The sequence below is a fragment of the Desulfobacteraceae bacterium genome (assembly GCA_022340425.1).
In the GTDB taxonomy this organism is placed as follows: domain Bacteria; phylum Desulfobacterota; class Desulfobacteria; order Desulfobacterales; family JAABRJ01; genus JAABRJ01.
This window is the reverse complement of the sequence record JAJDNY010000014.1, coordinates 1-113,900: the sequence shown is the minus strand read 5'-3', so window position 1 is coordinate 113,900 and position 113,900 is coordinate 1. Positions and strand designations below refer to the sequence as shown.

At 62.0% G+C, this 113,900-nt stretch carries 96 protein-coding genes (1 of these 96 running past the window's edge); 49 read left to right on the top strand and 47 right to left on the bottom strand.

The window, feature by feature from the left end; all coding sequences use genetic code 11:
• The 18 genes from LJE63_01495 to LJE63_01410 all read left to right on the top strand — a co-directional run.
• Nucleotides 1–1,314: the 3' portion of an N-acetylmuramoyl-L-alanine amidase gene (locus tag LJE63_01495; protein MCG6905270.1), read on the top strand. The gene continues 453 nt to the left of window position 1, outside the view; 1,314 of the gene's 1,767 nt are visible here — the last part of the coding sequence; its start codon lies beyond the left edge, outside the window; it ends in the stop codon at nt 1,312–1,314.
• A gap of 48 nt (nt 1,315–1,362) precedes the next feature.
• The gene (locus LJE63_01490) at nt 1,363–3,090 is read left to right on the top strand and encodes a HAMP domain-containing protein (protein ID MCG6905269.1); all 1,728 of its coding nucleotides are present in this window, start codon (nt 1,363–1,365) and stop codon (nt 3,088–3,090) included.
• Nucleotides 3,062–4,063, top strand: coding sequence for a polysaccharide deacetylase family protein (locus LJE63_01485; GenBank protein ID MCG6905268.1), 1,002 nt, complete (start codon nt 3,062–3,064; stop codon nt 4,061–4,063). Before LJE63_01490 ends, LJE63_01485 begins: the two co-directional genes overlap by 29 nt.
• Nucleotides 4,060–5,136, top strand: coding sequence for a hypothetical protein (locus LJE63_01480; GenBank protein MCG6905267.1), 1,077 nt, complete (start codon nt 4,060–4,062; stop codon nt 5,134–5,136). Before LJE63_01485 ends, LJE63_01480 begins: the two co-directional genes overlap by 4 nt.
• Before the next feature lie 116 nt (nt 5,137–5,252).
• On the top strand, nt 5,253–6,143 hold the full coding sequence (locus LJE63_01475) for a DMT family transporter (protein MCG6905266.1): 891 nt from the start codon (nt 5,253–5,255) through the stop codon (nt 6,141–6,143).
• Nucleotides 6,144–6,223: 80 nt separating this feature from the next.
• Nucleotides 6,224–7,015 (top strand): enoyl-CoA hydratase/isomerase family protein, encoded by a 792-nt coding sequence (locus LJE63_01470; GenBank protein ID MCG6905265.1) that lies wholly within the window; start codon nt 6,224–6,226, stop codon nt 7,013–7,015.
• A gap of 333 nt (nt 7,016–7,348) precedes the next feature.
• The gene (locus LJE63_01465; GenBank protein ID MCG6905264.1) at nt 7,349–8,650 is read left to right on the top strand and encodes a phenylacetate--CoA ligase; all 1,302 of its coding nucleotides are present in this window, start codon (nt 7,349–7,351) and stop codon (nt 8,648–8,650) included.
• A gap of 40 nt (nt 8,651–8,690) precedes the next feature.
• Entirely contained in the window at nt 8,691–9,122 is a 432-nt protein-coding gene (locus LJE63_01460) for an ACT domain-containing protein (protein MCG6905263.1), read from the top strand.
• A gap of 174 nt (nt 9,123–9,296) precedes the next feature.
• Complete coding sequence (locus LJE63_01455; GenBank protein MCG6905262.1) at nt 9,297–10,463, top strand: ABC transporter substrate-binding protein; 1,167 nt, start codon at nt 9,297–9,299, stop codon at nt 10,461–10,463.
• Nucleotides 10,464–10,555: 92 nt separating this feature from the next.
• Nucleotides 10,556–11,431, top strand: coding sequence for a branched-chain amino acid ABC transporter permease (locus LJE63_01450; GenBank protein MCG6905261.1), 876 nt, complete (start codon nt 10,556–10,558; stop codon nt 11,429–11,431).
• Between the two features lie 7 nt (nt 11,432–11,438).
• The gene (locus LJE63_01445; GenBank protein MCG6905260.1) at nt 11,439–12,395 is read left to right on the top strand and encodes a branched-chain amino acid ABC transporter permease; all 957 of its coding nucleotides are present in this window, start codon (nt 11,439–11,441) and stop codon (nt 12,393–12,395) included.
• Nucleotides 12,367–13,164, top strand: a complete 798-nt coding sequence (locus tag LJE63_01440) for an ABC transporter ATP-binding protein (GenBank protein ID MCG6905259.1) — start codon at nt 12,367–12,369, stop codon at nt 13,162–13,164. The genes LJE63_01445 and LJE63_01440 overlap by 29 nt, the downstream gene beginning before the upstream one ends.
• A 160-nt stretch (nt 13,165–13,324) precedes the next feature.
• Entirely contained in the window at nt 13,325–14,065 is a 741-nt protein-coding gene (locus tag LJE63_01435) for an ABC transporter ATP-binding protein (GenBank protein MCG6905258.1), read from the top strand.
• A complete protein-coding gene (locus LJE63_01430; GenBank protein MCG6905257.1) occupies nt 14,062–15,342 on the top strand; it encodes an AMP-binding protein in 1,281 nt (426 codons plus the stop codon). Before LJE63_01435 ends, LJE63_01430 begins: the two co-directional genes overlap by 4 nt.
• A gap of 175 nt (nt 15,343–15,517) precedes the next feature.
• Entirely contained in the window at nt 15,518–15,694 is a 177-nt protein-coding gene (locus LJE63_01425) for a hypothetical protein (GenBank protein ID MCG6905256.1), read from the top strand.
• A gap of 76 nt (nt 15,695–15,770) precedes the next feature.
• Entirely contained in the window at nt 15,771–18,077 is a 2,307-nt protein-coding gene (locus LJE63_01420) for a GspE/PulE family protein (protein ID MCG6905255.1), read from the top strand.
• Between the two features lie 105 nt (nt 18,078–18,182).
• Nucleotides 18,183–18,608, top strand: coding sequence for a hypothetical protein (locus LJE63_01415; protein MCG6905254.1), 426 nt, complete (start codon nt 18,183–18,185; stop codon nt 18,606–18,608).
• Between the two features lie 537 nt (nt 18,609–19,145).
• Nucleotides 19,146–19,604, top strand: coding sequence for a hypothetical protein (locus LJE63_01410; protein MCG6905253.1), 459 nt, complete (start codon nt 19,146–19,148; stop codon nt 19,602–19,604).
• 30 nt (nt 19,605–19,634) lie between these two features.
• Here the strand turns inward: LJE63_01410 and LJE63_01405 are convergent, their stop codons facing one another.
• Nucleotides 19,635–20,636, bottom strand: coding sequence for an endonuclease/exonuclease/phosphatase family protein (locus LJE63_01405; GenBank protein ID MCG6905252.1), 1,002 nt, complete (start codon nt 20,634–20,636; stop codon nt 19,635–19,637).
• Nucleotides 20,637–21,000: 364 nt separating this feature from the next.
• Here LJE63_01405 and LJE63_01400 point away from each other — a divergent pair, with 364 nt between their 5' ends.
• The 4 genes from LJE63_01400 to LJE63_01385 are packed head-to-tail and all read left to right on the top strand — an operon-like array spanning nt 21,001 to nt 27,266.
• Entirely contained in the window at nt 21,001–23,277 is a 2,277-nt protein-coding gene (locus tag LJE63_01400) for a PAS domain S-box protein (protein ID MCG6905251.1), read from the top strand.
• A gap of 36 nt (nt 23,278–23,313) precedes the next feature.
• Nucleotides 23,314–24,672: a TrkH family potassium uptake protein gene (locus LJE63_01395; GenBank protein MCG6905250.1), complete on the top strand. Its 1,359-nt coding sequence runs from the start codon at nt 23,314–23,316 to the stop codon at nt 24,670–24,672.
• 13 nt (nt 24,673–24,685) lie between these two features.
• Complete coding sequence (locus tag LJE63_01390; protein MCG6905249.1) at nt 24,686–25,342, top strand: TrkA family potassium uptake protein; 657 nt, start codon at nt 24,686–24,688, stop codon at nt 25,340–25,342.
• Nucleotides 25,343–25,346: 4 nt separating this feature from the next.
• Nucleotides 25,347–27,266 (top strand): cation:proton antiporter, encoded by a 1,920-nt coding sequence (locus LJE63_01385; GenBank protein MCG6905248.1) that lies wholly within the window; start codon nt 25,347–25,349, stop codon nt 27,264–27,266.
• Nucleotides 27,267–27,382: 116 nt separating this feature from the next.
• Here the strand turns inward: LJE63_01385 and LJE63_01380 are convergent, their stop codons facing one another.
• The 4 genes from LJE63_01380 to LJE63_01365 all read right to left on the bottom strand — a co-directional run bounded on the left by LJE63_01380 (nt 27,383) and on the right by LJE63_01365 (nt 33,496).
• On the bottom strand, nt 27,383–29,590 hold the full coding sequence (locus tag LJE63_01380) for an HAD-IIB family hydrolase (GenBank protein ID MCG6905247.1): 2,208 nt from the start codon (nt 29,588–29,590) through the stop codon (nt 27,383–27,385).
• 4 nt (nt 29,591–29,594) lie between these two features.
• On the bottom strand, nt 29,595–30,488 hold the full coding sequence (locus tag LJE63_01375) for a PfkB family carbohydrate kinase (protein MCG6905246.1): 894 nt from the start codon (nt 30,486–30,488) through the stop codon (nt 29,595–29,597).
• 372 nt (nt 30,489–30,860) lie between these two features.
• A complete protein-coding gene (locus tag LJE63_01370; GenBank protein MCG6905245.1) occupies nt 30,861–31,859 on the bottom strand; it encodes an acyltransferase in 999 nt (332 codons plus the stop codon).
• A gap of 230 nt (nt 31,860–32,089) precedes the next feature.
• Complete coding sequence (locus LJE63_01365; protein ID MCG6905244.1) at nt 32,090–33,496, bottom strand: sigma-54 dependent transcriptional regulator; 1,407 nt, start codon at nt 33,494–33,496, stop codon at nt 32,090–32,092.
• A gap of 605 nt (nt 33,497–34,101) precedes the next feature.
• Here LJE63_01365 and LJE63_01360 point away from each other — a divergent pair.
• Nucleotides 34,102–34,314, top strand: a complete 213-nt coding sequence (locus tag LJE63_01360; protein MCG6905243.1) for a zinc-ribbon domain-containing protein — start codon at nt 34,102–34,104, stop codon at nt 34,312–34,314.
• Nucleotides 34,315–34,562: 248 nt separating this feature from the next.
• Here the strand turns inward: LJE63_01360 and LJE63_01355 are convergent, their stop codons facing one another.
• Both LJE63_01355 and LJE63_01350 read right to left on the bottom strand, forming a co-directional pair.
• Nucleotides 34,563–34,862 (bottom strand): hypothetical protein, encoded by a 300-nt coding sequence (locus LJE63_01355; protein MCG6905242.1) that lies wholly within the window; start codon nt 34,860–34,862, stop codon nt 34,563–34,565.
• Nucleotides 34,863–34,876: 14 nt separating this feature from the next.
• Nucleotides 34,877–35,158, bottom strand: a complete 282-nt coding sequence (locus LJE63_01350) for a hypothetical protein (GenBank protein ID MCG6905241.1) — start codon at nt 35,156–35,158, stop codon at nt 34,877–34,879.
• 576 nt (nt 35,159–35,734) lie between these two features.
• Here LJE63_01350 and LJE63_01345 point away from each other — a divergent pair.
• The 3 genes from LJE63_01345 (at nt 35,735) to clpB (ending at nt 39,473) form a co-directional block, all read left to right on the top strand.
• Nucleotides 35,735–36,034 (top strand): hypothetical protein, encoded by a 300-nt coding sequence (locus LJE63_01345; GenBank protein MCG6905240.1) that lies wholly within the window; start codon nt 35,735–35,737, stop codon nt 36,032–36,034.
• A gap of 55 nt (nt 36,035–36,089) precedes the next feature.
• Nucleotides 36,090–36,452 carry an RNA polymerase-binding protein DksA gene (gene dksA, locus LJE63_01340; protein ID MCG6905239.1) on the top strand — a complete coding sequence of 121 codons (363 nt, stop codon included), beginning with the start codon at nt 36,090–36,092 and terminating at the stop codon, nt 36,450–36,452.
• Between the two features lie 432 nt (nt 36,453–36,884).
• A complete protein-coding gene (gene clpB / locus LJE63_01335; GenBank protein MCG6905238.1) occupies nt 36,885–39,473 on the top strand; it encodes an ATP-dependent chaperone ClpB in 2,589 nt (862 codons plus the stop codon).
• A gap of 91 nt (nt 39,474–39,564) precedes the next feature.
• Here the strand turns inward: clpB and LJE63_01330 are convergent, their stop codons facing one another.
• Together LJE63_01330 and LJE63_01325 are read right to left on the bottom strand one after the other, a co-directional pair.
• A complete protein-coding gene (locus tag LJE63_01330) occupies nt 39,565–42,177 on the bottom strand; it encodes a mechanosensitive ion channel (protein ID MCG6905237.1) in 2,613 nt (870 codons plus the stop codon).
• 112 nt (nt 42,178–42,289) lie between these two features.
• A complete protein-coding gene (locus tag LJE63_01325) occupies nt 42,290–43,558 on the bottom strand; it encodes a glycosyltransferase family 4 protein (GenBank protein ID MCG6905236.1) in 1,269 nt (422 codons plus the stop codon).
• Nucleotides 43,559–43,799: 241 nt separating this feature from the next.
• On the opposite strand from LJE63_01325, the gene corA reads away from it, so the two are divergent.
• Entirely contained in the window at nt 43,800–44,864 is a 1,065-nt protein-coding gene (gene corA, locus LJE63_01320; GenBank protein MCG6905235.1) for a magnesium/cobalt transporter CorA, read from the top strand.
• 30 nt (nt 44,865–44,894) lie between these two features.
• Nucleotides 44,895–45,500, top strand: a complete 606-nt coding sequence (locus LJE63_01315; protein ID MCG6905234.1) for a hypothetical protein — start codon at nt 44,895–44,897, stop codon at nt 45,498–45,500.
• A gap of 78 nt (nt 45,501–45,578) precedes the next feature.
• On the opposite strand, the gene LJE63_01310 is transcribed toward LJE63_01315, so the two are convergent.
• Both LJE63_01310 and LJE63_01305 read right to left on the bottom strand, forming a co-directional pair.
• Nucleotides 45,579–46,973 carry a lysine 2,3-aminomutase gene (locus tag LJE63_01310; GenBank protein ID MCG6905233.1) on the bottom strand — a complete coding sequence of 465 codons (1,395 nt, stop codon included), beginning with the start codon at nt 46,971–46,973 and terminating at the stop codon, nt 45,579–45,581.
• A gap of 173 nt (nt 46,974–47,146) precedes the next feature.
• The gene (locus LJE63_01305) at nt 47,147–47,347 is read right to left on the bottom strand and encodes a hypothetical protein (GenBank protein ID MCG6905232.1); all 201 of its coding nucleotides are present in this window, start codon (nt 47,345–47,347) and stop codon (nt 47,147–47,149) included.
• Nucleotides 47,348–47,617: 270 nt separating this feature from the next.
• On the opposite strand from LJE63_01305, the gene LJE63_01300 reads away from it, so the two are divergent.
• Together LJE63_01300 and LJE63_01295 are read left to right on the top strand one after the other, a co-directional pair.
• The gene (locus LJE63_01300; GenBank protein ID MCG6905231.1) at nt 47,618–48,070 is read left to right on the top strand and encodes a MarR family transcriptional regulator; all 453 of its coding nucleotides are present in this window, start codon (nt 47,618–47,620) and stop codon (nt 48,068–48,070) included.
• A 216-nt stretch (nt 48,071–48,286) separates the two neighbouring features.
• Nucleotides 48,287–50,674 carry an AAA family ATPase gene (locus LJE63_01295; protein MCG6905230.1) on the top strand — a complete coding sequence of 796 codons (2,388 nt, stop codon included), beginning with the start codon at nt 48,287–48,289 and terminating at the stop codon, nt 50,672–50,674.
• A 74-nt stretch (nt 50,675–50,748) separates the two neighbouring features.
• Here the strand turns inward: LJE63_01295 and LJE63_01290 are convergent, their stop codons facing one another.
• The 3 genes from LJE63_01290 to LJE63_01280 form a co-directional block, all read right to left on the bottom strand.
• Complete coding sequence (locus LJE63_01290; GenBank protein MCG6905229.1) at nt 50,749–51,399, bottom strand: response regulator transcription factor; 651 nt, start codon at nt 51,397–51,399, stop codon at nt 50,749–50,751.
• A 237-nt stretch (nt 51,400–51,636) separates the two neighbouring features.
• Entirely contained in the window at nt 51,637–54,465 is a 2,829-nt protein-coding gene (locus tag LJE63_01285; GenBank protein ID MCG6905228.1) for a BamA/TamA family outer membrane protein, read from the bottom strand.
• Complete coding sequence (locus LJE63_01280) at nt 54,465–58,721, bottom strand: translocation/assembly module TamB domain-containing protein (GenBank protein ID MCG6905227.1); 4,257 nt, start codon at nt 58,719–58,721, stop codon at nt 54,465–54,467. Before LJE63_01280 ends, LJE63_01285 begins: the two co-directional genes overlap by 1 nt.
• A 284-nt stretch (nt 58,722–59,005) precedes the next feature.
• On the opposite strand from LJE63_01280, the gene LJE63_01275 reads away from it, so the two are divergent.
• Genes LJE63_01275 through LJE63_01265 form a run of 3 tightly spaced genes read left to right on the top strand, consistent with a single transcriptional unit; the run spans nt 59,006 to nt 60,614 of the window.
• Nucleotides 59,006–59,548, top strand: coding sequence for a PaaI family thioesterase (locus tag LJE63_01275; GenBank protein ID MCG6905226.1), 543 nt, complete (start codon nt 59,006–59,008; stop codon nt 59,546–59,548).
• Nucleotides 59,549–60,169, top strand: coding sequence for a hypothetical protein (locus tag LJE63_01270; GenBank protein ID MCG6905225.1), 621 nt, complete (start codon nt 59,549–59,551; stop codon nt 60,167–60,169).
• 55 nt (nt 60,170–60,224) lie between these two features.
• On the top strand, nt 60,225–60,614 hold the full coding sequence (locus tag LJE63_01265; GenBank protein ID MCG6905224.1) for a phage holin family protein: 390 nt from the start codon (nt 60,225–60,227) through the stop codon (nt 60,612–60,614).
• Nucleotides 60,615–60,883: 269 nt separating this feature from the next.
• On the opposite strand, the gene LJE63_01260 is transcribed toward LJE63_01265, so the two are convergent.
• Together LJE63_01260 and LJE63_01255 are read right to left on the bottom strand one after the other, a co-directional pair.
• Nucleotides 60,884–61,600: a transglutaminase-like domain-containing protein gene (locus LJE63_01260; GenBank protein MCG6905223.1), complete on the bottom strand. Its 717-nt coding sequence runs from the start codon at nt 61,598–61,600 to the stop codon at nt 60,884–60,886.
• 36 nt (nt 61,601–61,636) lie between these two features.
• A complete protein-coding gene (locus LJE63_01255) occupies nt 61,637–63,520 on the bottom strand; it encodes a GNAT family N-acetyltransferase (protein ID MCG6905222.1) in 1,884 nt (627 codons plus the stop codon).
• 265 nt (nt 63,521–63,785) lie between these two features.
• On the opposite strand from LJE63_01255, the gene LJE63_01250 reads away from it, so the two are divergent.
• Nucleotides 63,786–64,220 carry a hypothetical protein gene (locus tag LJE63_01250; protein MCG6905221.1) on the top strand — a complete coding sequence of 145 codons (435 nt, stop codon included), beginning with the start codon at nt 63,786–63,788 and terminating at the stop codon, nt 64,218–64,220.
• Nucleotides 64,221–64,230: 10 nt separating this feature from the next.
• Here LJE63_01250 and LJE63_01245 read toward each other — a convergent pair whose 3' ends face one another.
• From LJE63_01245 to LJE63_01225, 5 genes are all read right to left on the bottom strand, one after another.
• Nucleotides 64,231–64,686: a response regulator gene (locus LJE63_01245; protein MCG6905220.1), complete on the bottom strand. Its 456-nt coding sequence runs from the start codon at nt 64,684–64,686 to the stop codon at nt 64,231–64,233.
• Between the two features lie 168 nt (nt 64,687–64,854).
• On the bottom strand, nt 64,855–65,436 hold the full coding sequence (locus LJE63_01240; GenBank protein ID MCG6905219.1) for a VOC family protein: 582 nt from the start codon (nt 65,434–65,436) through the stop codon (nt 64,855–64,857).
• A gap of 31 nt (nt 65,437–65,467) precedes the next feature.
• Nucleotides 65,468–65,683, bottom strand: a complete 216-nt coding sequence (locus LJE63_01235; protein ID MCG6905218.1) for a hypothetical protein — start codon at nt 65,681–65,683, stop codon at nt 65,468–65,470.
• Complete coding sequence (locus tag LJE63_01230; protein ID MCG6905217.1) at nt 65,683–66,921, bottom strand: AI-2E family transporter; 1,239 nt, start codon at nt 66,919–66,921, stop codon at nt 65,683–65,685. Before LJE63_01230 ends, LJE63_01235 begins: the two co-directional genes overlap by 1 nt.
• 398 nt (nt 66,922–67,319) lie before the next feature.
• Entirely contained in the window at nt 67,320–67,814 is a 495-nt protein-coding gene (locus tag LJE63_01225; protein MCG6905216.1) for a GNAT family N-acetyltransferase, read from the bottom strand.
• A 264-nt stretch (nt 67,815–68,078) separates the two neighbouring features.
• Here LJE63_01225 and LJE63_01220 point away from each other — a divergent pair, with 264 nt between their 5' ends.
• From LJE63_01220 to LJE63_01210, 3 genes are read left to right on the top strand one after another with little or no spacing between them, the layout of a single operon-like run.
• Complete coding sequence (locus LJE63_01220; GenBank protein MCG6905215.1) at nt 68,079–68,690, top strand: cytidylate kinase-like family protein; 612 nt, start codon at nt 68,079–68,081, stop codon at nt 68,688–68,690.
• Between the two features lie 10 nt (nt 68,691–68,700).
• Entirely contained in the window at nt 68,701–69,810 is a 1,110-nt protein-coding gene (locus LJE63_01215) for a DNA photolyase (GenBank protein MCG6905214.1), read from the top strand.
• Nucleotides 69,791–70,468: a thermonuclease family protein gene (locus LJE63_01210; protein MCG6905213.1), complete on the top strand. Its 678-nt coding sequence runs from the start codon at nt 69,791–69,793 to the stop codon at nt 70,466–70,468. The genes LJE63_01215 and LJE63_01210 overlap by 20 nt, the downstream gene beginning before the upstream one ends.
• Before the next feature lie 101 nt (nt 70,469–70,569).
• Here the strand turns inward: LJE63_01210 and fusA are convergent, their stop codons facing one another.
• The 7 genes from fusA to LJE63_01175 all read right to left on the bottom strand — a co-directional run bounded on the left by fusA (nt 70,570) and on the right by LJE63_01175 (nt 78,492).
• A complete protein-coding gene (gene fusA / locus LJE63_01205) occupies nt 70,570–72,645 on the bottom strand; it encodes an elongation factor G (protein MCG6905212.1) in 2,076 nt (691 codons plus the stop codon).
• Nucleotides 72,646–72,800: 155 nt separating this feature from the next.
• Nucleotides 72,801–73,541, bottom strand: a complete 741-nt coding sequence (locus LJE63_01200; protein ID MCG6905211.1) for a TlyA family RNA methyltransferase — start codon at nt 73,539–73,541, stop codon at nt 72,801–72,803.
• The gene (gene dxs / locus LJE63_01195; GenBank protein ID MCG6905210.1) at nt 73,528–75,429 is read right to left on the bottom strand and encodes a 1-deoxy-D-xylulose-5-phosphate synthase; all 1,902 of its coding nucleotides are present in this window, start codon (nt 75,427–75,429) and stop codon (nt 73,528–73,530) included. The genes LJE63_01200 and dxs overlap by 14 nt, the downstream gene beginning before the upstream one ends.
• A gap of 29 nt (nt 75,430–75,458) precedes the next feature.
• Nucleotides 75,459–76,349, bottom strand: coding sequence for a polyprenyl synthetase family protein (locus LJE63_01190; GenBank protein MCG6905209.1), 891 nt, complete (start codon nt 76,347–76,349; stop codon nt 75,459–75,461).
• Nucleotides 76,342–76,584, bottom strand: a complete 243-nt coding sequence (xseB, locus tag LJE63_01185) for an exodeoxyribonuclease VII small subunit (protein ID MCG6905208.1) — start codon at nt 76,582–76,584, stop codon at nt 76,342–76,344. Before xseB ends, LJE63_01190 begins: the two co-directional genes overlap by 8 nt.
• The gene (gene xseA, locus LJE63_01180; protein ID MCG6905207.1) at nt 76,565–77,932 is read right to left on the bottom strand and encodes an exodeoxyribonuclease VII large subunit; all 1,368 of its coding nucleotides are present in this window, start codon (nt 77,930–77,932) and stop codon (nt 76,565–76,567) included. The genes xseB and xseA overlap by 20 nt, the downstream gene beginning before the upstream one ends.
• A 257-nt stretch (nt 77,933–78,189) precedes the next feature.
• The gene (locus LJE63_01175; protein ID MCG6905206.1) at nt 78,190–78,492 is read right to left on the bottom strand and encodes a hypothetical protein; all 303 of its coding nucleotides are present in this window, start codon (nt 78,490–78,492) and stop codon (nt 78,190–78,192) included.
• 111 nt (nt 78,493–78,603) lie between these two features.
• Here LJE63_01175 and LJE63_01170 point away from each other — a divergent pair, with 111 nt between their 5' ends.
• Nucleotides 78,604–79,314, top strand: a complete 711-nt coding sequence (locus LJE63_01170) for a Bax inhibitor-1/YccA family protein (protein ID MCG6905205.1) — start codon at nt 78,604–78,606, stop codon at nt 79,312–79,314.
• Between the two features lie 72 nt (nt 79,315–79,386).
• Here LJE63_01170 and glmM read toward each other — a convergent pair whose 3' ends face one another.
• Nucleotides 79,387–80,736, bottom strand: coding sequence for a phosphoglucosamine mutase (gene glmM / locus LJE63_01165; GenBank protein ID MCG6905204.1), 1,350 nt, complete (start codon nt 80,734–80,736; stop codon nt 79,387–79,389).
• Between the two features lie 16 nt (nt 80,737–80,752).
• Complete coding sequence (locus tag LJE63_01160) at nt 80,753–82,012, bottom strand: protein GlmU (protein ID MCG6905203.1); 1,260 nt, start codon at nt 82,010–82,012, stop codon at nt 80,753–80,755.
• Between the two features lie 62 nt (nt 82,013–82,074).
• Here LJE63_01160 and LJE63_01155 point away from each other — a divergent pair, with 62 nt between their 5' ends.
• From LJE63_01155 to LJE63_01145, 3 genes are all read left to right on the top strand, one after another.
• Nucleotides 82,075–82,356: a transcriptional regulator gene (locus LJE63_01155; protein MCG6905202.1), complete on the top strand. Its 282-nt coding sequence runs from the start codon at nt 82,075–82,077 to the stop codon at nt 82,354–82,356.
• 74 nt (nt 82,357–82,430) lie between these two features.
• Entirely contained in the window at nt 82,431–83,213 is a 783-nt protein-coding gene (locus tag LJE63_01150; GenBank protein MCG6905201.1) for an endonuclease/exonuclease/phosphatase family protein, read from the top strand.
• 167 nt (nt 83,214–83,380) lie between these two features.
• The gene (locus LJE63_01145; protein ID MCG6905200.1) at nt 83,381–83,953 is read left to right on the top strand and encodes a hypothetical protein; all 573 of its coding nucleotides are present in this window, start codon (nt 83,381–83,383) and stop codon (nt 83,951–83,953) included.
• 140 nt (nt 83,954–84,093) lie between these two features.
• Here the strand turns inward: LJE63_01145 and LJE63_01140 are convergent, their stop codons facing one another.
• Genes LJE63_01140 through recB form a run of 3 tightly spaced genes read right to left on the bottom strand, consistent with a single transcriptional unit; the run spans nt 84,094 to nt 90,681 of the window.
• Entirely contained in the window at nt 84,094–85,113 is a 1,020-nt protein-coding gene (locus LJE63_01140; protein MCG6905199.1) for a ketoacyl-ACP synthase III, read from the bottom strand.
• Nucleotides 85,114–85,172: 59 nt separating this feature from the next.
• A complete protein-coding gene (recD, locus tag LJE63_01135) occupies nt 85,173–87,035 on the bottom strand; it encodes an exodeoxyribonuclease V subunit alpha (protein ID MCG6905198.1) in 1,863 nt (620 codons plus the stop codon).
• A gap of 37 nt (nt 87,036–87,072) precedes the next feature.
• The gene (gene recB, locus LJE63_01130) at nt 87,073–90,681 is read right to left on the bottom strand and encodes an exodeoxyribonuclease V subunit beta (protein ID MCG6905197.1); all 3,609 of its coding nucleotides are present in this window, start codon (nt 90,679–90,681) and stop codon (nt 87,073–87,075) included.
• Between the two features lie 163 nt (nt 90,682–90,844).
• On the opposite strand from recB, the gene LJE63_01125 reads away from it, so the two are divergent.
• Entirely contained in the window at nt 90,845–91,156 is a 312-nt protein-coding gene (locus LJE63_01125) for a hypothetical protein (protein ID MCG6905196.1), read from the top strand.
• Nucleotides 91,157–91,205: 49 nt separating this feature from the next.
• On the opposite strand, the gene recC is transcribed toward LJE63_01125, so the two are convergent.
• Nucleotides 91,206–94,442: an exodeoxyribonuclease V subunit gamma gene (recC, locus tag LJE63_01120; protein ID MCG6905195.1), complete on the bottom strand. Its 3,237-nt coding sequence runs from the start codon at nt 94,440–94,442 to the stop codon at nt 91,206–91,208.
• Between the two features lie 159 nt (nt 94,443–94,601).
• Nucleotides 94,602–95,264, bottom strand: a complete 663-nt coding sequence (gene elbB, locus LJE63_01115; protein MCG6905194.1) for an isoprenoid biosynthesis glyoxalase ElbB — start codon at nt 95,262–95,264, stop codon at nt 94,602–94,604.
• A 510-nt stretch (nt 95,265–95,774) separates the two neighbouring features.
• Between elbB and LJE63_01110 the strand changes: the two genes are divergently transcribed.
• Both LJE63_01110 and yhbY read left to right on the top strand, forming a co-directional pair.
• Nucleotides 95,775–96,167 (top strand): hypothetical protein, encoded by a 393-nt coding sequence (locus tag LJE63_01110; GenBank protein ID MCG6905193.1) that lies wholly within the window; start codon nt 95,775–95,777, stop codon nt 96,165–96,167.
• Nucleotides 96,168–96,527: 360 nt separating this feature from the next.
• Nucleotides 96,528–96,833, top strand: coding sequence for a ribosome assembly RNA-binding protein YhbY (yhbY, locus tag LJE63_01105; protein ID MCG6905192.1), 306 nt, complete (start codon nt 96,528–96,530; stop codon nt 96,831–96,833).
• A 221-nt stretch (nt 96,834–97,054) separates the two neighbouring features.
• Here yhbY and LJE63_01100 read toward each other — a convergent pair whose 3' ends face one another.
• Nucleotides 97,055–97,486 (bottom strand): iron-sulfur cluster assembly scaffold protein, encoded by a 432-nt coding sequence (locus LJE63_01100; GenBank protein MCG6905191.1) that lies wholly within the window; start codon nt 97,484–97,486, stop codon nt 97,055–97,057.
• Between the two features lie 71 nt (nt 97,487–97,557).
• On the opposite strand from LJE63_01100, the gene LJE63_01095 reads away from it, so the two are divergent.
• Nucleotides 97,558–98,541: a transcriptional regulator gene (locus LJE63_01095; GenBank protein MCG6905190.1), complete on the top strand. Its 984-nt coding sequence runs from the start codon at nt 97,558–97,560 to the stop codon at nt 98,539–98,541.
• 60 nt (nt 98,542–98,601) lie between these two features.
• Here the strand turns inward: LJE63_01095 and LJE63_01090 are convergent, their stop codons facing one another.
• From LJE63_01090 to rarD, 3 genes are all read right to left on the bottom strand, one after another.
• Complete coding sequence (locus LJE63_01090) at nt 98,602–99,519, bottom strand: universal stress protein (GenBank protein ID MCG6905189.1); 918 nt, start codon at nt 99,517–99,519, stop codon at nt 98,602–98,604.
• 79 nt (nt 99,520–99,598) lie between these two features.
• Complete coding sequence (locus LJE63_01085) at nt 99,599–100,621, bottom strand: CIA30 family protein (protein ID MCG6905188.1); 1,023 nt, start codon at nt 100,619–100,621, stop codon at nt 99,599–99,601.
• Nucleotides 100,618–101,580, bottom strand: a complete 963-nt coding sequence (gene rarD / locus LJE63_01080; protein MCG6905187.1) for an EamA family transporter RarD — start codon at nt 101,578–101,580, stop codon at nt 100,618–100,620. The genes LJE63_01085 and rarD overlap by 4 nt, the downstream gene beginning before the upstream one ends.
• Nucleotides 101,581–101,792: 212 nt before the next feature.
• On the opposite strand from rarD, the gene LJE63_01075 reads away from it, so the two are divergent.
• The gene (locus LJE63_01075) at nt 101,793–102,110 is read left to right on the top strand and encodes a DUF1232 domain-containing protein (protein ID MCG6905186.1); all 318 of its coding nucleotides are present in this window, start codon (nt 101,793–101,795) and stop codon (nt 102,108–102,110) included.
• A 20-nt stretch (nt 102,111–102,130) separates the two neighbouring features.
• On the opposite strand, the gene LJE63_01070 is transcribed toward LJE63_01075, so the two are convergent.
• Nucleotides 102,131–102,655 (bottom strand): hypothetical protein, encoded by a 525-nt coding sequence (locus LJE63_01070; GenBank protein ID MCG6905185.1) that lies wholly within the window; start codon nt 102,653–102,655, stop codon nt 102,131–102,133.
• A 271-nt stretch (nt 102,656–102,926) separates the two neighbouring features.
• On the opposite strand from LJE63_01070, the gene LJE63_01065 reads away from it, so the two are divergent.
• From LJE63_01065 to LJE63_01055, 3 genes are all read left to right on the top strand, one after another.
• Nucleotides 102,927–103,106, top strand: a complete 180-nt coding sequence (locus LJE63_01065; protein MCG6905184.1) for a hypothetical protein — start codon at nt 102,927–102,929, stop codon at nt 103,104–103,106.
• Nucleotides 103,107–103,152: 46 nt separating this feature from the next.
• Nucleotides 103,153–103,941, top strand: a complete 789-nt coding sequence (locus LJE63_01060) for a putative molybdenum carrier protein (protein ID MCG6905183.1) — start codon at nt 103,153–103,155, stop codon at nt 103,939–103,941.
• Nucleotides 103,942–104,486: 545 nt separating this feature from the next.
• Nucleotides 104,487–105,236, top strand: coding sequence for an N-acyl homoserine lactonase family protein (locus tag LJE63_01055; protein ID MCG6905182.1), 750 nt, complete (start codon nt 104,487–104,489; stop codon nt 105,234–105,236).
• 41 nt (nt 105,237–105,277) lie between these two features.
• On the opposite strand, the gene LJE63_01050 is transcribed toward LJE63_01055, so the two are convergent.
• The 7 genes from LJE63_01050 to LJE63_01020 all read right to left on the bottom strand — a co-directional run bounded on the left by LJE63_01050 (nt 105,278) and on the right by LJE63_01020 (nt 113,589).
• Nucleotides 105,278–106,015: a dienelactone hydrolase family protein gene (locus LJE63_01050; GenBank protein ID MCG6905181.1), complete on the bottom strand. Its 738-nt coding sequence runs from the start codon at nt 106,013–106,015 to the stop codon at nt 105,278–105,280.
• A gap of 267 nt (nt 106,016–106,282) precedes the next feature.
• Nucleotides 106,283–107,572: a hypothetical protein gene (locus LJE63_01045; GenBank protein MCG6905180.1), complete on the bottom strand. Its 1,290-nt coding sequence runs from the start codon at nt 107,570–107,572 to the stop codon at nt 106,283–106,285.
• Nucleotides 107,573–107,648: 76 nt separating this feature from the next.
• Nucleotides 107,649–108,284, bottom strand: a complete 636-nt coding sequence (locus LJE63_01040; GenBank protein ID MCG6905179.1) for a hypothetical protein — start codon at nt 108,282–108,284, stop codon at nt 107,649–107,651.
• Nucleotides 108,285–108,592: 308 nt separating this feature from the next.
• Complete coding sequence (locus LJE63_01035) at nt 108,593–109,585, bottom strand: hypothetical protein (GenBank protein MCG6905178.1); 993 nt, start codon at nt 109,583–109,585, stop codon at nt 108,593–108,595.
• The gene (locus tag LJE63_01030) at nt 109,578–110,288 is read right to left on the bottom strand and encodes an ATP-binding cassette domain-containing protein (protein ID MCG6905177.1); all 711 of its coding nucleotides are present in this window, start codon (nt 110,286–110,288) and stop codon (nt 109,578–109,580) included. Before LJE63_01030 ends, LJE63_01035 begins: the two co-directional genes overlap by 8 nt.
• Before the next feature lie 14 nt (nt 110,289–110,302).
• On the bottom strand, nt 110,303–111,121 hold the full coding sequence (locus LJE63_01025; GenBank protein MCG6905176.1) for an ABC transporter permease: 819 nt from the start codon (nt 111,119–111,121) through the stop codon (nt 110,303–110,305).
• Between the two features lie 20 nt (nt 111,122–111,141).
• Nucleotides 111,142–113,589, bottom strand: coding sequence for a GAF domain-containing protein (locus tag LJE63_01020; protein ID MCG6905175.1), 2,448 nt, complete (start codon nt 113,587–113,589; stop codon nt 111,142–111,144).
• Nucleotides 113,590–113,900 lie beyond the last annotated feature (311 nt).

Genomic DNA, 113,900 nt, shown 5'->3' with positions numbered 1-113,900 from the left:
CGAAAGGCCCGGGCGCAGCTTAAAACCCTGGAAAAACCGAAGACCGCCGCAGTGCCGGTCAAAGCTTCGGCCAAGGCCGAGGTGCGGGGGGATGCCATCGGAGACGTCATTCAGCAGGCCGCGGCCGGCGCTGCGTCGCCGGCTGTCTCCCCAAGCGCCGCCATTGGTCAGGCTCGGGTGGAGAACCTGCGCTACTGGAGCAACAACCGCTACACCCGGGTGGTGATCGACGTCAGTCGCGAAACGCCCTTTCGTCATCACCTCCTGAAAAAAGACCCGGCGCTCAACAAACCCCAACGGCTTTATGTCGATCTGAAGGGCAGCCGGTTGGCCGGCGGGGTGCAAAAGATGGTTGCCATCAACGACAACCTCCTCAAGAACGTCAGGGCGGGACAGTTCACCCCCGAGGCGGTGCGGGTCGTGGTGGATATCAAGTCCTTCGACCGCTACAAGATCTTTTCCCTGCGAAACCCCTACCGCATCGTGATCGATGTCTGGGGGGACGCCAGTGGCGGCCCATCGCCAGTTCAGCTGGCCGCGCCCGGGGGCAAGGCCCCGATCCCCGTCGGCGCCCTGGCCAAGCAGCTGGCGCTGGGGGTTCGCCGGATCATCGTCGACCCCGGCCACGGCGGCAAGGACTTCGGGGCGCCGGGCTATCTGAAGGGGGTCTACGAAAAAGACATCGTTCTGGCGATCGGCAAAAAACTGGCCAAAAAATTGCGCCAGGAGCTGAACTGCGAGGTGATCATGACCCGCTCCACGGACAAGTACCTGACCTTGGAGGAGCGGACGGCCATCGCCAACACGAAAAACGTGGATCTCTTCATCTCGATTCACACCAACGCCCATCGCGACCGCAATGCTTACGGGGTGGAAACCTATTTCCTCAACCTCGCCACCGACGAGGAAGCCATTCTGGTGGCCGCCCGCGAGAACGCCACATCCACCAAGAACATCAGCGACCTGCAGACCATTTTGAATGACCTCATGCAGAATGCCAAGATCAACGAATCCAGCCGTCTGGCCGCCCACGTGCAAAACGATCTGACGGGCTTTCTCGCCAAGCGTTACCGGCAGGTCAAGAGCAAGGGGGTCAAGCAGGCGCCCTTCTATGTCCTGCTGGGGGCCCAGATGCCGGCGATCCTGGTGGAGACCTCCTTTATCAGCAACCCCCGGGAGTGCAAGCGGCTGATCACCCCGGCCTATCAGGAGGACCTCTGCGACGGCATCATCCAGGGCATCCGGCGCTATATGCGCGAAACCACCCCCACGGCCTTCCGGGAGCGCACCCGGCAAACAGTCAGCCCCGGCTGATCAGGACTTTCTTTCCGACCGTCCGCTCCAAAAAAGGCCCAAACCGCCATGCCCACTTTCCTTGCCAGAATACGAGAGATCTTCCGCAAGTCCTCCAATGACTATATGATCATTGGCCAGGTTTTGAAGGCCAAACACCTCGTCACCGACGAGCAGCTCGAGAAAGCCGTCCAGGTGCAGCGGGACACCCTGGCCGACCAGGGCCGGGCGGTCTCGCTGGGAATCATCCTGACGGAGTTGGGGTTTGTCAGCGAGGCCGAGATCGTCCGGGCCATCAACGATCACTACCGCCTGGAGGTGACATCGCTGGCCGACGACATCAAGGAGCTCGTCGGCAAAAAACGGGGCACTTTCGTCGAGCGCCTGCCGGCACCGCGAATTCCCATCTGGCTTCAGTTCTCGGCGGTCATCATCGCCATCACGGTCTTGACCACCTTTGTGCTGAATTTCTTCATTCTCAGCCGTCAAAAGGAACAGCTCTACGAGCAGTCCAAGAAAATCGGCATGGTCAGCCTCAACTACTTTGCTGCCAACGCGCGCATCCCGCTTCTGGAAGACAACATCCCGCAGCTCAACACCCTGATCAAGAACGCCACCGCCGTGGAGGGCCTGGTCTATGCCATCATTGTGGATCAGGACCAGAAAATCAAAGCCCACACCGACCACGACCAGATCGGGAAAGTCTACCAGCAGCCCGAGCCCTTGAGCCCCGAAACCCGCGAAAAGGAGATGACCTATTTCACCACCCGGCTGCCGAACGGCGGCCAGGTCCTGAATCTGGCCCACCCGGTGAGTTTCCAGGACAAACTGCTTGGGGAGGTGCATGTCGGGGTGTCCATCGATTTCATCAATGAGCTGATCCGGCAGAACAAAAAAGCGATCATCTCACTGACCCTGACCATCATCCTGGTGGGCATCCTGGTTGCCCTGCTGATGGGGCTGCGCTTCTCGCACCCCATCGAGCGGCTGGTTTACGCCACCCAGGAGATCGGCCGCGGCAACTACCACCACAAGGTTCACCTGGGCCGCAACGACGAGTTGGGCAACCTGGCCACCGCCTTCAACCAGATGGGGAATGAGCTCCTGCGCAAATCACGCATGCAGGAGTCCTTCGGCAAATACGTCGGCGCCGAGGTGCTGGACATGATCCTGGCCAACCCGGAAGGAAACTGGCTCAGGGGGCACCGCAATAAGGCGACGACGCTGTTTGCCGACATTCGCGGGTTTACCGCCTTCTCCGACGCCCGTGAACCGGAGGCGGTGGTGGAGGCGTTGAACGAATATTTTGAAATTGCCACCCGGATCATTATCCGTTATGGTGGCTACATCGACAAATTCATCGGCGATGCGGTGCTCGCGGTGTTCGGTGTCCCTGTCTACCGCCGCAACCATCTCGAGCGCGGTCTGGCTGCCGCCCTGGAGCTGCAATCCGAGCTGCGCAAGGCCAGCGGCGGGGGCAATCCGCTTTTGACCGCGGTGGGGATCAGCATCGATACCGGTGAAGTCGTGGCCGGCAACATCGGCACCCAGGAAAAAATGGAATACACGGTCATCGGGGACAGCGTTAATACAGCTTCGCGCCTAAACGGTCTGGCCGGGCCGGGGGAGGTCATCATCAGCCAGACGGTTTTTCAAAAGATGGGCCCCTTGGTGGATGCCGAGCCTTTCGGCCCCTGCCGGATCAAGGGGGTTGCCGACGCGGTGGTCTGCTACCGGCTGAAAGGTCTCACCAAAGCGCCCGTTTCCCATGCGACAAGGATCAAAAGGCCTGCTTAACCTTCTTCGAATACTGATGCTGGCGGCGCTTTTTTGCGCCGGGAGCGCCTCGGCAACCCCGCCTGCGCAGGTGGACGGCGCGCGTGAGAACTTTCTCATTATCCGCACAACGCCCCAGGACAGCTTTGCCTCACTGGCGGCCCGCTATTACGGGGACCCCCGGCAGGGGTGGTGGATTTCGCAGTTCAACCGTCTGGAGCGCATCGCGCCGGATCAGACGCTTGTCATCCCGCTGCAGCCCATGGGCCGCGGCGGACTTCAACAGAACGGCTACCAGGTGGTGCCCGTTCTGGCTTACGAATGGCCCGCCTCCCGCCCCAAAAACAGCCGGCCGGTCAGCGCCGCGGCCTTTGAAGAGCAGATGCGGTTTCTCCAGCGGATGGGGTATTTCCCCGTGACCCTCGACCAGCTGACGGCGTTCATGGATTTCAAAGCGCCCCTGCCGCAACGGGCGGTGGTCATCACCCTGGACGGGGCCGGGCAGGAGATCTTCGAGGTCGTCGCCCCCATTCTGCGCCGCTATCACTTTCCCGCAGGCCTTTTTGTGAGCAGCGATTCGGTGGGCCGCCAAAACGCCCTGAGCTGGGAGCAGATCAGGGCCCTGGGACAACAGGATATCGCGGTGCACTCCTTCGGCAAAACCGGCCGCGATCTCACCCAGCCGCTGCCCGGGGAGTCCTTTGCCGACTACCTCAAGGCGTTGGAGGTGGAGCTCTCGGGTTCCCAAAGGGCCATCGAGAAAAACACCGGTCAAAAAGCCCGTTTGCTGGCCTATCCGCACGGCAAGGCCAACGACGTGGTGATCGCGTTTCTCAAAAAATACGGCTACCGGGCCGGATTCACCCGCAAAAGCGGCAGCAACCCGTTTTTCGTCGGCAGCTTCAGGGTTCAGCGCGCCCTCATCACCGGCAGCACCACCCTGGATGCGTTCAAACAGCACCTCACGGTATTTGCCGAAAGCAAGCTGGAATGAGCCCGCGCCCTGCCTGCCTGATGCTATGCCTTTTGGTGGCCCTGACGGGCTGCGCCGATCTGTCGCCGCTTTTTCGCAAAGCACCCGTTGGCGGTGGCCCCACGCCGCCCCCCGCCGAGGTGTCAGCGCCGATTCCGTTTGATGCCCGCGCCCTGGATTACGAAAAAAACGGCGATCTCCAAATGGCGCTGTTTTTCTGGAAGGTGGTTTCGCGGCTCAACCCGGAGGACAAGGAGGTCGCCGGCCGCATCGAGAGCCTCCGGATCGCCATCCAGCGTGAATCCCAGCAGCACTACGAAAAGGGAGTTTCCCTTTTTCATCAGGGTCTGCGGCGGGAGGCCCAAATCGAATTCCTCACCGCCCTGCGTCAAAACCCCGACCACCGGGAAGCCCTCGCTTTTCTCAAAGAGCGCATCCACGGCGAGCGGTTCCTTTCCCACGAGGTGGCCGACGGGGAGACCTTTGCAACCATCGGCGAAAAACTCTACGGTGATTCGCAGATGGGGCTCCTGATCGCCTCCCTGCTGGGGGTCGCCCCCACCGCCCGGCCAACCCCCGGCACTGCCCTGCTGCTGCCGAGAGACGTCGAAAAGCCCAAAGCGCCGGCCCTCAAAATCGATCAGGAACTGGCTGCCGCCCGGCAGCTGCTGGCGCAGGAGAAATTTGCGGCGGCCGCGGACCTGATGGACAAGGTCCTCCAGCAGGAGCCGGCCAACAGCGACGCCCGCAACCTGGCCGACCAGGCCCACTTCGAAAACGGCAAACGCCTGCACCTTGCGCAGCGTTACCGCGAGGCCCTCGCGGCCTTCAAACAGGTGAGCCCCGGCTATCGGGACACCGACGCCTTTCTGGCCGTCATCCGGCAGCAGCTCGAAAATGAGGCCGAAACCCACTACCGCCGGGGGGTCAAACACTTTGTCGACGAGGACCTGGCCCAGGCGATCGCCGAGTGGCAGCAAACCCTGGAGTTAAACCCCGACCACCAGAAGGCCGCCCAAGATATCGAAAACGCCCGTGAACTGCTCAAAAAACTCAAAAAAGTGGAGCAGCAGCCGGCGGCTGCGGATCGTTAGCCAAACCCCAGGGCCGGCCGGGTCGAAAATTCCTTTTGAACGCGCCATTTGGCATCCGCCGCCTGCGTGATTCCCACCAGTGCCCGCGCGGCCCGTGCCCCGGCAAACCCAGCCTGATGCCCCCTTGCGCCCCGCAATCATCGCCCCCCGCCGTTGCCCCCGTGCTGGCGCTGCTTTTGGGCGTCGTGGCGGTTTCCACCGGCGCCATTTTTGCCCGCCTGGCCGATGCCCCGGCTTTGGTGACTGCCGCCTACCGGGTGGGCCTGGCGACCCTGGTGCTGGCGCCCCTGGCCTGCTGGCGGGGGAGCGCTGAGCTGCGCGCCCTGTCGGCCCGCCACTGGCGGCTGGCGGTCCTGTCGGGGTTTTTCCTGGCGCTGCACTTCGCCACCTGGATCTCCTCGCTGGACTACACCTCCGTGGCCAACAGCGTGGTGCTGGTCAACACCAACCCCCTTTGGGTGGGGCTGCTGACGCCCCTGATCGCCCGTGAGCCGATCCGTCGGGCGGCGCTGATCGGCATCCTGCTCAGCGTGGTCGGCGGGGTGATCATCGGGATCGGGGATTTCGCCGGCGGCGGGCGCGCCCTCTGGGGCGATTTCCTGGCCCTTTGCGGGAGCCTCTGCGCAGCGGTCTACCTGCTGCTCGGCCGCCGCTTGCGGCAGCGGCTCTCCCTGCTGGCCTATGTTTTCATCTGCTACGGCAGCGCCGCTGTTTTCCTGTGGTTGGCGGTGCTCGCCTTGGGGCTGCCGCTGCGCGGTTTCAGCAGCGGCACCTGGGGGGCCTTCTGGGCCATGGCGCTTTTCACCCAGTTGGTGGGCCACACCTGCTATAACTGGGCCCTGAAGTGGTTCAGCGCTGGCTTTATCGCCGTCAGCCTGCTGGGGGAGCCGATCGGCAGCGCGCTCCTGGCCTATCTGCTCTTCGAGGAAGCCTTGACCTGGCCCAAAGTGCTGGGCGCCGGTCTGATCCTGCTGGCGATTTGCTGGGCGGCGGCTGTAGAAAAGTAGGGTTTGACAAAGAATGGTCGATGGACTAAACCGGGGGCACGCTCTAAGACACTTTAGAATGACCACCGCGGGAGGATCACATGGCTTACGAGAACATCATTTACGGCGTCGGGGAAGGCATCGCCACCATCACGTTCAATCGTCCCAAGGCCTTGAATGCGCTCAACGCGGAGCTTTTAAAGGAGCTTGCGGCCGCGCTGGATGCGATTGCAGCCGACGAGGATATCCGGGTGCTGGTGCTCACCGGCGCCGGTCAGAAGGCCTTCGTGGCCGGTGCCGACATTACGGAGCTGGCGACTTTCAACCCGCTGCAGGCCAAGCTCTTCGGCAGGCAGGGGCAGGGCACCATCGGCAAGCTGCAGGCCCTGGACATTCCGGTGATCGCCGCCGTAAACGGCTATGCCCTGGGCGGCGGCAGTGAATTGGCGCTGGCCTGCGATTTTATCTACGCTTCCGAAAACGCCATGTTCGGTCTTCCGGAGATTTCCCTGGGAATCATTCCGGGCTTCGGCGGCACCCAGCGCTTGCCGCGCCTGGTGGGCATCAACAAGGCCAAGGAAATGATCTTCACCGGCAAAATGGTGCCCGCCGCCGAGGCCGCCGAAATCGGGCTGGTCAACAAGGTGTGCGCACCCGAGGTTCTGATGGAGGAGGTTTTCAAGACCGCCAAAGCCATTGCCGCCAAGGGCAAGGTCGCCTTGCGGGCCGCAAAGCAGGCGATCAACAACGGCATCAACGCCGATCTGACCACCGGCTGCGGCATCGAGCTCGATGCTTTCGCCCTCTGCATGGCCAGCGATGACGCCCGGGAGGGGACGGCGGCCTTCCTGGAAAAGCGCAAACCCGTTTTCAAAGGGCGCTTGAGCCGCTAGATCTTTTTACTTGACACGGGTTTTTATTTATTTTAGCTAACCCTGTACTCATTGCTGCCATCAACCAATCGGAATTTTCGATGAACCGGTATTTTCACTACTTTGGCTTTTTCGGCTTTTTTGGGGGCTTCCTCTTTAGGCGGTCTGCCCATGGCCCGGCAAGGTAGAGAGCTTCATAAATAGCGACCTTAAAAAACCATGGGTGGACGGCCAACCAGACACCCATGGTTTTTTTATAAAAGCTGCGGGTGACCTGAGCACCCCGCGGCTTTTTTCATTTGATCCTTACGGGATTTTTTTAAAGTATTTTTTTGGAAGAGGAGGGAAAGCGGGATGATTTTCGATATCGAATATGAAACCATGCCCCGGGAGGCCCTGGAAGCGATTCAATTGCGGCGGCTTCAGGCGACCCTCGCACGCGTCTATGCGGCCGTTCCTTTCTACCGCAAACAGTTTGACCAGGCGGGCCTCAAACCCGGCGACGTTCAATCGCTGAAGGATTTGCGCAAAATTCCCTTCACCACCAAACAGGATCTGCGCGAAAACTACCCCTTCGGCATGTTTGCCGTTCCCATGGACAACGTCGTCCGGATCCACGCCTCCTCCGGCACCACCGGCCAGCCCACGGTGGTGGGCTACACCGCCCGCGACGTCACCACCTGGGCCACCCTCATGGCCCGCTCGCTCTCCGCCGGGGGCGCCACCCGCGGCGACATTATCCACAACGCTTACGGCTACGGCCTGTTCACCGGCGGGTTGGGCGTCCACTACGGTGCCGAGAAGCTGGGGGCCTCGGTGATTCCGGTCTCCGGCGGCAACACCAAGCGGCAGATCGTCATCATGAAGGATTTCGGGCCCACGATCCTGACCGCCACCCCGTCCTATGCCCTGCATCTGGCCGAGGTCGCCGAAGAGATGGGGGTTTCGTTCCGGGATCTGCGCTTCAAGTACGGGATTTTCGGCGCCGAACCCTGGTCGGAGAAGATGCGCGCCGAAATCGAGCGCAAACTGGGCTTGGTGGCGGTGGACATCTACGGGTTGAGCGAGGTGATCGGGCCGGGGGTGGCCATCGAGTGCCATGAGGCCAAAAAAGGGCTCCACATTTTCGAGGACCATTTCATCCCCGAAATCATCGACCCCGCCACCGGCGAGGTCCTGCCCTACGGTGAACGTGGCGAGCTGGTCTTCACCTCCGTTACCAAGGAGGCCTTTCCGGTCATCCGCTACCGCACCCGGGACATCACCACCCTGCACGCCGAACCGTGCATCTGCGGCCGTACCCTGGTTCGCATGGAAAAGGTCAGTGGGCGCACCGACGACATGCTGATCATCCGCGGCGTCAACGTCTTCCCCTCCCAGATCGAAAGCGTCCTGATGGAAATGAAAGGCCTGTCGCCCCACTACCAGCTAGTGGTGGACCGTGAGGGCAATCTCGACACCCTGACGGTGCGGGTGGAGGTCGACGAGGGCGTCTTCTCCGACAAAGTCAAGCAGCTTCAGGATCTGGAGCGTCGCATCTCCAAAAACATCAAAGAATACCTCGGGGTTTCGGCCAAGGTCAAACTGGTGGAGCCCAAGGCCATCGCGCGCAGCGAAGGCAAGGCCGTCCGGGTGATCGACAACCGCAAGCTGTGATGGGACCCAAGACCGATGGTGCCCCCTGAAAGGAGGACGCATGTGGGTTAAACAGATCTCAGTCTTTTTGGAAAACACCTCCGGCCGGATCGCGGAGGTCACCGGGACCCTGGCCGAGGCCGGGGTCAACATCCGCGCCCTGGCCATGGCGGACACGGCTGATTTCGGCGTGTTGCGCCTGATCGTCGACAACACCGCAAAGGCCGAAGCGGCCCTCAAGGCCAAAGGTTTTACTGTCGGCAAGACCGATGTGGTGGCGGCCGAGGTCGAAGATCGCCCCGGCGGACTGCACCGGATTCTGCAGCTGCTGCACGAGGGGCAGATCAACGTGGAGTACATGTACGCCTTTGTTCAGCAAAGCGGCAACAACGCCGTGATGATCTTCCGCTTCGACCAGATCGAGAAGGCGGTCGCGCTGCTGCGCCAAAACGGCGTCACCGTGATTGATGACGACCGCATTTACCAACTATGACAGTTCCACCAAAAACCCAATTTCCGCCTTGCGCTGCATCTCGAAGTCACTGCGGCGTGCATAAGTAGGTCTCACGCCGCTGAGATTTGCGCGTCTCGAACTTGGCTTTTTTACGAAACCGTCTGATTTTTGACTTTTTACCGATTCATCAACCATAGGGAAAGGAGAGGTCGCATGAGCGCAACGACATCCATCCGCAAGCGTCTTTTACCCGTCATGGCCCTGGTCGTCGTAGGGCTGATGGCATTCTGCCCGGCCCCGCAGGCGGCCGAGAACCTCAAGATCGGGGGGGTCTTCTCGGTCACCGGCCCGACCTCCTTCCTGGGAGACCCCGAAAAAAAGAGCATGGAGATGGTGGTCGACGCCATCAACAGCGCCGGCGGGATTGACGGCCGGATGCTCGAAGCTGTCATCTACGATACCGAAGGCGATCCCCAGCGGGCGGTCAACGCGGTCAGCAAGCTGATCAACCGCGACGGGGTGATCGCGATCATCGGCCCCAGCCTGACCCCCACCACCCTGGCGGTCAAAAACCTGGCGCTCAATGCCAAGGTGCCGCTGATTAGCTGCGCTGCCGGCATCCAGATCACCGAACCGGTCACCCCCTGGGTGTTCAAGACCGCCCAGAGCGACGTCCTGGCCGTGGCCACCGTATACGGTCACATCCAGCGAAGCGGCCTTAAAAAGATCGGGCTGCTGAGCGTTGCCAACGCCTTCGGGGAAAGCGGCAAGCAGCAGCTGGAGCAGCAGGCCCCGGCCTTCGGGTTGGAAGTGGTCGCGGCCGAAAAATTCGGTGCCAAGGATTCGGACATGACCGCCCAGCTCACCAAGATCCGCAAGGCCGCCCCCGACGCGGTGATTTGCTGGGGAACCAATCCCGGACCAGCGGTGGTGGCCAAGAACTTCGGTCAGCTGGGGCTTGAAATGCCCCTCTACCAGAGCCACGGGGTGGCCTCCCCCAAATTCATCGAGCTCGCCGGCAGCGCCGCCGAGGGTATTTTACTGCCCACCGGCAAGATTCTGGTGGCCGGCCTGCTGCCCGCCGACGACCTTCAGAAACCTGTGCTGGAGGCCTACATTCAGCAGTTCGAAAGCCGCTATCAGATGCCGGTCTCCGGCTTCGGCGGCTATGCCTATGATGCCATGCAGCTCTTGGCCAAGGCCCTGGCCGGCACCGACGGCGACCCGGAAAAGGTGCGGGCCAATCTGGAGCAGATCACGGGCCATGTCGGGGTGTCGGGGGTATTCAATTTTTCACCCAGCGAACACAACGGTTTGGGCGCCGATGCCTTCGTGATGGTGCGGATCAAGGACGGCAAATGGGAACTGATCCAGGATTGAATCCGATCTGAAACCGGCCTTCCCGGGGTGCCAGCCTGCCACAGGGCGGGATTCGGGCGCCCCGGGAGGGATCGCGGCATCAGGAAAGGCCCATGCAGGAACTTTTGCAGTACCTTTTTTCCGGCATCACCAACGGTGCGATTTACGCCGTCATCGCCGTCGGCTTCGCTTTGCTCTTCAACGCCACCGAGCTGATCAATTTCGCCCATGGGGAGTTTGTCATGCTGGGGGCCCTGGGAATGGTCACCCTATACAACGGCCTGGGGCTGCCCCTGGCGGCGGCATTTCTGCTGACCACGCTGGGGGTGAGCGCCGTGGGTTTTCTCTTCGAGCGCTTCGCCATTCGGACGGTCAAACGCCCGGACGCCATCGTGCTGGTGATCATCACGGTGGGGGCCTCCATTTTTCTGCGCGGGGTCGCAATGCTCGGCTGGGGCAAAGACGCGCACAGTGTTGCCCCGTTTTCGGACCACCCGCCGCTGAGCATCGCCGGCGCCAACCTGCTGCCCCAGAGCCTCTGGATTCTGACCATCGTTCTGGGGGCGGTTCTCGGCCTGCATCTGTTTTTCACCCGCTCCCTGACCGGCAAGGCCATGCTGGCCTCCGCCATCAGCCGGCGGGCGGCCTGGCTGGTGGGGATCCCCACCGGGCGGATGGTGCAGCTGGCCTTTGTTCTGAGTGCGGCCATGGGGGCGGTGGCCGGTGTTATCATCGCACCGATCACCATGTGCAGCTACGACATGGGCACGCTTCTTGGTCTGAAAGGGTTCTGCGCGGCCATGCTGGGGGGGCTCGGCAGCCTGTGGGGAGGGGTGTTGGGCGGTTTCTTGCTGGGGGTGCTGGAGGCCCTGGGGGTGGGGTTTTTGTCCTCTTCCCTCAAGGATGCCATCGCCTTCGTCCTGCTACTGCTGATTCTCTACATTCGCCCGGCGGGTCTGCTCGGCGCCCGCAAGGTTCAGAGGTTTTAGGGTGCCCATGGTTGCCCGCTTTCTTCGCCGCAACTGGGCCTACCTCGTCTTCTTGGGGGGCGTCGGGGTCACCGGCTGCCTGGTGCAAAACGCCTACTACTTCCAGGTCCTGACCTTTATCGGGATCAATACCCTCCTGGCCCTGGGGCTCAATCTGCTGATGGGCTACGCCGGCCAGATTTCCCTCGGGCATGCCGCTTTTTACGGCATCGGCGCCTACACCACGGCCGTTCTGACCACCACCTGGGGCCTCTCCCCGGGGCTGGCGCTGCCCTGCGCCCTGGCCATCGCCGCGCTGGTGGCGCTGGTGGTGGGGCTGCCGACCCTCAAACTTTCGGGCTACTACCTGGGCATGGGGACCCTGGGCTTCGGTATGATCGTCCACATTCTGCTGCGCGAGTGGACCGAGGTCACGGGCGGGGCTTCGGGGTTTATCGGCATCCCGCCGCTGCAGTTCGGACCGATCGCCTTCACGGACCCGCGCGCATACTTCTATCTGGTCTGGGCGACGGTCCTGCTGAGTTTCATTCTCAGCCACCGCCTGATCCGCTCCCGGGTGGGGCGCGCCCTGCGCTCCATCCACGACAGCGAACACGCCGCCCGGGCGGTGGGGGTCGACACCCAGCGGCTCAAACTGCAGGTCTTCATTTTCAGTGCGATCCTGGCGGCGCTGGGCGGTTTTTTCTATGCCCATCTGATCAATTTCATCAGCCCCGACTCGTTCAACTTCCTGGTATCGGTGCGCATGGTGACCATGGTGGTGATCGGCGGGATGGCCAGCGTCTGGGGGGCGCTGCTGGGCGCCTGCCTGCTGACGCTGCTGCCCGAGTGGCTGCATGCCTTCTCGGACTTCGAAATGCTGGTCTACGGGTTGATTCTGATGCTGGTGATGATTCTGCTGCCCCAGGGGCTGACCCGGGGCCTTCTGGATGCCTATGAGCGCAGCCGCAAAAACCCAAGCTGAAGAAGCGCCCCTGCTTCTGCTTTCCTCGGTCAGCAAGGCCTTCGGCGGGGTCCAGGCCCTGCTGGAGGTGGGCTTTGCGGTGGCACCGGCCACCATTCAGGGGCTGATCGGGCCCAACGGGGCCGGTAAGACCACCCTTTTCAACATTATTTCCGGCTTCTACCCCCCCGACCAGGGCAGGATCCGCTACGCCGGCCGCGACACCGGGGGCCGCGCCAACACCGAACTGGTCCGGCTGGGCATCACCCGGACCTTTCAGAACGTCGAGCTCTTCGAAAGCATGAGTGTGCTGGAAAACGTCATGGTGGGGCAGCATGTGCAGTCCCGCTGCGGTTTCTGGGGCGCTCTTTGGCGAACTCCCGGGATGCGCCGCGAGGAGCGGAAAATCCGCGACCGTGCCATGGCGCTGCTGGAATTCGTCGGGCTCGGGGCCGTGGCAGATGACCGCAGCGGCGATCTGCCGTTCGGCTGGCAGCGGCTGCTGGAGATTGCCCGGGCGCTGGCCGCCGAGCCCCGCCTGCTGCTGCTGGACGAGCCGGCCGCCGGCCTGAATGCGGTTGAAACCCGTGAACTGGCCACCCTGCTGCTGCGGATCAAGGCCGAGGGCGTCACCCAACTGCTGGTGGAACATGACATGAGCCTGACCATGGAGATATGCGACCGGATCGCGGTTCTGGACCAGGGGCGGTTGATCGCTGAGGGCCGGCCGCGCGACATCCAATCAGACCCGGCGGTGATTGCGGCCTACCTGGGAGTGCAGCCCATATAAGCTTCAGTCGCCGGCAGCCGGCGGGGGATAGCCCCGTGCCTGAAGGCCGCGGCTGCCCGCTGTGCGCACAGGCTGCGAGTGCCCCCTCTGCTTGGGGATTTCCGTCCCCCGTGCGCGCACCTGACCCGGGCGTTTCTATCCGCGTCTTTTCGAGGGCCTCATGCTGCGAATTCGCAACCTCAAATGCTATTACGGCAAAATCATGGCCCTCAAAGGGGTCAGCCTGCACATCGGCCAGGGGGAGCTGGTCACCCTGATCGGAACCAACGGTTCGGGCAAAAGCACCCTGCTGCAGGCGATCTGCGGGCTGATGAACCACTGGGACGGTGAAATCCGCTTCAAGGATGCGTCGCTGCGGGGGTTCGACCCGCCCGCGGTGGTCAAAGCGGGGATCAGCCTGGTGCCCGAGGGGCGTCAGATTTTTCCGCCGTTGACCGTTGAGGACAACCTGATGCTGGGGGCCTACACCCGTTTGCGGCGGGGGGAGCGCCAGGCGGTGGCCCGGGACCTGGAAATGGTGAGCCAGCTCTTTCCGGTCCTGCGGGAAAGGGTGCAGCAGCTCGCCGGTACCCTATCCGGCGGGGAGCAGCAGATGTTGGCCATCGGCCGGGCGCTGATGGCCCGTCCGCAGCTCTTGGTTCTGGACGAACCCTCGATGGGACTTGCCCCGCTGGTGGTCACCCGCATTCTGGAAACCCTGGCCGATCTGCGCCGGGAAGGGCTGACGATTCTACTGGTGGAACAAAACGCCCGGGCGGCCCTGCAGATCGCCGATCGCGGCTACGTGCTGGAAACCGGCCGGATTGTGCTGGAGGGGCGGGCGGCCGACCTGCTGGTGGACGAGGAGGTCAAGCGGGCCTACCTGGGCAAAGACTACCGGGATTTCGACGAAGGGAGATGAACCCCGTGATCCACATGGACCCCCAAGAGCGCCGCCAGCTTCAGCTGGAGCGGCTGCAGAGCACCCTCAACCGGGCCTGCCGCAACGTCCGTTTTCACCAGGAGCGATTCGAGGCCGCGGGACGCGACCCCGCCGAAATTCAGCGCCTCGAGGACCTCCAGCGCATTGGCTTCACCTATCGCCGGGACCTGGGGGAGCACTATCCCTACGGGTTGTTTGCGGTGCCGCTGCGGGACATCGTCCGCATTCACACGGCCTCGGGCACCACGCTCAAGCCGGCCGTCAGCGGTTACACCCGCCAGGATCTTCTGGTCTGGCGCGAGATCGTCGCGCGCGCGCTGGAGGCCGGCGGCGTCAGCCCGGCGGACATTCTCCAGATCACCCTGGATCCCGGGCTCTCCAACTGGGGCCGGGACTACAAGGAGGGGGCCGAGGCCGTGGGGGCCAGCGTGATTCCCTATACCCCGCTTTCCCTGGAAAAGCAGGTCATGGTGCTGCGCGATTACAGGACCTCGGTGCTCGTCACCACCCCGGCCTCGGCCGGACAACTGGCGATGCACCTCCATTTAACCGGGGTGCAACCAGCCCTGCTGGGGCTGAAGCGCCTGATCCTGGTGGGTGAACCCGTTGCGGCCGGGCTGCGCGCGCAGCTGGAGGCCCGGTTGCAGGTGGAAACCTGGCAGCACTACGGCCTCAGCGAGGTCCCCGGTCCGGCAATCGGGTTCGAATGCAGCCGGCACGCGGGACTGCACATCAACGAGGACCATTTCCTGCCCGAAATCGTGGACCCTGCCAGCGGGGAGGTTCTGCCGGAAGGCGAAACCGGCGAGCTGGTCCTGACGACCTTGACGACCCGCGCCTTTCCGTTGATCCGCTTCCGGACCGGTGATCGCGCGCGCTTCATTCCCGGCTTCTGCGACTGCGGCGTGACCCTGCGGCGCATCGCCTGGCTGGCCGAGCGCACCGACGAGATGCTGAGCATCCGCGGGGTCAAGGTTTCACCGGATCAGGTGCGCGCCACGATCCAGGCGGCTTTGGGGCGGCTGCCGCGGAACTGCCGTTTTTTTCGCAGGGTCCAGGACGCGCGCCACTGGCTGGAAGTCTGGATCGGGATTGACGATAGCCTGTTCTCAGACGAGATCAAAGAGCTCCAGCGCGTGATCCAGACCGTCGGCAGTCGCCTGGAGGAGGGGCTCGGGGTGCCCGTGACGGTTCGGATTCTTGAGGGGCGCTCATTTGCGACCGACCCCGGCGACCCGGAATCCGGCCGCGGCTGATGGGCCCGGGCGGGTGGGTGGGGCCTGGATCAAAGGGCGCGCTTTTTTGGTGAGGCCGATAAATTGGGTTTATTTTCCGGGAACCGCTGTCGATTATTATACTGGCTCCCGCCGAGCACAAGGGTGTTACATGAAAGGAAGCAATCGGAGCGTTCAGATCGTTTGGGGTGTTCTCTTGATCGCAGCCGGCATCGGCGTTTTCATCCGCATCCCGCAGGTCATGCCGCAAATCGCCCAAATCGAGCAGTTCTCCTCCATTCTTTCATATATCCGCTTTTGCTTTTACCTGATTGGGGCCATGCTGATCGGCGGAGGTGCGAAGAAACTCCTGGAACACCTGAAGAAGCCATGATCAGGGGCGGCACGGGGCCTGCCATCGGCGGTCTTGTGCATGTTAACGGCCAATACCCAATGGAATCCGATTCATTATGCAAAATCAGACCAAAGTGTCCCCCCCGGCCAGCCAGCCTGTTCAGGCCCTGAAAATCAAACCCACCGGCAGGCCGTCGCTGCAGGAAATCAGCGACCGAATTTACAACGCCGCCAACCTCGAAGAAATTCAGATCTACCTCAAGGACGACATCACCGCCCTTTTCGGTGCTGAGCGCTTGTCGGTGTATGTTATCGACGGGGTCAAACGGGAGTTGGTCTCCAAGGTCAAGGCCGGTGAGGAGACCAAGGAGATCCGCATCCCGATCACCACCGCCAGCATCGCCGGCTACTGCGCCACCAAGCAGAAAATCGCCAATATCAAAAACGTTTATGACGCCGAGGAGCTGGCCAGGTTAAGCCCCGAAATGAAGTTCGATGCCAGCTGGGACAAACGCACCGGCATCACCACCGGTCAGGTGCTGGCCGGGCCGATCCTGTTCAAAACGTTTTTGCTGGGGGTTATTCAGGTCCTCAACCGCAAAGACGGCCAGGCCTTCTCGGAGGCCGACGAACTGGCGCTGGAGGAGCTGTCCAAAAAACTCGGCATTGCCCTTTACAACCAAAAGCGCATGGCCGCCCGGGGCAAAACCAACAAGTTCGAATACCTCCTGGAAAACCACATCGTCACCCAGAAAGAGCTCAAGCACGCGATCTCCAGCGCCCGCCAGAAAAAGATGTCCATCGAATCCTACCTGATGAAGGAGCTCAAGGTTTCCAAGAAGGACATCGGCAATTCCTTAAGCCGCTACTACGACCTGCCGTTTGTGGAGTTCCACAAGAACATCGCCATCCCCGGCGAGCTGCTGGTGGGGCTCAAGGTGCCCTTCATGCGCAACAACGCCTGGGTGCCGCTGCGGCTGGAGGACGGCAAGATCGTGATCGCGGTGGACAATCCCCACGACCTGCAGAAGATCGATGAAATCAAGGCGCTGTTCATCGGCAAGAGCCTCAAATTCTGCGTTGCCCTGAAGCAGGACATCCTCGACATGATCAGCCTCTTCACCCAGAGCGACAAGGAGCTGGCCGAAATCGACCAGATCCTCTCGCAGCTGGAGGATGAGGCCACGGAAATCGAGGAGAGCGATGGCTTGGACGAGGCCGACAGCGCCGTGATCCAGCTGGTCAACAAGATCATCCTGGATGCCTATGCCCGGGGCGGATCGGATATCCATATCGAACCCTATCCCGGCAAGCAGAACACCCAGGTGCGGGTGCGGGTTGACGGCAACTGCTACCTTTACCAGACGATCCCCTACCACTATAAAAACGCGGTCATCTCGCGCATCAAGATCATGGCCGACCTGGACATCGCCGAGCGCCGCAAGCCCCAGGACGGCAAAATCAAATTCAAGAAATACGGCGGCAAGGACATCGAACTGCGGGTGGCCACGATCCCCACCCAGGGGGGGCTGGAAGACGTCGTCATGCGCATCCTGGCCGCCGGTGAGCCAATCCCCTTGGACAAGATGGGGTTTTCGGAGCGCAACTTCAAAAACTTTACCAGCGTGGTCAAACAACCCTACGGGATCATTTTTGTCTGCGGCCCCACCGGCTCCGGTAAAACCACCACCCTGCACTCCGCCCTGGGGTATATCAACAAGATGGAGACCAAGATCTGGACCGCCGAAGACCCCGTTGAAATCACCCAGCCGGGGCTTCGCCAGGTGCAGGTCAAACCCAAGATCGGCTTCGATTTTGCCGCGGCCATGCGCGCCTTTCTGCGGGCGGACCCGGATGTCATCATGGTGGGCGAAATGCGCGACAAGGAAACCACCCAGATCGGCATCGAGGCGTCGCTCACCGGTCACCTGGTCTTTTCGACCCTGCACACCAACAGCGCCCCCGAAAGTATCACCCGTTTGCTGGACATGGGGATGGACCCCTTCAATTTTGCTGACGCGATTCTGGCCATTATGGCCCAGCGTCTGGTGATGACCCTGTGCTCGGAATGCAAGCAGGCCTATCACCCCAGCGAGGAGGACTATCAGGAGCTGGTGCGCGAATACGGGGCCGATGCCTTCCAGCGCAATGTCAAAATTCCTTACTCCAGTGACCTGACCCTCTATCGCCCCAACGGCTGCGATGTCTGCAACAACACCGGCTACCGGGGACGTATGGGGCTGCACGAACTCCTGATGGGCACCGACGAGATCAAAAAGCTGATCCAGAGCAAGGCCCGCATGGAAGAAATCCGCGAGCAGGCCATCCGGGACGGGATGTCCACCCTCAAGCAGGACGGCATCGAGAAAATCTTTGCGGGCCGCTGCGACCTCATCCAGGTCCGCAAAGTCTGCATCAAATAAGTGTTGGCCCCAGCGAGGGGCTCAACACGGCCGTGCGTCGGCCCGATTTCAGCCCCTCGGGCAAATGGCTTTCACGGTGCAGGCAAGCGGGTTGAGATGAACCTTATGAGAATTGGCGCCTTGCGGATTTTCGCGACAGTTTTGACACTCCTGCTGATCTGTGGTTGCAGTGCACCCCAAGGGGGGGTCGGGATTGAATGGGGATCCCAGCTATCGGACGGGTATCCCGAGGGCCGGGTGGCCCCCCCGAAAGGGCCGCCGCCCCATGCCCCTGCCCACGGCTACAGAGCCAAACACTGCTATCGGTATTATCCCTCACGCGAGGTCTACTACGACACGGGCCGGCGCCTTTATTTTTACATCGAAGGCGGGCTGTGGAAATCGGGCGTTTCGCTGCCCTATCATCTTCAGGTGGACCTCGGTGATTACCAAACGGTGGAAATTTACAGCGATACGCCTTACACGCACCATGAAAAAACCCAAAACAAGGGAAACCAGAACGGGTATTCCAAAAAGACGAAGAAGCAGTAAGGGTGAACCTTATTTGCGGATAGGTGCGTGATCCTTTCAATCGGGGAAATTCCCCATCCCGATACAGCTCCCGAAGCCTCCCTGGGCCTCCCGTTCGCGATACACCCAATGGACGGGCCGCCAACTTCACGTCCACGGCACGCCAATTCGGTGCCCTCGCGCGGGGGGTGGCGCGCCTGCCGCCCCCAACGGATTCCCCGCCCCGGCCAAATCAACCGCCTGCTTCGAAGTTTGCCAATCCCCAAAGGCCGGTGATTTGCGCTTGTCCCGGGCATTCGGACAGCCTTTCGCGGGCCCTCCGGCCGTAGACCAGCCCCGTTATGATGATGATCATAGAGCTGCGCTGCCAGGGTCGGCAAAATTCCCCCAGCGGATGACCGTCAGGCGGCGCCTCAACCCCTCCCACCAGGGGTCTTTGGACCCAGATAACGATAAACGAGCAGGCCAGGGCTGGGATGTCCCAGCGGCCCCTGCCGCGGGGCGGATGGCCGGGAGGCTGGACCGCTGGTGGGACTTTTTCTCTGACGGAGGATGGCCATGATCGTACGCAAGGAGATTCATATCGACGCCCCCCTGGACGTGGTCTGGGGGGCTTTTTCGCGGTTGGAGGAGTGGTCGCAGTGGAACCGCGTCTGCACCGACTGCTGCTACCTGGAGGGCCGGGAACTGATCGTCGATGCCTGCTTTGCCTTCACCATCACCCCGCTTTTCTTCCCGCTGCGGGTCACTCCCCGGATCGTCCTGTGCGATCCCGGGCGGGAAGTGGTCTGGCAGGGGGGGAAATTCGGTGTGCAGGCGGTTCACCGGTTCCTGTTTTCCGAAGAAAACGGTGGAGTGCACCTGCTCAGTGAAGAAACGTTCAGCGGCCCCCTGCTGGTCGCGGGTCTTTTGCTGCGCGTTCCCCAGCGGCTGCATAGGCTGACCGAAACCTTCATGGAGGGCATCAAGGCCTACGCCGAAGCCTGCGCCGGGAAAGCCCGTATCACCCCGCCTTGAAATGGGTTGCCGCAAGGTGATTTTTTGGGGCTAGAGGTCAAAAACGGCCGTGATCGGGGCATGATCCGAGCCGGCCTCGCCCAGCCGCGCGCCGGGATGGTCGTCCACCGCGGGCAGCCCGTCGCCGATGGCGTCGACGTGGCTGTCCACTGCGGGAAGCCGGCGAGGCTTTCCCGGCAGCAGCTCCTGGCTGACGAAAATGTGATCGATGAGCTCTCCGGTGCCCCTGTACTTTCTGGAATATCTCCTGGCGGTCGGAATCAAGTGGGCCAGGTTCCAGAGGCGCGTGTCGTCCCCCTGATCCGATCGGTTGAGGGCCCGTCGGTTGTTGATCTCGCTGCCTCCGGGCCCCTTGAGGATCTGGGTGGTCGCCGCGTCCACGACGTCATTCAGATCGCCGAGCACGATCAGCGCCCGGCAATCGTTTTCGGCCAGCAGCGCATTGGCCTTCACCCGCAGGGTGACGGCCTCGGCGGTGCGCTTCATCAGCGCCATGCCCGCCACCCAGGCGCGCTCATCCTCATCCTGGGGTGAGAAGCGTGCGCGGCCCGACCGGCTGGGGTAGGTCAGCAGCTTCGATTTCAAGTGCGCGGTGATCAGGTGAACCGCAACACCGGCCTTGGGGTGTACCGCCACCAGAAGGGCGCCGCGGCCCATCCGGGAAACCGCGACGGGGTTGCCCTTGCCGTCGATTCCCGGCACAGAGGGGAGTCCCTCCTCCGGAAAAGCCACGAAATCCAAGGGCTCGTGAAGCTCCAGTTTGGAGATGAACCCCACCCGGATCCCCCGGGGATCCGGGTGGGCCGAGAGTCTGGTGTGGTGGTAGCGGTTCTGCAGCCTCGCCAGCAGGTCCGTCAGGGCTTCCTGGTCGCCGACCTCCTGGACGGCCAGAACATCCGGATCCAAATTAAGAATGACCGCCGCCAAACTCTCCAGCTTGGCCTGGTAGGCGGCATCCGTCGGAGGGCCGGAACTGCTTCCCGGCAGGTAGAGGTTCTCCAGATTCCACGTCGCCACTTTGAATTTCGTCATGGTGCACTCCTTTCTGGCCTTGGCCTGCGGGGTGTGGGGACTTTCGTCGATCTTTACGATCGATTATATTCCGGGCCGCACCTTTTTTGAAACCAAAAAATGCCGCCAATTGAGGCCCGCATCGATGGGCTGCCGGCATCCCAAGGGCCAGCCGCCACCCGCGGGGAAACACTGTGGATCCACCCGCAGACTGGCGCCGGCGTTAAGCTTGTGATAACGATGACCGCACGGCCGCGAGCAGGCCTTCTCCGGCCAAACGCCTCGATCGCCGCCGCATGGCTGGCCCACTGCGGCCGCCTGGCGCGTCCTCACCCGCCGCCATGGTGGACGGCATCACCCCAAAATCCGGCCTGAAAGGGCAACGATGGAAAGCGAACCCCACTACCGCAGCCTGTTTGAAAACAATCATGCCGTGATGCTGATCATCGACCCGGACGATGGTGCGATCGTTGACGCCAATCCCGCCGCCTGCGCCTTTTACGGCTGGCCGCACGAGGTGCTGACCCGAAAGAGAATTTCCGATATCAATACCCTCGACGGGGCCCAGATTCGCAGCGAGATGGCGGCGGCCGTCGGCAAACGGCGGGATCATTTCACCTTTCGCCACCGGCGCGCCGACGGGTCGATCCGGGTTGTGGAGGTCCTCAGCGGGCCGATCCAGGTGCGCGGCCGCCAGTTGCTCTACTCCATCGTCGATGACATCACCGAGCGCAAACGGATCGAAGAGGCCCTGGCAAGGAGTGAGGCGTTTCAGCGGGCCATGATCGCCTGCTCGCCGGTGGCACTCTACAGCATCGATCTCCAGGGAAACGTGTTGACCTGGAACGCCTCGGCCGAGCGGATCTTCGGCTGGAAGGCCGATGAGGTCCTGGGCCGGCCCCTGCCCATCGTGCCCGACGACAAACAGGCCGAATTCACCCGCCTGCGCGGCCTTCTGATGGCCGGCCAGAATTTTTCCAACCTTCAGCTGGTGCGGCGTAAAAAGGACGGCAGCCCGGTGGACTGCAGCCTTTCCACCGCGCCCATCCTGGATGACGACGGCGCGGTGATCGGCATCATGGGGGCGGTGGAGGACATCACCGAGCGCAAGCGCGCGGATGAGGCGCTGCGGGCGAGTGAGCAGCGCTTTCGACTGCTGGTGGAAAGTGCGCCGGATGGGGTTTTTGTTCAGAGCGGGGGAAATTTCAGCTATCTGAATCGGGCCGCAGCCCGGCTTTTCGGCGCCGCGGCACCCGAGGAACTCATCGGTCGACCTGTTCTGGAGCGCCTGCACCCCGATTTCCGCCAAGTGGTTTGCGAACGCATGCACCGTTTGAACCGCAAGCAAGCCACGGCTCCGCGGCAGGAGGAGGTCTTTTTGCGGCTTGACGGCAGCCCGGTGCATGTCGAGGTGACGGCGGTTCCCATCCACTTCGGCGGCGCCGACGCGGCCTTGGTTTTTGCACGCGACACCACCGAAATTATCCAGGCCCGGCTTCAGCAGAGCTATCTCGAAGAACAGCTTCACCAGGCCCAGAAGCTGGAATCCGTTGGCCGTTTGGCGGGCGGTGTGGCCCACGACTTCAACAATCTTCTGTCGGTCATTCTGGGCTTCAGCGAAATGGTGCTGGCAGACGCCGGGTGCGGCCATCCGCACCGCGATCCGCTGCGGGCCATCCATGAGGCCGCCCAGCGGGCCAGGGATCTGACCCGCCAACTGCTGGCCTTCAGCCGCAAACAGCTGCTGGAAATCAAGGTGGTGGACATCAACCAGGTGGTGGCCGGTTTTAAACGCCTGCTGGGGCGTCTGCTCGGGGAGGATATCGCCTTGAAGTTCATGCTGGCAGCGCGGCCCCTGACCGTCAAGGCGGATGCCGCACAGCTGGAGCAGGTGCTGATGAACCTGGCGGTCAACGCCCGCGATGCCATGGCCGAGGGCGGCACCCTGACCATCGCAACCGCGGCGGTGGCCCTGGACAACGCCTACACCGCCAACAAGCCGGGTCTGACCCCCGGCGATTATGCCATGATCGGGGTCAGCGACACCGGCTGCGGCATGCATCGGGACATTCTGAGCCGCATTTTCGAGCCCTTTTTCACCACCAAGGACAAGGAAAAAGGCACGGGGCTGGGACTGGCCACCACCTACGGGATCGTCAAGCAGCACGAGGGCGGCATCTGGGCGCACAGCGAACCGGGCCGCGGAACCACTTTCAAGGTCTACCTGCCGCTTTGTTCGGAGCCGGCGACCGTGGTCGCCGTTCAGACTGTTCAGGACAAGGATGATGTTGCCGGTGCCGCGACGGTTCTGGTGGTGGAGGACGATGCGGCCGTGCGCCGCCTGGCCGTGGACATTCTGAAACGCGGCGGCTACCGGGTGATCGATTCCGATTCGGTGGAAGACGCCGTCCGGCGGGCCGCAGGGCATGACGGCCCCCTCCACCTGGTGCTCACCGATGTCGTCATGCCGGGAATGAAGGGCCCCGAGGTTTACGCCCGCATCTGCGCACACCACCCCGAGGCCAAGGTGCTTTACATGTCCGGCTACACCGAAAACGTGATTGCCCACCGCGGGGTGTTGCAGGAAAACGTCGCGTTTATCCAGAAGCCGTTTTCAGTCGCGGGCCTGCTGGAGAAAATCGGCCAGCTGCTCCGTCGGTAGCTGAAAACCTGAAAGCGGTGGACGTGGCGGGAAAAGATGATCTCGTGGCTTCGAAACCGGGTGCGCCGGGCGCACCCCACCAACTTGCTGCTGCTCAGCTACCTGGCGGCCATCGCCGCCGGGACCCTGGCCTTGATGCTCCCGGCGGCCACCGTCGAGGGCGCCATCAACGCGCTCGACGCGCTCTTTACGGCCACCTCGGCGGTCTGCGTCACGGGTCTGATCGTCGTGGACACCGGCACCTACTTCACGCGCTTCGGTCAGGCCGTGATCCTCTTGCTGATTCAGATCGGCGGTTTGGGGATCATGACGCTTTCCGTGGCGCTTTTTCAAATCATCGGCAAAAAGGTGGTCTTTCAGCAGCGCATGGCCATGCAGGAGATTTTTTCGCACGCGCCGCGGGAGGACATCTATTATCTGATCCGCGCGGTGCTGCTGTTCACCTTTGCCGTCGAGGCCACCGGAACGGTCCTGCTGTTCTTTTACTGGCGGCCCGCGTTCCCTTTTCCCGAAGCGCTCTTCAGGGCCGTTTTCCATGCGGTCTCCGCCTTCTGCAACGCCGGCTTTTCCCAATTCAGCGACAGCCTCATGGACGGGCGGACATCGCTTTACTTGAACTTGACGATCTGCGGCCTGATCATCCTGGGCGGGATCGGTTTTCCGGTGGTCTACGAAATCTACCGCCGGTCCCTGCGCGGCGAACGCGGCAAGGTGTCGCTTCAGACCAAAAGCGTCCTGGTGACCACCGTCGGCCTGATCTTTGTCGGCGCTCTGGTGATCCTGATGTCCGAAAAGCCCCTGAGCGCTTCAAACCCCCAAGGCCTGTTGACGGCCTTTTTCCAATCGGTCACCTGCCGCACGGCCGGTTTCAACACCATCGAGATCGCCTCCCTCAACACGGCCACACTGGCCTTCATGATGTTTCTGATGCTGGTGGGGGCCTCGCCGGGGTCCTGCGGGGGCGGCATCAAAACGACAACCCTGGCCGTCCTGGCGGCCTTTTCCTGGAGCCGTTTGATGCGCCACAAATGCGTCAATCTGTTTCAAAAGACGATTCCCCAGGAAACCGTCAGCAAGAGCATCTCGGTTTTGGTGTTTTCGCTGACCGCAATCTGCATCGCCGTTTTCCTGATCGTTTTCATGGACCCCAATCACGGTGCGCGGGTCCAGGGGAATCGTCAATTCTTGAGCTTCCTTTTCGAAACCATTTCGGCCTTCGGTACGGTCGGTCTTTCCATGGGCGTGACGCCCGCCCTCTCCTGGTCCGGCAAGCTGGTGATCATCTTGCTGATGGTCATCGGCCGGGTGGGGGTGCCGGCCTTCACCTATATTGTCGCCGGCGGCGGGTCCACCAAAGGGGTGCAATACGCAGAGGAAAATCTGATGATCGGATAAGGGGGAGGGGACCATGAAGCGATTTGCCGTGATCGGCAACGGAAATTTTGGTTTTTATGTCGCAAAGGCCCTTTACGAGAACAAAAACGAGGTGATCGCCATCGACCGCAGCAAGGAGCGGGTCCAGGCGGTCGAACCGTTTTGCACCAGCGCCATCGTTCAGGATGTGACTGACATGGAAGCCCTCAAAGGGTTGGGGCTGAGCGAGTTGGATGCGGTGATTGTCAGCACCGGGGCCAACATCAAACCCAGCATCCTGATCTGCTATCATCTCGCCCGGTTGGGGGTCAAACGGATCGTCGTCAAGGCCGAGGACGACGATCACGGGGAGATCCTCAAACTGCTGGGGGCTTCCGAGATCATCCGACCGGGCATGGACATGGCCAAGCGCCTGGCGGTGCAGCTGACCTCGCCCAACATCCTGGAGTTTCTGCCGTTGGAGGAAGAGTACACCATCGCCCAGGTCGCACCGCCGGCACCGTTTACGGGCCAGTCGCTGCGGGATCTCGATCTGCGCCAGCGCTACGGGGTCAACATCATCGCCATCAAAGAGCTGGTCCCGGAGCGGTTCGTGATGGTTCCCTCGGCCGATTTTGTGGTCAAGGACAGCGATCTTCTCATCATGATCGGCAAGGAAGCGGATTTAAAGAAAATTAAAGAGTTGAAGTGAACCCATGACGGCCTCGATTTTTTACAACCCCGGGCTGACCATCGCCCTGGCGCTGGCCATGGGCATGGTCGCCCAGGCCGTGGCGCACCACCTGCGCATTCCGGGCATCGTTTTGCTGCTGGCCGCCGGCGTGGCCTGCGGGCCGGACGGTGTGGGAATCATCCACCCGGCCGCTCTCGGTCCGGCGCTCAACATCCTGACCGGATTCGCCGTGGCGGTGATTCTTTTCGAAGGCGGGTTGAACCTGAAGTTCAGGCGCCTGAAGCGCGCCCAGCACTCCATCCGGCAGTTGATCCTTGTGGGCGGGTTGGTGACGGTCGCCGGCGGTGCAGCCGCCGCGCATTACATCATGCGCTGGCCCTGGCAAACCGCCCTGCTGTTCGGCACCCTGGTGATGGTGACCGGCCCCACCGTGATCAACCCGCTGCTGAAACGTCTCAAAGTCAAACGTTCGGTGGCCACCATACTGGAGGCCGAGGGGGTCCTGATCGATGCCCTTGGCGCGGTGGTGGCGACGGTGGCGCTGGAGGCCGCCCTCGGCCCCGCCCACGGCAGTCCGCTACTCTGGGGCTGGCATGTGGTCTCGCGGCTGGCCTTCGGGGCGGGAATGGGGGGTGTCGCCGCTTTGCTGCTGATTTTTTTCTACCGGGTGCGGTGGCTGATCCCCGAGGGAACGCAGAATGTGTTCACCCTTGCCGCTGTTCTGGCCCTGTTCCAGGGAGCCAACCAGATGCTTTCGGAAAGCGGCATCGCCGCCGTGACCATGGCCGGGATCGTCATCGGCAACTACCGGACCTCGGTTTTGCGGGACCTGGCGGAATTCAAGGAGGAGCTGACCGTGCTGTTGATCGGGATGCTCTTTGTGCTGTTGGCGGCCGACGTGCGCCTGCCCCAGGTCCTGGGCCTGGGCTGGCCGGGGCTGGGGGTCGTCCTGGTGCTGATGTTCGGGGTGCGCCCGGCGGCGGTTTTGGCCGGCACTTGGCTTTCGGGCCTGAACTGGCGGGAGCGTCTTTTCATCGCCTGGATCGGCCCCCGGGGGATCGTGGCCGCGGCGGTGGCCTCTTTTTTCGCCGCCGCCTTCGGGGCGCGCGGACTGCCCGGCGGTTACGAGCTGCGGGCACTGGTGTTTCTGGTGATCGCGGTCACGGTGGTTTTCGCGGGCCTAACCGGCGGGCCGATGGCCGGTGTCTTGGGCCTGCGGCGACCCAGCCAGAAGGGCTGGGTGGTGCTGGGGGCCAACGGCCTGGCGCGCGGGGTGGCCAAGTTGTTCAAGGAAAACGGCCAGGAAATCCTCTGCATCGATTCCAATGCGGACCATTGCAAGGCGGCCGAAAACGACTGCACCCGGGTTATTTACGGCAACGGGCTGCAGACCCGAAACCTGCTGCGGGCGGAAATCGACACCCGGCGGGGGGCGCTGGCGCTGACCGCCAACGATGCGGTGAACTATCTTTTCATCCAGAAGGTGAAAGCCGAGGCCAAAACGATTGCGCTTTACTGCGCTCTCAAAACCGACACCGAGTCCCTGACGGCCAAGATGCTCCACGAGACGGACGCCCAGGTGGCGTTTGGCAAAACGCTGGACGTCGATCTCTGGAACCGCCGCTTCGATGCCGGCCAGGTCTACCTGCAGGTCTGGCAGCCGGCGAAGCAGCCGCCGGCCGAGATCGGCGCCGAATCGCTTGTGAGCGAATACACCGGAAACGGGCTGATCGCAGCGGTTGTGCGCCGCAACGACAAGCTCTCACCCGTCGGTGACGGTCTGCGGATCAAGAAAACCGATCAGGTCTTTTTTTTCGTTTTCGAAGCGGACCTCAAAACTGCCGGTGAATTTTTAGATCAAAACGGCTGGCGGCGAAGCGACAGCTTCGGCAGCGATGCCTTTTCGACCTCCACGTGCCGCCTGGTGACAAGAAAAGCATGACAAGCGGCGCTGCAATCCAAGGCGGATTAAACGTTTAGAAGGGCAGGATCTGCACCCCGCCGATGGCCTCGGGCAGGTTTCCGCCCAGGCTGTCGGGGCAGGTGATCAACTGGACTTTATTCTGCAGGCTCATGGGATCTTCCGCGTGCGGCGGCGATGAACCCGTAGTGCGCGATGGCCTCCAAAATTCCGGCGGCATAGGTCCCCTTGGCAAAGAAGACATGCTTCATGCGGCGCAGTTTGGCCAGCTCGGGGCTGAAATTGCCCACAACAACCCCCAATGGTTCACCCCGCAGCATCTCCTCGTCGTTGCCGGAGTCACCGCAAACCAGGAAATTGCCTAAAGGAATCTCCCACTTGTAGCTGAGGTAGCGGATGGCTTTGCCCTTGGAGGCGCGGTGCGGCAGAATGTCCAGGTATTTTTGGTGGGAATAGATGAGATTGTAGCGGCATTTGTGGCGTGAGAGCAGGTCGTGGATCATGGCCAGGCGGTCCTTGTCCGGCGCCATGTTGTAGCTGACCTTGTATAGGCGCTGGGTGTCTTCCGCCTGGTACTCGAGAAAATCGAAATTCTTCAGCAGGCGCACGATCTTTTCGCGGTCCCAACCGCTGGCGATGTGGGTTTCCCACCCCTGGCCGGCCTGCAGTTCTTGACCGTAGTAGATCTCACTGCCCACCGAGGAGATGATCACGTCCGGTGCGGGGAAATTGTGGGCTTTGAGCACCTGAACCGCCGAGTCCACGGTGCGCCCGGTGGCGACCCCGAAACCGATGACCCTGCGGTGGGCCGCCATAAGGTCCAGCAGGCGTTTTAGGTCCTGGGGGTCCCCGCCCAAGAGGGTGTTGTCGATATCCGAGATGATCAGGTGGTTCAGCCGGACCAGCCGGCGGCCGATGGCATTCCGCGGCACCACGGCGGCCATGTCGGACGCCTGGCCGGCGGAAACCAGCCGCTCGGCTTCGGCCCGGTAGGCTTCGGCATGGTGCTGCCAGGTATAGTGCTGGCGGACATTCATGATGCCGTTTTTGGAAAACTTGTCCCAGCTGTGATTGCTGGAGATGATTTCCCGGATGGCGTCCGCGATGGCGCCGCTGTCGGTGGGATCCACTAGTATCCCGCTGCCGCAGTTTTTAATGATGTCCTTGGGGCCGCCGTCATTTGTGGCGACCACCGGCAGCCCGGTGGCCGACGCCTCCAGGAGTGTCAGCCCGAAGGGTTCGGTCAGGGCGGGGTTGACGAAAACCCCCCGTTTTGCCGCCGCGATGCGGTAGAGTTCCGGAACCTCGTGCTCGAAATCGTGCCGTTTGGGAATCGCCATTTTACCGTAAAGGTCATACTTGTCCATCTCAAGCAGCATCTGGGTGAGAACGTCGCGCTCGTTTTCCTCCATCTGGCTGATGTCCCGGCGGATACCGGCAAACACCGCCAGGTTGGCCATGGCCTGAAGGTCGGGCGCCTCCCCGTAGGCACGGATCAGACCGTGGATGTTCTTGCGCTTGTCGGGGCGGCAGAGGGCCAGGATCAGGGGTTTTTCCGGGCGCAGGAAAAAGCGGTTGAGCTCCTGAAGCAATTTGGCTTGGGCGTATAGGGCGGTTTCGCTGCGCTCGGACTCCGGCAGCAGGTCGTGGTAGTAGGGATAGAATTTCTCGATGTCGATGCCCGGCGGCAGGACCCGAAAATCCGCCAGCCCGCCATTGTGGTACATTCCGTACTGCTCCTGAACCTCCTGGTGGGTGCTGGTGACGATCAAATCGGCATACTTCAGGATTTCCTCTTCCACCCGGATCCGTTGATCGATGCGGTATTTGCGGGCGATCTCATCCTCCTTCAAGCCTTCGGCCAGCAGCTTCTGCTTTTTGGCCCGGCCCAGGGAGTGGCCGGTAAAAATGAAAGGAACCCCGAAGATGCGGGTCAGCTGCATCGCCGCGTAACCGGCGTCGGGGTAGTGGCCGTGGACGATGTCCGGCAGGGTCTTTTCGTTCTTGATAAATTTGATGGTTTTGTCCACGAATTCGTCCAGATGCCGCCAGAGCAGTTCCTTGCGCATGTATTTGCGGCCGCCGCATTGGATTCGCACGATGCGAAAGCGGTCGGCCACCTGCTCCACCCGCCGCGCGTAATCCTCGGAAAGGGCGTTGTCTGCTAGAAATCGGGTGAAAAGATCCACCTGCCTGACCCCCTCCAGTTCGGCCAAGGCTCTTCCGAGTTCGATCACGTATTTCACCTGACCGCCGGTATCGGCGTCGCGCCCCAGTTCCAGGTTGCTGCCGCGCACCAGGCCGTGGAGACTGAACATCTGGATATAAAGCCCATTTTCGCTCATCGGATCACCCTCCCGAGATAAGGCCCATTTCAGCGTAGAAAGCATCGCTCTCGGGCAGGGCCCCCTGAATGGTGCAGACCGCGGCGGCCAGGCGGTTGGCCGCCGCGAGGGTCTTGGCCGGGGGCCATTGCCGCAGATAGCCCACTGCGGTCATGGCGGCGTGAGCGTCGCCGGCTCCCACCGTGTCGGCGACAGCGGCCAGCGGCGGCGGGGCCAGATGGCAACTGCCCTCCCGGGAATGCCACGCGCTGCCCGCCGCCCCGTGAGTGAGGACCACCACCGCAATGTCGAATTCGCTGCGCAGCCGATCGACCAGGGCGCGCTCCTCGGCCGGTCCGCCCACGATGCCGCGCAGCATCTGGAGCTCCTCGGAGCTGAGCTTGAGGACGTCGGTCTGGCGGAGAGAAGCGCGGATGACCTGATCATTGTAACTGTCGGGGCGCAGGTTGATGTCGCAGAATGTGCGGGTTTCCGGGTGGCGGCGGCTCAGCAGGGCTTGCAGGGTGCGAAAACCCTGCGGCGTGCGCTGGGCGAGGGTCCCGAAATAGATCAGACGCAGCGGGGTGGCCAGCAGGTTTTGCAGCCGGTCGTCTATTTGGATGTGGTCGTAGGCCATGTCCGGGAGGATATCGAAGGTGGGCACGGCGGCCTTGTCCAGGCTGACCTGCACCTGCCCGGTTGGGTGCTCCGGATCCAGCTGAAGATCTCCGGCGTTCAGACCGCACCCCTCCACAAAGGCCAGCACCTCGCGTCCGGGTGCATCCATCCCGATACGTGAGACGAACCGCACCGGTTCACCCAGGCGGTGCAGGTGAAATGCAAAATTGAAAGGCGCGCCGCCAATCCGGCGGTAATCCGGAAACACGTCGAATAATATCTCACCGATTACCAGGACCATGGGGTGGACCGCCTTTCCTCAGGGGGTTTACTGGGACCGGGCCGGCGACCGCGGGCCCGAGTCAACCCATACCCAAAAAATCTTAAAGGGTGACAGCTTAAAAGTCAAATCGGGGCAGCATGATCAAGACGGCGATACGGTTTTCGCAACCCGCCGGCGGAACGACGGACCGGCCTTCGGAAAGCCCCCTGAAACGGCTATAGTGATATCTGGCGATGAGGCTTGCGGGGAGTTCGGTGGTTTGAAATGGTAGCTGAGATGGTCGAGATTGCAGGAAATTCAGCCCGCTTGTCAAAGGATGCGCCCCATTTGGGTGCAACGCCTGGCCCAAGGGGTTAAGGGGCCCGGAAAAGACCCCCCCGGGAGGTGACGTTACGGCATGCTCTGGACCGCCTTGCGCGAATCGGACTGCAGCTCCTCGGCGTGCGGCGCTTCGGCGCCCGGATGGGCCCGCATCCCGGAATCGGCGGTTCGGGTGGCGTCCAGAAGTGCTGTGATACGCTGGTCTTTTTGGGTCCACAGGTCGTTTAGCCAGGCCTGGAATTTTCGCCTGAAGACCCGGTCTTCGACATAGTCTCCGATCATCCACGGCGAGACCGGGATCTGATCGACCTGCACATGGATCCGGCCGATCTTGCCACAGGCAAATTCCCAGAAGCTCTTGCGGCCATCGGGGTAGACGATGGTGACATCAAGTATGCGGTGCAGCTGCTGGCCCGCCGTGTTCAAGACCAGCGCCATCCCGCCGGCTTTGGTGCGCAGCAGGTTGGCGTAGGGGGAGCCGCTGCGCCGCTTTTTTTCGGGGCTGAAGCGCGTGCCTTCAATAAAGTTCATGAGGGCGATGGGCTGGTGCTTGAACTTTTCACACGCCTTTTGCGCGGCTGCGATGTCTTCGCCCCGCTTTTCAGGATGCTTTTTCAGGTAAGCGGTGGAATGGCGTTTCATGAAGGGGAAATCCAGCGCCCACCAAGCCTGCCCCAGAAGGGGAAACCAGATCAATTCCTTTTTGATGAAGAAGGTCAGCAGCGGAATCCTGCGGTTGAATACCCGCTGCAGGACCAGGATGTCCACCCACGACTGATGGTTGGCGACCACCAGATACCAGCCCCGGGGACGCAGGTTTTCCAGCCCCGTCACCTCCCACTGGGTGCCGCAGAAAAGACGCTGGGTGAAGTTGTTGACCGCCACCCAATGGGCTGCCAGCCCGTGCAGGATGCGGGTCACGAAACGGCGAAAAGCGGGAACGGGAATTACGAACTTCAAAAGGGTCAGGCTGAAAAGCGGCAACGTCCAAAACAAGGTGTTGATCAGGTAGATGCTCAGGACCAGGACCCCACGGAGGGGTCCGGGAATCAATCTGAAGGGTTTCATCTGACAGGCTCCTTCCAGGTGCTGTCGAAAGACGGCGATGGGTCCGTCGGAGGCACAATTTTCGGCAGTCGGTCGGCTGGCAGGAACTTACGCCGATGGCAGGGCGGGAGACAAGCCGGTTTGGGGATTTTACAAAAGTATTACAAAAGACCGACCCGATCCGAAGTGTCCGCGGCGAACGGCCAACCCTCACAGGCTGGGCGACGGTGAGGACACCGGTTGGGCCGTTTTTAACGGCGATGTTTGAATTCCTCTTTGCGGATGCCGTGTTTTTTCATAAGCTTGTGAAGCTGGCGGGTGGTCACGGCCGCTTGGAAGGCAGACTGTTTGATGCGTCCGTGGTTACGGCTGAGAAGCTCTTGGAGATAACGCCGTTCGATTTGGGCGATGCCGATCCGGCGGACCTCGGCCAACCCCAGCGCCGCGTCAAGGTGGATCTCGGTTGAGGCGGGGAGGCATTCAAACAATTCGCCGGGGAAACTCTCGGGGGTCAGCACGGCCGATTTTTCCAATATGTAGGCCCGCTCCACCAGGTTTTCCAGTTCCCGGATGTTTCCCGGCCAGTTGTAGCGCTGCAATGCAGCGAGAACCTGGGGGTGTACCTCATGAATCGCCTTGGATTGGAACCTGTTGAGCTTATCCAGGAAACCGGCCACGAAAAAAGGAATGTCTTCCCGACGCGCCCGCAGGGGCGGCACCTCGATTGGAAAAACATTGAGCCGGTAAAAAAGGTCTTTGCGAAAAGTGCCGCTTTCCGCCATTTCCTTGAGGCTGGCATTCGTGGCGGCGATCACCCGCACGTTGGCGTCGATGGTGTCTTCACCTCCCACTCGTTGGAAAATCCCGTCCTGCAGGATGCCCAGCAGTTTTATCTGGGCCGCCGGGGTGATGGTGCCGATTTCATCCAGCAGAATCGTCCCGCCTTTAGCAATTTCGAACTTGCCGAGTTTTTTGCGCACGGCGCCGGTAAAGGCGCCTTTCTCGTGGCCGAAGAGTTCACTTTCCAGGAGGGTGTCGGGGATGGCGCCGCAGTGGACGCTTATGAACTGACAGTCGCGGCGGTTGCTGTGGCGGTGAATCAGCTTGGCCAGAACACTTTTGCCGGTGCCGGTTTCCCCGGCCAGAAGGACAGTGCTGCGGGTCGGGGCAACGGATCTGATTTTGTAAAATACCTGCCGCATCGCATCACTGCGGGTCTGCAGGACTTCGTGGTCCTCTGCCTGCCAAAAGCGGTCCCGCAGGTAATCCAGTTCGGATTGGCGGATGGAGGCTTCGTAAATTTTGCGGGTGACAAAGGCAAGCTCTTCGGAATTGATGGGGCACAGGATATAGTCGCTGGCTCCGGCCTTGACGGCCATGACCGCTTCCCGCAGGGTGTCCTGGGGTGTGACAACCACCACCTTGGTTGCGGGGTGGCTGCGCCAGAAGGCCTGCAGGGCGTCTGTGAAATCCTCCTGCGGGTCGGATTCGCAGAGGACCTCAAGATCAACAAAGACCAAATCGTGTCGTCTGCTCCGCAGCGCCGCCAAGGCCTCGGCGCGGGTCGCCACGCGCTCGATGGCGAACTCATTTTTCAGCCGGGACTGAATTCGGGAGCTGGTTTCCGTTTGCGAGGAGGCGATGAGGACTGATTTCATTCGATCCTCCCGCGGCGGGCCCACCGCCCAGCCGGGAGGCCCATCCGTGGTTGTAACGAAAAAATGAAGAAAAAATTCAAATGGTTAATCGGGTAGTCTGTATATTGGTAATTTCCTGAAAAGTCAATCCAAAGAATACCGCCGGCGCTGGCTGGGTTTTCGCCGGCAAGTGCAGTCGCATGGCGTTAATGGCGTGGTTTCAGAATTCGCGGTTCCGGTTTTTTCACGCCGCGGCCAAGGTTTTGAGGGGCAGATCCCCGTGCTCCGGTGAACCGGCGCCTTGCCAGCACCTGCGCGCCGGCCCAATAAGCGTTCAGGCCGAAGTTGCCAAAATTTCCAAAACCTTGATAAACGCCTGTTTGGGGGGAAAATCGGGTTTCTCGGCGCTGGATGTTCGAGCCGGGCGCGGCCGGCCACTGTGTGCTTGGCCGGAAAAAGATTGATCTTGGCATATGGATTGCTGCATCCGAAGAATTCTAACCCCCATTTCCCCTGAATCACGGATCACTCCCCAGGCATGGTTCCGGGGGCGCCTTTTAGCCTACTTGAGGTTTTGTAACTTGCCGGGGCCAAACTCCCGGTGAATGAGGAACGCTGTGAAAGACATGGTTCTTGATTGCATGCAATGCGGAAAATCTTTTGTTTTTACGGTGGCTGAGCAAGCGCGCTGCGACGCAAAAGGGTTCGACACCCCGAGGCGTTGCCCGGAGTGTCGCCGAAAAAAGGAAAAAACCGAAAACAGCGCTGGGGCCGGATGGAAAGACAAGGGGCGCAAGCGCCACGGTCGACGCAGAAACAACGACGACTTCGATGGCTGACCCTCAAAACGGCCCAAGCAGGGCGCCGGGGCGTTGGCGGACGGTCGGCTTAAACACTGTGCTTTGGGTGCGAAAATGGGGGGATGCGCAGACCGCAGCCCCCTTTTCGATGGGGCTTGATCAACTTGGCGGCGATGGGGGCAGGGGAACTGCCGGTCTTCAGGGCCTCGGTTGAAAAGACGATGATGGCCCCGTTTTGTCTTTCAGTTTGGCCCGTGGCCGGGAAATGCAAACGCGTTGGGGGAAAATCATTTGATGACCTGGTAGGAGGTGACCTCAATGATTTTGATCCCGTTTTGCTCCGAAACCGATCCGGTGACCTGAACCCGTTTGTCCAACAGTTCCTTGACGGCTTCCCCCTCGCGGGAGGCGGCGACCTCGTAAATTTCACCGTCATCGGCAACCAGTTGGCTGTCCTCGGTGACAACACCCACCACGGTCACCACCACGTTCTGCGCAATTGCCGGGGCTGCGAAAACCGCCAAGCAGAGCAACGCGAGCGGCAAAAAAATGGAAATCCGAAGCTGTCTGTTCGAAATGCGCGTCATCTTGAATTCCTCCGTCAGGTGGTCGGATTTGGCGGGGGGCGATCATCCGCAAAGAGGGCCGCTTGGATGGGCCCCAGGAGCGTGTACCGATCAATCCTGATTGTCTGGTGACCATCCCGGGTTTCAATCCGGCCGTCGGCCTGAATTGTTTGGCGCAGGTGGGCGATCAACTCCGGCCCTTTGGCATGCAGGGCGACCGGGTAAAAGCCCTCATCGTAGGTTGCAATGGCAACAGCCACCACCCTTCCCCCCGGATCCCAGTCAATGGGAATGACGATGCCTTTTATTCGTATCATCTTTTCCATGGAGCGATCAACCTGTTCGCCAAATAAACGGCCGGCCGGGGAGGGGAACTGAAGCTTGCTTCGAAAAGAGCAAATCATGTGCCAGACAGCGCTGTTCGTGGTGGGGAAAGATCTTTTTGGTGGGACCGGTTGACCGGCAGCTTTTGCATCCGCGGCCGGAAGCGCCCCCCAAATTGAACTGGGGCCCCTGTCATGCCCATACGGGGTGGGCCCATGGGGCAAAATTCGGAACTTCAAGTTCTGCAGGGGTTGAAAACAGCCTCCCCGGTTCTTTTTATTAAACAACAAACCGGTTTTATTGATTAAAACGTGCTAATCCCTCTGACTCGGGTTCAAACTCCGGAACTCGGGAGGTTCGGCGGAATTTGCCGTTCTGATTTTAAATTCCCCCTGGCCGCGTCAACCCCCTTGAAATGACTGCTCTGGCGGTTTTGCTGAGGGGTTGAAAAAACCAACAGGTGCCTTAGCGTGAACTGGCACTTTAGTTGCAATGCAACTTTCGCTCATATTCCGGGCGCTCCAGACCGTGTGTCGAATCAATTTCACTTTCATGGCGGAGGAAGAAAGATGGCGGTGGCAAAAAGCAAGGCCCTGTTGTTGGTGTTGGCGATGCTGATGTATGGGATCGGGTGCCGGCCTGCTGTGGTTTTTTGCGGCGAGCAGGTCACCCTCACCGGTGAGATTAACGACAGCTACCAGGTGGTTGCCGACGACGGCCAGACCTATGAGGTGGCCGACAACGAAAAGGGTAACGAACTGGTCCTGAACCACATCGGCGAAAGGGTCAAAGTCAGTGGCTCGGTCGAAGAAGAGGACGACGTCAAGATCCTCACCGTCTCCTCCTTTGAAATCCTGCCGGGGGAGTAGTGCCATGTCGCGCCTGCCTGAAAAGTCAAATGACCCATCGGAAACGGAAGAAAAGATGAAAGAAGAGGATCTCGACTTCTTCAAAACGCTATTGACCAACTGGATGGAGGAGCTTTTACTGCAGGCGGACAGCACCCGCCTGGGAATGAAAGATCCGAGCGACAACCTGGCGGATCCCTCTGATCGGGCCAGCTTTGAAAGCGATCGCAACTTTCTGCTCCGGATTCGGGACCGGGAGAGCCGCCTTTTCAAGAAAATCATCAGCGCACTCGACCGCATCAAGGACGGCACCTACGGGATCTGTGAAATGTGTGGCGAAGAGATTTCCATCAATCGTCTCAAGGCCCGTCCCGTCACCACCTATTGCATCCGCTGTAAAGCGCGGCTGGAGGCCGTGGAAAAAACCATCGGGGAATAATCGACCCCATCGTTTCAGGTGGGGGTTGGGGCTCGGCCCCTTTCCCATCCCCGCCCTTTGACCCTGGGGCAACCCGGAATTCCGGGTGGTGGCAACGGAGTTTGATTCCTCTGCCGGGCGTCTGCAACGCCGCTTTCCGGATCCAGTGCCGATTGGTTGTAACGCCGGGGGCGGGCCAAAGGGACAGCGTGGTGGAGCAATTTTTTTTGCCGGGCCCCTGAGACCCCCTCATGGTGATACGGGTTTCCCCGCTCACCCAATGATTCTATCTTCCAGGCGCCTCCCTCCCGGTTCAGCCGGCCTCCCCACCCGTGGACCCTCTCCCCTCGTCCCCCTGCGGTTGACAGAGACCCATAAATGGTTAAGTTTCCGTAAGCAAATAATGTGCCATCCAAACAGATGGGTAACTCTGACGCAATTCTGGAGGTGATTATGCGTTTTGACAAGTTCACGGTGAAATCCCAGCAGCTGGTCCAGGAAGCGCAGGCCCTGGCCGCCCGCAACCAAAACCAGCAGATCGAGCCGGAACATCTGCTCGTGGCCATGCTGGCCGAGAAAGAGGGCGTGGCCCAGGCCATCCTGCAGAAGCTCGGTGTTTCGGTCGATGCCGTGGCTCGGGATGCGGCCGCGGTGGTGGAAAAGCTGCCCAAGGTCAGTGGCGGCGGCGACCGTTACATTTCCCAGCGCACCAACAGTCTGCTGGAGGCGGCGTTCGCGGAAGCCTCGAAGATGAAGGATGAATATGTCAGCGTCGAACATATTCTCCTGGCGCTGGCCGACGACAAGAGTGGGCAAGCCGGGCGGATTCTGGGGCGCAGCGGCGTCACCCGCGAGATGATTTTGACCGTGCTGAAGGACATCCGGGGTGCCCAGCGCATTACGGATCCCAACCCGGAGGAAAAGTATCAGGCCCTGGACAAATTCAGCCGGGACCTGACCGAATTGGCGCGCTTGGGAAAGCTGGATCCGGTCATCGGCCGCGACGATGAAATCCGGCGCATTGTTCAGGTTCTCTCGCGCCGCACCAAAAACAACCCGGTTTTGATCGGTGAACCCGGGGTGGGCAAAACCGCCATCGTCGAAGGGCTCGCCCAGCGGATCGTGGAGGGGGACGTTTCCGAAACCCTCAAAAACCGCCGGCTGGTGGCGCTGGACATGGGGGCTCTGATCGCCGGCGCAAAATACCGGGGTGAATTCGAAGACCGTCTCAAGGCGGTCTTGAAAGAAGTAGAGCGCGCCGAGGGTGAGGTGGTGCTCTTCATCGACGAGCTGCACACCCTGGTGGGCGCTGGTGCCGCCGAGGGGGCCATGGATGCCTCCAACATGCTCAAACCGGCGCTCGCCCGGGGCACCCTGCGCTGCGTCGGGGCCACGACCCTCAACGAATACCGCAAGTATATCGAAAAGGACGCCGCCCTGGAGCGCAGGTTCCAACCCGTTCTGGTCCAGGAGCCCAGCGTCGAGGACACCATCTCGATCCTGCGCGGCCTCAAGGAGAAATACGAGGTCCATCACGGGGTCCGCATCAAGGACTCCGCCATCGTGGCCGCTGCAACCCTGTCGGACCGCTACATCGCCGATCGCTTTCTGCCCGACAAGGCCATCGACCTGATCGACGAGTGCGCCTCCAGACTGCGGATCGAAATCGACAGCATGCCGTTGGAGATCGACGAGATCCAGCGCAAGATCACCCAGAATGAGATCGAGCGCGAAGCGCTGAAAAAGGAGACCGACGCCGCCTCCGGCCAGCGGTTGGCGAAACTGGAAGCCGAGACCGCCGAGCTGCGCGAGGAAATGACGGCCATGAAGGCCCACTGGCAGAACGAAAAAGACCTCATCCAGGCCATCCGCAAGATCAAGGAGACCCAGGAGCAGCTCGGGGTGGAGGCCCAGCAGGCCGAACGCGAGGGGAACCTGGCGCGGGTGGCCGAGATCCGCTACGGCCGGATGAACGAACTGGGCCGCCAGCTGGAGAAGGCCAACCAGGATCTCGCGGCCCTTCAGGAAAACCGCAAAATGCTCAAGGAGGAGGTGGACGACGAGGATATCGCCGAGGTGGTCGCCAAGTGGACCGGGATCCCGGTGAGCAAGATGCTGGAGGGCGAGCGCGAGAAGCTGCTGCGCATGGAAGACCGGCTGGGGGAGCGCGTCATCGGCCAGCACGAGGCGGTGACAGCGGTCTGCAACGCCGTGCGGCGGGCGCGCAGCGGCCTGCAGGACCCCAACCGGCCCATCGGCTCCTTCATCTTCATGGGACCAACGGGGGTCGGCAAAACCGAGTTGGCCAAAGCCCTGGCGGCTTTCATCTTTGACAGCGACCAGGCCATGGTGCGCATCGACATGTCGGAATTCATGGAGAAGCACTCCGTGGCCAGGCTGATCGGCGCACCCCCGGGCTACGTCGGCTACGAGGAGGGCGGCTACCTGACCGAGGCGGTTCGCCGCAGGCCTTACACCGTGGTGCTGTTCGACGAAATCGAAAAAGCCCACCCCGAGGTGTTCAACATCCTGCTGCAGATTCTGGACGACGGCCGGATGACCGACGGCCACGGGCGAACGGTGGACTTCAAGAACACCATCATCATCATGACTTCAAACGTCGGCAGCCAGTGGATCCAGGAGCTCGGCGCGACCCGGCCCGAGGAGATGCGGCGGCGGGTGATGGACGCCCTGCGGGCCACCTTCAAGCCGGAATTTCTCAACCGGGTGGACGAGACCATTGTCTTCCACAACCTGACCCCCGCGCAGCTCGCCCGGATCGTGGATCTCCAGATCCAACGACTGGGCCGGCGCCTGGCGGAACGGCAGATCACCCTGGAACTCTCCGAGGGAGCCAAAAAACTCCTGGCGGAAAAAGGCTACGATCCGCTTTACGGGGCCAGACCACTCAAACGGGCCATCCAGAAATACCTGGAAAATCCGCTCTCGCTGGCCATTCTGGAGGGCGGTGTCGGCCCCGGCAGTCATGTTCGGGCCGTTGAGGAAAACGGCGCCATCGTGTTTCAAAGCCAAGCGGCTTAACCTGAATACGAAACAGAAACCGGGCCTCACGGGAGCGTGGGGCCCGGTTTCTGTTTCCAATTTTCCCGAATTCGCCACCCGGCGAAGTTTTTCAGACGGTTTCTGGTTTGATCCCGGGGTCGGCCGGTGGGGCGGGTGGCTTTTTTTCCGGGGTTAGTCCATCGGCGCTGAAGGTATTTGCGGGCTGCGCCGGGACGCAGGAGCGAATGTGAACGTCACGCTGGGGAAACGCGATTTCAATCTTGCGCTCGCGAAAGACCCGGTCGATTTCGAAGCGGATGGCCGTGCCGACATTGAGCATGCTGTCCACGTCGGTCCAGACCCGCAGCACGAAGATCAAGGCGCTGTCCCCGAAATCGGTGAAGAGCACATCCGGGCGAGGATAGGGGCGCACTTTGGCGGTTCGATCGGCAATTTCCAGCAGGCTGCTGCGGACCAGCTCCGTGTCGGATCCGTAGGCGACCCCGACGCTGATCTTGATGCGCAGGCTGAGGTCGCGGAAGCTCCAATTGGTCACCTGGCTGCTGATGAACTCCGAGTTGGGAATGATCAGCGAGGCGTTGTCGTAAGTTTGCACGACGGTCGAGCGAAAGTTGATTTTTTTGACCTCCGCCCAGGTGCCGTTGATTTCCACCGCGTCGCCGACCTGGATCGGCCGCTCGAAAAGCAGGATGATGCCGCTGATGAAATTGTTGAAAATGTTTTGCAGGCCGAACCCCAGCCCGATGCTCAAGGCGCCGAAGGCCACGGTCAGGGATGTGCCGCCCACGCCGAAGGCGTTCAGCGCCACCAGCACCCCCAACCCCCACACCAGGTAGACCGTGATGCTGATCACCGAATTCTGCAGGCCGGGTTCCAGCCCGCTGCGGGCGAGCACCCGGGTGGACATCAGGTGGCGGCACAAACGGGCCAGCAGATGGGTGAAAAACAGGATCAGGGCGGCTGTCAAAAAGCCCATCAGGTTGAAACTAAAGGACCCGAAAGTGATGGGAAAGCGCAGTACGCGCAAAAGCCCCGAAAAAACAGCCTGGGTGCCGCTCCAGGCCAGGACCAGCGACACCGCCAGCAGGCCGCCCCAAACCAGCCAACAGAGCTGAAAAACGGCCCAGCGAAAGGGCTGGGCTTTCCGTTTCTGGGGCGCATCGTCCTCCTCGGGCCTGTGGTAGAACCGCTGGTCCCACTCCCCCAGGACCAGAAAAAAAAGCACCCCCCAGAAAAGCGCCGCTGCGATCTTCCCCCAGGAGGTGAACCAATAGAGCGCCAGGGCACCGTAGCCGGCCAGCTCGAGAACCACCCCGCCGATGAAAATAATGTAGGCCAGCGCCGAGAGCGTCGGGCGAAGGAGCCTCTGCCACAGCTCCGGGGCCACCGCCGGCATGGGCTGGGCCCTGAATTGGGGCCGGAATCGAAAGACCCAGACCAAAAGGGCGGCCTCGAAAGCGATGCGGGTCAAGGTCTTGAGAACCTCCCCGGAGTCGAGCACCACATCCAGTAGCCAATAGGCCGCTGCAAAGACGCGAACCAGTCGCAGGAGGAGTCTCAGGTGGGGTAGCCAGACGGTGGGAAGGAGCGGGGGGTCTTGTCGGGATTGCAGGCGAATGAAACCAAGCCCCCAACCGGTGAAAAGCAGTGTCAGCAGAAAATAGAAGGTTGCCTGGAGCACCGGAAGGGTTTCAAAGAGCTTTTGGGCATGAAAGAAAAGATAGAAGAAAACCAGCGTTCCCAGCAGCGGCAGGCTGCCTTCCAAAAGCCGGATGACCATGCGGCGCCAGGGATACTCGGCGCTGAAGGGTTTTTCCCTGAGCCACCGGCAGAAACGCCGCAGGCGCAGAATCAGGATAAGGGATAGCAGATAGAGCAACACGGCGGTTAGCGGCAACAGCCCCCTGCTTGCCAGCAGCGAGCCCAACAGCGTCAGCCAATGCTCCCATGAGGCGATTTTGCGAAACCTCTCAACCACAAGCGCCAGTTCACCGCCGATGTTCTTCCAGCCGAGGCTGATCAGCGGATTGACGGTTCGCTGAAAGAGGTCCGCGCGCTTTTTGGTCTGGATCTCCTGGCCGAATTTTTCGTTCAGGCCATTGAACGCCTGCCGGGTTTGCGTGAGCCCGGTGATCACCTCACGGTAGCCGGATTGCAACTCGGCCAGGATGGACACACGCTGCTTCTGGCTGCGCATCAGGGCTTCGATGTCGCCGATCAGGGCCTGGCCCTCGGGGGCGCGCCGGTCCTCATCTTTCAGGGCATTGAGTTGTTGCTGGGCAAGCGTCCGCTGCTCTGCCACCTGCTCTTCGAGCCTCACGACGGTGTCCAGTTTTTGGTTTAAGCCGGTCAGACGCCTGTCCAGCTGCTCGATGGTGGCGTGAATTTCTCCCCAGGCTCTTTCAAGGTCCTCGATGCGCGTCGCGGGAGTTAGGAGCAGGTTGCCGATGGTGGAGAGTTCAATTTTCTTGAAGTCGATCTCGGCTGAGAGGTCCTGAATCTCTTTTTGCTGGTCCGGGTAGCTTTTTTCGAGTTTGGCGAGGGCATTCTTTTCGGCCTGGAGCGCGGCCTGAGCGGTTTTTTCGAGGGACGAGAAATCGGGTCTTTCCGATTGGGCGTCCTGGGAGTGGGCCACCCCGCAGGCGGCCAGGATCAGCAGGCTGATGAGAACCGCAAATCTGCCCAAGACCGCTGGGGTCAGAATATGGGGTTGGTTTCGCAATTGACTGGCACCCTCTCCCTCCCATCCCCCCGACGGAGAACGGGCCGGTAATGTGAGTCTGCAGAGGCGCGGCTTGCGGCCGCCCGTGACCGGGTTGAATGGGCGCAGCGGTTCAGTTTTCCACGCCGAAGAAGTTCATCAGCAGGTAGTTCAATTGTTTGCGCAATACGGCATAGGAAAAATAGCGCGCCGCAATGGCGTAATTGTGATCCACCATTTGCTGGCGGCGCGCCGGCGAGGCCAATATTTCGCGAACCTGCTGCACATTCCTGCGCGTCAGGTAGCCATCCATGACCACCAGGTCGAAGCCCCGGGGTTCGATGTCCTTGATAAAAATCGTGTAGCGGTTGATCAACAGCGGCTTGCGGAAATAGACCGCCTCCAGAAAGGCGTTGCCGAAGCCTTCGTAAAGGCTCGGGTAGGTGATGAAATCGGCGTGGGGGTAGACATCCCAGAGGGAGTGGGGGGCGGCCGCGCGGTCCCGTTCGGGGGTTGACGCGTCCAGGGCGCTGGTCTTCAGCAGGCGCAGGTCGACATTGCGCTCCTGGGCGTTGCCTTTGAGCCACTCGAAATACTCCATCCCCTCGTCACCGGCCTCATGGGAAATGATCAGTTTGCACCGGGGGTCGTTGAGTTCCTCCACCAGGGCGATGGCATGCTCGATTCCCTTGCGCTGCACGATGCGCGTCGGCTGCAGGATGATCATGTCTTCGGGGGCCAGCCCGATGGATTTTTTGAACTCGACGGTGTCCTCGTCGGCTGTTACCGGCGGGTTTTCGAAATCGAAAACATTGGGAATCACCGAGGATGAGATGCCGGTGCGCAGGGCCAGTTCCTCCTGGGCCGAGGAGTTGATCACCACGTGGGCCATGTTGGGCAGGTTGGGGGGAAAGGCCATGCGCAGATAATCCCCCACCGCATTGATCAGAAAACGGTTACGCTCCCAGTAAAAGTCGTGGTGGTGGGCGATGGTGGGTATCTGGGTTTCGGCGATGATTTCGGTCAGGGCGACCCCCAGCGGCACGTGCATGGGAATCGTCAGGGCGTTCTGGGCGATCAGGGTGTCGATTTGGAAGCGTTCGATGAATTCGTTGATCTGGACTTTCAAAAGCGATTTTACGGCGTGGATGGTTTCGGTTACCGATGCCTTGCGCACATTGTGGCCGAAGACCCGCTCATTGATCCAGCGGTTTTGGGGATAGTGGAAATGGGCCTCGGCGACGAGCAGGCTTTGCTCTGCCGGCTTGTCGAGTTCGCCCGCGAACCAGAAGCAGTGGTGCCCGTTGTGGCTGTTCAGAACCTCGGCCCACTTGCTGGCCTCCAGTGAAACGCCGTCGGTTCCGGCAAAACGGGTGCCGATGAAGCCGATATTTTTTTTCATGGCTCTTTGGCGGGCGCCATCTTTGACGATGTCGGGGCTCCCTCGTTGTCCCGTTTGATGGTGCATTTGCATCGGGTAGGGATTTTCTTTGCCGAGGGGCAGAATAGGGCTTATTTGCCTTGACGGAAAAATTTCATAATTTTAAATTATACAAATTCACCCGCGTTTTGCAACAGCTTTGGAAAAATGACCTGGACGGCTGACGACGCTCTCCTGGCCCGGTGACACCCAAGGATTATAAATGACGAGAGCCATCAAAAAAGCATCCAAAAAAGCCGGTCTGCCACCGGGAACCCTGGTGCATATCGGTGAAAAAGGCCAAGCGGAAAGCCGCATCTACCTTATTGTCTACGAGGAAAGCGACCTGCGGGAAAAGGAAGTGCGTGAAATCCAATCGGTCCTGCCCTTCAAGAACCACCCCACGGTTTCATGGCTCAACATCGACGGGCTGCAGGACCTCGACCTGATCCAAAGGATCGGCAACGCTTTGGCCATCCACCCCCTGACCCTGGAGGACATCGTCAACACCGGCCAGCGGGCAAAGACCGAAGAATTTGATCACTACCTCTTCGTGGTCCTCAAAATGCTTCGTTACGACCCGGCCGCCCGGCACATCCGCGCCGAGCAGGTCAGCCTGATTCTCGGCGAGCGGTATTTAATGTCGTTTCAGGAGCTTCCGGGAGATGTTTTCGACGGGGTGCGCGAGCGCCTCAGAAAAGACAAGGGGCGCATTCGCCGCAGCGGGGCCGATTACCTGCTCTACGCCCTGATGGATGCCATCGTGGATCAGTATTTTATCATCCTGGAAACTTTCGGTGAAAAAATCGAGGACATTGAAGAGGAGCTGCTGGATTATCCTACCCACGAAATGCTCCAGGAACTGCATGACATAAAGCGTGAGATGATTTTTTTCCGCAAACAGGTCTGGCCGCTGCGAGAAATTTTAAGCAGTCTGAGCAAGCGGGAGATGGATCTGATCACCGAGTCGACCATTGTCTTTCTGCGGGACGTCTATGATCACACCATTCAGGTGATCGACACGATCGAATCGTATCGGGATGTTCTTTCGGGGATGGTGGACATCTACCTTTCAACGATGAGCAACCGGATGAACGAGGTCATGAAGGTGTTGACCATCATCGCGACGATTTTTATCCCGGTCACCTTCGTTGCCGGCATCTATGGGATGAACTTCTCGTATATGCCGGAGCTCAGATGGCCATGGGGCTATCTGTGGTTCTGGGGGGTTGTGGTGGCGACCGCCACCGGAATGCTGATTTTTTTCCGACGCAAGAAGTGGCTATGAGGGGCCCGGTGCCGGGCCAAGGAGGATTCGATGCTGCTGCTGCGAACTTTTGCCATGCTGTTTTTGGGGGTTGGCTTGTCCCTTGGAGGGGCCGCCGTGGGTTTTGGCGATGAGGTGGTCCGCCCGTTCGGACTGGCCATCGGCAAGGCGACCTACGTCGAGGCGCGGGCGATGCTTGAAACGCGCCAATGGGAATTCCGGGAGTACGAAAAAAAACAGTTTCGGGAAATCGACCCCGGGGAGGAGGGGCAAGGGCACAACACGTTTCTGAAAGCTTCCCCCCAAGAGATGGTGGGTGTTCGCAGCCTGCTGCTGTTTTTCAGCCCCGAGGCCGTTCTCGACGCCCTCATCGTCGTGCTGGACCCCAGTTTGTTTGAAGTCACCATGGAGGATCTGGACGACAAATACGAACTGGTGAAGCGGGACCTCACCGGCGAGTACTTCTCCACCAATGCCCCCCACGTTCTCTGGCAGAAGGGCGGCACCCTGATCGAGCTGCAGAAAAACAGTCCCAACCGGGTGCGGGTGGTTTACGTGGTTAAGGGGCTTTACGAAAACTACAAGGATTTTCTGAACACAACCTACGAGTCTTTCCGCCGGCAGCAGAGCAAGCCGCCGTGGATGAAGGAACTCTGAAACACACGGTCGCCAGCCCCGGCGGCCCGACTGTTTTCGGGCCTTGCGGCGCCGGGAGAATTCCCAGCAGCAAGGATTCTAGGCCCACTCAAGATCCGAGGTTGTGGTTGCTTCCGAAGCCAGGCCCGCCATTTCCGCTGCCTGAAGGGCTTTCAAACGCTTTAACTCGGGCTCGTAAAAAAAACGGTCTGCATCGAATGCCGGCTTGAGGTCGTCCAGCCAGGCGGCTTGCGGGTCGTAGGCGGCAAAAAAGACCCGGTTGACCCATTCGGGGTTGCGCCCCTGGATAAACTTCAGCACGAACACCTTCTGCCTTCCCAGCATGGTAACGCCGTCCAGCAGCACTTTGCCGGGGGTGGCCGACATGGACGGTCCCCGTACCGTTCGGCACAAGCCGGACACCTGCCGGTAGGCGTCGGTGAAAATACGGTACGCCCTTGCCAGCGGCACCTTGAAGTACTCCTTGGGGCCGGTATCCCTTTCCACAAACATGTAGTAAGGTATCGCCCCCAGCCTGACCTGCGTGCGCCACATCTGGGCCCAGGTGTCGGCGTCGTCGTTAATGTGCCGGATCAGGGGCGCCTGGCAGCGCAGCGTTGCGCCGGTTTCCAGCAGGCGTTGAACGGCAGCCTGCACGGCGGGTGGCTCCAGCTCCCGGGGGTGGCTGAAATGAGCCATGATGCCGAGGTGCAGGCCGCCGGCAGTCACCTTGGAGAAAAGGGAGAGCAGATCGTCGGCGTCGCGGTCGGTCAAAAAGCGGTGGGGCCAGTAGGCCAGGACTTTGGTACCGATGCGGATCGTCGACAGGCCGCCCGGTCTGTGCCTAAGCAGCGGCTCGATATAGGCCTTCAGCACCTTGGCGCTCATGGTGAGCGGGTCACCTCCCGTAAAGAGAACATCGGTCACCTCGGGGTGGCGCTCAAGATAGGTCACCAACTGCCGGGGGTCGCGGTTGGCAAAGCGCAGGCGGTCGATCCCGGCAAACTGCGCCCAGCGGAAACAATAGGTGCAGAAGGCATGGCAGGTCTGCCCCTGGCTGGGGAAAAACAGCAGCGTTTCGGGGTATTTGTGCTGCATGCCGGCAAACACCCGGCCGTTTTCGACCGGCACGTTCAAGGCCATCTGACCGGCGGGGTGGGGGTTGAGCCGCATTTGGATGCACTTCGCGGCCTGACCGATGACAGCGGCGGGGGCGTTTTGCGCCACGAGGGTTTCTAGTTTCCGTCGGTCGACGGAATCCAGCATTTCCGGCTGGGGAAACGTCAGACGAAAAATGGGGTCATCGGGGACAGCCTTCCAGTCGATCAATTCGTCGATGACGTAGTTGTTGACGCGGAACGGAAAAACCGCTGCGGCTGTCTGGATTCCCCGTATCAGCGCGGGGTGCTGGTCGCGCAGGGGGGCGATCTGGTCTAAGGATTTCACGCCATAGAGGCGAAGACTGCGATGGGAAACGGCGTTGGCTTGATTCATGGTTGTTCTCCTGAACTTTCATTGCTTTCTTGTCGGGGAGCGGCGGCGGATGCCGGCGCAGGAAGGTCGGGACGCTCCCAGGGCTGCCCCGGTAGATTGGCGCCAGAGGCTCGCACGTGGGGTCTGCCGGGTCGGGGGGTCCTGGGCTGGGGCCAGAAGATCGGGCGGAGAAGTTATTTGAACTGATAGTCTGCGGAGGGGGGGTGCCCGATCGTTTGGACAACTGCGCGTCGAATAACGAGCAAGCGATCGAGGACGCGGTTGCGGTTTTCAATCGTCAGCACGCAGTTGCCCTGGGCCGGTAGCAGGGCTTTGGGCGCAACCAGCAGGTCCACCATGTCAAAAAAAAGATCTTCGGGAATTTTGACATTCATGAAGCATCCCCCCTTTGCAGTTTAATATCGACCGGATTAAATTTTTCTATAGGCACATTTTCAACAGAAAGTATCTTACCAGCCGTCACGCCACATGTCAACCCACCGTTAGTCAGTCAGCTTCCCCCTGCGGAAGGCGGGCAATTCTAAACTTGACGATTTCGGCGCCACGGCATAAGAAAGTTGCACAACATTGACCGCCCCCGGCTGAACAGCGGTGCCTTCGGGGGCTTTCCCATTCCGTTGCGAGCCATACGACCCGAAGCCGCCATGATCGATCCTGTCCTGCACCTTACCACGCGACTGCGCCAAATCGCGCACGCCCTGTCGGTTCACTCCAAGTACATTCAGGAGAGCTATCAGATCACCGTCCCGCAGCTCATCTGCCTGCGTGAAATCCACAAACGCGGACCGCTGCCGCTGGGAGCGTTGACCCAGTTCCTGTACCTCAACAATTCCACCGTTACCGGCATCGTGGACCGGCTGGAGAAACGGGGGTTCGTCCAGCGGGTCCGCCAGAGCCGTGACCGGCGTCAGATTCACGTACGGCTGACCCCCGAGGGAAACGCCTTCATCGAGAACTCTCCGGACCCGCTGCGGGACCTGCTGGTGAGGCGCTTCGAAACCATGGCGCCCGGAGAGTTTGAAAAAATCCTCGAGGCGATCGACACCCTTGCGGCCATGATAAGCTCCGTCGAACACCCCAACCGGAAGAATGAATAAAAAATATGAATTCAATAAGTTAATAGTACAAACTTAAAGTCTTTTAATGGGTTCTGGAGAGGGCGATACATAGGGCGCCGCTGATTTTTCTGCCCCGTTTTCCTTAATCGGTAACCGTATCCGAGCTGACGGCCGAGCCGATTTTTAACCGAATTGTCTTACGTCCCGCGAGGGGGTGATCACGGGCGTCAGGCCCTTTGACCAGGAGACAGCCGTATGACCGATCCCCGCGAACTGGCGGCAGCCGATCTGAGATGTGCCTGCGATGCGGACTTGTTCGATTTCAAGACCACGGCCGAACTGGAGCCCCTGGATGAGGTCATCGGCCAGAGGCGCGCCGTTCAGGCCATCGCATTCGGACTGGATATGGCCAGCCCGGGCTACAACATCTTTGTTACCGGCCGCGACGGCACCGGAAAGTCCACCATCACCCAGGATCTCGTTCGCCGTTTCGCGGCCAACCGTCCCACCCCCGACGACTGGCTGATGGTCAACAACTTCAAGGACGAGTATCGGCCGCGGCCTATCCGCATGCCGGCCGGTCAGGGGGCTTTTTTTGCCCGCAAGATCGGCCGGGTGGTCCAGGACCTCAAGGTCGCCCTTCCCAGTGCGCTGGAAAATGAATCCTATCTCGAACGCAGGGGTGTTCTTGAAAAAAACTATGCCGAGAAACGAGCCCGTCTACTGGACCAGCTGGAAAAACTAGCGGCCGCAGAGGGGCTTCAGATCAGCCGCACCCCTGCGGGGTTTATCCCGGTGCCCATCATTGACGGCAAACCCGCCACCCAGGAGAGCTTTCAGCAGTTGTCCGAGGAAAAGCGGGGTGAAATCGAGGGCAGCATTGCCGCCGTGCAAACCGAACTGGAGGCTGTCGGCAAGGAGATCGGGCGCCTAAAACAGACCCTTCAAAACGAGATTGAGAAACTGACCGCCGAGGTAACGCGTTTCGTAGTCAGCAACCGGTTGAGCATCCTCAAGGAAGAATACCGCGGCTTGACCGCAATCATCGGGTTTCTGGATGAGCTGCAGCAGGACATCGTCGAGAACGTCGCTCTCTTTGCCGGCGGGGCGGCAGGCGAGGAGGGCAGGGGCCCCCAGCCTGGGCCGCCAACCGATCTGGTCCGCTACGATGTCAATATTCTCGTGGACCGCAGCGACGCCCGCGGCGCACCGGTGATTTTCGAATCCAACCCCACCTACCAAAACCTTTTCGGCCGGATCGAGAAGCGCGCCCTGATGGGCACCCTGACGTCTGATTTCACCATGGTCAAGCCCGGCTCGCTGCTGTCGGCCGACGGTGGCACGCTGATCATGGAAATGGAGCAGGTGCTGCTCAACCCCCACGTCTGGGATGGCCTCAAGCGCGCCTTGCAGAACAAACAACTTCACATCGAAGACCTGGCCGCCGGCCCCTTGCTGGGTTCGGTGGGCCTCAGGCCGGCGCCCATCCCCATTGACGTCAAGGTGATTTTGCTCGGCGGCTACGAACTGTTTCAGGCCCTCCAGAACCAGGATTCCAAATTCAACCGGATTTTCAAGGTCAGGGCGGATTTCGACGACGAGGTCGAGCGCAGCCCCGCGACGATCCAACTCTATGCACGCTTCATCGCCCGCGTCTGCCGCGAGGAGCAGCTCTTGCCCTTCACGCCTTCCGGGGTGGCGGCCATCGTCGAGTACAGCCAGAAGTCGACGTCCAACAGAGGCAGGCTTTCGCTGCGGTTCGGCCAAGTGATCGGCGTGTTGAAGGAGGCGGATTATTGGGCGCGTCGCCAGGGGGTGGAGGCGGTCACGGACACCCAGGTGGTCAAAGCCTTCAGCGAGTACCGTTTTCGCTACAATCTCTACGAGGAAAAGATTCACGAGGCTTACGCCGACGGCAGCATTCTGATCGACGTGAGCGGCGCCGCGGTCGGGCAGGTCAACGGCCTGGCGGTTCACCAGATCGGCGAAATTTCCTTTGGCCGCCCGGCGCGCATCACCGCCGAAACCTATTTGGGCCCCCCCAACGTGATCAATATCGAACGCGAGGCCGACCTCAGCGGGCGGACCCACGACAAGGGGGTGTTGATCCTGACCGGCTACCTCGGCCGCACCTTCGCCCAGCGCTATCCGTTGAGCCTCACCATCAGCATCGCCTTTGAACAGAGTTACGCCGGGGTGGACGGCGACAGCGCCTCCTCGGCGGAACTTTTTGCTATTATTTCAAGTCTCTCGGGGGTGCCTTTGAAACAAGGGGTTGCGGTCACAGGGTCGGTCAACCAGAAGGGGCGCATCCAGTCCATCGGCGGGGTCAACCAGAAAATCGAAGGTTTTTTCGAGGTGTGCCAGTTCAAGGGATTCACCGGCGACCAGGGGGTGGTCATTCCCGCAGGCAACGTTCAGAACCTGATGCTCAAGCGCGCCGTCGTGGAGGCGGTGCGCGAGGGGCGCTTCCACATCTACCCGATCCAGACCGCCGCCGAGGGGATTGCGATTTTGACCGGCATGTCCGCAGGGGAGCCCAACCGCTTTGGCAACTACCCGGCCACCACGGTCTACGGCCGCGCGCAGAAAAAGCTCAAACAGTTTTTCGACCGCACCCAGAAGCAGCACAATGTGGCATGAAAAGAGGCACCGTAGGTTTCCTGGGTCCTGACGGCCCGAATGTAAATGGTCATTGTTTGACGGCGCGGCCCCTGTCATTCATCGGCGTACCCTTTCTCCATGGCGTATCGAACCAGGTCGGCATTTTTTCTCAGATCCAATTTGTTTTTGATGTTTTTCCGATGGCTGTGGACGGTGTGGATGCTGATGAAAAGAAGCGCGCCGATCTCTTTGCTGGTTTTGCCCTCGGCGATCAGCTGCAGGACCTGCTTTTCGCGGGCCGTCAGCGGCTCTTGGGGGGAGGGGGGGGCGCCGCCTTCAATGGGGATGAAATCCGCGGGCACGTCCTTCATGAAAAGCGGTGACAGATAGGTTTTTCCCCTGCGGATTTCGGCGATGGCCTGAATCAGCTCGCTGCCGGAATCCTCCTTGAGGATATAGCCTTTGGCGCCCGTGGCCAACGCCAGGTGCAGGTATTCCTTTTTCTTGTGCATGCTCAGAAACAAAATGGCCACCGCCGGATAGGTTCTGCGGATTTCCTGGGCCGCCTCGATGCCCCGCAAACCGGGCATCGACACGTCCAGGATGACCATATCGGGCGTCGTGTGGTGCATCAGCTTCAGGAGCATCAAACCGTCGGAGGCCTCTCCGACGATCTGCAGGCCTTTGGCCGCGTTGATGAGCTTGGCGATGCCCTCCCGCAGCATGGCATGGTCATCGGCCAGAATGATCCGGTAGGGCGCCATCTTTCCCCCCCTCGCGCTTCGCTCCCAAAGCAGGTGCGCCTCGCCGCCAGGGCACCCGGTCTTCGGCGTGTTTGGCGGACGCGGCATCGGACGCCTGATTGAGATTCTGACACGGACCGGTTTGTTTTTCAAGAATTCCAACGGCGGTCGCCCTTTTTTCGGCTCCGAGGGGCCAAAACCCCGGGCAGCCGCGCTATCGTCGCCCGCACGGCTGAAGGCGTCTCTGCGAGGCGTTTGTCAGAACGAGTAGCCGATGGCAAAATGAAACTGGCCGGAGCTTTCCCCCGGGCGCTGATCGAGTTTGTGGCCATACAGGAAGCCGATCGGGCCGATGGGGGTGATGTAGCGCAACCCCGCGCCGATACTGTCGCGCCAGCCGCCTTCGCCCACGGCGCCCTTGCTGTCGCTCAGCCGACCGATGTCATAGAAGAGGGTCAATTCAAAGTTCAGACCCAGGTCGATGCGCCCCTCAAGGCTGCCGGAAAGCGCTTCGCGCCCCCCAACGGCATCGCCGTTGGCGTCAAAAAGCAGCAGGTTCTCCTCAAAGCCGCGCACGTCGCGGATGCCGCCGAGGAAAAAGAGCTGGTCCTCGGGCACGTCGCGGCTGTCCCCGTAGGGTGCGATGTAGCCCAGGCGGGTTGTGCCGGCCAGGGTCAGGCGGGTCAACGGGCTCCAGAAACCGCGGCCTTCGAAGCGGTACTTGAGAAAGTCGTCTTCAGGCTTTTCAACCCCTTTGGAAATATCCACTGCGAGGTTCGCGAAAAGGCCCTTGCGGGGGCGGATGAAGGAATCCCGGCTGTCATACTGCAGTGAAGGGGTGGTGACGATCAGGGTGCGCCGGCCCAAAATAACGGAGGTGTCGGTAATTTCACCGTCACCGGTGGCGATTTGCTCCCGGCGCTCGAGCCGGGTGCCGACCCCGGTGCGCCAGTTTTCGAACCATTTGCGGTTTAAACCCAAAACGGCCCCGTAGGCGCGGGTCTCAAAGTTTTGATTGAACTCCTCGATGCGCTCGGTGTACAGGCCCAGGGCGGCGGCCGTGCCGGTGCCCCAGAGGTTGGGGTCTTGAAGTTCCAACTCAGCCCGGTAGCCGGTCTGATTGATCTGGCCGCCCAGGCTGAGCCGACGGTTCATGCCGAAAAGGTTATGGTCTCCCACCCGGGTGTCGGCGAACAAGCCGAAGTCGCTTTGGTAGCCCCCCCGCAATTCGAAAAAATAGGGCCTTTTTTCTTCCAGATCCGCAAAAAATTCGACCTCTTCCCATTTTTCGCGAAGCCCCACGGTGGTGAACTGGACCGAGTTGAAGACGTCCAAATTTCTCAGGTTGCGCTGGGCCGTGGTGGCCTGTTTCAGAGAAAACGGCGCGCCGGGCCGTAGTCCGGCCTCACGGTCGAGAATCTTTGGGCGGGTTCGCAGATTCCCGGCGTAATGGATTCGACCGTTCACCACTGCCGGCCCCGGGTCGACGGCGTAGCGCAGCTTGAGATCGGTGGCATCGGGGTCCGGGGTGGCGCTGCCGGCAACCGTCACGTGGGGAAACCCTTTTTCCGAAATCAGCGCGGCCAGTGTATTCTCGTCGCTTTGAAGCATGTAGCGCCGAAACGGCTCCCCCGGATGCAGGGCGATTACATCGCGGGCTTGGGCAACCAAGGGGGCGTCAATACCCGTGATTTCGACTTCGCTCACCCGCTGCAGGGGCCCTTGGACCACCTCCAGCGTGATGGCCACCGAGCGGCGTTCGGGGCTGAAGGTCAGCTGGGGTGAAACTGCGACCTGGCCAAAGCCCAGGCGCAGAAAGCGCTCCGTCAGCGTGGCAATGTCGTTTTCCAGGTTGGCGGGCACGAACGGCTTTTTCAGCCGGGTAGCCATCTGGCGACGAATCGCCTCCGCCGTCAGGGCTTGGCTGCCCTTTATGGTGATGTCGCCCACCAGCGTGCGGGGCCCCTCGAGGATCTGAAACACCAGGTGGACTTCCGACCGCCCCTCGCGGCTGCCGGTGGTCTGTTCGGTTTTGACCCGCACATCGGCGTATCCGGCCTGTTGGTAGCGCTGCCGGATGTTGCGGACGGTTTTGCGGACCCCGCGATTGTTGCGGTTTCCCTCCTCGAAGAGGACCAGGTCTTTTCTGAGTGTCCGATCCCCGAAGGCCTGGTTGCCGTCGAATTCCACCCGGTAGCGGGGTCCCTCGTCAACCTTCAGGAGAACATCCACCACGCCGCCGGCTGCGTCCCGGGTGAGCAGCGGGGTGATCCGGCAGTCGGCGAAGCCGCGGGCGCGGTAGCGGGCGGTCAGTCGCTTGACGTCGGCGGTCAGGTCTTTTTCGATGAAACGCGCCGCACTGCCCACGAGCAGGCTGGCCCGCCAGACGCGCATCTGAAGTTTCAACCGGTCTGCGGAAAAGGCGCGGTTGCCCTCGAAAGAAAGCTCCCCCAAACGCTGCCAGGCCCCTTTGTGGACCACAAAGCGGATCTCGTAGAGGCCGTCAGCCGGATCGAGGCTCGCTTCCGCCTCCACCCGCGGCGCCACAAACCCCTCCTCCCGGTAAAGCGCCTCGATCGTTGCCGCTTGGGCCGCCAGGCTGCCCTCGGGAAATGGGCCGCCGGCGCGGAGGCTCAGGCGGTTGCGGATGTCGCGCGCAAACAGGGGCGCGGCGTTTTGAATGTGGATGACCTTGATGCGCCGGAAGGGGGTCAGGGTGAAGGTCAGCACCGGTCCGGCCGGGGTTTCGACGGTGTCGGCGTGAATGTTTTCAAAACGGTTGCTGGCTGCCAGCGCCGCCAGGGTCTTCTCGAGTACGGCGGCGCTCAGGCGGTCCCCGGCTTTCAAACGCACCAGGCTGCGGCTGATGTCCTGCCAGTCCGTCCGGTCGCCGGGGTGCGTGCGGATGTCGAGCACCACATCGGCTATCGTCGCACCGGCCTCATCCGGGGGCCCGGCTGCCATCGGCGCAGAGGCCGCCAGCGAGCAGAGCGCCCAGAGCGCAAGCGATCCCAGCAGCCGCCAGGCGGGGGCGAGGGGACCGCGGGCGCGCGCCGGGCACGGTTTGATCGGTGCGGGCCGGGGCATCAGCGAAACTCCAGGCGGTATGACAGGGCGCCCCCGAAAACGCCCAGGTTGTCCTGAAAGGCCGTCAACAGGAAATATTCCAGCAGCCGGTATTCGGCCTCGGCGCGCTGAACGACCTCACCTCCCCGGGATTGGGTGGCATAGCGGACCATCAGACGGCGTGAGAGTTCCTTGCCCACGGTGACCTTGATGCTGGTCTCGGCATTCGCGCCGCTCTCGCCCTCGCTTTTGGCTTCGACTTCCAGCTGATCGAGGCCGGTGGTTTCCTTGACCTCCTCCACCAGCCTCCCGGCCACCAGCTGCGCCAGCAGCTGTTCGGGAGACGCGCTGGGGCCGCCTTCGCCGGAGACCAGCTCGCCGGTGGTTTTGCCCACCAGCAGCAGCGAGAGGATGTCCTGATCGGATTCCTGGGGATCGGAGGTCAGGGTGAACTGGAGGTTGTCGAGGGGACCGGAAACCGCCAGACGAATCCGCCAGGTGCGCACCTGGGTTTCGCCTTCCAGCGCCACCAGCGGTTCGATGCGGTAGGGGCTGACGAAATCCACAACCCCTTTTTCCACCGTGAAGCTCCGATGGTAGTAGGTGATCGTGCCGGAGGGCACCTGAATGCGGCCGTCCATCAGGGGCCGCTCCAGGGTGCCTCGAATCCTCAGGTCCGGGGTGACCTCCAGGGAGGCGAGGTTGTTGTCCACCACGAAGGGGCTGCGGTAGGTCACTGCAACGTCCAGCCCCAGGTTCTTCAGAAAAGGGTAGGGAAAGCGGTGCGTCGGGGCAGGGGCCGGGGCCGGGGCCGGCCGGCGCTCCAATCGTTGAAGGGGGTTGAGGTTGACGTCGCGGTAGTAGAGGCCCTCGATCAGGGTCAGGGTCCCGCGCAGGCTGGAATCCTCAGGGGTCCCGGAAAGCCGCAGGTCGCCGTTTAAGAGCAGGTCCAGGGTGTCGGGCACCGCCAGCGGCAGGGCCTTGGCGGTCAGTCGCAGGTCCGCCCGGCGGGGCGTGAAGGCGTCCAGATCGAACCCCCCGGCCAGCTCGAAACTTCCGCTGTCCAGCATCCCCTTGAGACCATCGATGCGCAGACTCGCGGGCGTCAACAGCAGCGTGCCGTTGAGGTTGTGGAGGCGGGTGGCGAGCCCCGGCAGGTCGCAGCCGATATCGCTGAGGACCGTCTCCAGACGGAGCTCCGGCGCCGCCGGGCTTCCGCCCAGGCGGCTTTGGACCCGCAGGCTCCCTTGGGGAGCGCCGAGATCCAGCGCCAGCGGCGTCAGGTCCTGGAGCGGCAGAAACCCGGACCCTTCAAAGTCCAGCGGGCCCCGGATGTCCGCCTGCCCCCAAAATTCCAGCCAGCCGTTCTCCAGCAGCCTCAACCGGTTGCGGGGAACCCGCACGCGGCCGTCGGCCATGGAAAAGAGCAGTTGTTCGGCGCTCACCAGCCGGATGCCCCGGTAGGCCAGGGAAAGATCCGAAATGTCCGCCGCCGCGGTGATCCCCGCGATCCGCCGGGGGTTGCCGCGAGCCGCCAGCGTGCCGCTGAGGCGGCCCGCGATATCGGGCCAGCCGGCGATGCGGGTATAGGGTGCAAGGGCCGTGTCCTGAAAGAATGCGTCCAGCTCAAACTGTTGGCTATTCAAATCGTAGCTGGCGGCCAGATCAAAGTTGAGACGGCCCGAGACCCGGGCCAGACCCTCTGCCAGCCCGAGTTTCAGACGCAGGTCCTGCACGGGGTTGCCCCCGATGCGAAGGTCGGTCACGGCCAGCTCTCCGTCCAGGCGGGGTGCCTTCAAGGTGCCGGCGCCATTGAGTTTGAGGGCTGCAAGGCCTTCGGTTGCGGGAAAATGCCGCTGCAGCAAGTCGATGTGCTTCAGGGCGATCCGGTCGCTGTCAATTTCCAGCGCATACGACCGGTCGTATCCAAGCCATCCCCGGGCAAACAGGTTTTGCCCCTCCGCGACGGCGGCCTCCAGCTGTTTCAGCTGGGCCCGCTCGCTTTCCAACAGGAGATCGACGTAAAGCTCCGGCAATTTCTGGTAGCCGCTGTCGATATCGGCACCCGTAAGGATCACGGTGCCCAGCGGGCGGCGCAGGCTGCCCTCTAACCGCGCCTCGAGCGAGAGGCGGCCGGTGAGCGGCGGGATAAAATCCTCCAACTGGAGGCGGTCTGCGGTGAGCGCCAACTGCAGCGGTGGATTCTCCCGCCAGCGGCCCGAGGCCACCTCCAGGAGGTCGATGCTGCCGCTGGCCGACGCGGCCGAGCGCCCGTTGCGGACCGCGAGGCGTTCGATTTGCAGGCGGCCCGCTTCAAACCGCAGCGCGGCGTCCAGGTCGCCCAGCCGGATGTTTTCAACAGCGACATCCGTGCCCGCCAGCGACAACGCGGCCCGCGGGTTTCCCAGGCGCCCGTCCAGACGTAGAGACCCCTGCAGGCGCCCGCTGGTGCCGGGGCGATCCCAAAAATCCTCGGGCGCCAAATTCTCGAAGGTCAGCGTCAGGTCCAGGGGCAGGTCGGGGGAGAAACCGCGTTCGGGGTCGAAAACGCCCGCCGTGCCGGCGCCCCGCAGGCGTGTTCCCCTGTTTTTCAGGGAGAGTTCGCGGATGGTCAGCATCCCGCTGGGGGCCAGCTCGGCCGCCAGCCCAAGCCGCCCTATTCGCAAGGGACTGAAGGCCAGCGCTTCGCCTTCGGCGCGGAAAGTGAACGCCGGCCGTTGGAGGGTGCCCGTTAACCGGCCGTCGATGTTGAGCGCCCCCCCGGCCCCCGTCCGACCGAAGGCCGCCAGCACGGGACCCAAATCCGGCGCCAGCAGGCTGAGATTGCCTGCAACGGCCCGGCTGTCCAAATCCAAGCTGCCGTCGCTTTGAAGCTGCACGTCATCCGCGGTCGCCGTCAGGCTGCTGAGGGTGATGCGGCTGCCTTCCAGGCGGGCGGCTGCCTCCAGGGAGAGATCGGCACCCGGCTGGGCCGTGTCGGGTGCCGCTTTAAGGTCCCGGACTTCGGCCTGCAGGCTTGCAGTCGCCGAAAGATCCTTGCCCACCAGGCCCCGCCCGCTCAAGGCGAGGGTGGCGTCGATACGGCCACCCGCCATTCCCGGCAAGGGGCAGACTTTTTCCAACTCGAGGCCCAGACTTTCCAGGGTCAGGTCGTAGATGACGGCCTCCAAAGCCCCGGGCGCGCGCCATTTGCCGCGGGGAAAGGCCTGCTGGAGATCCGCCTCGCCTTGAATCCTAAGGCTGCCCTCGCCGGCCGCGAGCGCAAGCTCTTGCAGGAAGATCCGCCGGTCTTGCAGCTTCGCCCCGAGGCGCACGGCATCCGCCCGGCACGAGGCCAAAAGAGCGTCTTTCCAGACCAGATTCAGATTCAGATCCGGGTCCTGCAGATCCCCCCGGGCGGTCAGGCGGCCGGCCAGGCGGCCGGCCAGAGATGGCACCGACGCCCAGCCCGCCAGCAATTCCGTCAGCAGGAGATCGAGGTCCAGGCGCAGATCCATCCGCGGGGCGGAAAACACGTTTTGCAGGCTTCCCTTCAGGGCCAGGCGCGAGGCGCCCGCGGCGGCTGTCAGTTGCAGGGGGGCCAGGGCGCCGTTTTCGAGGCTGGCCTCAAGCGTCAAGCGGTCCAGGCCGGTTTTCATGTCGGGCCTTTGGATGCGCAGGGCGCCGGCGGTCACGCTCAGGGCGGCGCTCTGGGTCGACCAGCGCCCTTCGGCGGTAAGGTTCAGGTCGGCGAGGGTGGCGCTCGATTTGTCCGCAGCGGAGGTGAACGAAACCCGGCCGCCGGTCAAACGAAGCAACCGGATTGCGATGTCCAGGGGCAGGTCGCCGCCGGTCTCGGCCTGGGAGGCGGCATCGTCGGTTTCCGTGGGCCGCAGGGCGTGCGCCAGGTTGAGGCGGCCGTCCCTGTCGACCTCCAGGTCCGCCCACGGGGCTTCCAGGTCGAAGCTGTTGATCTGCAGCGTGCCCTGCAGCAGCGCCGGCCAGGAGAGCACCAGCAGCAGGTGGCGCAAACCGGCCACAGGCGCTCCGGCGGGGTCGTGCAGCTGAAGCCCCGAGAGTTCCAGTCGGCCGCCGAGAAGGGAAATACGCAGGCGCTCCCAGCCCAGGCTGCCCCCAATGACCCGTTCAATGCGCGCCTGAAGCCAGCCCTGGCCGGCGCCGCTCTGCAGCCACAGCAGCCCGCCGGTGGCGATCAGGCCGATTCCCGCAGCCAGGATAGCGGCTGTCAACACCAACCGTCGCAGGACGCGGCGCCGTTTGGGAGAACTGGACTTCAACGTACGAAGGGCTCCTGGTGGGCACGCGCCTGACGGCGCGGATGGGGTGATCGGGGCGCTTGGCTTGCTTTGACGGCCATGATGGCGGCAATCTGTGCGATCTCTTTGCCGAAGTCAAGCGCAAAGGACCGCAAACGGCGTCTCAACAGGCCCCGGGCAACGAAAAGGCCGATCCCACCAGGCCGGTATTGCAAGCAGATCGGTCGTAGGACTTGCCCATCCCTGAAATTTTTATTAGTAGAGGAAACATGGAGACGAAAACCACCGCCCCGAAAGAAAAGCCCATGGACAACATACCTTCCGGCATGAAACCCGTCCCCAATCGCAGCGACCACCTGTGCTTTGGCTGCGGGCCGCGCAACCCCTACGGCCTGAAAATGAAGTTTTACTCCGACAAAAAGGTGGTGGTTTCCTGGGTGACGGTTCCCGAGCACCTCTGCGGCTGGGACAACCTGGTTCACGGCGGGGTGATCACCACCATTCTCGACGAGATCATGAGCTGGTCGGCCATCTACCTCCTCAAACGCTTCATCCTGACCAAGTCGATCCGCGTCGATTTTCTCAAGCCGCTTTGCGTCGGCCAGCGGCTCAGGGCCGAAGGGTCGGTCCAGAGCGTCGCCGACGGCCGGGAGGCCAGCGTGGCAGGGGTTATTTGTGACCCCGAGGGTCGCCCCTGCGCCCGCTCCCAGGGCACCTTCGCCATCATGGCCCCGCGTGTCGCCGGTCGTCTGGGGATCATGGACCAGCGCAGGCTCCAGGAGTTTGCGGGGCTTCTGGGAATCGTCGATGGGCAGGCCCCAGCGGCCGAAAACCGAAGAGGCCGCTAAATGTTTGTCCTGGGGGTATTCTGGGCCGCCGCGGACGCCCCCAACGCCCTGGTCCTGTTGGAGCAGACCTATAAAAACCTGCGCCGGCACTACCGCATCGAAACGATTGTCGAGATCTTGCCGGAACTGCAGCTCGAGGCGCTGGCCGCGCGGGTGCGCGAAATTTTCGAGAACCGCCGCTACACCTTTATCAAACGGGTTTTCAGCCAGGACCGCCGCCCGGCCAAACACGTCCAGGTGTTGCCCCGAATTGTGCTGGCGCCCGCAGCCGACGCCACCGCGGCCGCCGATTACCTGCGGGCCCGAAACCTGCCGGTGACCTGTGTGATCTGTCGTGAAGTGGCGCACTGGCAAAAGCTGGACTACCACCGGATCTGCCTGGGGCACAACTACCTGGTGAGCCCCGGCGCGCTGGCCGACTGCCTGGCGGCCGTGGCGGCCGAGAACCGATTGCACGTGCCGGTGGGGGAGTGGGAAACGGCTGCCGCGATCGCATCGCTGCAGGCGGCGGTCCCCCGCGGCAGTGGTTGGCCGCCCAAGGGGACCGCCCTGGCTCTAGCCGCCGCGGTATGGGTCGCTGAAACGCTCAAGAGTGTGAAACGCTACGGTCAGGCGGGGTGATCCCACCCCACGGCAGGCATGCCCGGGGCGCCATCCCGTCTGGAGGGGATCGATCATGATCGGTGTACTGGTGCGATGGCTGGTTCTGACGGCGGCCATTTTGCTGACCGCTTATCTGCTGGACGGCATTCACGTCACGGGCTTTTTCTCGGCCTTTTTCGCTGCGGCGATCCTGGGTGTTCTCAATATCTTCTTGCGGCCCTTTCTGTTTCTGCTGACGCTTCCCATCAACGTGGTCACTTTCGGGCTTTTCACCTTTGTCATCAACGCGATCTTACTGATGATGGCCTCCGGGGTGATCGGCGGCTTTGCGGTGGCCGGCTTCTGGGCCGCCCTCCTGGGGAGCCTTCTGATCAGCATCATCAGCTGGATTCTCAATACCTTCATCAACGAGCATGGGCGATTCGACGGCCACCCGCCGCATCGCGGCCGGCCCTTGATGTGATCCCGCCTTCCGATCGCGGCGGACGGCCAGCAGACCAGCCCGGATCTGGAAGCCAAACCCCACCAGAAGTGCTGCGCTGATCAGAATGATCAAATTGGCTGAAAAAAAGGTCATCAGGAAGTGCAGGGGGTTTTCAAGATCGTAGGCTGCGATCAGCAGCCCAATCCCGAAGACCAGAAACCCGCAGGCCATCAGCATCAGCGCAATTTTTTGGGTCCATCCCCCCGAGAGCATCTACCCCTTTCCGGCCGCGCGCAGCCCGGCCCGGTTTAGCCGTGACTGTTTTGGGGACCTCGCCAGACCGTCTCGCGGCTGAAGTCCTGGGCCGAGCGCCCGCCTGCGGCCTCGATGGCCGCGATCCAACTCTCCACCCGCTGTTCGCCGTACGCCGCTCGCCAGGCCGCCAAAATGGCCTCCAGCGGGATGTCGGCCTGGGGCGCGTGGTAGCGCACATAGGTCATGTACTGGGCCGCCTCCAGGTTGAAAGGCTGAAAGACGGCATCCGTGCGGCCGTCGAACTCCAGCGGCGCCACGCGGTGCTTGCGGCAGAGTTCCTTGTTGAAAGTGGGGGTGGCCTTGATCCACCTGCCGCCCAGGTAAAATTCGGTGAAGCCGTGGTAGACGAACAGGTCGCCGCCCATGCGCGCGATCAACTCACGGGTGGCGAGATGGTTCCGAACATCGGCAAAACCCAAGCGCGAGGGGATTCCGCAGGCCCGCCCCAGGGCGCACAGCAGACCGGCTTTGCTGATGCAGAAGCCGCGGCGGCTTTTGAGCACACTGCTGGCGCGATAGTGTTCGGCGCGGTAAAAGGCAACGTAGGGATCGTACCAGATGTCGTCCCGGACGGCGTAGAAAAGCCTTACCGCCGCCACGGCGGCATCGTCTCGCGCATCTCCTACGGCCGCCAGGGCGTAGCGACGCACCTCGGGGTGACCGCTGTCAAGGATGGCCGTCGGTTGCAGGTATTCGGGTGCCATCGGCATGCTGAAATTCCTCCCGGAGGGCAGGGCCTGCCGGCATCAGGCCTTCTTGGGGCTGTCGAACCGGCTGGTGAGAACCAGGAAGCCTTCCTCGAAGGTGCTTTTGACCGCGTAGGGCAGGCTGTGAAAGAGGTTGATCATCTTTTTGTTCTCCGGCGCGGTGTAGGCCACGAACCCGGAAATGCCGTTTTCCCGCGCCGCTTCGGCCAACTTCTTGATAATCAGCCGGCCGATCCCCTTGCCCTGGTAGGCGCGCTGGACCGTAAAGGCCACCTCGGTCATGTTGCTGGAGGGGTCCAGCAGGTATTCCCCCACCCCGATAATCCGCCCGAAGCCGAACTCTCCCACCAGCGCCACGACGCTCAGGTTTTTGACGTAGTCGATCTCGAAAATTTTTTCCATTTCGCTGCGGCCGAAACGCTTCTTGAGATGAAAAAAACGCGAGATGATATCCTCTTCCGCCAGGTTGTAGAAATGTTCCTGGAGCCTTCTTTCGTCCACCCGTTTGACCGGCCGGATGGTGACGATTTCCCCGCCGACTTCGATTTTTTCCTCCAGCTGGACCGGGTAAATGCCCTGCAGGGTTTCCCGCAGGGTGCGCTCCGGCCCGAGCAGACCCTGCCTTTGGGCCTCCCGGAAAAGTGCCTCACGATCATCCGGATGGGCGATGCTGATCATCGCCATGGCCCTTTCCTGCAGGCTTTTACCGAAGAGGTTGACCGCGCCATACTCAGTGACGACGTGATGCACGTCGCCGCGGGGCACCACCACGGCCATATCCTGCAACTGAGGGACGATGCGGCTCTGGTGGGTGGCGAAGTGCCGCGACGGCATCATCAGGATGGATTTGCCGCCCTTGGAGGCCACCGCGCCGCGCATGAAATCGACCATGCCGGTGACCCCCGAAAAGTGGTTGTAGGGCAGGGCGTCCGCCGCCACCTGGCCGGTCAGGTCGATGGCCATGGCCATATTGATCGAAACCATGCGGTTGTGGCGGGCGATGATGCCGGGATTGTTGACGTAATCCGAGGGGTAGAAATTGATGGACGGGTTGTCGTCGAGGAACTCGTAGAAATTGGTGGTCCCCACCGCGCTGCTGGCCACGATCTGCCCGTCGTTGAAGCCCTTGCGGCGGTTGGTGATGATGCCTTTGGAAACCAGGGTCATCATGCCGTCGGTGAGATACTGGGAGTGGATTCCCAGGTCGTTTTTTTCGGAAAGCGCCATCAGCGTCGCGTGGGGGGTGGCGCCCAAACAAATGTCGATGGTGGAGCCGTCCTCGATCAGGCTGGCCACCAGCCGACCGATTTGGCCGGCGGTGTCCAGTTCGGGGAGCTCACCGATGGTGAGCAGTTCCTCCTCGTGCTCGACCACCACGTCAACGTCGTTGACGTGGATGAAGCTTTGACCGAGAACCCGCGGCATGCGGGGGTTGACCTGGGCGATCACCCAATCGGCGGACTGGGCTGCCGCCAGGGTGATATCCACGGCCACGCCCAGGCTCATCCAGCCGAAATCGTCGGGGGGGGATACCTGAATCAGGGCCGTGTGGATGGGCAGGCCCCGGCTCTTGAAAAGCCGCGGGATGGCCGAAAGGTTCAGCGGCGTGATGAAGCGGCGTCTTTCGCTGATATTGGCTGCCGCCGCTGAGCCCAGGTAAAAGGAGCGGATGTTGAGGTTGCGCCCGCTGGAATCGTCCGCAATGATGGAAAGCGGCACGGTTTCCAGGGTGAGGAGCCGCATGATTTCAATATCCAGGAAAAAGTTCGAGGCTTCCGCCAGGGCCTTGACCAAATGCTGGGGTTCACCGCAGGAGGAACCGATAAAGACCCGCGTTCCCGGCCGGATCCGGCCGATGGCCTCCTTGGCCGACAATTTTTTTTCAACATAGGCGTCCGCCCAATAGAGCGATCTTCTGGCCATGAGCCCCCCTCTGGGTCAAAACTGTGGTGATAGGCGAGGCGCTGCGGTAACCGATTCCGGCCCCGCCGCCGCCCCCCGTCGGCGCAGGATTTTCAAACCATACCACAAGCCGCGGCAGAGGGTAAACCACGATGAAGGGGCGGCAGCCCTCGGGAGCGCCTGTTGACGGCGCTCTGGCAGGCCGTTATAGTTTCTACAGCGGGTTGCAACAGGGAACGTTCAATCGGAAAGGTGTATAGCGGAGGAACCGGCAGCCATGCGGGAGATGCGATCATCAGCCTGGCTTCAACTCGTCGCCTTTACGGTCGCCGGGATCCTGGCCTTTGCGGGCCTCTACGGGCTGGCGACGCTTTTGGGGGTTTCTGAACCAAACCCCCGTCAGATGTCGCAGCGGCTTTTTCGAAACAATACCGACGTCTCCCCGCCGCGATCCCCCGCAGCTGGGCAGTTGGAGGTCTGGGTGCTGCACCGGGACCGTCCGGTTACCATCGGCCGCAGCCGCGTGACCTTCCGGGGTCTGGATGAGGGGGGCAATCTGCGCATCGACGCCGTGCTGCCCGAACTCGATCCCCAAAGGGTGTATGCCCACAGCATCCCCCGGGAGCAGGCCCGGAAAGGTTTTCGGATCGCCAATGAGGGCTACCGGCTGAAGAAAATCGGGCGCTCCGCCGTGGTGCTCTACCGCGCGGCCCCGCCATGAGAGGCCGCGGCTACTGGATAATTTTGACGCACTCCTGCGAATAGCACTCGTCTTCCAGCAGTTTTTTGGCGAATCGCAGATATTTTGAGGTGATGGCGCGCACCGCCAGTTGAAGGGCAAAGGGGCGGACCGGCTTTTCCAGCAGATGGTTGACGTTTGAAGCGACGCACATGTCGACCACATCGTCGCTGGCGTGGCCGGTGATCATGATGGTGTCTTCGTGGGCGGTGGCAAACCGCGTGGAGATGGTGTCGAGAAACTGGAAACCGGTTTTTTCGCCGAGGTAGACATCCACCACCAGGATGGCGATCCCGATGTCCCGGTTGATGCAGTAAATGGCCGCCTCATTGACATCCGTGAAAACGAAGACATTGCCCCACTTGTAAAAACGGTTGATGATATCCGCCAGCACTTCACAGACATCCGGATCATCATCGACGATAATCACGTCCAAACCGTCCTTCATGCCACCCCCTTCTTCGAACCGATTCCGGTTTGACCGCAGCGCGCTGCGTAAATATGGCGAAGACGAGTTTTCATATCAAATCGGCGCGCAAAAGAAAACAGCTATGTCCCCCGTCCCGCCAACTCGTGAAAAGGTGGAACTGCGCCCCCAGCAGGCCACTCTAAACGCTCATCCCCCGTTGCGGTGCCGCTGCAGGTCCGCGATCAGTGCGTCGATTTCCGCCGGGTCGAGTTCCAGTGCGACGCTGCCGCCGCCGGGATGGGCCACCTCCAGGCGGCAGCCGGTGGCGGTGAGGGTCAGAGACCACCGTTTCCCCCGGGGGAGTTTGGCCTCGGGCCCGAGAAAAGCATCGGGTTCAAACGCCGCCACCTGGATCAGCACCCCGAAAGCATCCCGTGGGTGGATAAAGAGCTCCTGCCAGTCGGGGTCTTCATCGCTGAATCCGAAATAGGGCACGCCGCAGCGGTCCAGGTGGGCCCGCGCGGCATGGATGTCGTCGGTCTGCAGGGTGATGTGGTGAAGGCCGCCTGCGCGCGTCCGCAAAAATTCTTTCAGAAAACTTTCGGCCCCCAGCGGGGCGAGGATTTCCAGGCGGGAGAGATCCCCCAGAGAAAACACCCGCCAGCTGAAGCCCAGGCGTTGGTCGGGTGCGCCGGCGCCCGGGAGGACGCCGAACACTCGTTCAAAAAACGCTTTGGCCGCGGCATAGTCCCGAACGGCCAGGGCAACGTGGTCGATTCGCAGCTGCATCTCACAACTCCTCGATTTTCCGGCGCGCCCTTCACCTGCGGCAGCACTCGGGCAGGGGCTTGATAAAGTCGTTTTCGTCGATCAGATCCGCATAGCGGCGGCAGTCCGGCACGTGATCGACAATGTAGTCGATCAACACGTTGTCGATCAAGTCGACGGGGTCGCTGCCCTGCTGGGCGGCAATGGCTTCAAATGCCTGCCAGATGCCGCGTCTGAGGTTGACCGTGACACACGCCTGAGAGTCCATTACACCTCCTTTGACCGGGTGGCGGGCACATCCCGGTTCCCGGCCGCTTCGGTTGCCAGCATGGCCTCCCGCCGCTCCACCGGCAGCCAGTAGAATTCCAGGATCAAGACCCGCACAACGCTGGCCAGGGGGACGGCCGCAATCATCCCCCCGATGCCAAACTGCGCACCGAGTATCAGGGCGAACAACACCACCAGGGGATGCAGGCCGGCGCCCTTGCCGACGATCCGCGGTTGCAGGACAAAGCCTTCGATGGCCTGGATCAGGGAGAAGAGCGCCAGCAGCAACGCCAAGGTCAACAGTTTGGTGCTCCAGTCGACGCCCATGGTCAGCAGCAGGATCAGCACGGCCGGAGTCAACCCGATGATGGGTCCGAGATAGGGGATGAAGCCCCCGATGGCCGCGGCGGTGCCGATCAGGAGGCAGTAGTTGCGCAGGGCCGGAAACCCCATCAGGCTTATCCCGAAAAGACCTGCGGCGAACATGGAACCCACCAGGGCCGAGACGGTCAGCTGACCCCGCAAAAACCCCCCCATGGCCAGGTCGATCTTTTGAAGGACCTCGAAAAAACGCTCCCGGCGGTGGGGTGGGACCATTTTGCGGATCAGCGGGCCGATCTTTTCCCAATCCACGATCAGATAAAAGTTGATGATGCCCACGAAAATCACGAAAGAGAAGAATCCGACCACCGAGCCGATTCCGCTGAAAAGCCCCCGGGTGGCCTGGCCGACGGTTTCAAAGCCCTCAGTGGCCATCGTTTTGAGCCCCGGCAGCAACAGACCCGCAAGTTTTTCAAAGCTGATTTCAAGGGAGAGAATATAGTTTTGGATCGATCGCACCAGCACATCATCGACCTGGAAGGGCGCCCGCTGGGAGAGCCTCTTGAGCAGATCCGGCAGGGTCGTTTTCAAGAGCTTGAACAGGGCGATCAGTTCTGTGGCAACCGCCGGGATCAGGATTCCCAGCAGCAGACCCGCGGCTGAGGCCACCAGCAGAAAAAGGACCAGCGTCCCCATGATTCTGCCCAGGCCCAGGCGTTTCTGGAGGGCAACCACCGCCGGCGCCAGGATATAGGCCATGAGCAGGCCGGCCAGAAACGGCGCCAGCACCTCGGCGGCCACCGCCAAAACAGTCTTGAGAAGGCTGAAAGTGTAGAAACCGAAAGCGATCACCGCCATGACGGCAAGGGCGTAAAGCAGGCGGCGCAACAACGGATCGGATAAGTGAAAAGAGGCCATGGTGGAGGGGCTGTCCTTGGTGGTTGATCAAAACGGTGCGGACCGGGAGTGCGGGTGGGGCGAACCCCGAATCCGGACAACCGCTTGGGCCAGTGCTTTTCATAGCATGCCAGGCGACCGGCGCCAACCTTTTAGAACAACAGCCAAAAAGCTCAATCGGGGCTGCGGTTGAATTTATCTCTCGTGGTTGGGATGGGCAGGGGCGTCGGACGGCAGGCCCTTTTTCTTGCGGGCCGCGTCGCAGCGGCAGACCCGACAACGGTCCTCAGAGCATTCCTGACAGGCGAAGCAGTCCGGGCAGGGATGCTTTTGGCGGGGAGCGGCAGAAGGCTTGGGGACATAGACTTTTCCCGGCAGTCCCGGCAGTTTGATAAAGGGCATAAAAGAATCCTCGCGTTTCAAGCCGGATGATTCTTAGGGCCCGGTGTCAGCGGCTCGGGGTAAATCCCCGGGGTTGAGCCGTTGATGGGGACCGCGCCCACCCAGCGGGCGAAAAAGGCCTGGGGCCCGGCGCCCCCGATAATGGCATAGGCGTAGCCGTCGGCGGCCATGGCGTGCAGACAGCTCAGGAGCAGGCCGCCGCCGATCCGGCGGCCGCGCCAGGCGGGGGCCACCCCGATGGGACCGAAAAAATTGCGGCAGGTGCAGTCGTAACAGGCGGCGCCCAGGATACGGCCCTTGCAGGAGGCGATAAAACACGCCACCGGCAGCCGACTGAATGCCGTCTCGCACTCGCCGGCCCAGCCGGCGCCAAAGAGGTTTGCGAACCAAACGGTTACAAGGTGTTTCTCGCAAGCCAGCGGCCTGCGCAGCGCCATCCCATCTTCCGACAGTTCAGCCGCAACGGGCGCCAGCGGGGGCAGGTCATAGAGTTTGACCAGCATGTCGGTCATCCGGGTGTGGTCCTCCTCTCAGGTCGCGTCTGGCAATCGGGAACGATTTGACTCCCCCTTTTTCCCCTCAGCGGACAGCACTCTCAAAGACAGTTACCATTCCGATAGAGGTGCCAAAATACCCTCATCATAATCACGAACAATACGAATTAAAGGCACGGCAGACTGTGGTCGGGTCTTTACTCCGCATTCCGGCTTGACCTGGCCGGGCCTTTTTGACTATGATCGTCAAAAACGATCTTCTTGCCGTGAAAGGAGTACAAAATGGCGGTCATCACCATCTCTCGGCAGTTTGGTGCCGGCGGTATCACCTTGGGCCAACGACTGGCCAAAAAGCTGGGTTACGACTTCATTTACGAGGAGATCATCGAAAAGGTGGCCGAAAAGGCTGCGGTTTCCAAGGATTGGGTCAATTCCCTGGTCAAGGACGGCGGCGGCAGCCTGTCCAATTTCATGGCCGGATTCGTGCCGTCGAAGCTGATCGACCATATTTTCGACACCCAACGGCAGTACATGGATGAAAAGGCCTACATCAAGCTCCTCTACCAGATCGTCCCTCAGATTGCCCAGCGCGACAACCTGGTGATCGTCGGCCGGGGCGGCCAATTCATTCTCAAGGATTATCCCGACACGCACCATGTGCTGCTGATCGCCGACCTGGCCTACCGGATCGACTTCATGAAGCGCCGCTACCAGCTCTCCGAGGAAGCCGCCCGGAAAGCGGTCACCAAGGAGGACCTCCGTCGCCGCAAGCTCTTGCGGCTCTTTAACGCGGTGGATTACAATCGCCCCGAGCACTACGATCTGGTGCTGAACATGAGTAAAATCGACATGGACCTCGCCGAGGCCCTGGTCTGCGATCTGCTGGTGCCCTGAAGGTTCCCGCTTGCCCATTTCCCAACTCTTCATCGACGCTGCGGTCGCCGGCCACCCCCTGGTCGGGCGCATCCAGCGCCACCTGGGGATTCCCGCCCGCACGGTGAGCGACCCCGGACCGGTTTTCGGGCAGGTGGCCGCCGCCGCCGATCCGGTTCAGGCCGCCAAAGAGGTGCTCCTGCTGACCCGCAACCGCGGGCCGTTCATACGCAAATGCCCCGGCACGCGCTGCTATACCTGCTGCGGCTACCAAATTCTGCACGTCGCCACCTTTTGTGTGATGGACTGTTCGTATTGCATTCTGCAATCCTATTTTCACCCGCCGCTGTTGCAGTTTTTCCTCAACCACGACGACATGCTGCGGGAATTGGCGCAGACCTTCGCACGACCCGGCATCAGCCGGATCGGCACCGGCGAGTTCACCGACAGCCTGATCTGGGAGCCCTGGACGGGCCTCTCCCAGGGCCTGGTGATGCGGTTTGCCGGCCAGAACCGTGCCGTTTTGGAACTGAAAACCAAAACCGCGGCCATCTCCGATCTGCTTCAGCTGCCGCACAACAAAAAAAGCATCCTCGCCTGGTCGGTCAACACGCCGCGGGTGATCGCCACCGAAGAGCGCCGCACAGCCAGCCTCAAGGCCCGGCTGCAGGCGGCCGCCCGGGCGGCGGCGCACGGCTACCCCGTTGCCTTCCATTTCGATCCGATGGTGATCTATGCGGGCTGTGAAGCTGAGTACCAGACCGTGGTGGCGGAGATTTTTGCCCATGTCGCCAGTCACCACATCGTCTGGATCAGCATCGGCACGTTCCGCTTCATGCCGGAGCTGAAACCCATCTTGCGCCAGCGCTTCCCCGATTCGCGCATTCTGACCGGCGAATTCATCCCCGGCCTGGACGGCAAGCTGCGCTACTTCAAACCGCTGCGGATTCGCCTCTACCAGGCTGTGATCCGGGCCATCCGCGAGGCCGCACCCGACGTGTGCGTTTATTTCTGCATGGAAGACGACGAGGTCTGGCAGCAGAGTTTGGGGTTTGTGCCGGCGGCCCGCGGCGGCCTTCCGCGGATGCTGGACCGCAGCGCCGTTTCGCACTGTGAGCTGGATGCCGGCCTGCTTTCCTGAGCGCCTGCGGGCTTGCTCCCGGGGGCTTCTCGGCCTGCTGTGCGCACTGGTGCTTCTCGTGCCGGCCGCCGGTGCTGCGGCCGCCGGCGCCTGGGAACGGGTGCGGCAGGTCAACGACGGCGATACGGTGGTGCTGGAGAGCGGGACCCGGGTGCGCTACATCGGAATCGACGCCCCGGAAATCGGCGGCGCCCGCGAGCCCTCGGAGCCTTTTGCCCAGGCGGCGCGCAGGTTCAATCGGCGACTCGTCCTGCACCAGAAAGTGCGCCTGGAGTATGACCGTGAGCGGCAGGACCGCTACAACCGTCACCTGGCCTACGTTTTTTTGGAGGACGGAATCATGGTCAACGAGGCCCTGCTGCATGCGGGCCTCGCATTCTGCCTTTACCGAAGCCCCAACGACCGCTACCGGCAGCGCCTGCTGGAGGCCCAGCGGGAGGCGCTGCAGGCCGGCCGCGGCATCTGGCGGGTCTTGCCGGAGAAAACGGGGCAGCCCTATGTGGGCAACAGCCGCTCCCGCCGCTTCCACCGCCCCGGCTGCCCCTCCGGCGAAGCCACCGGGCGCGGCCACCGCGTGCTGTTCGATTCGCTGCGGGAGGCGTTCTGGGAAGGGTTCGCGCCGGGGCGCTGCTGCTTTCCGCACGGGCTGGCACCCTGAGCACGGGGCAGGGGAGAAGGGCCGCAAAAACTAGGCCGCCGCCGGTGTGTCAAAATCCCACGCCGACGGCGGCCTCCATAGTTTTTGACGGATAAGGGGGGTTAACCCTTTTCCTTGAGGGCCGCCTCGATGACCTTTTCGGCAAGTTGCGCCGGCATCTCGTCGTAGTGCGAGAATTCCATGGTGTAGAGGCCCCGGCCGCCGGTCATGGAGTTCAAATCGGGGGCGTAGGTGAGAAACTCCGCCATGGGAACCTGGGCCTTGATGACCTGATATTTGCCCTCGCTGTCCATGCCCAGCACCCGTCCGCGCCGCCCGTTGAGGTCCCCCATGATGTCCCCCATGAATTCGTCGGGGGTCGTGATGGTCACGCTCATGATGGGTTCCAGCAAGACGGGCTTGGCTTCCTCGGCGGCTTTCTTGAAGGCCAGAGAGCCGGCGATCTTGAAGGCCATCTCGGAGGAGTCCACCGCGTGGAAGGACCCGTCGTCCAGGGTCACTTTGAAGTCCACGCACGGAAACCCCGCCAAAACCCCCCTGCGGGCCGACTCCTGAACGCCTTTTTCAACGGCGGGGATATAGGTTTTGGGTATCGCGCCGCCGACGATGGCGTCCACGAACTGGAACCCTTCGCCGCGGGGCAGGGGCTCCATCTGGATCCAGCAGTCGCCGAACTGACCGTGGCCGCCGGTTTGCTTTTTGTGGCGGCCCTGCACCCGCACCTTTTTCTTGATGGTTTCGCGGTAGGGGATTCTGGGGGTGTTGAGGTTGACCTCCACGTTGTACTTGCGTTTCAATTTTTCGATGGTGGCCTCGATGTGCACCTGCCCCATACCGGAGAGCAGGATCTCGCTGGTCTCGGCATTGCGTTCGACCTTGAGGCCGGGGTCTTCTTCCAGGAGTTTGGTCAGGGAGCTGAAAATCTTGTCCTCATCCCCCTTGGATTTGGGCACCAGCGCAAAGGAGATCAGGGTGGGCAGGGGCTTGACGCATTCAAACTGGATCTTGGCGCTTTCGTCGCAGAGGGTGTCGCCGGTGGTGGTTTCCTTGAGCTTGGCAAAGGCGACGATGGCCCCGGGGCACGCCTCGCCGATGGGCTTCTGTTCTTTGCCGGCGATGGTCAGCAGCTGGTTGTAGCGCTCACGGCACTCCTTGGTGGCGTTATACAGGGTCCCGTCGCCCGAGAGCTTGCCGGAAACCACCCGAAAGATCGACAGGCGCCCGGCATAGGGGTCGGCGATGGTTTTGAAGACGAACCCCGAAAAGGGCGCATCCGGCTCCGGTGCGCGCTCCACGCTTTCACCGCTTACGGGATCCAGGCCCTTGCGGGGGCCGCGGGCGAGAGGGGAGGGCATGCTGGCGGCGATGAAATCCAGCAACAGGTCGATTCCCATGCAGCGGGTGGCGGAGCCGCAGAGCACCGGGCTGAAGGTGCGGCTGATCAGACCCTTGTGGAGAGCCGCGCGGATCTCATCATCGGAGATGGTTTCACCCTCGAGGTAGCGTTCGATCAGTTCGTCGTCGGCCTCGGCGACGTTTTCGATCAGGGCCTCGCGTTCGGTTTCCACCTGATCCTGCATTTCGGCGGGTATGTCGGCCGCCGTGGCCTTGCCCTGATCGTCATAGAGATAGGCCTTCATGCCGATGAGGTCCACCACCCCACGAAAATCGGCCTCGGAGCCGATGGGCAGTTGGATGACGATGGGTTTGGGGTCTTCGAAGCTTTTGTGGGCGTCCTCCAGCGCTCGGGCGAAATCGGCGCGCTCCCGGTCGAGCTTGTTGACGAAAATCGCCACCGGCATGCCGAACTGGCGCGCCAGTTCCCAGGCCTGCTCGCCCTGGACCTTGACCCCGTCGACAGCGTCGATCACCACCAGGGCGGCGTCCGCCCCCTGGAGACAAAACTTGGTGTCGGTGAAGAAATTCATGTCGCCCGGCGTGTCGATCAGGCACACGGAGCGCTTTTTCCAGAGGAATGAATGGAACCCGCTGCTGATGCTCGAACCGCGCTTCAACTCTTCGGGTTCGAAGTCCATGGCGGTATTGCCGTCTTCCACCCGTCCCAGGCGGTTGATGACCCCGCTGTTGAAAAGCAGCACTTCGGCAAGCGAGGTTTTTCCGGAACCGCTATGGCCCACAAGGGCAACGTTTCTCAGTTTGTCCGCCATTTCACTCATCTAAGCTCCTCTCTACTTCCGAAATTTTGGTTGGAAAAGGCCGGGGTAGCCCCAATTCGCCAACTCCTATCCGGTTGACCTGAAAAAATCAACCCCGACTTTTGGACAAGACGCCACAGGACAAGCGGCTTTGCGGGCCTGAGACGACCGCCGCGTCACGGTGCGACGAGGTGGATGATAAACTCCCGGTTGCCCTTGGGGCCGAGGATGGGGGAGGGGATGACGGCGGCTGCGCTGAGGCCCAGGCCCTGGAAAAAGCGGGTGAGTGATGCGATCACTTCTTGGTGCAAGCCGGCATCGCGAACCACGCCGCCCTTGCCGACACGCCCCTTGCCAACCTCGAACTGGGGTTTGATCAGGGCCAGGATGTCTCCCCGGCTGGCGAGAAACGGCAGTGCGGCCGGCACCACGATCCGAAGGGAGATAAAGGAGGTGTCGATGGTGACGAGATCCACCGCCTCGGGAATGCGCTCCGGCGTCAGGTGGCGGATGTTGGTGCGCTCGATGACCACCACCCGCGGGTCCTCGCGCAGTTTCCACGCCAGCTGGCCGTAGCCCACATCCACCGCATAGACCCTGCGGGCCCCGCGCTGCAGCAGGCAGTCGCAAAAGCCGCCGGTGGAGGCGCCGACATCCAGGCAGCACTTGCCGGCGACCTGGAAGTCGAGGGCCTCCAAGGCGGCTTCCAGTTTCAGGCCGCCCCGGCTGACATAGGCCAGCCCCTCGCCCTTGAGCTTCAGCACGGCGGATTCCGCCAGCAGAGAGCCGGGCTTGGTCAGCGGAAAGCCGTCAGCCGTAACCTTGCCCGCAAGGATCAACTCCCGGGCGCGCTGGCGGGTGGCGGCAAGTCCGCGGGCCACCAGCAGAAGATCGGCGCGCCTTCTAGCTGGCGGCATTTCGCGGGCGGGGGCTGCTTTCCAGCATTTGACGGGCCGCGGCGACAATGGCGGCGGCATCGACGCCGTAGCGCGAGCGCAGAATCTTCTGAGTCCCGTGCTCCACGAAGGTGTCCGCCACGCCCACCCGCCGAAGCGTAAAACCGGTCAACTCGCTGTCGGCGAGGGCCTCCAGGACGGCGCTGCCGAACCCACCCTGACGCATGTTTTCCTCGACGGTCACGATTCTGGAGACCTTTGCCGCCAAGGGGCAAATCAAATCGATGTCGAGGGGTTTGACAAAGCGGCAGTTGACCACGGTGGCCGCGATGCCGTCCTGGGCCAGTAACTCGCGCGCCTGGAGGGCCTCCTGCACGCCGCGGCCGATGGCCAGCAGAAGCAGGTCATCGCCGTCGGTCAGGATCTCCCCCTTGCCGATCGCAAGCGGGGTGTCGTCTTTTTCCACCGGCACTCCCACGCCGATTCCCCGGGGATAGCGGAAGGCCACCGGTCCGTCGTGGGAAAGGGCCGTCACCAGCATCCGGCGCAGTTCGTTTTCGTCCTTGGGGGCCATGACCACCATGTTGGGCAGACTGCGCAGGAAGGACAAATCGAACAGGCCGTGGTGGGTGGCGCCGTCCTCGCCGACGATGCCGCCGCGGTCCAGTGCGAAAATCACCGGCAGCGAATCGATGCAGACGTCGTGCAGTATCTGGTCGTAGGCCCGCTGCAGGAAGGTCGAGTAGATCGCCACCACCGGCCGCATCCCTTCGGCGGCCAGCCCGGCCGCGAAGGTGACGCCGTGCTGCTCGGCAATGCCCACATCGAAAAAGCGCTCGGGGAAGGCCTCCGAAAACTGGCGCAGGCCGGTCCCCTCGGGCATGGCAGCGGTGACGGCGACGATGGCGGAATTTTTTTCGGCCAGTTCCACCAGGCTCTGACCGAAGACCTGGGTGTAGCTGGGGGGGTCGCCGGGATGCTGGATGCAGTTGCCGGTGTTGACTTCGAAGCAGCCGCAGCCGTGGAAATAGACCGGGTTTTCCTCGGCGGGCGGGTAGCCTTTGCCTTTCTTGGTGGTGACGTGCAGCAGCACGGGCTCCCGCAGGGCCTTGACGTTGTTGAGAATGTCGATCAGGTGGGTCAGATTGTGGCCGTTGATGGGGCCGAAGTAGGTGAAGCCGAAGGCCTCAAACAGCATGCCGGGGGTGATGAAGCTTTTGAAGGACTCCTCCGAGCGTTTGGCGAACTGATAAACGTCGTCGCCGATTTTGGGCAGCGATTTGAGAAACTCGCCGAACTCCTTGCGTAGGTCCTGGAGGTACTTGGTGGAGAAGGTGCGGCTGAGAAAAGAGGAGAGGGCGCCGACGTTGCGGGCGATGGACATGTCGTTGTCGTTGAGGATCACGATCAGGTCCTTGTTGATGTCGCCGGCTTGGTTGAGCCCCTCGTAGGCGATGCCGGCGGTCATGGAGCCGTCGCCGATCACGGCGATCACCTTGCCGGGGTCGTTTTTGAGGCGTTTGGCGCACGACATCCCCAGACCGGCGGAAATCGAGGTGCTGCTGTGGCCGGTGGAAAAGGCGTCGTAGGGGCTTTCCGAGCGGCGCGTAAAGCCGCACAGGCCCCCGAACTGGCGCAGGGTCGCGAAGCGGTCGCGGCGGCCGGTCAGCAGTTTGTGGGCATAGGCCTGATGCCCCACGTCCCAGATGATCTTATCCCCCGGTGCGTCAAAAACGTAGTGGATGGCGATCGCCAGCTCAACCACGCCCAGACTGGGCGCCAGATGCCCGCCGGTGTGGGAGACGACCTCGACGATCTGCTGCCGGATTTCGGCTGCAAGGGCCGGCAGCTGTTTGCGGCGCAGGTTTTTCAGGTCTTCCGGTGAGTCGATTTGGGTCAATAAAGGCAAGGCTGGACCCTCTCTTTTTAAACGCAAGGCTACCGCCGGCGCTTGACGATGTAGTTTGCGATCGCCCGAAGCGGGTCTGCTTTCGTATCAAATGCGGCGATTGCCTGCAAGCCTTCCCCGACCAGCTCCCGCGCCAGGGCTTTGGAACGCTCCAGACCCAGCAGGGCGGGGTAGGTGGTTTTGCTGCGGGCGGCATCGGTGCCAACCGCTTTGCCCAGCTCCGCAGGGTCTCCCTCGACATTGAGATTGTCGTCGGTCACCTGAAAGGCCAGGCCGATTTTGGCGCCGTAATGCTCCAAAGCGCGCACCTGCGCTTCGCTGCCCCCGGCCCAGAGGGCCCCGCTGCCAACCGCGGCCGTGATCAGAGCGCCGGTTTTGAGGCCGTGCAGCTCGGCCAGCCGGTCCAACGCCATGGGTCGACCTTCGGCGGCGATATCCCGCATCTGGCCCTCGACCATCCCCCGGCAGCCGGCGGCGCGGGAGATCCGGGCAATCACGGCGATCTGGGTTTCAGTTGCCGGTTGGCCGTCGGCACTGGGTTGGGCCAGGACCTGGAAGGCAAGGGTCAGCAGGGCGTCTCCGGCGAGAATGGCGGTGGCTTCGTCGAAGGCCACGTGGCAGGTCGGCTGACCCCGGCGCAGGGCATCGTCGTCCATGGCCGGCAGATCGTCATGGATCAGCGAGTAGGTGTGAATCAATTCCAGGGCGCAGGCTGGTTTGAGGGCTACTTCAGGTTTTGCACCGACGGCCTCGCAGGCGGCCATGCAGAGCACCGGGCGCAGGCGTTTGCCGCCGGCCATGAGCGAATAGCGCATGGCATCGATCAGCCGCCCGGGACTGCCGAGTTCCTCAAAAACACGGGCCAGCGCGGCCTCGACCTGACGCCGGCGCGCGTCCAGATAGGACGCCAGCTCAAACATCGTTTTCGCCGCGCTTATCGGCAAAAGGGGTTTCGCTCAGATTGCCGGCCGAATCCCGCATCAGCAGGGTGACCCGTTTTTCGGTTTCATCGAGCTTCTGGGCGCACAGCTTGGAGAGCCGGATGCCGTCTTCAAATCTTTTCAGGGCTTTTTCAAGCGGCAGATCACCGGCTTCCAGTTCTTGGACAATCTCCTCGAGCTGCTGCAGGGCTTTTTCAAAGTTGGGGGAGGCCATGGTCGCTTCTATCCTCAATCTTGCAGGTTAAACTTCCTTTTGCCACGATTACCCGGAGAACCTGGCCGATGTCCACCTGACGGCTGTCCCGAACGACCCTGCCATCGGGAAGCGAGCGGGTAATGCTGTAGCCCCGGGCCAAGACCGCCGGCGGACCGAGGGCGCTCAATTTGCCAGCCGCAGTGTTCAGTCGTGATTTTTTTATGATATAATTTTTATTCATAAAACTCAGAATCTTGGAGTTTATTAATTCAATCGTCGCTTTATGGTGCTGAACCCTTTCCAGGGGGGAATGGGCAAAGAGTTTCTTGACCCGCCATGAGAGGCGCTCGCGGCGCATCTGCAGGTCGCGGATGCCCGCGCGTTGAAGCCGACCGAGGTGATCGTCCAGTCGCAGCCGCAGGTCTTGGAGCCGCTTGCGGGGGTCGACCAGGGCGCGCCGGGTCTGTCCCAGGGCATCGCGCCGCGCGGCCAGAAGGCGCAACATGGCTTGCAGCAGAAGGGCGTACACACCCCGGCAGCGGGCGTTCAGCTCGGATTTCAGCGGCACCACCAGCTCGGCCGCGGCCGAAGGGGTTGGCGCCCGCAGATCGGCCACAAAGTCGGCAATGGTGAAATCGGTTTCATGGCCCACCGCCGAAACCACGGGAATGCGGGAGGTGAAAATGGCCCGCGCCACGGCCTCGGTATTGAAGGCGCTGAGATCCTCCAGCGAGCCGCCGCCGCGGGCCACGATGATCACATCCGCGGCTGCGCGCAGGTTGGCAATCACCAGGGCGGCGGCGATTTCCTCGGCGGCCCCTTGCCCCTGGACCCGCACCGGCAGGATTTCGACCGCCAGGTTGGGAAAACGGCGCCCCATGATTTGAAGCAGGTCCTGTAGCGCGGCGCCGGCCGGAGAGGTGATCAACCCAACGCAGCGGGGAACCGGAGGCAGGGGTTTTTTGTGCCGGGCGTCGAAGAGGCCCTCGGCGGCCAGCCGATTTTTGAGCTGTTCGAACGCCACCTGAAGCGCACCGACCCCCTGGGGTTCCAAGAATTCGAAAATGATCTGATACACACCCCGGGGCTCGTAGACGCTGATGCGGCCCAGACCGCAGAGGTGCATGCCGTTTTCGGGGAGAAATTTGACGCCGCGGGTCTGACCGCGAAACATCACCGCCTTGATCTGGGCCTTGTCGTCCTTGAGTGCGAAATAGAAATGGCCCGAACCGGCACGCACGAAATTGGTGACCTCACCGGAAACCCAGATGAAGGGATAGCGGTCTTCCAGAAGGGTTTTTATCTCGGCGGTGAGTCGGGAGACCGTGTAGATCTGGCTGGGGGTGTCGGCTTGAACGTCCTTCACGGCGACCTGGGGTTTCCGCTGGATCGGCCGCCTGACCGACTGCGGGTGGAAATATGGGCTGAGATTGCGCGTGGGCGATGTACCACTGACCAGAATATGGGACTCACTAGCATAGTTTGTGGGAAAAATTCAATCCTTTTGTATTATAACGCTTGGGTCTGTCCGGGGCCGAGCCCGGAAATCGCACCGATTCAATTTGTCCGATAATGAATATTATGTAAACTTTTAATTTCGACCAAGCGGGCCGGCCCTTTCCCCTATGCCCCGTCTGTTATCTGGTTGGGGGCCTCGGCAGCCGGGCCGTGGTGCTGGAGAAACTCCCGCACCGTCGGCACCAGGTAGATCCCCTCGTGGGGAAAACGATTGAGGCACTCCGCCAGCTTTTCGTTTTTGCGGTGGATGTTCAAGTGCTTGCTCATGATATACATCGGATGGCCCTTGACCATGCAAAAGCCGCTGCGCACCCGCAGGCCCGCGTGCCGAAGGTTCTGCTCCCGGACGCTGATGCCGAGCTTTTCGGCCAGATCTTTGAGGTGCTGGTAGAGTTCTTCGGCTTTCATCTCGGATTGTCGGCATTTGGGGATGAATGGATCCGATTACCCTTGAAAACCCCCGGTATTGTGTTATCTTCAGCCTAAATTAAACCTTTTTAAAAAATCAAGGAGGTCAGAATGCAGTCGTTACCACTTGAGCGCACCCAAACCCAAACCCAGGTACAGGTCAACGCGTTTGTGCGCAGCGTCTACAACTGGATGGCGGTCGGTCTTGCCCTGACCGGGTTTGTGGCATACTATGTCTCCACCAGCGAAGCCATCCTGCGGGTGGTCTTCGGCTCCCCCATGGTGCTGATAATACTTGTGATCGCCCAGCTGGGGTTGGTGTTTTCCCTGGCCGCGCGGGTCCACAAGATGGAGGCCTCCAGCGCGACGGCGGTTTTCGTGGTCTATTCGGCCCTAAACGGGGTGACCCTGTCCTCGATCTTTCTGGTGTATGCCAGAACCTCCATCGTGTCGGTTTTCTTCGTTTGCGCGGCCACGTTTCTGGCCTGCAGCGTCTACGGCTGGTTCACCCGCCGGGACCTGACTTCGATGGGCAATTTCATGTTCATGGGCTTGATCGGGATCATCATCGCCAGCCTGGCCAACCTGTTCTTCAGGAGCTCCGGACTGCAGGCCATCATCAGCTACATCGGCGTTCTGGTGTTCGTCGGGCTGACCGCCTATGACACCCAGAAAATAAAAAATATGGCCCTGTCCCAACCCGCGGGACTCGAGGCCGGGGTGGTCCGCAAAGGCGCCATCATGGGCGCCCTATCCCTTTATCTCGACTTTATCAACCTCTTCATCATGCTGCTGCACATTTTCGGCGGCAGCCGGGAATAACGGTTTTTTCGCCCGATTTTTGCTCCCTCCGCGGTCAATCCGCGGGGGGTGTTTTTTCGAATAATGCGGCCGTCAGGCCCCCAGCCGCCTGCGGACCACATCGGCGATCTGCCGGCAGAGGCGCTCGGTTTCCTCCCGGGTGGGGGCCTCCACCATCACCCGGCAAAGCGCCTGGGTGCCCGAGTAGCGCACCAGGACCCGCCCCCTGCCGGCCAACACCCCTTCGGCCGCCCGGACTGCTTTGGAAATGGCCGGCTCGGAATCTATCGGGGGCTTGTCGGTAACCGCCACATTGAGGGTCAGCTGCGGGAAGACGGTCATCACCCGGCGCAGCTGCGACAAGGGCTTCTCCTCGCTTTGGACGGCGGCCAACAGTTTCAGGCCGGCCAGCAGGCCGTCGCCGGTGGTGTGGTTTTCCAGAAAGATCATGTGGCCTGAGTTTTCGCCGCCCACCACGGCCCCGCAGGCCAGCATCTTTTCAAGGACATGGCGGTCGCCCACGGCGGCCCTGTGGTGCGCGATACCCAACTTGGATAGGGCCTTTTCAAGCCCCATGTTGCTCATGACGGTGGACACCACCGCGCTGCCCTTCAGGCGTCCCGCGGCCTGCAACCCCTTGGCGCAGACGGCCAGCACCTGATCGCCCGTGAGGGGTTCCCCTTTTTCGTCGACCGCGATCAGGCGGTCGCCGTCGCCGTCGAAGGCCAGGCCGATATCGGCAGCCTGCGCCACCACCTGCCGCGCCAGTGTTTCCGGATGCTGGGAGCCGCAGCCGGCATTGATGTTGCGGCCGTCGGGTTCGTTGAACAGCGTGGTTACCGCCGCACCCAGGGCGCTGAAAAGACGCGGCGCGACCTCCGAGGTAGCACCGTTGGCGCAGTCCAGAACGATTCGGCGCCCGGACAGGAAATCGCCGGACGGGGCGGTCGCAATCAAAAAGTTGACATAACGCTGCCCGGCATCGGGCAGCCAGCGCACCCGACCGGTCGCCTGGATGCTTTCGGCCCTCGCGGCAAGATCGACGTTTAACACCAGCGCCTCGATTTCGGCCTCGTATGCATCCGAGAGTTTGTATCCGTCCCCTTTGAAGACCTTGATTCCGTTGTCCTGGAACGGGTTGTGGGAGGCGGAGATGACGATTCCGGCGGCCCCCTTTGCGGCTCGCGTGAGGTGCGCCACCCCGGGTGTGGGCAGCACCCCCGCCATGGCGACGTTGCCCCCCATGGAACAGATGCCGGCCGCCATCGCGTGGGCCAGCATGTGCCCGGAGATGCGGGTGTCGCGGCCGACCACAAACGGGGCGCCGTCCGAGGGTGCAAACAGGACCGCCAGCGCCCGCCCCACAGTCATGGCCATCTCGGCGGTCATCGGGTAGGTGTTGGCCACCCCGCGAATGCCGTCGGTGCCGAACAAAATGCCCATTAAAAGGTTCCTTTCCTCAATCGCGGAGAGACAGCAAGGGCAGCGGCGCCAGGGCCGCCGCGCTGAAACGGCCCACAATCGCCTGCAGCCAGCGGGTGCCAGCGGCCGCAGCGGCGGGCTCCAGGCCCCGGATGGTGGCGAGATAGTCTCTGCCGGCGCTGCGGAGGGGCTCCTGGATTTTCTCCAGAAAGGCATCCCGCAGGCTCTCGGGACCGGCGTCCTCTTTTTGCTGGCTCATGATGGCCTTCATCTCGGGCCAGCCGGCGGCCAGTTCCGCCTTCTCCTGGAGCAGGGCATCCGAGGTGCTCTCACGCGCACTTTCGCGGTAGCGCCGGGCCGATTCGGGGAGTTTGGCGCAGAAGCGCCCGAACTGGCGCAGCCGCTCGTCGATGGCCGCGTCCACCGCCGCGAGGAGGCCTTCAAGAAGCGCCTGGGGAAAATCCGGCGAGACGAACTGGGCGCGCACGTGGGCATACCACTGTTTCAGAGCGGCCAGGTTGGCCAGGTAGGTGAGATTGTTGGCCACGATGCGGCGAATCCCGCGGTAAAGTCCGGGGCTAAACGGGATGCTGCCGCTCTTCAGGCCGCCATCGAACACCAGCCGCCCGGGTTGGGGCACATCCTTGCGGTAGACCGATCCGGCGGCGATAATGGTGCCGAAGGCCAATCGGCACGGCCCCACCAAACCGCCCTGCCCGCCCAGAAAAATAGGCCGCTGGTTGAGCATCACACCCGAGGGCACATCCCCCAGAAGCGACGGTGTGGCCTTGTCCTGATTGGGGGTGTAATTGAAGTGGATGTAGGAGCTGCCCACCTCGCTGTGGTCCTCCGGGCTGGTGCCGCCCGACATCAGGCAGTCGCAAAAATTTATCAGGCTGCCGAGGGTCACGAACGGAAAGAGGATAGTCTGTTTGAGCCCCACCGTGTGGGCGCCGCTGGCCCCCTCCTCCAGGATGGTGCATTCGCGGACGTGGGCCCCCGACCCCATGGCGGCCTTTGCGAGAAATACCGCCCCTCGAAAAAAACCCCCGCTCAGCCGAACCGCGGGGCCGACATGGCAGTTTTCGAGGGTCGCGGGGCCTTCGTAGCCGATCTTAGCCCCCTGCAGGATCAGGGTGCGGCGGCCGAAGATCTTGGTGCCGGCATGAAGCACCACGCCTTCCGCCGAGATCCGGGCGGGGTCGACCTCCGGGCCGATTTCCACGCTGGCCGGGGCCGGGATGCGGACCCCCTTGTTTAGCAGGATCCCGATGGGATCCGGAGCCGATGACGCCATCCAACACCTCTCGCGGTCGGGGTTGAAGCAGGGTTTGTTCTATACTATAAGTAGTTTGAGCGATGCAAACCATTCGTCAAGCCCTGGTCGAGCTTCTCTCCGGTGAGCCCTTGAGTGCCCGAGAGCTTTCCCGGATATTGGGTATCCGGGAGAAAGAGGTCTGCGAGCATCTGGTCCACATCGGCCGCACAGCCGGGGCGCGCCGCCAAAAGCTCCTGACCCTGCCCTTCGCCTGTCTGGACTGTGGCTTTGTATTCCGTGACCGCAAACGCTTCACCCGGCCGGGGAAATGCCCGCGTTGCCGCGGCACGCACATCGAGGTGCCCCGTTTCCAGCTGCGGTAAGAGGCCGCGTGGGCTTGCCCGCCAGCGGCTGTGGCGCTTCATGTGGTATGTGATGAAAGGACGATCCTCGCAAAATGCGAATGCTACTCTACAACATCCGTTACGCCGCCGGCATTGGCCGCAGGATCCACCTGCCGGTGCCTTACGCCGGCTACCTTAAAAAAACCGGTCGCAACCTGGAACAGATCGCCGCCTTCATCAGGGACGTCGCGCCGGACATCGCCGGGTTGATCGAAGTCGACAGCGGGTCTTTTCGTTGCGAAAAATCCAACCAGGCCGACACCATCGCCCGTGAAATGCAGCACTACGCCATCTACCGGTCGAAATATGCCCAAAACTCCCTGATCCAGAAAATTCCGGTTCTCAACAAGCAAGGCAACGCCTTTTTGACCAATCAGGAAATCCAGTCCATCCGCTACCATTATTTCAACGAGGGCATCAAGCGGCTGGTGATCGAACTGGAGCTGAAAGAAATCAAACTTTTTCTGGTGCACCTCTCGTTGAAATTCCGCCATCGCCAGCAGCAGCTGCGCGATCTCAACGGGGTCCTTCAAAATGAGAGGAAACCCTTTGTGGTCGCCGGCGATTTCAATCCCCTGCGCGGCGCGCGCGAGTTGGGGGAGTTTATCGCCGCAACCGGATTGAAAAGTGCCAACGACAGCGGCATGCCGTCCCATCCAAGCCGCTCCCCGCGGCGCCAGCTGGATTTTATCCTCTACAGCCCCGAGATCCGCACCCGTGATTTTCAGGTGCCCCAGGTCAAGTTTTCCGACCACGTGCCGCTGATCTGGGATTTCGAGGTGACCCAGCCCCCAGGGCGGCCCCGGAAACCGCCGGCCCTCCCCGCGCTCCATTGATCCCCTTTCGGCCCCAATCCCGCCGCCTGAGGCGGGAGATCTTTTGCCGTACGGCGCCGCTGTGGCTGCTCTGCCTGATCGCCGGGCTCCTCTGGGGCTGCGCCTTGACCCCTGGCGCCCGACCAACAAAAGAACCGGGCGACCGGCGCGGGGTCGAGCGCCTGGTCTTGGCCCCCTTCACCGGCGCGTACGGCGATAGCCTGCAGCGCGCCCTTTTCGATCGTCTGACGAAAAAAGGCGGCTTAAAGGCCGTCTACCTGGAGAACCGGCATTTGGGGATGCCCGAAAACCTTGGGGACTCCGAAGGCCGGCGTGCGCAGCTGAAAACCTGGCAGCCCCTTGCCGATGCGGTCGTGAGCGCCCGCACCAGCGCCACCCTGGTCGACAGCCCGGGCGCCGACCGGGTGGAGGTACGCGAGGGCACGGGGCAATTCAGACAAATCCGCAACGTCGACGGCGACTGGGTTTCCGTCGAGATCATGCGCACGCGACTGCGACGGGTTCCGTTTGTCGTCCGGCAGGCGACCCTCACGGCCGATTTCCGGCTGGATCACCTCAGGCAAGCCGGGATGTCTTTCGAAAGCAGCGCGACGGTTGCCAGCACCGAAAAATACGGTGGCGACAGCCCGCTGCCAATCGCAGCGCTGCCCGCGGCGGGCGAGAGCGCACAGGCGCTTGCTGAGCGCTTGGCCGCCCGCATGGCGCTTGAGATCGCCGGTGGTCCCCTCCCGCAGCCGTGAAGGCGCTCGAAAAACAGGTCCTCTCTGTCTCTGGTTCATCAAAGTTCTGAGCCCCGCGGGGCAAAACAAAAACGGGATGGTGGCCGATGATCACCATCCCGTTTTTGCCGCTGCGGCGGAAAGCGTGTGAGCCTTCGCGTTCACTTCGGAAATCGATACAGCACAGCCCCCCAGGTCAGCCCCGCCCCCAGGCCGATGAAAAGAACGGTGCTGCCCGGCCCGATCTTCTTTTGTTCCAGGGCGTCGTCGCACGCCATGGGAATGCTGGCGGCGGTGGTGTTGCCGTAGCGGTTGATGTTGCTGAACAGTTTTTCCTCCGGAAGCCCCAGAGATTTCATAAATGCCTGGTTGATGCGCAGGTTGGCCTGGTGGGGGATCACCATATCGATGTCCTCCACCGTCAGACCGGCCTTGTCCAGGACTTCCCGGGCCGCTTCGGGAAGCCGCCGGACCGCGTGCTTGAAAACGGACTTGCCTTCCATTTTGGGCCAATGGCGCCCCTCGCGGATCATCGCCTCGGAGATGCCCGGTTTTTCGCGGAAAGCGGGCGCTTCCATCATCAGGATATCGGCGAATTCCCCCTGGGCGTGCAGTACCGAGGCCAGCACCCCGGCAGGCGCTTCGGTTGCAACGGCCTCCAGGCAGACCGCACCGGCCGCATCGCCGAAAAGAACAGCGATGTCCCGGCCACGGGTGGAAATGTCCAGGCAAGTGCTGTGGACCTCACCGCCGACGAAAAGAATCCGCCGGTAAAGGCCGCTGCGGATGAAGGCATCGGCCATGGCGAGGCCGTACAGAAAGGCGGAACATTGCTGGCGGATATCCAGCGCCGGGGTTTCGGAAAGCCCCAGTTTGCGCTGCAGCAGGCACCCGGGGCCGGGAAAGAAGATATCCGGGCTGAGGGTCCCGAAAATGATCAGGTCGATATCCGTAGGGCGCCAGCCGGCCCGTTCCAGAGCAATCTTGGCGGCCTCCAAACCCAGGTCGGAGGCCCCCACCCCGCCCTCTTCCGGAATCCAGTGGCGCTGCTCGATGCCGGTTCGCTGCCGGATCCATTCATCCGTGGTGTCCATCCAGCGGGTGAGGTCCTGGTTGGTGACCACCCGGGGAGGGACGTAGCGTCCGGTACCTTTTATGATGGTTTTAACGGGTTGGTTCATGGGGCAGAAATCTCCTCGCCTGCGGGGGCGGGCCGCCCCAGGCACTTTGGCACACGCTTTTATTTTTCGTGGGTTCCGTTCCAGAGGGCATCGTGCAGTCCTGAAGCCCGTTCAATTTTTTTGGACACGGCAGCGGTTAAACCACCTTCGGGTCCCCAGATCAATACTTTTTCTCGGGCCCGAGTTACCGCGGTGTACAGGAGTTCCCGGGTGAGGAGGGGGGAATCGTTTTCCGGTAAAATGACCAATACCGAATCGAACTCCGATCCCTGACTTTTGTGGACGGTCATGGCAAAAACGGTCTCGTGGGCTGGCAGGCGCTGGGGCGGCAAGCGCCGGACGTCTCCGTCCGGTCCGGCGAAGCAGGCATCCTGCCGGTCCGCGTGTCCCTCGGCGGGCAGAATAACCCCCAGATCGCCGTTGAAAAGGCCCATCTCGTGGTCGTTGCGCGTAATCAGCAGCGGACGCCGGGTGTACCAGCGTTCGGACGGGTCGATCCAGCCGCTGCGTTTCAGGCTGGACTCGGCCAGCCGGTTGAGCGCATTGACGCCGTACGGGCCCCGGTTGAAGGGCGTTAGGACGGTGAAGCGCCCGAGGGCTTTCAAGGCCTCGGCCGGGCTTTCGGCGCTCAGATAGTCCCGGTAGCCCTCGCGAAACCGTTCGGAGAGTCGCTGCTCAAATTCCCCGGGCGCAGGCAGCGGCTGCCAGCAGACGCTGGCATCCGGCGGCGTCCGCAAAAGACCGGCCGCCGCCGCCACGTCGCCGGCGTTGACCGCGCGGCTGAGACGCCCGATTGCGCTGCCCTCGGCAAAGCGGTAGTTGTGGCGCAGGGCAACAATACAGTCCGCCAGCCCGGAGCGCTGCTGGTTCGGGTCGCACCACCGTTGCAGGTTTTCGCTGCATGCGGCCGAAAGCGTCGCGCCAAATTCCCGTGAAAAGCGGTGTTCGGCCGTTCGCCCGCAGAGATCCGCGAGGACCGCGCCGGCTTCCACCGACGCCAGCTGGTCTTTGTCACCAACCAGAATCAGGCGCGCCGCCGGCGGCATCGCCTGCACCAGCTTGGCCATCAGGGCCAGGTCCACCATGGAGGCTTCGTCCACCACGACCACGTCCACCGCCAGCGGGTTTTGGGCATCGTGCCGGAAATAGGGCGATCCGGGAAGGGTGCCCAGCAGCCGGTGGAGGGTGGTGGCCTGGGCCGGAATGGCTTCTTTGACCGCGGCGGGGCAGTCCAGTTCCTGGCGGGCGGTGCGAATGGAGGCGCTGATCCGGGCGGCCGCCTTGCCGGTGGGGGCGGCCAGCTGGATGCGCAGATTCGGGGTGGGCCCCTGCTCCAGCAAGATCGCCAGCAGCCGGGCGACGGTGGTGGTTTTGCCGCTGCCGGGCCCGCCTGAAATGATGCACAGCGCCTTCAGCACCGCCACCACGGCCGCCACCCGCTGCCAGTCCACCGGGGATTCGACCCGGTGCGGGAAAAGCCGATCGAGGCTTGCCCGCAACCGTGGCGGGTCGAATTCGGGAAACACGGTGGATGCCTTGGCGGCAACCGCCGCCGCCAGGATCTGTTCGTATTCCCAGTAGCGATAGAGGTAGAGCCGGTTGTCCGCGTCCAGCACCAGTGGCCGAAATTCTCCCGGCTCCCCGACAACCCCGCTCTCAAGCAGCATCCGGCGCCAGCAGCCAGGCTCCGGGCACGCGGCCTCCGCCTTTGCCCCGGCCCCCATGGGCAGGGCCCGACCCCCCTGGGCCTGCAGGTCCAGGCAGACCGCCCCCTCGCCGGTGGCACGGCTGACCAATGCGGCGGCCAACCCGGCGGCGATCTCCGAAGTGCTGGCCAGGCGGGTGATCAAACAGGCAAAATGGAAATCTATTTCAGATATAATTCCGCTTTTTTTTAAATTACTTAAAAGTTTTTTGCTCATATTTTACTTTAATTCAAGAGACCGTCCGGCAGCGGGTTTAAAGGGGATTGAATCCCGGGATCAACAGCTTTCCCAGGGCCGCGATCCGCCCCGCCGCGGGGCGATCGTGGAAAATGCCGAAATCCGGCCCGCAGGCCGGGTCGATGCCTCGTAGAAACAGATAGAAAACGCCGCCGAAATGTGTGTCGTAACGGTAATCCGGCAGCCTCAGGCGCAGCAGTTGGTGCAGGGCCAGGGCGTAGAGGTGGTACTGAAGGACGTACAAAGAGGCCGCCATCTCGGATCGCAGATTCGCCTGGGCGTAGTGCGCGACAGCGGGGCCGAGGTAGTTGGACTTCCAGTCCACCAGGTAATAGCGACCGGCGTGGTGAAAGACCAGATCGATGTAGCCTTTCATAAATCCCCTCTCCGGGCGGAAACTCAGGGCCTTGAAGCGCCTTCCAAGGTCAGGGAAGTCCGCCGCGCTGCCCTCCGGGCGCAAAATGTCCTCCAACTCGGCGAGCGCAAAGGTGTTCAGGGGAAAATAGAACGCCATTTCATTTACCCGCTGGCCGGCGGTGATCCGCTCCAGGCGAAGGGTTTCCTGACCGGCCGCCAGCGGGCTGGCGAGCACGCGCGCCAGCATGGTCAACAGGGCGGGCTGCCAGGCGGGGTCAAACCCGTAGGCCGCCAGCAGTCTTTCCACCAGACCGGCGCGATGGTCCGGATCATCGGCGCTGAAATCCAGGTGTTCTAAAAGGTCGTGTAGAAAGGTGCCGGCGCGTGCACCCCTGGGGAAAGCGGCGATATCCGTTTGTCCGGCGGGCGCCTCGACGGCGGGTGGGCTCTGCGCCGCGGGAACCGCCGGCAGCGCGTCGTGATCGGGCCATTCCGCGGGGAAATGGGCGCCGGAGACCAGGGCCGTGTAGCTGGTGATGCGCCAGCTGGGCGTCACCGAGCCCTGAAAGGCCGGAAGGACCAGCTTCGCCGGCGGTGCCGCCGGCGGTTTGAAACGCCCGTCGGCGGACCCTGCGGGCAGCGGCAAAAGCTCGATGGCGCCCCTCGAGAGGGCGGCACGGGTTTTCAGCTCCTCAAAAAGGGTGCTCCCGCTTTTGCGCTTGAAAAGATCCTGCAGCGCGCCCACCGGGTCATGCGACCCGCTCGGTGATGCGCCATGCAGCAGGTAGGCCGGGGCCGAGGTTTCGGCGGTGCTGATCCGCCCCCAGGCCAGGTAGCAGCGCTGCTTGGCGCGGGTCACGGCCACATAGAGCAGCCGGAGGTTTTCGGCCAGCCCCTCGGTCCGAGCCTGGATACGGTGGGCCTCGAAGTGCTCGTCGCCGAGATCCAGGGTCAGGCGGCCGTCGGCATCCGGGTCGTGGAAGCGCAGCAGCGGTTCCCGTGACAGCGCCCCCTCCCAGGTAAACGGGCAGAAAACCACCGGGAATTCAAGCCCCTTGCTCTTGTGCATGGTGATGATGCGCACTGCCTGCGCGTCGCTTTCAAGCCGCAGCTGATGCTCCTCCAGCCGCTGGCTGGCGGGGTCGCGCTGCTGGGACAGCCATTTCACCAGGCCCGCCGGCGGCAGGGCGTTCTCCACCGCCGCGCGCTGAAGGATCTCGCCCAGCTGCAGCAGGTTGGTCAGGCGCCGCTCGCCGTCGGGATAGGCCAGCAGCCGGCCCTTGACCCGTTCGCGGCCCAACAGCAGCCGGAACATGCGATAGAAACCGCTGCGCTGCCAGATCTCCAGATAGTCGCAGAAGGCGGCCAGGCGATCCGCCCACCAGGCGCCGGCGGGGACGGCGGTATCCAGCTCGCTGGCTTTGGCGCCCAGCATGTCGCTGGCCAGGGCGGCCCGCAGCCGCCGCTCGGCCGCCGGCTCCAGGATCGCCGCCAGCACCTGCTGGATTTCGGCGGCTTCCGGCGTGTCAAAGATATTGTCCTCGCCGATCAGAACCGCCGGTAGCGCCAGGGCGGCCAGCTCCCGCTGGATTTGTCTGGCCTGTCGGTTGGTGCGCACCAGGACGGCGATATCGCCCGGTTCGGTCCGAGCCGGGCCGGGGCGGGTGAGACCTAAAATCTCCCCGGCCACCGCTTCCGCGATCCGGGCCACCGCGGTTTCCTTGGCAAGGGGTTTTTCCTCGGCCGCGTCCAGCCACCAGACCACAAACGGCGCCTGGGACGGCGGTGCATCCTCGCGGGGCGCGCATCCCGGCTGCCCCGCCGCAAAGGTGATTTCCTCGAACACGAAAGGCGCCGCCACGTTTTCAAAGAGGGTGTTGACCGCCGTGATCAGCGCCGGCGCAGAGCGCCAGTTGCGGGTCAGGGTATAGCGCCGGTCGCACTGGCGCGCGGCCGCCATGTAGGAGAAGACATCGGCGCCGCGAAAGCTGTAGATCGCCTGTTTCGGGTCGCCGATCAGAAAAAGGGTCCGATCGCCGCCGCCGAAGAGGCGCGAAAAAATATCGTACTGGACGGCGTCTGTGTCCTGAAACTCGTCCACCAGCGCGGCCTTGAACTTGGCCCGCACCGCATCGGCCAGCAAGCGGCCGCCGTCGGGCCCCACGAGGGCTTTGGCGACCGTGGTCAGCAGGTCGTCGAAAAACTGGATGTTCTGCACCTGCTTGCGCCGGCCCAGCTCGGTTTCGGCATATCGGAAGACCTGCCGGCGCAAAAACAGAAACCGGCGCGCCATCTCCTCTTCAAGGGCCGCCGCCCGCTCCTCAACCTCGGCGCAGAGGGCGAAGAAAGGGTGATCGGGCGCGGCCTGGTTTTTGCGGACAGCCGCGGACAGCTTGGGGGTGGTGAAGAGCGAGAATTTTTCAAAGAGCGGAAAACCCGTCCCGTGGGGGGCGGCCAAGAGATCCATTTCCCGGCAGAGGGCCGCGATCTGGAGATCACGGCGGCTTAACGCACCCCCCGCCGCTATGGGCTTCAGGCTCCCGTAGACCGTGCCGCTGAGGGCCGGATCGCGCAGCAGGCGCGCCACCGCCTCTTTTGCGTGCGGCCACTGTCGCCGAAGGGCGGTCAGCGACCGGCGATAGGGGGCCAGGGTTTCCAGGGCGGCTTCCGGCGCCTCGGGGATGATGCGGATCCCCGGGGTCTTCAACTGCTGCAACAGCCCCAGGAAATAGGTCGGACCACCGGCCCGGCTGCGGAGATAGGCGACAAATTCGGGCGGCGCCCCGTAAACCTGGCGCCGCCAGAAATCATCGGCGACCTCTTGCAGCAGCGGGCGCGGGTCGGTTTTGAGCTCGGTTTGAAAGCCGCTGCCGGTTTCGAAGGCGTTTTCCAAAAGGATCCGCTGACAGAAACCGTGGATGGTGAAAATGGCGGCGCGGTCGAATCCCAGCAGCGCCTGGCGCAAACGGCCAAGGGCCTGCGCGCGGTCGGCCGTGCGGGCCACCAGGTCCTGGATCAGGCCGTCCTGGCCGCCACCGCGCCCAAACCCGCCCTCCGCCTCCAGCAGCCGGGCCCGGATCCGGCTCTGCAGCTCCTCGGTGGCGGCCTTGGTGAAGGTCACCACCAGGATTTCCTCGGGCACAAGGCCCTGTTCCAGAATCAGCCGCAGATAAAGGGCGGCGATCGCGTAGGTTTTCCCTGTTCCTGCGCCGGCTTCGATCAGGTTGACACCGGTCAGCGGTGCCCGGAGCAGGTCGAAAGCTTGCATGGAGATCTCCACCAAAAGGCGTTCAGAGGGCCGCTTGCGGCTGCCACGGCCCGTTTGCGGATTTTGGGCGGCTGTGTTAGAAACTTCGAAAAAGGCGCGCATTTAGCGCAACGCGCAGGATCGCGGGTGCCCTTTCACCAAATTCAGACTGTCAAATCCCACGATGTTTTCAGGAATTCAGGAAATTCTGGTCCTTGCCGGGATCGTCGGGGCGATTTTCCTGCTGCCGCGCATAGCTGGCCGCAGCCGCCCGCCTGAGCCCGTCCGCCGCCGGTTGTCCAGCCCCCTGGCCGGCCTTTCCGGCGGCATGCGCATAGCTGTGAGCGCCTCCCTGCTCTGGCCGCTGGGGGCCGCCGTTTACCTGGAGCCCTGGCAAAACGGCCCGCGCGCTTTTCTCCTGGCCGGCCTGCTGCCGGTGGCCGCCCTCTGGGGGATCCTCTGGGTGACGGCCGGGTTCCGCCATAAACGCCGTTAGGCGCCCGTCATTTTTGGGGCCGCCGCCCCACCCCTCCCCGCCGACTGATCTACAGCGCCACCTCCCGGGCATGCGCCATCAAGGGAGTCAGAACGGTTTCCGCGAGTTTGAAGAAATCGGCCTCAAACCGCCGTACATCCCCGAAAATCCGCGCCAGATAGGGGTCGGCTGACTCGCCGGGAGAAAAATCGTTGCCGCACCACACCCTTTCTGCGGCCGCGCAGGCAATCGCATGGCTTTTGCCGCGGACCAGGCGCGCCCGGGCATAGGCCAGGGCCGATTCCGGAAAAAAGACCAGCGGCGCTGAAACCCCCTGGAAGAAGAGCTGCAGCAGTTCTTCCAACAGATCCTCGGCCGCCGCGGGCACCCCGAACCGCATGGCGCTGTCCCGGCCCACCAGAAGCCCCTCTCGATTGCGAAAGACCACTTTGGGGTGGCATAGCAGCAGGTGCTGCAGCCAGGAGACCATCAGGTCGCGCGCCTTGATGCGTCCAAAGCGCAGGCGCACCTGGCCGCGTTCGAAGATCTCGCCGATTTGACCGTGCAGGTGCACGCCCGCCAGCTCAAGTTCCACCATCGCGGGGGGCAGCGGCGCGCCGCTGCCGGCCCGCTGAAGGCGATGGCAAAAGACCTCGGCCTCGGCCTGCAATTCGTGGAACACCACCTGGCCGACGTTGCCGTGAGGCAGTCGGCCGGCTGCCGAGAGGGCCGTCAGCAGGTCTGCGGGTTGGCCCCCGGCCAGTCGGTCCTGGATCAGCTCCTGAAGGATCAGGTATTTTTCAAGCGCGTTGAGAACGAAAGGTTCGCGCTCCTCGGGCAGCTCCGGGTCGGCGTCGAAGAAAACCCCCAGTCGGCGCTGCAGCAGAAAGCGTGCGGGGTGCGACCAGAAAGCGCAGAGATCCTCTATCGCCAGCCGGCCACCATCCAATCCGGCGGCCGGCAGGTCGTCATTCCAGAAGGGGGCCGGGGGGGCGGCCCGGTCCCGCATCCGCACCGCTTCGAAATCCTCCCGGGAATAGCTGGACAGACCCGAACCCGGCCTGAAATAGTCCCCTGCAAAGGCCTGCAGGCGGTGGCGGGTTTCCAGCGCCCCGCTTTCGATACCGTAGACATCGGCCAGGTAGTCCTGAAGCTCGGCCACCAGCACCGAGGGCGGCTGGGGGCTGTTGTCCTGCAGACTCTGCCCCAGGTAGCTGATGATGAGTTTTTGGCGGGCCGACAGGAGGGCCTCCAGGAAAAGGTAGCGGTCATCGTCCCGTCGACAACGGTCCCCGGCTCTGGGCTCGCGCACCATCAGGTCAAAGCCCGGCTGCCGGCTGTCGCGCGGAAAGGCATCGGCGTTCATCCCCAGGAGGCAGATGATTTTAAGTGGAATACTGCGCATGGGCAGCATGGCACAGAAAGTGACACCGCCGGCGATAAACCCACCGCCGAAAACCGTGCTGTCCACCTGGCCTTCCAGGGCGGCCCGCACCACCGTCAAGGGCAGGGCCTCACGGCATCCGGCTTCGCTTGCATGACGGGCCAGGGCAGCGAGGGCCAGCCGCAACTGCTGGGATTCACTGGCCAGCGGGTCGTCCAGGACGAAAAAAGTCTCGAAGACCTCCCCCAGGTCCGCAGCCCAGGCGGTCAGGCTGCGAGGTTTTTCCAGTCGTTGGATAACTTCGAAGAGGGTCTCGGCGAAGGCCACGAACTTGCCCAAGACTCCGGCGGTGCTGCCCTCAACCAGGTCGTAGGGCAGTATCCCCTGGAACAGCCGGCGGCCCCTTCCCGGCAGCGCGTAGCCCAGCAGAAGTCTCTGCAGCCCGGCTTCCCAGGAGTTGGCGGCGATCCCGGGCAGGCCGTGGCGGGTGCGGTCCCGGGCGTCACGCCCCCAGCGGACGGCCGCTTCACGCCCCCAGCGGCCGATCAGCGCCAGGTCGCCCTCCTCAAGCCCGAAGCGTCGGCGGATGGGTTCGCAGGCCAGGAGCCCCAGGACCCGGTTGATTCCAAAACGGCTGCCGGTCAGATCCAGCAAGGCCAGAAAGCCGTCGATCACTCGGCTTTCACGCCGCAGGCTGCGATCGGCGATGCTGAAGGGAATTCGCAGGGCAGGATCGGTCTGCCCGTCAAAAACCGCCTGCACCAGCGGGGCATAGGCTTCGATGTCGGGGGCCATCACGAGGATGTCGCCCGGTCCAAGAGTGCGGTCGGCGTCGAGCAGTTTCAAGAGATTGTCGTGCAGAACCTCGACCTCGCGCATGGGGCTGTGGCAGGCGTGAATTTCGATGGAACCGTCCGCAGCGCCTTTGGGGTGGCTGTCGGCCGCTCGACTGCCCTCGGTCAGGGAGAGAATGTCGTCCTGGACCCGGGCGAGCAGGCTGTCCCCGTGAGGCGCCTGGAAATGCTCGTGCCAGTGGGCCTCGAAGCCCTGGATCATGGAAAAGAAAGCCCGCCCCATGGACCCCATGGCGGCCAGGAGGCGATTGCCGGATTCCAGGTAGAGAGCTTCCGGCGGCAGCTCGGCGGCAGTCCGCCGGGTGATCCGCACCTGTTCGCGGGGGGAGCGAATGTCCGCCCAGAACTCGCGGCAAGGGTTCATCAAAAAAAGGTTGACCCGCATCAAAGCACCCAGGGCCGCGAAAGTCTCCAGGAAGGCCGGCGGCAGGTGGGAAAGGCCGAAAACCGAGACGCGCTCGGGCAGCTCGCCGGTGGTGACGGCGTCGGCACGGTGGATTTTTTCCAGAAGTTTGCGCTGCAGACCCGCCCGGTGGCGGTCTTCACGGCCGGCGGCAAGATCGCGCCACAAAGCCGCCTGCCAGTGGTCGTCGCGGCCCGCCTCCCACGCGAAGATCAGATCCGGGCGAAATACCAGGTACTGGTCGAAGGTGTCGGCAATTTTAACGGCCAGTTGATAGCGTTTGAGGTGGGTGGGGTCCTCGGCCAGATAGCGCCGCAGATGGTCGCACCCCGGGCGGCTGGAAAACTCCGGCAGGCGCTGCATGATCCCGAGGGCCATGGCCTCGCGCTCGAAAATGCGCTCCGCTGGCTTGTGGGGTAGCAGGCGGTCTAAGAGCTCCTGGAGGAATGCATTGGGAAACGGGAAAACACAATGGGCGCAGATTCCCAGCTGCCGGGCCAGCTCGAGGGCCAGCCAGCGCTCCATTCCCCGGCTCTGAATGACGATGGTCTCGGGGCGGAGCACCGCGCTGGCGGCGTTGCTGCTCGGCTGGCTGATCTCCCAGGCAAGTTGCCGCACGAGAACTTCCAGGCGGTTGCTGACAAAAATGTGAAGTCCTGGGGCCATCTGGGCGTCTTCGAGCCGGCGGGGGGGCGTTTGAAGGGGGTCTCCGGAAGCCCGGCCCCCGGCGCCGCGCACCGGGGTGAATACCGCCGCGCGGCGGCGCCAGCCCGCTCGGCTCTCTCCACCCAGGCGCCCCGCAAACGGTGGGGTGCCGGGATCCTTTTACGCGGAAATCATGGCCATGATCCGGGCCACCAGCTTTTCGATGCCGGTCGCCACATCCTTGATGCCCGGTCCCAGCATATAGGCCGGGGTGGTCACCAGCCGGTTGCGCTCGTCCACCTGGATCATGTCCACCGTACAGGTGTGGTGGCGGCCACCCATGGATTCGATGGCCCCGGCCGTTGCCGCATCGCTGCCGATGGTCACCTCGGGGTGCCTGTCCGCCAAGGCGCGGGTCAGGGTGGCGGGTGCGATGCAGATCGCGCCGATGGGTTTGCCGGCCGCGACCATCTCGTGCAACAGGCGCTGGACTTCGGGATGCACTTCGGCCGCCGGCCCCTTGACCGCGAAATCGCTCAGGTTTTTAGCGGCGCCGAACCCCCCCGGTATGATCAGGGCATCGAGGTCGGCGGCTTTGACTGCGGCCACGTCCTGGATCGCCCCCCGTGCGATGCGCGCCGACTCCACCAGAACGTTGCGGCGCTCATCGGTCGCTTCCTGGGTCAGGTGGTTGATGACGTGCATCTGCGCCGTGTCCGGCGCCATGCAGCGGATGGTGGCGCCGGCTCTGTCCAGAAACAGCAGGGTCAAAACCGCCTCGTGAATTTCAGTGCCGTCAAATACCCCACAGCCCGATAGCAAAACCCCAACGGTTGCGGTCATGTGGCCTCCTTCCGGCAGCCTGTCAGCTGCCTGGCGAAAATTAAGATGTCCTGCGAAATGGACGCTCGCCCCCGGTGTCCGTTGCCTGCGCCCCGCCCTGGCGGAGTCTTTCGCTCTGGCATGGCGCATCATTGTTCGGCGATTTTCGGCGGCCCATCAAAAATTTTTTGCCAGCCACCGTCCGGTGGGAAAGTTCAATCTAAGAGAAAATCAATCTGATTTCAAAGAAAAAATCGCTTACCAGGCCGCTTGAAAGCGGCAAATCGCCATCGGATGGTGGCGCCGGATCGGGAAAAACGATTTTTCGTCCGGTCCTCCTGTTCCTGTCCCGAGGGCGGCCCGGATTGAATCCCAATAATCAAAAAAAACAGGCTGTTGAGGTAAAGTTAAAGGGGGTTTCAGACGATAATAGGGAAAGCCCGGTTGGGTGGGGGAAATTTCGGCTGCGACCGCCTACCCGCTCCGGGGTGCACCGCATGATCCGTCAAAACCGCTCGGAGGAGGGGAAAAATGCATTTCTGGCGAAAGGATCGCCGGCTGGACAAGCGTTTGACAGTATCCTGGAATGCTGTCCTGAAAGCGACCTTTTTGGGTTACGAGGAGGTGATGACGGTCACGGTGAGCAATTTCTGCCTCAAAGGGGTGCTGCTGTATACCGACAACCTGTCGGTGCTGAACCAACACCTGATGATCAGCCGTCACAGACCGGATCTGCGGCTGACGATCCACACGCCCGACGGTGAAATCGAGTCCAAGGTTGAAATCCGCTGGTACACCTGGTCCTGCGAGAAAAACCTGTTTGAAGTGGGGGTCAATTTCATCGACCTGCTGGAGCACAACCGTCCGCTGGTGGACCGCATTCTCGACGGCCGGGAGTATGCCACCGAAATGGCGCTCCAATAGTTCCCCTTGCCGGGTCCAGCCCTTATATCCGCCGCTTATCCCTTGCCAATGGCCGCCGTCTCGGGTATGAAGCAGACGGTTCCGCAAAAAGGCCAATTCCTGCGTTGCGCTGCATCTCGAAGTCGCTGCGGCGTACATTAGTGCGTCTCACGCCGCTGAGATTTGCGCGCCTTGGACTTGGCCTTTTTTCGAAACCGTCTGAATTTTGTCTTGCCGTTTCATCAAATTGCCCGCCGGGTTTGTTTGCAACACGCTGCGGTTGCCAATCTTCGGCGGCTGCAAACACCAATCCTCCCCGGCCGGACAAACCAAGGACAGCGGAAAGCCGGGGGTTCCCTGATGGGCCCGGGAAAGGTTTGGATGCTGAAGAACGCTCAGAAAAAATATTTGAAGGGATTGGCCCACAGCCTCAAACCGATCGTCACCATCGGGCAGAAAGGGTTCAACGCGGGGGTTTGCCGGTCGGTGGAAGAAGCGCTCCTGGCACACGAGCTCTTCAAGCTCAAATTCAACGAGCACAAGGAAAAGGAGCCGAAAAAGGCCATTCTCTCAGCCATCGCCACCGAGACCGGCTGCGAGCTGGTGGGAGTCATCGGCCACACGGCGATCCTCTACCGCCCCCATCCGGAACCGGAAAAACGCACCATCATCTTTCCCTCGCACTGAGGGCCTCGGCAAGAAATAATGCCACCTCTGGCTTGTCTTTTGGCCCGTCACCGGCGTTACATCCGCCGGCACATATCCCGATATGCACCGGCGAATGTGCCTGGGTGACGAACCAAAATCCGGCGCCGTATTGTTGAATTATTTATTGCCGCGACCCTGAGGCGCCAGGCCCGCCTCCCGGTCGTGCCGGACCGCAAATCCGATGTGAAACCTTTGCCACCTTACTGAGGCGGGTCCCGCCGGTGCGCAGCGGTGCCCTGTCTGCGCTGCATGTAGTCGTCCACGGCGGCCCGCAGGGCGGCGGCTGCAAGGGCTGCGCAGTGGCGATGGTCGGCGGGGACCCCGCCGGCGGCCCGTTCGATGGCCGCAGCGCTGATGTCGAGAATTTCCGTGGCGTTTCGTCCCCTGGCCAGACGAGCGGCGGCCAGCGCACACGTGCAGCTGTATGCGCAGCCGTCGGAGCGAGCGGCGGCGTCAACCACCCGCTCAGCGCTGAAGGTAAGACCGATGGCCACGCTTTCCCCACAGCGGCCGGTGATTCGCCCCTGACCGTCGGCGCGCCGCGGGCGTCCACTTTTAAGCCGCTGCAGCGCCAGGCAGCCGGCACCCACCAGCAGCATCAAAACGGCGGCGGCGGCCAGCTGAGCCAACATATAATCTCCCTTTTGACGGCGTTTTTGTCTGAAGCCGGCCCCCCACCGGCGTTTGCGCAAAAGGAGGCGTCATGGCCCGCGGCGATCAGCTCGGTCGGCAGTGGCAGATACTCCAGCATCTGATCAGGGCGCGCCGCGGCGTGGGAGCCGCGGAATTGGCCCGGCGGCTGGGCTGCCACGTGCGAACCATCTACCGCGACCTGGAAGCCCTGCAGGTGGGCGGGTTCCCGATTTACAACGATCAGCGGGACGGCCGCAACCGCTGGGCCCTGATGGAGACTTTCCAGGATGGGGTCCCGATTCCTCTGACCCCGCGCGAGCTCTTCGCCCTCTACTTGAGCAAGTCTCTGTTAACCCCTTTGAAAACCACCTTTTTCTACGATGCGCTGGAAACCTTTTTCAATAAAATCCGCGCCACCCTGAAACCATCCCAGCTGACCCACCTGGAGGCCATCAGCCGGACCTTTCAGACGGGCTTCGAGCCCTACCGCGACTACGGCGCCCACCACGCCGCCCTGGAGACTATCACCGAGGCGGCGATCCGAAAGCGCTGCGTACAGCTGGACTATAAGGCCATGGGACGCAAGGCCCGGACCCAGCGGGTGGTGGCCCCCTACAAGATCTGGCACTTCCGGGGCGCGATCTACGTGGTGGGGTTTTGCCATCTGCGGCAGGATGTGCGCATTTTTGCCCTGAACCGGATCCACGCCGTCGAGAAAACCGAGGAGGCCTTCGAGCTCCCCGATGATTTCGACCTCACCGCCTTCATGGGCGGCGGTTTTGGGGCGTTTGCCGGAAGGCCGGTTACCCTTCGGATCTGGTTTGCCGAGAAGATTGCCGGCTACATCGAAGAGCGCACCTGGCATCCCGGCCAGAGGATCCGGCGCAACCGGGACGGCTCCATCGTTTACGAGGCCGAAACGGCGCTTACCGCGGAGACCCGGGCGTGGGTGCTGGGCTGGGGTGCAGCTGCCCGTGTCCTGGCGCCCGAGCGCCTGGCCGCTGAAATCATGGCCGAAGCAGAGCAGATGGCCGCCGCCTACCGGCGCCGCTGACCGTCCGCTTGCTTCCCGTGCCTGCCGCCGGGCTGAAGACGGTGCGCCGCCCCTCCCCTTTTACGTGCCGGTGGTCGCCGAACGCACGGCCAGAACCGGGCAGGAGGCCGAGCGAATTACGCGGTCCGTGGTGGAGCCCACCAGGAGCGACTCCAGCAGGTTCATGCCCCGCACCCCCAGCACCACCAGGTCCATCTGGTTACCTTGGGCGTAGGCCGTCAGCTCCTGGTGGGCCCTGCCCTCCAGTAACGCCGTGCGCGGCGTGCACCAGTCGGCCGCGCTGCCGGGGATCCGTTCGGCCAAATTTTCCCGGGCGCGGCGCCGGATCAGGTCCCCCAGGTTTTCTCCCAGGGCCCTTTCGATGATATCGGCGCCATAGCCGGCGGGTTCGATGACGTGGACCAGGTGCAGCTCCGACTGGAACTCCTGGGCCAATTGAAACCCGAACGCCACGGCCAGATCGCCATCGGGAGAAAAATCACAGCCTACCAGGATGCGCCGGAAAAGCGCTGCGGGCGGCTGCCCCGGCGGCGCATGCCTTGCAGCCGCGCTGAGCACCAGAAGCGGGCATGGCGCAATCCGGATCAAGCGCTCGGCGACCGATCCCAACACCAGGCGTTTAACCCCGGAAGCACCATGGGTGGCGACGATCACCAGCCCCGCGCCGCGCTCTTCGGCCAGGCGGGCGATTTCATCGGCGACATTGCCCTCCACCACCAGCGCCTCACAGGGCAGCGGCAGCCCCGCGACGAGCTTCTCAAGCTGTCCCTGGGCCTCTCCCCGCAACTGATCACGGCGGGAATCGGAGTAGAGCGGCACATCACCGAACATGGTGGTCGAGCGCGGGACAAACAGGACGTGACAGGCACACAGGTTCGCCTGGAAATGGCGGGCCAGCGGGACGCCGTAGGAGAGCCCGCGATTGGCCGCCTCGGAAAAATCGGTGGTCCAGATCACCTGGTCGATGGTTATCGGCATGTTTTTCTCCTTTTGGGCTTCCCGGCGGGTCACTGATGGGGTCATACAGGAGGCCCCAAATTTTGTAAAGCCGCAGGGCTCAGCTCCCCGTGGAAACCGCTGGGACCCCATTGGCCGCCCCTTTCACCAGGCGCACGCGGTCCAGGAAAACCGTGGCCGGAGCCGGCAGCCGAACGCTGAAGAGCCCCAGCCCATCGATGCGGGACAAATCCAGGGGCCGCATCGCGGGTGCCAGACGGATATCTTCCAGCGGGATGGCGATGTCGTTCCAGCCCGGCGTGATCCTAAAGCGGCGGTTGAATCGGTCGCTGTAGTGCTGGCCGGTGAGGAGGTGTGTCCGGTCGTGAACCCGGCAGGTGAGCGCAAGCGGCGCCGGGCCGGGGTTGAAAACGCTGAATTCCAGGGCGTCGTAGCCGCCCCAGTCCCGCGGAAAATATTTCAAAGCGACACCCGAATACTTGGCCCGCGTCAGGGAGATTTTAAGGGAGCGCCGCCCGTCGCGGAACACCTTGCCGGAAAGGGTTCGGGCCGCATCCCCCTCCCAGCGGTCCAGTTCGGTGGTGGTTTCGAAACTCGCTAACTGCGGGAAGGCGGCGGCGGCGCGGTATTCGTCCAGCAGTGCGGCCGCCAGGGGAACGCAGGCGGCCGCTACCATCAGGACCGCGGCGGCCTGCAGAATCCGCTGCGGCCAACGGACCGCTCCCCCCGCAGGCTTGATTCCAAACGCCAAGGCGAGCAGCGTGCCCAGGAGATCGCGGGCCACATCGCTGGCAGCGGGCAAACGCCCGATGCCGGCTTGCAGCAGCTCCACCAGCGCGCCCAAAACCAGCGTCGCTGCCAGCGCGCCCCAGATTGCCCCGGCAGAATGCGCGTGCTTTTGATAAATGCGGGTCTGCAGGAAAAGGTCGGTCAGAAGAAAAAAAAGCACGATGTGGCCGAGGTTCCAGAACCGGCCGAAACTGCGGGGGGAATGATATCCCGGGCCGCCCACGAAAAGCAAAACGGCCAGCAGCACCGCCACCGCGATCTTCAGGTGGCTGCGGGAGAAAGGGAACCGCCAGCCGCGGCGGCACCCATTGCCGTCACCGCCGGTGGGCGTCATTTGCGCGCGCCGTGAGTCAGGGCTGGGGAAGGCCGCGTTAAACCGGATGCGGCGGCATGGCGGCGGTAAAACAGGGCCGAGTCCAGCGAATAAACGGCCAGGGCGGTCCAGATCATCAGGAAGGTTTTGACCTGAGCCGCGGAAAACGGCTCCTCATAGACCAAGACACCCAGCAGGAACATGCAGCTGGGGGCCACGTACTGCAGAAAACCCAGGCTCGCCAGGGTCAGACGGCGAGCCCCCAGCGAAAAACAAAGCAGCGGCAGGGCTGTGACCAGGGCGGATCCGGTTAGAAAAAAACTGATCCGCGGGCCTCCAGCGGCAAAGGCTGCGGTGCCGGCGGCCTGCAGGGCACCGAGATAGGCCAGGGCCGGAAGCGAGAGCAGCGCGGTCTCCACTTGCAGTCCCACCAGGGCCCCGACCGCAACGGTTTTGCGGATCAGCCCGTAAATCCCGAAGGTGACGGCCAGGGTCAGTGATACCCAGGGGAAGCGCCCCAGACTGATCGTCAGATAGACCACCGCAGCGCCGGCCAGCAACACCGCGCCATACTGGAAGCGCCTGAGGCGTTCCCCGAGAAAGAGGGCCCCCAGGATGACGTTCACCAGCGGGTTGATATAGTAGCCCAGACTGGCCTGCAGGACCAGGTCGTGGTTGACGGCCCAGATGTAGATCAGCCAGTTGGCGGCCACCAGAAGGCCGGTCAGCAGGAGGATCGCCACCGCGCGGGGCTTTCTGAGAACCCCGATAAACTCCGGCCAGCGGCCCTGCCACCACAGCAGCGGCAGGAGAAAGACAAAAGACCAGACCATCCGGTGGCTGATGATCTCCAGGGCCGGGACATCACCCAGGACTTTCCAGTAGACCGGGCTGGCACCCCAGATCAAAAAGGCCGTCAAGGCGAAGGCCACCCCTGAGACGGGTGACGGATCAGGCTTTGAAAAACGGGTGGGGTTCATGTTATTGTGTCAGCCTGTGAAGCGGGTGTTCCCCGGAACGGAAAATAGCAGCCCTTCGCCGCCACCTCCGCGCGAAAAGCGAGCCAGACCATAAACAAAGCCCCGGACGATGTCAAAAGGGATTTGGTGCAGGAAACGAAAAAAGCCGCTGGCGTCGGGCGCTGCTGGGAGCTGCCGGCGGGGGGAGCGGGCTGCGGAATAGGATTGTTACGATGGCGCTTAAATCCCCAAAATCCAACATGCCGGCGGGGCTATGGCGCCGCCTGTGGACCGATTTGCGTCTATTGGGATCCTTGTTGCGGGATTACTGGAGCGGGACCTACCGTCAGGTCCCGGCGCTGTCGATGACCGCCCTGGTGCTGACCCTGGTGTATATCCTGATGCCCTTGGACCTGACGCCAGATACGATACCTTTACTGGGCCAGATCGACGACGCCTTATTGCTCACCGGGTGCCTGTTTTTCATCGAAAAGGATCTTCATCGCTACCAGGCGTGGAAAACCCGCAGCCGGGGACCGGAAAACGGCTGAGGCGCTCACTGTTTCCTCTTTCAGGGCCGTTGCCAGAAGCTCCAGGAGACCCCGCCTGGGCCGTTATCATTGGAGGCGAGGCCGCCTTCGCCGACCCGTCCACTGTAGCTGAAAGCCACGGCATCGGCCCCCGCCGGAATTTCCAGCTGACGTTCGATGCGCCACTGCCGGATCGGGGTACGGTTACCTGAAAGCGCGAAACTGCGGCTGGAGAGCACCCGGTTTTCGGAGTCCAGAAAATGAACGCCCAGAAAGACGTTGCTGGCGAAGCTGAAGCCTCTCTGCATATGCCCGGCCAGATTGACCGTTGCCTCGAGCGCCAGCGTCTGCTGCGTCGGTTTGAAGATATAATTGACCACGAGATCCGGTGTTTGCCAGGTGCCCCTGCTTTCGGTGTCCGGCACCAGTTCCAACCGGTTTTCGGGCCGGGCCGTGGTGCCCACATAGGAGAAAACTCCAGCCCCGCAACCGGCCAGCACGATCAAACACCCGATCGCCGCCAGAAAGGCGCCCCCGCCGCGAAAGGTCTGTGGATTGTTCCTCATCGGCACTCCTTCTCGCTCTTTTACGAGCCAATTGCAGGGGTTAATGTGAAACGGCTGGGTCCCGGGCCGGTGTTGGCATTCTGCCGTGGGTGACCCGGGACGGTACATCTTAAAATCTGGTGCCGTTGGTTCAAATGGAAATTTAAGATCACTCTGACAGGGCGCAACGGGCGACCTAATAAAACGGGAAATCGGCCAGGCTGTGGAGATTGGCCCGACGGTCGAAAGCCGCTCTTAGGGGATATTCTCACTCGCGCGCGGGAAACGGGAAATGAACCCGACCTTTACCCTGATATTCTCATCGATTCTGATCGGCCTCTATATTTTGGGAATTGTGCTCTACACCAGCAACCGGGCGCCCTGGCGTAAAATCATCGTGAATGAGTTTTTGGTTTTTGGGATACTGGGATTTTTGGGGTTGTGGATCGTCATCCACTTTTCACTGCGGTGAAGGCGCGCAGAAAGCCGGAATACGCTAATCTGAGAGGTGCCGGGGTATGATTGCAAGGATCGTTACCAGCGGTCAGGTGGGTGTTGAACAGGCAGCGATCGAGGCCGCCGGGCGGTTGGAGCTTCCCTGCGCCGGACAGCCCGCGGGCTGGGAAGCAGAAAAGGGACCGATGGCAGCCGATCAATGGGCCGCTGCGGTGGAGGGCAACGCCCTCGCCGCCGACGGCACCCTGCTGTTTCGCACCACAAAGCTGCCGGATTTTTTTCGTGTAATCCAGCGCAAGATCGTCGCCTCGGCGGACGCCTGGCTGGAGATCGATTTAAAGCAGATCGCGGGTTTCCGGGCTGCCGAGAAAATCAGCGGCTGGATTGCGGCCAAAAAAATCCGCGTGCTGCATGTTTCCGGCAGCGCCGAGAGCGAGAACAGCAGCCTCCAGCGCAGTGTGGCCGACGTTCTGGAAGCCGTCACCTATCTGTTGATGATGACCGAAAGCCCGTCGGGCTTTTCCCGCACCCCGCGCCTGCAGGCCGCCGAGCGCCGGGATTTGCCGACCACCGTGGCCGCGGCGGTCGATCATCTGGACCGTCACCTGCCCCTCAAGGACCGGGTGCTGATCGCCAATATGACGGAGAAGGAACTGCCCGGCCTGCACCTCGCCCTCGGGGATTACATCAAGGAAACCTTCGGGCTGTATGTCGGAAACGACGACCTGATGACGGCCTGCCGCTTCTATCTTCGCAAAGCCAGCGTCTCCCCGGATGAGGCGAGTTTGGCGATTCTGCGGGCCCTGTGGTTGAAGTTGCAGCAGACTATGAGACTTCGGGTTGTAAAGTGACAGAATATAAGGCTATTTTAACTGGTTCAGGCACGCCTGGCACCCGGCCCGGCGGCCTGCCCTGGCTACCAACGAAACCGGCATTCCGGGATCAGCCCAACAGCTCCTCGAACATCTTGCCGGGGGCGCCGCAAAACGGACATTGGTAGGGGGGCTCGGGCCCGGAGTGCACGTAGCCGCAGATCATACAGCGCCATTTTTTCATCGCGAATCTCTCCTTGAAGTCAAAGGGCCGTCCGTGCAGGTGCCGCCGTCCTCACAGCGTCTGTTCCAACACGGAGCAGAGCGTTTTATCCTCCTCAACCGGAAGGGGTTGTGCGTCGTCTTCAGGCGCGAGGCCGACGGGCGCATCACTGTCCTCGACCGGCAGTGCGATCTGGACTTCAGGGCCTCGGGCAGCGCCCTGATCCGCGACGGCTGGCGCTGCGTGGGGCCGGGACTGGAGTACGCCTGGCTTTTCAACCTCCCCTTTTCGGGCCCGCTTCGAAATGGGGCCGCCGGGGGCGATGACCTGAGCCAACAATCCGAAAAAAAGGGGGAAGCAGATGGGCACCTACAAGATCCATCCCATCGTTCTGGGGACAAAGGTTTTTGACAAGGGCATGATGACCTACCAGCATGGGTACGGCAAGCAGTATGTCATCCCGATCTACGCCTGGTATCTCGAAGGCGGCGACCGAAAGGTGCTGGTGGATACCGGTGAGATGAGCCCCATCCAGTCACCGGAGCGCGAGGCGGCCATCGGCGGCAAGATCTATACCTTCGAAGAAGGCCTGGCACACTGGGGGTTGAAACCCGAAGAGATCGACATCGTTGTCCACACCCATCTGCACAACGATCACTGCGAAAACGACTACAAGTGCCCGAATGCCGAAATTTACGTTCACCGCGCCGAAGTCCAGCGCATCCACCACCCGCACCCGCTGGATTTTCGCTACCTGGAGGACTACATCGAGGAGGTGGAAGAAAACGGACAGCTGCGCTTAATCGATGGCGACCGTGAAATTCTCCCGGGTATCCGCGTGATGCACACCCCGGCCCACACCGACGGGGGGCTCTCGGTCCTGGTGGACACGGCCCAGGGACTGGCGGTCATCACCGGCTTTTGCGTGATCGAGGAGAACTTCTACCCGCCGGTGGAAGTCAGGGCAATGGAAATGGAGGTGATCCCGCCGGGGACCCCGGTGGATGTCTACCGCGCCTATGACATCCTGCTGGAGATCAAATCCATGGCCGATGTCCTGATCCCGCTGCATGAGCCGAGATTTGCGGATGTGGCTACGGTGGGGGAATAGCGCCTTGGCCAGGCGTCTGGTCACCCCAACCCGCCCCACCGCTATTTCAGGGTTTCGGAGAGAAATTCGCCAAACCGCCGCCACGACTTTTTATCGGCGTCCTCCCGGTAGCGTTCGGTGCCGAAAACGGTAAAGGCATGGGGGGCACCGCCGTAGGTGATCATTTCGTGGGCGACCCCCTTCTCCTCCAGCGCCGCCGCCAGGGTGGCGAAATGATCCATGGTGACGCTGGTGTCCGCCGTGCCGTGCAGGACCAACAGCTTGCCCCTGGTTTGGGCGTAGTCCTGGCCCTCCGGCGTCGTCAACCCCCCATGGAAGCTGACGAACCCTTTCAAATCCGCCCCTGAGCGGGCCAGCTCCAGCACGGCCGCGCCGCCGAAGCAGTATCCCATCGCCACCGCGTTGCCGCTGTCGGCGCCCTGGGCCTTGGCCGCCTCCAGGGCCGCGTTCAGCAGGCTGCGCATCTTATCTCGGTCCCCGTACAGTTCGGCCGTGTGCCGGCGTTTGTCGGCCTCCTCCGTTGGCCTGACCCCGGCGCCGAAAAGATCGACGGCAAAAACCGCATACCCCATCTCCGCCAGCATCCCGGCCCGTTTGATCTCGTAGTCCGTCAGTCCGTCCCAGTCGTGGACCATCAGGACCAACGGGGCACCGGCGCCGGGGGTGATGAAATACCCCTCGTAGGATTTCCCGTCCTCCTGGTAGGACACCGCCTTGCCGGCGGCGGCGGCGGTGGTCGAAAGAATTGCTACCAGCATCAACGTGTATAGGATTCTCATGGGCTACCTCCTTCGGAATCACAGTTGGCGTATTGCTTAGCGTTTGACGACAAACCGACATCGACTGCACGGTGGGATACTGCGGTCTTGTTGTGGCGGTCAAAAACCGGCTCACGGTGGGGATAAGAACACCCCCAACGCACCGCCCTATATTTCACCAAACTAAGTAAAACTAAGGTTTAAAAAAGCCTTGGCAATATCGGGCGCTGCCCAGCGGTTCAGGCAGTCAGCGAGCGGGGCGCTTCCGTCTTCTGTACGACCACGGTTTTACTCTTCGGCTGGAGATGCGTTATAGCGCCTGACGGCGCCCCGAATGCGTTGAAAACCGAGAAAGAAAAAGCCGACGCTCAGCATGTAGTAAAGAACGTATTTTACGTAGCCCATTCCGTTCAAAGCCGGAAACGCATCGGGAATCGTCCAGCAGTAGAAAATGACCACCAAGGCCAAGAGGGAGGCGATCGCGGGTGTCATCAGCACCCCAAGCTTGAGCCGGCGTTTGACGGGCGGGTCCAGCGGGTCAACCCAGAGTGGCATGACCAAAGCGATCTCGCCGTCGTTGATGGCCACCTGCTGCGGGTCATTGGCCTGGACCAGCCGGTGGAAGGATTGCCGCAGCTGCATGTTTTGACAAAGGTTCAAGGCGGCGATCAGGAAAAGGACGGCAAACGCCACCGGTGCCAGCAGGATCGCCTCGTCGATCTCCAACCCGATTTTGCCGAACCGCGTCTTGATGTTCTTCAGGGCGTTGTTGAGATCCTCTTTGCCTTTTTGGATCTGCGCTTTCTTCTCATTCAGTTGCTCGAACTTGACCCGGCCCGCCTCAGCGGCCTGCTCCATCCGGCGCCCGATCTCCTCGAACTGATGGTCCACCCAAAAGCGCTGAACCCCTGCGACCATGTTCTGGTAAATCGGGGATTTCTGACTGAAATTGCGCCAAAAACCAGGGTTTTTCGCCATCTCGCTTCGGATCTGTTCGGTATTCTTTTTAATCCCGTTTTGAAGGTCCGCCTGCCATTGATCGAACTCTTTGATGTTGAGTCTCTCGAGGGGGGCGGCAATCTCATCGGCCAGGATCTCCTGGTATTGGGCGGCACGCGCCGCCATGTATTGCCGGATGCGGCACACCATCCACGGGTCCATGTCGACGGGGGAACCACAGGACTCCGCCGCGGGGCCGAGGCCTTCCGGAAGGGGCGCCAGCGGACCCCCGGCAGCCTCTCTTTCGAGGGCCTGAATGTAACCCTCCAAAGGTTTGGGCGCGTTTTCCACCGCCTCAAAAATTTTTTTTAGACCCGTCAAGGCCTGGTGGTAGGTAGCGGCCCGCGCATCCTGCTGTGTGATGTCTTGGGACAGCCGTTCCAATTCGGATTGAGTCTTACGCGCATCGATCTGCAGGTAAAGAAAGGGGAAGAGGATCGAAAAAACGAAAATGATCGACAGGGATATGTGACCGACGTGGGTCGCGGTGAAGACCTTGGAATTGCTCTTGTACCGCTCGAAGAGCCGCTTGACGTGTTCGTCTACTGTTTTCTGAAAGTTTTTGTCGTTTTCGGCCATGGGCGCCTCCCCTCTTACATTCCCGGCCAAGCTCGCCGCCGTTCTTTTTGTCACCGCCGTAGCGGAACCCATCGAATCACTGCGGTTGCGACTCGTCCACGGCCAAGGGCTTTAGATGGCGCGCCGCTTGGAGAAGGGATAGCGCACCGGACTGTTCGGCCAGGCGCATGCTCTCCTGGATCCAGACGTCGGCCCGCGTCGTGTCGCCGCTCAGGGCGGCACTGCGCGCGGCCCTGAGGTAGCGATAGGCGGCGTCCTCCAACCGTTTGGCACGTTCACAGGCATGCCCCGCGTTTGCCAGGGCCGTCGCCATCAGGCGGTAATTGCGGTTGGCAGCCCGCAAGCGGGCGGTCTGGTCAAACGCCGCCGCGGCATCGTCCCATCTTCCGTCGAGCAGGGCCAGGCGGCCGATCAATTCCAAACGATCCGCCTGCAGAGCGGGCAAGGACGGTTCCCCCAGGGCGGTTATCGCCAGCCGCAGCAGATCCGAATCACCCTGGTCGGCCGCTAGAATTCCCCTTAAGAAATGGGTCCGGGAGAGCGTCTCGGGTGAGGCCGCTGGCCGAATCGATAGAATATCGGCACTGATTTGCCGCGACCGGTCGGGGAATCCAAGGTGGTAGAGGGCCACGGCCTGCACCAATAGCAGGTCCGCCGGAACGGAATGGCCGGCGGCCGTCCATTCGAATTGCGCCTTTTCCGCATGCACCATCGACTCCGCGTAATTTCCTTGCCGCAAATGACAAACCGCCAGGTTATAGAGGGTATCCGCGATCGCCTTCAGATCATCTGCCAGGTAAGCCCGCCCAAGGGCCCTTTGATACCCCGCGATTGCCTGCGGAATTTGCCCGTTATCGAAGGCGAAACGGGCCATTCGACTCGACTGGTCAAACTCTCGATCGCCTTCCACAATCTCCGGTCTGACCTGTCGCGATCCCCCGCAGCCGGCCCAAAAGCACAGGCAAACCAGGGTAAACACGCCGAGCAGCCACCCGATTTTGCGATGCCGGATTGCACCGGTCATGGTGTCACCTCACGCGCGGGTATGGGCCCACTGCGGGGCGTTGCGCGCCTCCCACCGCCCAACAGCCAACTGGAGCGCAATTGCTGCAGAAGGAGTTCGAGTTCATAAAGCACCAGTTGGGTTTGGCCCAGCAGAACGGGCGCATCGATGGTGGCGGCGCTGACACTTTCGATCATTTTCGGCAGCTGCGGCGTGGTGCGGCTGAGATCCTGCATCACCATTTCCAGCGATTTCAACACGTTCGCGGCATCACGGGTAATCTCTGGAATCTCGCCGGATTGCTCGGCAATTTCGGTTGACAGGGTGGCAAGATTTCCGACCGTCGTCTGCAACGATGCCAATATCTGCGGCAATTTGTCGAGATTCGTGTTCACCTGGGACAAAAGGGCCTCCACTTCCCTGGCCAGGCGATCCTCTTTCAAAAGCCGGCCGATGGCCCCCTCTCCGGCGGCGATTATACCGGTGATGGTGTTCAGACTGACCAGCAGGCGCTGGGCCTCGTCAATGGTTGGCAGCACCTTGGCGCGCACCTCCGACAGCAGCTCACCCATCGATTCGGTGGGCGCGCGTTCGGCGACGGCATTGATGACGGCGTAATCCCAATCGAGGGGTTCTCCCTGGCCGCGGGTGATTTCAAGCAAGGAGGCCCCGGCGACGCCGAATTCTTTTCGGATGATGGCTCCGGAATCACGCCGCACGAAACCGGTCATCTTCTCTTTGAGTTCGACCACTGCATGGATCTCCTGGCCCGGGACAACAACGATCTGTTTGACGGTGCCGGCCTGGGTGCCGAGTATTTCGACTTTGGCACCCCTGGAAAGCCCGAACAACCCCTTGTCCGGCAGAATCACCTTGAGCTGCGCTGCGGGCTCGAACCAATTGCGCAGCCGCCCGGTTTGCATTACGGCGGCAGCGAAAATCAGCAAGGCCAAAAGAACCAGCGCCCCAACGGCTTCATTGGTGTAACGAAATGGTCTGCGGTCACTCATGCTTTTCGCTGACCTCCAGCAGTTCACGGCCGGAAAGGCGGAAAAGGCGGTCGGCCGGTATCGAATCGTCGCGCCAGATTTCCTCCGAGAGCGTCATCCAAAAGACGGCCCCTCCCCTGTTGCGGACCCGGCGCACGGCGTTGACCAGGGAAGCCATGATCCGTGGGTAAACACCGAGGGTCGGTTCTTCCAGAAGCAGCAGCGACGATCTGCCCAGGAAGGCACGGACGCAGGCAGCCCGCCGGCGGTCATGAGGTGTGTATTCATTCGGGTACCCGGTGGGAAGCCCCGGGAGGTTGAACTCTTTGGCCAAATGGGCGGCTTCCTGAAGCAGCTCATCCTTTGGCCTTCGCGTGTGGTGGCGTTGGGACAGCAGAATGTTGTCGGCCAGGCTGAGACCATCCAACCAGTTGCTCGAGGAGAAAACCCGGCCGATTTTCCCCCTCATCGCATTGGCCGTATCGGCCGAGGCATGCTGCCAATCACGACCTAAAAAAAGAACGCTCCCCTTGGCGGGGCGCAGGAGGCCCGAGAACGCATCGGCCAGGGAAGCGCTCTGGCGCATATTCTGGAGGTGGACTAAGGCGAGTTGGCCGCTGTAAAGACTGAAATGCGCATTGGTGTATTCACCGCTCTCCCCCTCGGTGAAAAGCGTGACGCGCGTGACATTCAACACCGCGCGGCGGTAATCGATTCTTTCCATCGATCCCTACTTTCTCACAGAAGTACTGTCAGCGCTCCCGAAACCAGAAAAACGGCCAGGACGGATTTCACAAAACCGACCGGCAGCACCTCGGCCACCTGCCCGGCCCGCTCGCCTGCGGAAAGCCCGGTGGTGCAGGTGATCAGGGAGACCAGCAGTCCGGTGATCAGCGGCTTAAGGGCGATAATCGCATACTCCCGGCCGCCCATTTCCACCAGTACCATGTTCAGGAATTCAATCGGGGTCCGGTCGGATGGATTCAAGAGGTTTCCCGCAAAGTAGCCGGTCGCTAAGGCCGTCAGAATAAAGACGACGTTCAGAGAAAACATGGAGACGGCCATCGCCAGCGCGCGGGGTAAGATGAAAAACAAAAAAGGGTCTATCCCCTGGGCATCGAGCATGCGCAGCTGTGCGGTGGCGCGCACGTGCCCGAGTTCGACCATGTTGACCGAGCCGCTGCGCCCGACAAGAATCAGGGCGACCATCAGCGGGGCGATTTCGCGAACCAGGATCAGGACGATGACCTGGCCGACAAGATCCCTCTGACCCGCCAAACCCAACCAGTAGAGGAACTGAACCACCATCGCCAGTCCGATCAGCAGACCACTTAACAGGATAAACGACAGCGAACCGATACCGATCAGGTAACACTGGCGCAAGAATTCTTTCACCAAGGTTCGCCGCCAGTTCAGGGGCCGACAACTTTGCCAGAGCACGGCCGTCGCCAGACTGCTCAACTCGATGAACGGTCGTAGCAAAGAGATGGCCCATCGACCGATGGCGGCCAGAGCCTTCCGGAGCGTGTTCGGCCGCCGGGCGCCGCCGTTGACCATGGGGGTTTCGGCTGCGGCTGTCATAGGTGCCCCGTCAGAATGTAGGTGGTCAGTTCACCGACATTCGGCAGAAAATAGTGGCCGCGCACTTTGAAGAGGTATCCGGTTTGCAGCCGCCGGTAGGTGCTTTCGCTGACGTGAATTTCACCGATCGACCCGGATTCGGCCATGATGCCGGCAGTTCTGACGGCCTCTCCCCACAGGTTGTATGTCTGGTGCTCGCGTCCCACGGCGCTGCCGATAACCACACCGGTGTCGATACCGATCCGAAAATCGAGGATCGAACTGGAATTTTCGAAGATGCCGAGACAGGTGTTCTGAATGTCCAGGGCAAGTTCGGCAATCACCCGCGGGTGGTCGCGAGCGTCGTCTTTGCGGAGGCCGGCGGCGCAGACCAATTGATCGCTCATGAATTTCATGTACCCGACACCGCTGGCCGAGGTGATCTCTTCCAAATGCTCGATCAGGCGATCCACCGCAGTCGTCGCCTTCTCGGCCCCGATCCGTTCGGTCAGAGCGATCGGATCGGTGAATTGCAGAACCAGAACGGTGACGTCTTCCAATACATCCGCGCCGATCGCCTCAGGAGCCGAACCGCGCTGCGCCATTTCCCTGCGAAAGGCCTCCATGCGCAAGTCCACGATGGTAGCCAGGCGCATGGCGGGTTCGGCCTGCTCCACCGGTTTTCCGCCGTCGATGGCCAATTGCTTGCTGTGACTTGCAGCCGCTTGAAAGGCCTCGTCCGGCCCCACTGTTTGAAACGGGCCCGCGGTACCGACCGCAGGTGCACACGCGGTCTGACTCTGAGCCGCACTCAGCCTGAGTGCCAGAAGACCGGCGACGGCCTGGGCGAAGGATACTTCTTCCGACCGCCATCCATGAGCCGACCCCTTATGTTCGAACCACAACGCGCCACGGAATTTCTCCTGGTCGACAATGGGGATGGCCAAAAGACGGATGCAACCGAAGGGATTGAGGTAAATGCGGTGAAGTTCGGCCGTCCGCGGATCTCGGGCCGCATCCTGGACGGGCAAGGTCTCTTCCGTGAGCAGGGCCTCGAACAGTTGGGGCAAGTCTTCCTGCAGCAGAACGGTTCCGCGCGTGTGACCGCCGCTTTCGCGGTCATAGCAGTCGTTGCAGACAAGCTGCCGCCCGCCGGACAGCCACTGCCAGACGCTGACCCGGCGAACGCCTGTTGCTTCGGCTGTAATGCGGGTCAAATCCTCAAGCGCGGCTGCATCGGCCGGGTCGAAGATGGCCGGTTTGGCGGCCAGATCGGAAAACGCCCGGCTCTGGACTTCCATTTCTTTTCGCCGTGCGAGCAGCAAGCGGGCGTTGCGGTCGGCCCGCAGCCCCTGCCAGATCAACAGCCCGGCCAAAGCTGACGCCAGGACCAGGATCCCCATGGACATGAGCAACGCTTTGCGATTGTTGCGGGATACGAAGCCGACAAAGTCGTCGGCCGGTACGGTAATCAGAACCGACCATTTCTTGCCGATGGCGGACTGAAGAGACGAAACCGTGTTGATATAGTTCTTTCCATCAACGATCAGTTCACGACGCCCCTCTTTCTCGATCAGGAAGCGGTTGAAAGCCCGGTCGAGGACCGGGTCGCCCAGCTCGTTCATCTGTGCGGCGACAAGTTCTCCATCCTTTTGTTTCATCATCCGACTGACTTCCGGGAAGGCCACCAGACCGCCGCTGTCGTCGATGATCATGGCGCGGCCGTTGCGGCCGATCTGCAGATCGCTCAAAAATGCGCTCAAATTTTCCAACTCGATGTCCACCCCAACGACACCGACCAACTCGCCTTCGCCGTCGCGGAAAGCTTTCGAAGCGGTAATACCCGGTTTTTTATCGGTAAAGAAAATATACACGTCGGTCCAATAGACCCCCGCCGTATTGGCGGCGCCGATGAACCAGGGGCGGGTGCGAGGGTCATAGGTATCATCGGAGGGGTATTCCCTGCCGATTTCACGACCATCCGGGTCCCGTCGAATCCAGGCGACCTTGATGCCGCCCTCCCCTCTTGCAATCGTCTTGGTGTGAATCGATTGATCGGGCATTTTCTTCAACATCAGGTAGTTGCCCTGGGTGTCGGCGAAGCTGAAAATCGCGAGCTGGGGTATGTTCTTCAGCATCTGGATGGCCAGGCTTTCGGCCAGCAGCCGCTGATTTTCCGAATGTGGCGAGGCTTGGATTGTGCTGCTGATGATGGTGACCATCTCGGCGGCCGGGGAGAGGAATGACCGGACTTCGGTCGCGATCCGGCTGTCCAAGGATTGCAGGAGATCCTCTGAAAGCGCCAGGGCGTCCCTGCGGTTGTTGGCATAGCTGTAAAGCGCGATCCCGAGGATTGACCCGATCATCAGCGCTACGCAGGCGATGGGCACCACGATCGCCAGCAAGCGCCGTTTGAACTGCTCGCGCCGCGAATCGAGGCGGCTGATATCGAGGATTTCTTCCATAACAGGCCCGTTTCGACGGGGCGGGAAGCGTTTGTTCAGATGGGGACAACGATCATCTTCGAGGTTCCGCTGATCCGTGGAGGGGAAGAGAATAGCTCACGACTGGTTAGATCATGCTGAAATTGACGTCCTCACTGTGGTCGCTTCCGGCGAAAGAATAAAGGTTCTGGTTGAAAACGATCAGATCGGAGAGCACCAGATCTTTCAGTCCGTCTTTGCCCGAGGGGCTCTTGGCCACCACCGGCAGCGTCGCGCTGGCGATATGGTTCAGCGGACCGGTATTAAAATTTCCAGTTCACGTTGAAGTTGAC

What these genes read in the sequence shown, in the direction of transcription:
- LJE63_01440 (MCG6905259.1), top strand. Translation starts at nt 12,367, where the DNA reads ATGAGCGCAGCCGCAAAAACCCAAGCTGAAGAAGCGCCCCTGCTTCTG.
- LJE63_01350 (MCG6905241.1), bottom strand. Translation starts at nt 35,158, where the DNA reads ATGATACGAATAAAAGGCATCGTCATTCCCATTGACTGGGATCCGGGG.
- LJE63_01100 (MCG6905191.1), bottom strand. Translation starts at nt 97,486, where the DNA reads ATGTTGGCTCAGCTGGCCGCCGCCGCCGTTTTGATGCTGCTGGTGGGT.
- LJE63_01465 (MCG6905264.1), top strand. Translation starts at nt 7,349, where the DNA reads ATGATTTTCGATATCGAATATGAAACCATGCCCCGGGAGGCCCTGGAA.
- LJE63_01270 (MCG6905225.1), top strand. Translation starts at nt 59,549, where the DNA reads ATGTTTGTCCTGGGGGTATTCTGGGCCGCCGCGGACGCCCCCAACGCC.
- LJE63_01490 (MCG6905269.1), top strand. Translation starts at nt 1,363, where the DNA reads ATGCCCACTTTCCTTGCCAGAATACGAGAGATCTTCCGCAAGTCCTCC.
- LJE63_01035 (MCG6905178.1), bottom strand. Translation starts at nt 109,585, where the DNA reads ATGAGTGACCGCAGACCATTTCGTTACACCAATGAAGCCGTTGGGGCG.
- glmM (MCG6905204.1), bottom strand. Translation starts at nt 80,736, where the DNA reads ATGGGCATTTTGTTCGGCACCGACGGCATTCGCGGGGTGGCCAACACC.
- LJE63_01435 (MCG6905258.1), top strand. Translation starts at nt 13,325, where the DNA reads ATGCTGCGAATTCGCAACCTCAAATGCTATTACGGCAAAATCATGGCC.
- LJE63_01225 (MCG6905216.1), bottom strand. Translation starts at nt 67,814, where the DNA reads ATGACCGACATGCTGGTCAAACTCTATGACCTGCCCCCGCTGGCGCCC.
- LJE63_01405 (MCG6905252.1), bottom strand. Translation starts at nt 20,636, where the DNA reads ATGACGAAATTCAAAGTGGCGACGTGGAATCTGGAGAACCTCTACCTG.
- recC (MCG6905195.1), bottom strand. Translation starts at nt 94,442, where the DNA reads ATGGCCCCAGGACTTCACATTTTTGTCAGCAACCGCCTGGAAGTTCTC.
- LJE63_01345 (MCG6905240.1), top strand. Translation starts at nt 35,735, where the DNA reads ATGGCGGTGGCAAAAAGCAAGGCCCTGTTGTTGGTGTTGGCGATGCTG.
- LJE63_01360 (MCG6905243.1), top strand. Translation starts at nt 34,102, where the DNA reads ATGGTTCTTGATTGCATGCAATGCGGAAAATCTTTTGTTTTTACGGTG.
- fusA (MCG6905212.1), bottom strand. Translation starts at nt 72,645, where the DNA reads ATGAGTGAAATGGCGGACAAACTGAGAAACGTTGCCCTTGTGGGCCAT.
- LJE63_01305 (MCG6905232.1), bottom strand. Translation starts at nt 47,347, where the DNA reads ATGAATGTCAAAATTCCCGAAGATCTTTTTTTTGACATGGTGGACCTG.
- LJE63_01110 (MCG6905193.1), top strand. Translation starts at nt 95,775, where the DNA reads ATGCATTTCTGGCGAAAGGATCGCCGGCTGGACAAGCGTTTGACAGTA.
- LJE63_01485 (MCG6905268.1), top strand. Translation starts at nt 3,062, where the DNA reads ATGCGACAAGGATCAAAAGGCCTGCTTAACCTTCTTCGAATACTGATG.
- LJE63_01275 (MCG6905226.1), top strand. Translation starts at nt 59,006, where the DNA reads ATGGACAACATACCTTCCGGCATGAAACCCGTCCCCAATCGCAGCGAC.
- LJE63_01210 (MCG6905213.1), top strand. Translation starts at nt 69,791, where the DNA reads ATGCCGGCCTGCTTTCCTGAGCGCCTGCGGGCTTGCTCCCGGGGGCTT.
- LJE63_01250 (MCG6905221.1), top strand. Translation starts at nt 63,786, where the DNA reads ATGCGATCATCAGCCTGGCTTCAACTCGTCGCCTTTACGGTCGCCGGG.
- LJE63_01040 (MCG6905179.1), bottom strand. Translation starts at nt 108,284, where the DNA reads ATGGTGCATGCGGAAAAGGCGCAATTCGAATGGACGGCCGCCGGCCAT.
- LJE63_01230 (MCG6905217.1), bottom strand. Translation starts at nt 66,921, where the DNA reads ATGGCCTCTTTTCACTTATCCGATCCGTTGTTGCGCCGCCTGCTTTAC.
- dksA (MCG6905239.1), top strand. Translation starts at nt 36,090, where the DNA reads ATGAAAGAAGAGGATCTCGACTTCTTCAAAACGCTATTGACCAACTGG.
- LJE63_01430 (MCG6905257.1), top strand. Translation starts at nt 14,062, where the DNA reads ATGAACCCCGTGATCCACATGGACCCCCAAGAGCGCCGCCAGCTTCAG.
- LJE63_01255 (MCG6905222.1), bottom strand. Translation starts at nt 63,520, where the DNA reads ATGGCCAGAAGATCGCTCTATTGGGCGGACGCCTATGTTGAAAAAAAA.
- LJE63_01385 (MCG6905248.1), top strand. Translation starts at nt 25,347, where the DNA reads ATGACGGCCTCGATTTTTTACAACCCCGGGCTGACCATCGCCCTGGCG.
- LJE63_01415 (MCG6905254.1), top strand. Translation starts at nt 18,183, where the DNA reads ATGAGAATTGGCGCCTTGCGGATTTTCGCGACAGTTTTGACACTCCTG.
- LJE63_01220 (MCG6905215.1), top strand. Translation starts at nt 68,079, where the DNA reads ATGGCGGTCATCACCATCTCTCGGCAGTTTGGTGCCGGCGGTATCACC.
- LJE63_01065 (MCG6905184.1), top strand. Translation starts at nt 102,927, where the DNA reads ATGAACCCGACCTTTACCCTGATATTCTCATCGATTCTGATCGGCCTC.
- LJE63_01365 (MCG6905244.1), bottom strand. Translation starts at nt 33,496, where the DNA reads ATGAAATCAGTCCTCATCGCCTCCTCGCAAACGGAAACCAGCTCCCGA.
- LJE63_01475 (MCG6905266.1), top strand. Translation starts at nt 5,253, where the DNA reads ATGCCCCCTTGCGCCCCGCAATCATCGCCCCCCGCCGTTGCCCCCGTG.
- LJE63_01300 (MCG6905231.1), top strand. Translation starts at nt 47,618, where the DNA reads ATGATCGATCCTGTCCTGCACCTTACCACGCGACTGCGCCAAATCGCG.
- LJE63_01125 (MCG6905196.1), top strand. Translation starts at nt 90,845, where the DNA reads ATGTTTTCAGGAATTCAGGAAATTCTGGTCCTTGCCGGGATCGTCGGG.
- LJE63_01200 (MCG6905211.1), bottom strand. Translation starts at nt 73,541, where the DNA reads ATGCCGCCAGCTAGAAGGCGCGCCGATCTTCTGCTGGTGGCCCGCGGA.
- LJE63_01070 (MCG6905185.1), bottom strand. Translation starts at nt 102,655, where the DNA reads ATGAGGAACAATCCACAGACCTTTCGCGGCGGGGGCGCCTTTCTGGCG.
- LJE63_01240 (MCG6905219.1), bottom strand. Translation starts at nt 65,436, where the DNA reads ATGCAGCTGCGAATCGACCACGTTGCCCTGGCCGTTCGGGACTATGCC.
- LJE63_01050 (MCG6905181.1), bottom strand. Translation starts at nt 106,015, where the DNA reads ATGAGAATCCTATACACGTTGATGCTGGTAGCAATTCTTTCGACCACC.
- xseB (MCG6905208.1), bottom strand. Translation starts at nt 76,584, where the DNA reads ATGGCCTCCCCCAACTTTGAAAAAGCCCTGCAGCAGCTCGAGGAGATT.
- LJE63_01325 (MCG6905236.1), bottom strand. Translation starts at nt 43,558, where the DNA reads ATGAAAAAAAATATCGGCTTCATCGGCACCCGTTTTGCCGGAACCGAC.
- LJE63_01245 (MCG6905220.1), bottom strand. Translation starts at nt 64,686, where the DNA reads ATGAAGGACGGTTTGGACGTGATTATCGTCGATGATGATCCGGATGTC.
- yhbY (MCG6905192.1), top strand. Translation starts at nt 96,528, where the DNA reads ATGCTGAAGAACGCTCAGAAAAAATATTTGAAGGGATTGGCCCACAGC.
- LJE63_01370 (MCG6905245.1), bottom strand. Translation starts at nt 31,859, where the DNA reads ATGAAACCCTTCAGATTGATTCCCGGACCCCTCCGTGGGGTCCTGGTC.
- LJE63_01380 (MCG6905247.1), bottom strand. Translation starts at nt 29,590, where the DNA reads ATGAGCGAAAATGGGCTTTATATCCAGATGTTCAGTCTCCACGGCCTG.
- LJE63_01480 (MCG6905267.1), top strand. Translation starts at nt 4,060, where the DNA reads ATGAGCCCGCGCCCTGCCTGCCTGATGCTATGCCTTTTGGTGGCCCTG.
- LJE63_01045 (MCG6905180.1), bottom strand. Translation starts at nt 107,572, where the DNA reads ATGGCCGAAAACGACAAAAACTTTCAGAAAACAGTAGACGAACACGTC.
- LJE63_01295 (MCG6905230.1), top strand. Translation starts at nt 48,287, where the DNA reads ATGACCGATCCCCGCGAACTGGCGGCAGCCGATCTGAGATGTGCCTGC.
- LJE63_01290 (MCG6905229.1), bottom strand. Translation starts at nt 51,399, where the DNA reads ATGGCGCCCTACCGGATCATTCTGGCCGATGACCATGCCATGCTGCGG.
- LJE63_01470 (MCG6905265.1), top strand. Translation starts at nt 6,224, where the DNA reads ATGGCTTACGAGAACATCATTTACGGCGTCGGGGAAGGCATCGCCACC.
- LJE63_01410 (MCG6905253.1), top strand. Translation starts at nt 19,146, where the DNA reads ATGATCGTACGCAAGGAGATTCATATCGACGCCCCCCTGGACGTGGTC.
- LJE63_01030 (MCG6905177.1), bottom strand. Translation starts at nt 110,288, where the DNA reads ATGGAAAGAATCGATTACCGCCGCGCGGTGTTGAATGTCACGCGCGTC.
- recD (MCG6905198.1), bottom strand. Translation starts at nt 87,035, where the DNA reads ATGAGCAAAAAACTTTTAAGTAATTTAAAAAAAAGCGGAATTATATCT.
- rarD (MCG6905187.1), bottom strand. Translation starts at nt 101,580, where the DNA reads ATGAACCCCACCCGTTTTTCAAAGCCTGATCCGTCACCCGTCTCAGGG.
- LJE63_01170 (MCG6905205.1), top strand. Translation starts at nt 78,604, where the DNA reads ATGCAGTCGTTACCACTTGAGCGCACCCAAACCCAAACCCAGGTACAG.
- elbB (MCG6905194.1), bottom strand. Translation starts at nt 95,264, where the DNA reads ATGACCGCAACCGTTGGGGTTTTGCTATCGGGCTGTGGGGTATTTGAC.
- LJE63_01390 (MCG6905249.1), top strand. Translation starts at nt 24,686, where the DNA reads ATGAAGCGATTTGCCGTGATCGGCAACGGAAATTTTGGTTTTTATGTC.
- LJE63_01190 (MCG6905209.1), bottom strand. Translation starts at nt 76,349, where the DNA reads ATGTTTGAGCTGGCGTCCTATCTGGACGCGCGCCGGCGTCAGGTCGAG.
- LJE63_01090 (MCG6905189.1), bottom strand. Translation starts at nt 99,519, where the DNA reads ATGCCGATAACCATCGACCAGGTGATCTGGACCACCGATTTTTCCGAG.
- LJE63_01400 (MCG6905251.1), top strand. Translation starts at nt 21,001, where the DNA reads ATGGAAAGCGAACCCCACTACCGCAGCCTGTTTGAAAACAATCATGCC.
- recB (MCG6905197.1), bottom strand. Translation starts at nt 90,681, where the DNA reads ATGCAAGCTTTCGACCTGCTCCGGGCACCGCTGACCGGTGTCAACCTG.
- LJE63_01175 (MCG6905206.1), bottom strand. Translation starts at nt 78,492, where the DNA reads ATGAAAGCCGAAGAACTCTACCAGCACCTCAAAGATCTGGCCGAAAAG.
- LJE63_01355 (MCG6905242.1), bottom strand. Translation starts at nt 34,862, where the DNA reads ATGACGCGCATTTCGAACAGACAGCTTCGGATTTCCATTTTTTTGCCG.
- LJE63_01455 (MCG6905262.1), top strand. Translation starts at nt 9,297, where the DNA reads ATGAGCGCAACGACATCCATCCGCAAGCGTCTTTTACCCGTCATGGCC.
- clpB (MCG6905238.1), top strand. Translation starts at nt 36,885, where the DNA reads ATGCGTTTTGACAAGTTCACGGTGAAATCCCAGCAGCTGGTCCAGGAA.
- LJE63_01140 (MCG6905199.1), bottom strand. Translation starts at nt 85,113, where the DNA reads ATGAACCAACCCGTTAAAACCATCATAAAAGGTACCGGACGCTACGTC.
- LJE63_01095 (MCG6905190.1), top strand. Translation starts at nt 97,558, where the DNA reads ATGGCCCGCGGCGATCAGCTCGGTCGGCAGTGGCAGATACTCCAGCAT.
- LJE63_01160 (MCG6905203.1), bottom strand. Translation starts at nt 82,012, where the DNA reads ATGGCGTCATCGGCTCCGGATCCCATCGGGATCCTGCTAAACAAGGGG.
- corA (MCG6905235.1), top strand. Translation starts at nt 43,800, where the DNA reads ATGACGAGAGCCATCAAAAAAGCATCCAAAAAAGCCGGTCTGCCACCG.
- LJE63_01235 (MCG6905218.1), bottom strand. Translation starts at nt 65,683, where the DNA reads ATGGACTCTCAGGCGTGTGTCACGGTCAACCTCAGACGCGGCATCTGG.
- LJE63_01260 (MCG6905223.1), bottom strand. Translation starts at nt 61,600, where the DNA reads ATGCCGATGGCACCCGAATACCTGCAACCGACGGCCATCCTTGACAGC.
- LJE63_01310 (MCG6905233.1), bottom strand. Translation starts at nt 46,973, where the DNA reads ATGAATCAAGCCAACGCCGTTTCCCATCGCAGTCTTCGCCTCTATGGC.
- LJE63_01315 (MCG6905234.1), top strand. Translation starts at nt 44,895, where the DNA reads ATGCTGCTGCTGCGAACTTTTGCCATGCTGTTTTTGGGGGTTGGCTTG.
- LJE63_01395 (MCG6905250.1), top strand. Translation starts at nt 23,314, where the DNA reads ATGATCTCGTGGCTTCGAAACCGGGTGCGCCGGGCGCACCCCACCAAC.
- LJE63_01460 (MCG6905263.1), top strand. Translation starts at nt 8,691, where the DNA reads ATGTGGGTTAAACAGATCTCAGTCTTTTTGGAAAACACCTCCGGCCGG.
- LJE63_01450 (MCG6905261.1), top strand. Translation starts at nt 10,556, where the DNA reads ATGCAGGAACTTTTGCAGTACCTTTTTTCCGGCATCACCAACGGTGCG.
- LJE63_01025 (MCG6905176.1), bottom strand. Translation starts at nt 111,121, where the DNA reads ATGGTCAACGGCGGCGCCCGGCGGCCGAACACGCTCCGGAAGGCTCTG.
- LJE63_01020 (MCG6905175.1), bottom strand. Translation starts at nt 113,589, where the DNA reads ATGGAAGAAATCCTCGATATCAGCCGCCTCGATTCGCGGCGCGAGCAG.
- LJE63_01285 (MCG6905228.1), bottom strand. Translation starts at nt 54,465, where the DNA reads ATGCCCCGGCCCGCACCGATCAAACCGTGCCCGGCGCGCGCCCGCGGT.
- LJE63_01265 (MCG6905224.1), top strand. Translation starts at nt 60,225, where the DNA reads ATGATCGGTGTACTGGTGCGATGGCTGGTTCTGACGGCGGCCATTTTG.
- LJE63_01085 (MCG6905188.1), bottom strand. Translation starts at nt 100,621, where the DNA reads ATGACGCCCACCGGCGGTGACGGCAATGGGTGCCGCCGCGGCTGGCGG.
- LJE63_01155 (MCG6905202.1), top strand. Translation starts at nt 82,075, where the DNA reads ATGCAAACCATTCGTCAAGCCCTGGTCGAGCTTCTCTCCGGTGAGCCC.
- LJE63_01375 (MCG6905246.1), bottom strand. Translation starts at nt 30,488, where the DNA reads ATGGTCCTGGTAATCGGTGAGATATTATTCGACGTGTTTCCGGATTAC.
- LJE63_01060 (MCG6905183.1), top strand. Translation starts at nt 103,153, where the DNA reads ATGATTGCAAGGATCGTTACCAGCGGTCAGGTGGGTGTTGAACAGGCA.
- LJE63_01075 (MCG6905186.1), top strand. Translation starts at nt 101,793, where the DNA reads ATGGCGCTTAAATCCCCAAAATCCAACATGCCGGCGGGGCTATGGCGC.
- LJE63_01055 (MCG6905182.1), top strand. Translation starts at nt 104,487, where the DNA reads ATGGGCACCTACAAGATCCATCCCATCGTTCTGGGGACAAAGGTTTTT.
- LJE63_01150 (MCG6905201.1), top strand. Translation starts at nt 82,431, where the DNA reads ATGCGAATGCTACTCTACAACATCCGTTACGCCGCCGGCATTGGCCGC.
- LJE63_01420 (MCG6905255.1), top strand. Translation starts at nt 15,771, where the DNA reads ATGCAAAATCAGACCAAAGTGTCCCCCCCGGCCAGCCAGCCTGTTCAG.
- LJE63_01445 (MCG6905260.1), top strand. Translation starts at nt 11,439, where the DNA reads ATGGTTGCCCGCTTTCTTCGCCGCAACTGGGCCTACCTCGTCTTCTTG.